The sequence below is a fragment of the Sphingobium agrisoli genome (assembly GCF_041877245.1).
Classification (GTDB): Bacteria; Pseudomonadota; Alphaproteobacteria; order Sphingomonadales; family Sphingomonadaceae; genus Sphingobium.
This window is the reverse complement of record NZ_JBHDJI010000014.1, coordinates 1-105,745: the sequence shown is the minus strand read 5'-3', so window position 1 is coordinate 105,745 and position 105,745 is coordinate 1. Positions and strand designations below refer to the sequence as shown.

Sequence of the window (105,745 nt, the reverse complement as noted above, 5' to 3'; positions counted from 1 at the left end):
ATAGGGTTTCGCCATGCCCGCTGGCCTCCATTCCCCAGCCGGCATCTTGAATCACATAATAGGCCCGAGCAAAACCCCTCTCGATTCAGCCTCACGTCATCTCGCTCTAATATGCAAACGCAAGTAGCACGGCGCCCAATAACCGATTGTTCGTACAGCCAAATTCAGGATTCAATGACGGGAAAGAAAAAACGTCGCCAATGATATTGGCGAAGAGCGGAAGTAGAGGTGCATGTAGCTGGCCAATAACGAGCCGTGCCGATAGATCGCCTCGCCTTTGCTGCCCCCCTTGCCGGAGGCGTGACCTCGGGGAGAGATCGGCGTCTCCAGCCGGGAATAATGAAACGTGTGGCCGCGCATCGTGCCGCCGGGCAAGTCGACCGGCTGCAGGCCTAGACCAGCGAGCCGTCCCTGCATCGTCGCTTCCCCGGGCATCAGGCCGAGCATGGCTGCGGCGCCTCCCTTGCCGTCATCCAGCGTGTCCACGCAATAGAGCATGCCTCCGCATTCTGCGAGGATCGGCTTGCCGGCGGCATGGTGCGCCCGAATGGCGGCCCGCATCGGGGCGTTTTTCGCCAGCTCGGTAAGGTGCAGCTCGGGATAGCCCCCTGGCAACCACAATGCGTCGCATTCGGGCAAGGTGCTGTCTGCCACCGGCGAGAACCAGACGATCTGCGCGCCCATGTCTTCAAGGCAGGCGACATTGGAGGGATAGATGAAGGCGAACGCCGCGTCGCGGGCAACAGCGATACGGCGGCCGGCTAGAAGCGGAGGAACTGCGGGGGCATGCCCGCTCTCGAACGCGGCGGGTTCCGGCAGCCAGAGCGCATCCTCGGGAAGACTCGTCGCGGCGCGGTCGATCCGCTCGACAAGGTCGCCGACCTCTCCTGCCTGGAACAGGCCAAGGTGGCGTTCCGGAAAGGTTGCGCCCTCGTTGCGCGGCATGAAACCCAGCCAGCGCATATCCGCTGGAAGGCTGTCTTTCAGCATGGCGGCGTGGCCTGTGCTGCCCACCCGATTAGCCAGCGCCGCCACCACGCGCACGTCGTCGCGATAAGTGGCAAGGCCCTGCGCCACGGCGCCAAAGGTTTGCGCCATCGCGCTGCCATCGATCACCGCCAGCACCGGCAGGCCGAACCGCGCGGCAAGATCAGCGGCCGAAGGGTCGCCATCGAACAGGCCCATCACCCCCTCGACCAGAATCAGGTCCGCCTCACACGCGGCTTGGTGGAGCAGACGCCGGCACTCCCCCTCCCCCACCATGAACAGGTCGAGTTGGTGAACCGGTGCGCCGCTCGCTGTCTCGAGGATCATCGGATCGAGGAAATCCGGCCCGCACTTGAATACGCGCACGCGCCGCCCGGCCATGACGTGCCGCCGGGCCAGCGCGGCGGTAATGGTGGTCTTGCCCTGCCCGGATGCGGGTGCGCTGGCCAGCAGGGCCGGGCATCTGGCAAGGGTCACCGGTCTATCCCCTCCTGCGCGCGCACGCCATCGCGGAAAGCGTGTTTCACATCCCGGATGGCGCTGACCGTATCGGCTGCCGCGATCAGGGCATCCGTCGAGGATTACCGCTCGCTGCAGCTGTCGCTCCGCGGCCATCCGATGAGCTTTCTGCGTGCCGAGCTCGACGCCATGCGAATCGTACGATGCGCCGATCTCGCGACCATCCGCGACGGGCGAAATGTCGAGGTCGCCGGCGTCATCCTTGTTCGCCAGCGCCCCGGCTCGGCCAAGGGTGTACTCTTCATCACGATCGAGGACGAGACTGGGATCGCCAACGGCATCCTCTGGCCCGACAGGTTCGAGATCTACCGGCGTCAGGTCATGTCGGCCTCGATGATCGCGATACGCGGGAGGCTGCAAAAGGAGGGCGAGGTCATCCACATCATCTGCGATCGGATCAGGCTCTGGAGCAGGCCGCGGCGGGCGATGTCGGTGGCGAGCGCGTCGATCGAGACGCCGGCCTTCACGCGCCGGACATTGGCCTGGCTCAGCACCAGCTGATTGAACGGGATGTCCCGGGAACCGCTGAGGACGATCTTCACATGCTTGGTCATGGGTGTTCTCCATGACGGGCGGCCGGGAGACTCTCTCTCGACCTTCAACCCGTCATGGAGCCGGTGCAGCCCTCTCCCTCTAGGAGGGTGAGAGCCGCGCCGACGCCTGGCGGATCAGTTAAAGACCGGGAGGCAGGCCGGTTGGGGGCGACCGGCGGAACAGCGCCTCGGTCCAGAGGATCGAGCCGGTCCGGCGGGCCCATGCCGCCCAGACCGAAATCGGCACGCCGGATGAGAAGTTGTGGTCGATCTCGATCCCCATGCCGAACGGCAGCCGGATCGAGGAGAGCTCGCTCAGCGACCACGGGCCAATCTCCGGGCATCCAAAGCCAAGGTCGGCCAGCCCCCATGCGACATCGTCATCCTCGGCGAGCTCGGTGGCGAGCCACGTCTGGCTTCCAAGCGGATTGAAGAATTTAACCACGGGAGCCGGGTCGGGCTCGAACTGCTGGCGTTCGGCTGCGCCTCGGCGGTTGATGTGATTTGCCCGCAACGCGAAGCGAACGGTTGGCGACAGGACGATCATCGGATCGCTCCTTTCCTTTGGCGGGATGGGTGTCAGGCCTTGGCGAGAAGCTTTGCGGCCTTGCCTTCAAGCTCGAGGCGCGCGTCCTGATGGGGCTTGTCGCGCGCGAGCGCGGTGATGCCCTGAACGAAATCGAAGATGGAGGCGGGAGGGCGGCCCTCTTCATCGAGCACGGTTGCGATGATCCGGTCGGTATCGCCTTTCGAGAAGCCGCGCTTGCGCAGGAAATCCTGCCGGTCGTCATCGCTTCGGGCGACAATGCGTTCGCGCGCGGCTTTGATTCCAGCCATGAACGGCGCAGGCGACGACGTCGCGAAATTCTCCAGCGCGGGCGCCGCCTCATGCGCGAAGCGATTGGCGGCGAACTTGCTGTGCCGTATGCTGATCTCCTCAAAGCCTTCCGCGCCCCAGATGTTGCGGTTCATGCAGACCGCCCGAAGGTAGAAGGACGCGATGCCGAGCGTCTTCGAGCCCACCTCGCTGTTCCAGGCGTAGAACCCCCGGAAGAAGAGATCGGGATCGCCATTCGGGAGACGGCCCGCTTTGATCGGGTGCGCGTCGTCGACCAGGAACAGGAAGACGTCGCGGTCGCTCGCGTAGAGCGTGGTCGTGTCCTTGGTCACCTCGACGAACGGGTTGTGGGTCATGGTCGCCCAATCCAGCAGGCCGGGCACCTTCCAGCGGGTGTCGCCCGTGCCGTCGCCCGCGATCTTCATCACCGCCGCGACCAGCTCATGATCCCAGATCCGGCCATAGTCGGGACCGGTGACGGCGCGCAGTTCGACCCGGCCATCGTTGGTCTCCAGCGTTTTCATCAGCTCGGCGCGGTGGGAGAGCAGCCCGTGCTGCATGTTGATGCCGGCAAGGGGCGCGGGCAGTTGCCGAAGATAGCCCGACGGCGCGCCGATGAGGCTGCAGAGCTGGCCGAACGACCAGTGGGTCGGCACGACCGGCTCGTCGCGACCGGGTATGAGAAGAGCCAGCCGCTCGGCATCGTCCCGGCTCGCCTCGACCTTGACGTCGCGCGTTTCAACGGTCCGCGCGGTCGCGCGATCCGCCCGTGTCTTCACTGCGGCATGGAGCGACGAGAGTGACAGGAACCGCTCGTCGTCCGGCCGGGAGAACCACTCGGACGAAACGCGGCCGATGCGTTGACCGCGAGAGATATCGACCTTGTAGCCAGCCGAGACCGGTCGGGACATGTCGGATTGAGTGAGGATAGTCGCCATGGGAAATCTCCACGACGGGCGCCGAGAGCCTCTCTCTCAGCCCTTACCCGCCACGGAAATTCCGGCTTTCCTCTCACTCTCTATCGGGGCGTTGCGGGGGCGGAGCCGCCCGCAGAAGGGGTCCGTCGCGACCTTGGCGCGGCGGCAGGGGAAAGCCTTCCCCTGAGACAATCGCGCATATTACGCCGAAACCACTACACCTCACGGGAATTACGCGGTTATTACGTTTGCTCCTGAGAGCTGCGCGTAATAGTCCGCGTTCCCCCGAAGGGGTGTTTTAGTCATTGATTTTTCACGGGATGCTGGTGCTGCCGGTGAGGATTGAACTCACGACCTCAGCCTTACCAAGGATGCGCTCTACCACTGAGCTACGGCAGCACTCTGTTCGGGTCCGCAGCGCGCATGCGCGGCGGAGGCCGGGCCTATGGCTGTCCCGGTCCCTCATGTCAAGGCGGTTGCGGGGGCCCGCGCATTTTGCTTTAGCGCAGCAGATGGCAGAGACGCAGGACGAGAAAAAGGCCCGGCTGGCGCAGGCGCTCCGCGACAATCTGCGCCGCCGCAAGGCGCAGGCGCGCGAGGGCGCGAACCCGCCGCCGCCCGCTGCCGAGCCGCGCGAATGACCCGCCCCGCATGATCCGCGCCCGCTTCGGCACCGTCCGGGGGCTGGTGCGGCTCGCCCTCTCCTACCCGCAACTGCTGCTTGGCCGCGCGGCCAGCCTGCCGCCCGATCCCGCGCAGGTCCGCCGGCTGGTGTTCGTCTGCCAGGGCAATATCTGCCGCAGCGCCTTTGCCGAGGCCGTCGCGCGACGGGCCGGCTATGCCAGCGTCTCGATCGGCCTTTCGGCGGCGACCGGCCGCCCCGCGCATGGCCCGGCGGTCGAAGCGGCCCGCGCGCTCGGCCATGATCTCTCCGCCCACCATGCGACCGACCGCGCCGACTATCACCCCCTGCCCGGCGACCTGCTGCTGGCGATGGAGGTGCGACAGCTCCACAGGCTTGCCGCAGATCCGCGCCTCGCCGCCGTGCCGCGCCTGCTGCTTGGGCGCTGGGGCCGCCCCCCGATGCCGCATCTCCACGATCCCTATGGCCTCGACGACCGCTATATGGCCGTATGCCTCGCCCGCATCGAGCGCGCGGTGCTGCGCCTCGTCAGCGCCTTCCCCGGCGCAAGACTTTCCTGACGATCTGCGCCATGTCGTTCAGGAAGGGGTGCGGGTCCGACCGGCTGAACACATAATAGCGCGCGCGCGGATCGAAAAAGCCGGCGAGATAGCCGACAAGGTCCGCGATCGGCCGCCGGCGGAAGAAGGGATCGCCGATCCGCCCCGGCCGGAACAGGATGCGGAAAAGCCGCTTGGTCTCGGGCACCATGTAGCGCGCGCGCAGGTCGTCGCGCGGCGCGGGCGCGGGCGTCCGGTCGTTCAGCACCGCGCGGCGATAGGCTTCCCACGCGAAGCGCGCCCCGCAATGGCGCGCCAGCGGCAGGCTCCCCCAATAGCGGCCATTCACCTCCATCAGCCAGTATCGCCCGCTGCCCACGTCATGGCGATATTCGACCATCGCCGGCCCTTCCCAGTCGAGCGTTCGCAGCAATGCTTCGGATAGCGCCATCTGCGCTTCATGGGCGTCCGCCGGCTCGGCGCGGCACACGGTCGATATGCCTCCCTCGGGCGGCCACTCATGCAGCCGCCGATGCTGGAAGCGCAGCGTCGCGCGGCCATCCTCCATATGGATCATCTGCCCCAGCCCGACACCGGGGCAGTAACGCTGGATCAGCGGCCATCGCCCGACCGGCGCATAGCGATCGAGCAGCGCGCCCAATTCCCTGGCATCGTGGACATATTCGGTCTTGATCCATTCCAGCCCCGCCTGCGCCAGCAGCGGCGCGACCGCGGGCGGATTGGCCCATTTGGCGACCAGCGGATAGGGCAGCGCCGCCGCGCGCGCGGCGAAATCCTCGCCCGCCATCGGTTGCCACGTCTCGGGCACCTGCAACCCCAGGGTCGCCGCGATCTCCAGCGTCCGCATCTTGTCGATCACGCGCAGCAACCGCTCGCGCGGCGGCACCAGCAGCACGCAGTCGCCGATCCGCGCCGGCAAGGTGGACAGCGCCAGCAGGTCCGCTTCGGACAAGGCGATCACCGCCCGTGCCCCGGTCCGCGCGATCAGCGCCGGCAACCATGCCTCGGGTGCCCCTTCCGGCCGCGGCGTCACGCTGCGCACATGGCGCGAGGACGCCGCCAGCGCGTCGGCGTGGCGGGACACGCCATGCACCGGCACGCCCTGCTCCCCCAATTCCCGCACCACGGTGAGCGCGATCGCATTGTCGAGGCCAAGGACGATCGCGCCGGGCAGATCGCTCATGAAGGAACCAGCCGATGTTCGTAGCGCCAGGTGCCCCAGGCCTGCTCCAATATGCGGCGGCCGGTCCGCAGCCGGCTTGGGCCTGCGCGGCTGGCGGTGCCGGGCCGGTCGGCGATGTCGGCGGGCAGGTCGTTGAAGCCCGCACCCTTCACCTGCGGCATCCCCGCCGCCGCACGGCACAGCGCCTCGAACCGGCCGATGACCAGGCCGTTGGGGCGCATCCGGTCGCGCGAGAGCATCTCGAAACTATGGGTTACGACGACGAAGGCGTGCTGCCCCGCGCGCCCCGCATGGGTCAGGCCCGCACGCATCTCGGCCGCCGACATGGCGCAGATCTGCGCCGGGCGGAAGCCGCCGGGCCGGTCGGCGATGCCCGACACCGGCAGTTCGCTTACTCCCTGCAATCGCGCCGCGCCCACCATCGCCGGGTTGGCGGCGATCCGGCACTCGCCGCCCAGATAAGCGGGGTTGACGCTGCTGTCCCACGCCACCCCGATCGCGGCCAGCGCGCGCAGCGTATCGTCGTTCGCGCCGAAATTGCCCGCGCGAAACGCTGTGACCGGCGGCGCGCCCGCCTCCTCCAGCAGCCGCTTGGCCAATCCCAGCAGGACGATCTGGTCCGCCAGCGAAAAATCGCCGATATTGCGCCCCTGCCGCCCCTCGACCGGGGACGCGCTCGCCCATTGCAGCCATTCGCTGTGGATGTGCATCTGCACTTCATGCCCGCGCGCGACGATCGGCCCGACTATGTCTGACAGAAAATCCGGCCCATGGACCATCGCGGGCAGGGGATCGAGGAAGAACACGCCCTTGAGGCCATGCCGCTCCAGCAGGTCCATCTGCCAGCCGATCCCGAACGCGCCCTTGTCCGTCTCCGCCCAGATCGACCGGCGCAGATTCTCCGCAAGGCCCACGCCCCTTTGGTGGAGCGAGGCCGACAATTCGGTATCGACGGTGATGAGCAGCGCAGTCATGGGGCGATCCGGTGCGGAGGCAGCATCCTGCCATAGGCCCCATCGGTTAACGAGCGGTAATATGCGCGTCCCTCAGTCCAGCAGCGCGAACGCGCCATAGCTGCCCTGGAAGAAGAGCAGGGGCCGCTCGGGCCGCTCTGCCTCCAGCGCGACGACGCGGCCGATCACGATATCATGGTCGCCCGCCTCATGCACCGCGTCGAGCGTGCAATCGATCCAGGCGACGACATCGTCCAGGATCGGCGATCCATTGGCCGACACGCGATGCGCTATGTCGCGGAACTTGTCCGTTCCCGGCGATGCGATCTGGCGGCACAGCGGCAACTGGTCGCTGGCCAGGATGTTGACGCAGAAGCGGCCGACCGCCGCGATGCGCGGCCAGCTGGTCGAGCTTTTGGCGGGGAAGAAGGCGACCAGCGGGGGATCGAGCGACACCGATGTGAAGGAGCCGACGACCATGCCCACCGGCGCGCCGTCGGCCTCTACCGCCGTCACGACGCATACGCCGGTCGGATAATGGCCGAGCACCCGGCGGAAGGTCGCGCTGTCGAAACTCACCTCGGTCATGCCCTGCCCTCTCCCTGATATCCAGTGTCGCCCTGCGCCGTCTGGGATGCGGCTGGCAAGCGAAAAGCCCTCATCGGTCCTGCAACCGCGCTGATAGGATCACAGCGCGACCCCGCCCGCCGCCAGTACCGCCAGCGTCAGCAGCTCCGATGCGTTGGACGCCATCGTCGCGATCTGCACCGATTTCTCCATGCCCACCAGCAGCGGCCCGATCATCGACGTGCCGCCCAGCTCGCGCAGCAGCTTGGCCGAGATATTGGCCGATTGCAGCCCCGGCATCACCAGCACATTGGCCGGGCCGGACAGGCGGCTGAACGGGTAGCTTTTCATGACCGCCGGGTTGAGCGCCGCGTCGGCCGTCATCTCGCCCTCATATTCAAAGTCCACGTCGCGCGCATCGAGCAGCTTGATGGCGTCGCGCATATTGTCGAGATAGCTGCCCGGCGGATTGCCGAAATTGGAGTAGGAGAGGAAGGCGACGCGCGGATCATGCCCCATGCGCCGCGCCACCGCCACGGTCCCTTCGGCGATGTCGGCCAGCTCGGTGGCGGTCGGCCGCTCGTTGACCGTCGTGTCGGCCAGGAACACTGTCTTGTCCTTCGCGACCATGACGTGGATGCCAAACGGGGTGCGGCCGGCCGCCGGGTCCATCACCCGCTTCACCTCGCGCAGCGTCTGGGCATAGGGGCGGGTCATGCCGGTCAGCATCGCGTCGGCGACCCCCATCTTCACCAGCAATGTGCCGAAGATGTTGCGATCGCGGTTGACCATCCGCTCGCAATCGCGGCGCAGATAGCCGCGCCGCTGGAGCCGGGCATAGAGCAGGTCGACCATCTCGGGCACCAGCGGCGAATTGACGCTGTTGTGCAGCTCGAAACTCTCGGGGTCGCCCACGCCCAGCGCGCGCAGCTTCTCCACCACCTCGTCGCGGCCGACCAGCACCGGCACGCCATAGCCCAGCTCGCGGAACTGGATCGCGGCGCGCAGCACCACTTCCTCCTCCGCCTCGGCGAATACGACGCGCTTGGGGTTCGCCTTGGCGATCTCGTAGGCGCTGGTGAGCACCGATGTCGTCGGGTTGAGCCGCGCCTTCAGGGACTGGCGGTACGCCGCCATATCCTCGATCGGCCGCTGCGCCACGCCCGTTTCCATCGCCGCCTGCGCCACGGCGGCGGGCACGACTTCCATCAGGCGCGGGTCGAACGGCGCGGGGATGATATAATCGGGGCCGAAACTGTGCGCCCGGCCATAGGCCTTCGCCACTTCCTCGGGCACCCGCTCGCGCGCCAGCTCGGCGATCGCCTTGGCGGCGGCGAGCTTCATCGGCTCGTTGATCCCCGTCGCCCGCACGTCCAGCGCGCCGCGGAAGATGAAGGGGAAGCCCAGCACATTATTGACCTGGTTGGGAAAGTCCGAACGCCCGGTGGCGACGATCGCATCGGGGCGCACCGCCTTGGCGTCGGGCGGCAGGATTTCGGGGTCGGGGTTCGCCATGGCGAAGATGATCGGGTTGGGCGCCATCGATGTCACCATCTCGGGCGTCATCGCGCCCGCGACCGACAGGCCCAGGAACACGTCGGCGCCCTTGACCGCCTCGGCCAGCGTGCGCGCGTCGGTCCTGACCGCATGGGCCGATTTCCACTGGTTAAGGCCCTCGGTCCGCCCCTGCCAGATCACGCCCTTGCTGTCGCACATGATGACATTGTCGTGCGGCACGCCCAGCGCCTTGATCAGCTCGGTGCAGCTGATCGACGCCGCGCCCGCGCCGTTCACCACCACCTTCATGTCCTTCATGTCGCGCCCGGTCAGCAGCGCCGCGTTCAGCACGCCGGCCGCCGCGATGATCGCGGTCCCATGCTGGTCGTCATGAAAGACCGGAATGTTCATCCGCTCCTTCAGCGTCTGCTCGATGATGAAGCACTCGGGCGCCTTGATATCCTCCAGGTTGATGCCGCCGAAGGTCGGCTCCATCAGCTCGACCGCGTCGATGAACTTGTCGACATCCTCGGTCTTGAGCTCGATATCGATCGAATCGACGTCGGCGAAGCGCTTGAACAGCACCGCCTTGCCTTCCATCACCGGCTTGGACGCCAGCGCGCCCAGATTGCCCAGGCCCAGGATCGCCGTGCCGTTGGAGATGACGGCGACGAGATTGCCCTTGGCCGTATAATCATAGGCCGTTGCCGGATCGGCCGCGATCGCCCGCACCGGGACCGCGACTCCGGGCGAATAAGCGAGGGACAGGTCGCGCTGGGTCGCCATCGGCTTGGACGCGATGATCTCGATCTTTCCCGGCCGTCCGGTCGAATGGAAAAACAGCGCTTCGCGCTCGGAAAATTCCACGTTCGATCGATCGGACATCGGCTACTCTCATTTTTGTGCGGCACGCCGGCCCTAGCGGCAAGATTATCGTGTGGGCAAGTGCGAGAAGCGCAATTTGCTGTCCGGGCGTTGGCGAAGGCTTGGCTGTGCAGCGATGGAATCGGGCAAGCGAGCGCAGCGGCAAGCCTCTCCCGGACCCGCCGTTCCGGGCCGCTACTGACAGGCGTTAGCATTGTCGTCCGGCTTTTTGCGCCTTGCCTCCATCCTGTTGATATATAATGATAATAGGAATTTGTCGCCGCCTTTGTATAGCGAATCAGCTGTACAACTCGCTGTACAAATCCCACCCGCCCCCTGTTCCCAACCCCCGCTCCAGCCAGGGCGGGCGGCACGACGGCCAGCCTCCCCCGCGCCGCTGCCCGAATTTCATTTTTGTGCAATTCTACCCTTGCCCCACCACCAAAGCGCTGCTAGTTCCCCGCCACCCGCCGAGAGGGACATATCCTCCGGCCGCCAGAGCGGGCGTAGCTCAGGGGTAGAGCACAACCTTGCCAAGGTTGGGGTCGAGGGTTCGAATCCCTTCGCCCGCTCCAGAAATCGAGGCTTTAGCGCAAGCCCTGTTCCCCAAAATCTCGAAATCCTGCGTATACGGATCGCATACGGATACCGGAGATGAAGACGGATTTTGGGGAAAATTCCTCCCAGCGAAACAAGCGAAACCCCCTTTGATTCTCTGGAAGAGCAATGGGAGACCGGAAGGAACGTGCCGGTGTCCAAGACTTTCCGGGATGGGGGTATCTGTCTCTTCCTGCGTGGGGACTAAAAGAAACCCACTTGGATATGAAGGCACCGGGGATGACGGGATATCTACCGTTCAACCCGCAGCACCGACACCGGCAATCCTTACATCCTGGCCCGCAACATGGGGCACATCCCTGCGGTTGGTCGAGGAATATTGCGGAAGCAACGCGGCCGACGCGGCCGATCACGCTGCGCGGCAACGACCCGATGAGCAGGAAGACGAGCAGCGCGGGCTGATGCGCCGCATACTGTAGCAGGACGATCGCCAGCAGCATGCGACCGTCCGTTAGAGCACAAATGTTGGCTCTATCGGCCAAGCCCTCGTTCGCACGCCACGCCGCACTGGAGCGGCGTGGCGGGGTCGGCCAAGCCGGGGGTCAGGCGGCGCGGGCTTTCAACAGCTTGTCGATCGTCAGCGGATAATCGCGCAGGCGGATGCCGGTGGCATTGTAGATGGCGTTCGCCACCGCCGCGCCTGCGCCGCAGATGCCGAGTTCGCCCACCCCCTTGGCCTTCATCGGCGAGCTTTTGTCGTCCAGCTCGTCGATGAACAGCACGTCCTGATCGGGAATGTCGGCATGGACGGGCACGACATATTCGGCCATGTCGTGATTGACGAAGAAGCCGAAGCGGGTATCCACCTCCAGCGCCTCCATCAGCGCCGCGCCCGCCCCCATGGTCATCGCGCCGATCACCTGGCTGCGCGCCGCCTTGGGATTGAGGATGCGCCCGGCGGCGAAGGCCCCGCCCATGCGGCGGATGCGGACTTCGGCGGTGTCCATGTCGACGCCGACTTCGCAGAAATGCGCGCCGAAGGTCGCCTGGGCATAGCGTTTGTCGAGGTCGCCATAGTCCATGCTGTCCTCGGCCCAGAGCCCCTCCGGCCCGGCGAGGGATGCGAGCGTCTGGGACTGATTGCCATATTTGACGAGTCCGTCGTCGAAATCGGCCTGGTCGGCGGGATAGCCGGCCTTCTGCGCGAGCTTGGTCCGAAGTGCGACGGCGGCGGCATAGACGCCGGCGGTCGCGCTGTTCGCGCCCCATTGCCCGCCCGATCCCGCCGACACCGGAAAGCGGCTGTCGCCCAGGCGCACAGTTACATCTGCCAGCGGAACGCCCAGCATTTCGGCGGCGGTCTGGCCGATGATCGTATAGCTGCCGGTGCCGATGTCGGTCATGTCGGTTTCGACGATCACCTTGCCCGCGCGATCCACGCCGATGCGCGCCCCCGATTTGCCGACCAGATTGTTGCGGAACGCCGCCGCCATGCCCATGCCGACCAGCCAGCGGCCGTCGCGCGTCTGACCCGGCTTGGGATTGCGCTTGCTCCAGCCGAAGCGATCCGCCCCGGCGCGCAGGCATTCGACCAGCTTGCGACTGGAAAAGGGGCGCTGCGGCCCGGCTTCGGGATCATATTGCACATCGTTGCGGATGCGCAGCTCGACCGGATCGACGCCGCTGGCCTCGGCCAGTTCGTCCATCGCCACTTCCAGCGCCAGCAGGCCGACCGCCTCGCCCGGCGCACGCATGGCGTTGCCTTCGGGAAGGTTCAATGTCACCAGCCGGTGTGCGGTCATGCGGTTCGCGCCGCGATACAGCAGCCGGGTCTGCAAAGCCGCCGTTTCCGGCCCGCCGCCCGGCAGGTCGCCCGACCAGACTTCATGCGCGATGGCGTCGATCACGCCGTCCCTGTCCGCGCCGATGCGGATACGCTGGATCGTCGCGGGGCGATGGGTCGTGTTGTTGGGGATCTGGTGGCGGGCGAGCGCGACCTTGACCGGCCGCCCGACCTGCTTGGCGCCGAGGGCCGCGAGCAGCGCGTCGGCGCGCAGGAACAGTTTCGACCCGAAACCACCACCGATATAGGGCGATACCAGGCGGACATTCTCCTTGGGGATGCCCAACGTCTTGGCGACTTCGCCCACACCCCAGGCGATCATCTGGTTGGAGGTCCAGAGCGTGAGCTTGTCGCCATTCCATGCGGCGGTGGTCGCATGCGGCTCCATCATCGCGTGGCTGTGATCGGGCGTCGTATAATTCTGGTCGATCCTGACCGCCGCCTTGGCAAAACCAGCGTCGAAATCGCCCGTCTTTGTGTCGGAGGGGCCACCGAAGATCGAGGGCGGCATCGTCCCGTTCAGCCGTTCGGCGGCAAGGTCGAACTTGCCGCTCTCGGCCGCATAGTCGATCCGCAGCAGCTTGGCCGCGTCGCGCGCATTTTCCAGCGTATCGGCGACGACCAGCGCCACCGCCTGATCATAATGGTCGATCTGCGGCCCGCCGAGCAAGGGCGCGGTGTTCATATTGCCCTTGCCGAGCTTCCCGGCATTGGCGTGGGTGACGATGCCGAGCACGCCGGGCGCGGCCTGCGCGGCGCGGCTGTCGATCGACACGATCCGCCCCTTGGCGATGGCCGATCCTACCATCCAGCCATAGGCCGCCTTGGGCGCGGCGTCGTGCCGTTCATAGGCGTAGGGCGCGGTGCCGGTGACCTTGGCAGGGCCGTCGATCCGGTCCTGGGGCACGCCGACGACGCGGCCCTTGTCGATCGGGTTGGTCGTTGCCGGGGTGTCGAACTTCATGCCCGCGCCTCCTGCTGGCGGTAGAGCGAGACCAGGGTCTGCTGCACCAATGTTGTCTTGAAATCATTATGTTCGGTCGTGCGCGCGCCCGCCAGCGCGGCCTCCGCCACCGCCTTCGCGCCCTGCTTCGCCGCAGCATCGGCGGCGGCGACCCGCCAGGGTTTCGCGCCGATCCCGCCGAAAGCGAAGCGGGCGCTGCCGTCCTTCTGGAACACCGCCGCGACCGACACCAGCGCGAAGGCATAGGAGGCGCGGTCGCGCACCTTGCGATAGACATGCGCGCCGCCGACAGGCTTTGGCAGCGTGACCGATGTGATGATCTCGCCTGCTTTCAGCGCCGTTTCCTTGTGCGGCGTGTCGCCGGGGAGGAGGTGAAAATCGGCGATCGGGATGGACCGCCGCGCGCCGGTCCCATCGACCGTATCGACCTGCGCGTCGAGCAGCCGCATCGCCACCGCCATGTCGCTCGGGTGCTGGGCGATGCAGGCGTCACTGACACCCATTATCGCAAGCCCCCGGCTCATGCCGCCGATCGCGCCGCAGCCGCTGCCCGGCTGGCGCTTGTTACAGGGCATGCGGGTGTCGTAGAAATAGGGGCAGCGGGTACGCTGGAGCAGGTTGCCGCCCGTCGTCGCCTTGTTGCGGAGCTGGCCCGATGCGCCGGACACCAGCGCGCGGCTTAGCACCGCATAGTCGCGGCGCACCACCTTGTCGGCGGCGAGATCGGTATTGCGGACCAGCGCGCCGATCCGAAGGCCTCCTTCTGCCATCTTTTCGATCCGGTCGAGCCCCAGATGATTGACGTCGATCAGATGGGTCGGGGTTTCGATCTGGAGCTTCATCAGGTCGAGCAGGTTGGTGCCGCCGGCAATGAAACGCGCGCCCTGTACCGAGGCCGCCGCCTTCGCCGCGCCTTCCACGCTGGTCGCGCGTTCGTAGGTAAAGGGTCTCATGCCTTGGCCTCCCCCGCGACATCCTTTATCGCGGCGATGATGTTGGGATAGGCGGCGCAGCGGCAGATATTGCCGCTCATCCGCTCGCGCAGTTCGGCGTCGCTCATCGCCACCTCGTCAAGGTCGCGGGTGACATGGCTGGGGACGCCGGCCTTGATCTCGTCCAGCACCGCCACCGCCGAGCAGATCTGCCCCGGCGTGCAATAGCCGCACTGATAGCCGTCATGGGTAATGAACGCCTTCTGCATCGGGTGCAGCCGGTCAGGCGTGCCGAGTCCCTCGATGGTCGTGACGCTTTCCCCATCATGCATCACCGCCAGCGTCAGGCAGCTGTTGATCCGCCGCCCCTCCACGATCACCGTGCACGCGCCGCACTGGCCATGGTCGCAACCCTTCTTGGTCCCGGTCAGGTGGAGATGCTCGCGCAGCGCATCGAGCAGGCTGGTGCGCGGGTCGAGCTGAAGATGCACCTCCCGGCCGTTGACGGTAAGTTCGACAGGGGTCATCGGCATTCCTTTGCTGGCTTTGGCGACTTCCGCCGCCGGCAGTTGCGACAGGGCCGGGCCAGCCGCCGCGGCGAGCGCGGCCCCGCCCAATATGCCGCGCCGCGTGACATGATCCGACGACATGAATGTCCTCCCTGTTCGTTCCGCTGTCATTACGAAGAGCGCGCGGAATCGATCCGCGCCACAAGATGCATCGACCATATCAGATATGTTTGTGACGCCAATGGGTCGTGGGGACACTCTGGCCCCGGACGCGACTTCGGGCTATCGGCTGCTGCCATGATGTCCCCTCCCGACAGCGGCGCGCAGCCAACGCCGATGATGGCGCAATATCTGGCGCTGAAGGCCGAAGCGCGCGATTGTCTGCTTTTCTACCGCATGGGCGACTTCTTCGAGCTTTTTTTTGACGATGCGAAAATGGCGGCCGCGACGCTCGACATCGCGCTCACCAGTCGGGGCGAGCATGGCGGCGCGCCGATCCCGATGTGCGGCGTGCCGGCGCACAGCGCCGAGGGCTATCTCGCGCGGCTGATCAAGGCGGGGCACCGGGTCGCCATCGCCGAGCAGATCGAAACTCCGGCGCAGGCAAAAGCGCGCGGCGGCAAGGCGCTCGTGGCGCGCGCGATCGTCCGTTATGTGACGGCGGGCACGCTGACCGAGGAGACTTTGCTCGACAGCCGGCGCGACAATATGCTGGTCGCGCTGACGCAGGTGGGCGGGGACGCATCGGGAGAGGTCGGCATCGCCGCCGCCGATATTTCCACCGGCCGGTTCGAGACGATGACCTGCCCCTTAAGCGACCTGCCCGCCGAACTGGCGCGGCTACGGCCGAGCGAGACGGTGGTGGCCGAGGGATCGGGGCTGGATGTCGCCGATTGCCATATGTTCGACCGCGCGGCCTTTTCCAGCACGCGGGCGGAAGAGGCGCTCAAACGGCTGTTCGGCGTGGCGACGCTCGACGGCTTCGGCCAGTTCGGCCGGGCGGAGCTGGCGGCGATGGGCGGGCTCGTCGCCTATCTCGACCATGCGGGCAAGGGCACGCTGCCTTTCCTCGCGCCGCCGCTGCGCAAGGCTTCCGGCGCGCATGTCGCGATCGACGCGGCGACGCGCGAGAGCCTGGAGATCGTGGCGACGACCGCCGGCACCCGCGCCGGCAGCCTGCTGCACGCGATCGACCGCACGGTGACGGGCGCGGGCGCGCGGCTGCTGGCGCAGGATCTCTCCGCGCCGCTGATGGACCTGCACGCGATCGAGGCGCGGCTCGGCCTCGTGCGGCTTTTCCACGACGATCCGGGCCTGCGTGACCAACTGCGCGGCACGTTGCGCGCCTTGCCCGACATCGGGCGCGCCTTGGGGCGGGTAGCGGTGGGGCGCGGGAGCCCGCGCGACCTGGGGATGCTGCGCGACGGCCTTGGCGAAGCGCGGCTGCTGCGCGAGCGGCTGGGGCGGATCGCGGACATGCCGCCGCTGCTGGCGCAACTATTGCCGGCGCTCGACGGGCATGGCGAACTGGTCGACACCTTGTCCCGCGCGCTGGTCCCAGCGCCGCCGACCGAGACCGCCAGCGGCGGCTATATCGCCGATGGCTATGACGCGGCGCTCGACGAACTCCGGCGGATGGCGGGCGACGGGCGGCGCGCGATCGCGGCGCTGGAGGCGAAATATCGCGACCAGACCGGCATTTCCGCGCTCAAGATCCGGCACAACGGCGTGCTCGGCTATCATGTCGAGGTGCCCGCGCGGGCCGCCGATGCGCTGATGCAGCCCGCCAGCGGCTTCACCCATCGCCAGACGCTGGCAGGCGTCGTGCGCTTCAATTCGATCGACCTGCATGAGGAAGCCGGGCGCGTGGCGCAGGCGGGCGCCCACGCGCTGGTCGCCGAAGCCGCGCATCTGGAATCGCTGATCGAGGCGGTGCTGGAGCGCAAGGGCGACGTCGCCCGTGCCGCCGACGCGCTCGCCCGGCTCGATGTGGCGGCGGCGCTGGCCGAACGGGCGGCGGAGGGCGGCTGGCAGCGCCCGCATTTCGTGCCGGCAGACGGGGCAGGCCAGTGCCTGGATATCGTCGGCGGCCGGCATCCGGTGGTGGAGGATGCGCTGAGGCGCGAGGGGCAGCCCTTCGTCGCCAATGACTGCCGCCTGTCGCATGGCGACCGGCTTTGGCTCGTCACCGGCCCGAACATGGGCGGCAAGTCCACCTTCCTGCGGCAGAACGCGCTGATCGTCATCCTGGCGCAGGCGGGCGGCTATGTCCCGGCGCAGTCGGCGACGCTGACCTTGGTCGACCGCCTGTTCAGCCGGGTCGGCGCGTCGGACAATCTCGCCAAGGGGCGCTCCACCTTCATGGTCGAGATGGTGGAGACCGCCGCCATTCTGGCGCAGGCGACGGAACGCAGCTTCGTGATCCTGGACGAGGTTGGGCGCGGCACATCGACCTATGACGGCCTGGCGCTCGCCTGGGCGGTGGTGGAGGCGGTGCATGAGGTCAATCGCTGCCGCTGCCTCTTCGCCACCCATTATCACGAGCTGACCCGGCTCGCCGAGACGCTGCCGTCCCTGTCGCTCCACCATGTCCGCGCGCGCGAATGGAAGGGCGACCTCATCCTGCTGCATGAACTTGGCGACGGGCCGGCCGATCGCAGCTATGGCCTGGCCGTCGCGCGGCTTGCGGGCCTGCCGCCCGCCGTGCTCAGGCGCGCCAAGGATGTGCTGGCGCGGCTGGAGGCGGGAAAGGCGAAGACCGGCGGCATCGCGGCCGGGCTCGACGACCTGCCCCTGTTCGCCGCCGCCATGGCGCAGGAGGAGGCCGCGCCCGACCCGCTGCTGACCGCGATCGAGGCGATCGACGCCGACGCCCTGTCCCCAAGGGAAGCACTCGATCACATATATCGGCTTAAACAACTGGCCGCGCAGCGCCACCATGACTAGATAGCAGCCATGGTCATGCAGTTCCCCGCGCTGGGATCGCGCCGCGCGATCATCGACCGGCGCGCCATTTCCGACACGATCGACGCCCTTGCGCGAGAGCATGAGGGCGACGCCGTGCCGTTGCGCGGCCTGATCGTCAGGGAATTGAAGGCGGCGCTGGAAGACGGACGGGCCGAGGTCGCGCGACGGCTTGAGGCGCGTCCGACGCGCGGCCGCGAGTCCGTGAGCGCCTTCGCCTTCCTGATCGATCAGATTTTGCGGCTGCTTTTTGACGCGACGACGCAGCATCTCTACCCCGCCAGCAGCCGCGTCGCCGGCGAGCGGATCGTGCTGATCGCGGTCGGCGGCTATGGCCGGGGCGAGATGGCGCCGCACAGCGATGTCGATATCGGCTTCATCACCCCCGCCAAGCCTGGTCCATGGGCCGAGCAGATCATCGAATCGATGCTCTATTCGCTGTGGGATCTGGGCCTGAAGGTCGGGCACTCCAGCCGCTCGGTCGACGAAACGATGCGGATGGCGAAGAGCGACCTCACCGTCCGCACCGCGCTGCTGGAGGCGCGCTATATCTGGGGCGACCGGGCGCTGTACGAGGAAACCTCCGCCCGGTTCGATGCAGAGGTGATGCAGGGCAATGCCCGCGCCTTCGTGACCGAGAAGCTGGAGGAGCGCGACGAGCGGCACAAAAGAATGGGCGACAGCCGCTATGTCGTGGAACCCAATGTCAAGGAGGGCAAGGGCGGCCTGCGCGACCTCCATACTTTGTTCTGGATCGGCAAATATGTGAACCGGGTGCGGTCGGTTGCCGAACTGGTCGATGTCGGGCTGCTCACCCAGGCCGAGCTGCGCCAGTTCCAGAAGGCGGAGGACTTCCTGTGGGCCGTCCGCTGCCATCTGCACAGCATCACCGGACGCGCCGAAGACCGGCTGACCTTCGACCTTCAGCTGGAAACGGCGACGCGGATGCATTTCACCGCGCGGGCCGGCCGGTCCGGGGTCGAGCGCTTCATGCGCTACTATTTCCTGAACGCGAAAACGGTCGGCGACCTCACCGCCGTGTTCCTGGCGCATCTCGACGATCAGATGGGGCCGAAGGGGCGGCGCTACATTCCCGCCATCTTCCGCCGTCCCAAGAAGCTGGACGGCTTCGTGCTGGATCGCGGGCGCCTCAGCCTGCCGAGCGACGATTTCTTTCAGGCGGACCCGGTGCGGCTGCTGGAAATCTTCGCCGTGGCGGACAAATATGGCTTGCAGATCCACCCCAGCGCGATGCGCGCGGCGAGCCGGGACGCCGCGCTGATTTCGGCGAAGGTGCGGCGCGATCCCCGCGCCAACGCCGCCTTCATGGAGGTGCTGACATCCCCGCGCGATCCCGAAACGGTCCTGCGCTGGATGAACGAATCGACCGTGTTCGGCCGGTTCGTGCCCGATTTCCGCCGCGTCGTCGCGCAGATGCAGTTCGACATGTATCACCATTATACGGTCGACGAGCATACCATCCGCGCGGTGGGGCTGCTGGCGCGGATCGAGAAGGGCGAATTGCCCGGCGACCATCCGTTGGCGACCGATCTGATGGGCAAGATCCTGTCGCGCCGCGTCCTCTATGTCGCGGTGCTGCTGCATGACATCGCCAAGGGGCGCGGCGGCGACCACAGCATATTGGGCGCGGAAGTAGCGGAGCATCTCTGCCCTCGCCTCGGCCTCACGCCGGCCGAGACCGAGACGGTCGCCTGGCTGGTGCGCTACCATCTGCTGATGTCGGCGACCGCCTTCAAGCGCGATCTGGCCGATTACAAAACCATCCTCGATTTCGTCGAGGTGGTGCAGAGCCCGGAAAGGCTGCGGCTGCTGCTGTGCCTGACGGTCGTGGACATTCGCGCCGTGGGACCGGGCGTCTGGAACAGCTGGAAGCGGCAGCTGCTGGGCGATCTCTACGAATCGGCCGAAGAGGTGCTGCGCCTCGGGCACAAGCAGAAGGGCCGGAGCGAGCGCGTCATCGCCAAGCAGGAAGGGCTGCGGCAGGCGCTGGGCATGGACGAGGCGGCATTCGCGGCGTTCAGCCGGCGGATGGCCGAAAGCTACTGGATCGCCGAGCCCGAGGATATCTTGCTCGACAATGCGCGCCATATCCTCGCTGCCGGCGACGCGCCGCTGTCGATCGAGGCGCGCTTTTATCCGCAACGCGGCGCGACTTTGGTGACGGTCTATGCCGCCGACCATCCGGGGCTGTTCTACCGGATCGCCGGTGCTATCCATCTGGCGGGCGGCAATATCATCGACGCGCGCATCCACACGACGCGCGATGGCGTCGCGATCGACAATTTTTTGGTGCAGGATCCGTTCGGTGGCGCATTCCACAGCCCCGAGCAGCTCACCCGCATCCGCAACGCGATCGAGGATTCGCTCTCCAACCGCCATCGCATGATCACCAAGCTATCGGCGCGGCCCTTGACCCGGACGCGGGCCGAGGCGTTCCGCATCGAACCCAATGTGCTGATCGACAACAAGGCATCCAACCGCTTCACTGTGGTCGAGGTGAATGCGCGCGACCGGCCGGCGCTGCTGTTCAGCCTTGCCAACGCGCTGTTCCAGTCGAAGGTGACGGTCCACAGCGCGCATGTCGCCACCTATGGCGAGCGCGCGGTGGACACCTTCTACATCACCGACCTGCTGGGCGGGAAGATCGAGAGCAAGGGGCGGCTTCAGACGCTGGAGCGCCGCCTGCTGGAGGCGGCCGGCGGCGAGGTGAGCGAAGCGCTGGAGATGGCCTGATCGGAGCCTTGGGGCCGGTCAGAGGATGTCCATGACATCGCCTGCCGCCAGCAGCGGCAGCAGGCGCAGCATGTCCTCGCGCGCTACTGCGATGCAGCCTGCGGTCGGTCGGCCTTCGGATAAATGGAAGAAGATGGCGCTGCCCCGGCCCGGCACCGGCGGCGCGTCGTTGTGGCCCAGGACGACGACGACGTCATAGGCATCGTCGGCCCGGATCAGGCTTTCGGCCGAAAACGCACGGGGCAGGCGGACGGGGCGGTTATAGGCGGGGTCGGCGGGATCGTCCGACCAGCCATCGCTTTGCCTTATCCACCGCCACGGCAAGCGGATGCCCGATGCGGCGACCTTGCCGGGGCGCAGCAGCATGGCGCGGATCGGCCATGTGCCAAGCGGCGTGCAGCCGTCGCCTTCGCGCTTGTCGCTTGCCGCGCAGGCGCCGCTCCGGCCGATGGTGCAGGGCATGGACAGCGCGCCGAAGGTGAGCCGCCCCGCCGCGCTCTCCACCCGCACGACGCTCATAGCTGGTGGCCGGTGCGGTCGCGCTTGGTGGCGAGATAGCGTTCATTGTGGGGGTTGGCGGGCAGAATGATCGGCAGCCGCTCGACCACTGCGACGCCGGCCGCCTCCAGCCCGGCGACCTTGTTCGGATTGTTCGTGAGCAGGCGCACCGACCGCACGCCCAGCAGGTCGAGCATCCGCGCCGCGACCGAAAAATCGCGCGCGTCGATCGCGAAGCCCAGCCGCACATTGGCGTCGACCGTATCGAACCCTTGGTCCTGGAGCGCATAGGCGCGCAGCTTGTTGACGAGGCCGATGCCGCGCCCTTCCTGCCGCAGATAGAGGAGGATGCCCCAGCGTGCCTCGGCAATCTGGTGCAGCGCCTGGTGCAACTGCGGCCCGCAATCGCATTTCAGGCTGCCCAGCACATCGCCGGTCAGGCATTCGCTATGGATGCGAATGACGGGCGGCGAAGCATCGCGTTGCCCGACTACCAGCGCGACATGCTCGCGCGGCTCGTCGGGGCTGCGGAAGGCGATGATCTCCGCGCTTTCGCTCGCCGACACCGGCAGCCGGGCGCGGGTCGCGACGGCGAGGTGGACGGCATCGTCATAGGCGGCGATCGCGTCGGCGCTGACGTCCGCCTCGGCCGGGCCGTCGCCCTCCAGCAGGAAATAGGCGGGCAGGATGCCGGCGAGCCGCGCGAGGCGCAGCGCCGCCTGGGCCGCTTGTGGCGCAGGCAGCGTGCGCGCGCGAAACGGTCCCTTGAGCGGAGAAGCCAGGTCGAGCACCGGATCGGATATGGCGGTCGCCACGTCGGCGTCGATCCAGGGCGCGCGCTCGATCAGCACCGGCCAGTCGGGATCGGCGGCGGCCAGCTGGTTGGCGAGCTTCAGCGTTTCGGCGCGCGCGGCGGAAATGAGGATATCGGCGCGCCCATCGGGATCAAATCCGGCGAGAGTCACCGCGTCCGCCCCTTCGACCGCCATCAGCCGGATCGCGCCGTCGCCGGCCGTCAGGCGGATCGCCCATCCGCGGCGCAGCGCGTCGATCGCGCGGGCGGCGTCCTTCCCCGTCATCAGAAGGCGAACTGCGTGATGATCGGGATATGGTCGGACGGCTTGCCCCAGCTACGCGCGGGTTCGACGACGCGATGGCTCACCGCCTTGTCCGCGACATCCTTCGTCATCCACATATGGTCGAGCCGTCGTCCCCGATCGGACAGCGCCCAATCCTTCGCGCGATAGCTCCACCAAGTATAAAGGCGCGCGGGCGCGGGGTGGAAATGGCGGCCGATATCGACCCAGTCGTTCGACGCCTGGAGCCGCCCCAATATCTCGCATTCGACCGGCGTGTGGCTGACCACGTCGATCAACTGCTTGTGGCTCCACACGTCGCATTCCAGCGGGGCGATGTTGAAATCGCCGGTCAGGATGGTCGGCTTGTTGTCGAGCGCCGTGGACCACTCGATCATGCGTTCGAGGAAATCGAGCTTCTGCCCGAACTTGGGGTTCACCGTGCGGTCTGGCACGTCGCCGCCGGCCGGCACATAGACATTCTCGATCCGCACCCCGTTGTCGAGCCGCACGCCGACGTGCCGCGCCTCGCCATTGGCCTGCCAGTCGAAACGGTCGTCCTCGTGGATCGGCACCTTGCTCATGATCGCGACGCCATGGTGCATGCGCTGGCCGTTCAGCACCTGGTGGACATAACCCATGCGGCGGAACATCTCGCGCGGGAAGATGTCGTTCACCACCTTGGTTTCCTGAAGGCAGAGGATGTCGGGCGCTTCCTCGCGCAGCAACTGCTCGACAATGTCGATGCGCGCGCGGACACTGTTGATGTTCCAGGAACAGATGGAAAGCGTGTCGGCCATGCCACGCCACCTAAGACCGCGCGGATCGTTGTGCAAGCGACCCAAGGGGACGCGCGCAAAGTAAGACCCCCGCTCCGGGGGCGTGGAACGGGGGTCTCGATCGCGCCCTTGAAGCGCTTCGCGGCGGGAGCTGGGGACCGGGTAACAGGGGGGAAATCCCGGTTTGGTCTCGCGCCGTGGATTTCTGATTAGCGGGCAGCAGATGAGCGCGCGATGAACGGACCTTTCAGATTTTCCGTCCGTCGCGCGTCAGCGCCGGTTCAACCGCTCGATCGGCCACGCGGACGCGGATCGGTCCAACGAAAAGTCGAATCTGGCACGGTCACACCATAGGCTTGGTTGGTGAGGCGCACGGCGGTGCGGTTGTTTTGCGAATCGAGCGCTACCCAGCCGTAGAGCTGCAACCCCGCCGGGCTTGCCGCGTCGCGGCGGAAGATCATGGTGATCGTCCCGAATTCGGGCCGCTTGGGATCGCGCGCCTGAACGCTCAGGATCGATGGATCGCCGCTCGGCACCACCTTGCCGAACTTCGATAGATCCTTGGTCGGATCGATCAGCGCGCCGAGCGGGGAATTGCCGATCGGCCAACGCTGCACCTGCCGCACTTCATAGTCGATCATGGTCAGCGCCTTGCCGTCGCCCACGATCAGCAGCGGCACGCCCTTTTGATATTGGAACCGGATCTTGCCCGGCTGTTTCAGCGTCAGCTTGCCGGTCAGAGTCTGGCCGCTGCGGTCGGTCTGGCTAAAATCGGCGGTCATCGTCGTCACCGCGCGAATATAGGCGCTGACCCGCGCCAGATCCGGCTGGCCCTGCTGCGCGGCGGCGGGCAGAGCGAAAGGAAGGGCGATCGCGACGGGCGCGGCCGACAGCGCCAGGAACAGGGGCTTCATCGAAAAGGTCTCCGGTTGTTACGGATGCGGTTTACGTCGGACGGTTTGAACGACCCGTGAACCCAGCCGTTCCGTGCCGGTCATCCGGCTCGCGCCTCAGAGATTGAAGCGGCCGATAAGGGTCGCGAGCGCCGTCGCTTTCGACACCCCGGTCTTTTGCAGCACGGCCCGCACCTGAGCCCGCACGGTTTCGGTGCTGACGCCGCGGCCGGCGGCGATCTCGTTCGCTGTCATGCCCGATGCCAGGTCGAGTGCCACCGCCGCCTCGGCCGGAGAAAGGCCGAAGGCCTGCATCAGCAGATGGCGAGGCTCCGCCACCGACCGCGGCAAGGTGACGTGAACGATGCAGGCAGCGTCGGAGAAGAAATGGAACGCGCCTGGGGGCACCGGCGCCACGTCCACGCGGCATGCGCGGCCAGCGGCATCGGTCAAGGCGAGAGTCGTGCCGCGCAGCTGCACCGGACTGTCGTCGAAACGCCTGGTCGCGCGGCGCAACGCGCCTTGCAGCGCCTCGTCCTGCCGGTCGAGCGCAGCCTTGAGGCAGGCATAACGCAGGCACAGCATGTCGCCCGCTTCGACGAGCGACTCCGCAGCCGCGCTGCACGCAACCACCCGGCCGGCACGATCACAAAGAAAGACCGTCAGACCGAGCAGGTCCGCTGAATCCATCGCGAGACGGACATCCCTGTCGTTAAGCCGCCGCTGAAGCTTTACGGCTGCCTGCACATGCGGCAGCAGCTTTGCCATGACCTCCTTGTCCGCCTGCTGCGGATGATCCTGGCGGCGGGTGCGCAAAACCGCTGCGACGGAGCGTTGATCTGCGGTGGGCGGCAGGGTGCCCACCATCAGGAAGCGAGCATCGAACGGGTCGAACAGTTCGCGGTAGAAGGGGGACGCCTCCTGTTCCTCGCGCGGGAGAACGTCATCATCGCAACTGATGCTCAACGCAGGCGCAAACAGCGCCGGCGCGCGCGGATTGAGGCTGGGGATCGCACCACCGCGCCTTTCCCATTCCTGCACGGCGTCGGCAGGCATCAACGGGACGCGGTTGACACGAATGTCACCCTTGGCATCGACCATCAGCAGCTGCGCGGTCCAGCCGCCGCACACCTGGCCAAGCAGCGTCAGCGCCTCGTCCCACTCATCCGGTTCGAAGGGCGCGGCGGCAAAGGCCAGGATAGCGCGCTCTTCCAGAGTGGCCGGCTTGCCCTTCACCCCCAACCTTTCCTAATATTTGTTAAGGTTTCCTTTTATGTAGAAGAAGATGGGCACCTGACAAGATTGTTAGGTTTAACAAAGGCTGTCATAAATTGACAGAAAGACGATTTGCTGGAGCTGACGTGCATCTGTCCTGTCAGCGACAGCACAGCATGCGAACCGGGCTGAACTGGATTTAGACCGGATTGCCGTTTTCGTCGCGCAGCACTTCGCGGCGGCCGACATGATTGGGCGGGCCGACCAGCCCTTCCTCCTCCATCTTTTCGATGAGGCGCGCGGCACTGTTATATCCGACACGAAGCTGCCGCTGGAGCCAGCTGGTCGAGGCTTTCTGATTTTCGAACACGAGCTGGCACGCCTTGCGGAAGAGCTGCGCGTCGGCGCTGTCGTCGCCCAGGTCCACGCCCTCCAGTGCGAAGCTGCCTTCCTCCGGCTCCTCGGTGACGGCGGAGATATAGTCGGGCTGGCCCTGCGCGCGCCAGTGATCGGCGACGACCCGCACCTCGTCGTCGGACACGAACGGGCCATGGACGCGGGTCAGCCCCTTGCCGCCATGCATGTAGAGCATGTCGCCCTTGCCGAGCAGTTGTTCCGCGCCCTGTTCGCCCAGGATCGTGCGGCTGTCGATCTTGGACGTGACGAAGAAGCTGATCCGCGTCGGCAGGTTCGCCTTGATGACGCCGGTGATGACGTCGACCGACGGGCGCTGGGTCGCGAGGATCAGGTGGATGCCCGCCGCGCGCGCCTTCTGCGCCAGCCGCTGGATCAGGAATTCGACCTCCTTGCCCGCGGTCATCATGAGGTCGGCAAGTTCGTCCACCACCACCACGATCTGCGGCAGCGGCTGGAAATTGAGCTGCTCCTCCTCATAGATCGGCTTGCCGCTTTCGGGATCATAGCCGGTCTGGACCCGGCGGCCGAGCGGCTTGCCCTTGGCCTTCGCCGCGCGCACCTTCTCGTTGTAATTGGCGAGGTTGCGGACGGAGATGGACGCCATCATCCGATAGCGGTCCTCCATCTGCTCGACCGCCCATTTGAGCGCGCGGATCGCCTTGCTCGGTTCGGTGACGACCGGCGAAAGCAGATGCGGAATGTCGTCATAGGTCGACAGTTCCAGCATCTTGGGGTCGATCATGATGAGGCGCAGCTGATCGGGCGTCATGCGGTAGAGCAAGGACAGGATCATGGCGTTCAGGCCCACCGACTTGCCCGACCCGGTCGTACCCGCGATCAGCAGGTGCGGCATGGGGGCGAGGTCGGCAATGATCGGTTCGCCGGAGATATTCTTGCCCAGGATGATGGGCAGCGTCGCTTCCTGGGCGAATTGTTCCGACGTGATAAGTTCGCGGAACGACACGCCCTCACGATGGGCGTTGGGCAATTCGATGCCGATCACGGTGCGGCCGGGGATCGTCGCAACACGCGCGGAGAGCGCCGACATGTTGCGCGCGATGTCGTCGGCCAGCGCGATCACGCGGCTCGCCTTGATGCCGGGGGCGGGCTCCAGTTCGTACATGGTAACGACCGGGCCGGGACGGACCTCGACGATATTGCCCTTCACATGGAAGTCGTCGAGCACCGATTCGAGCAACCGGGCGTTGCGCTCCAGCGCCGCCTTGTCGATCTTCCCCCCCTGGTTCGCGGGGATGGGGTTCAGCAGGTCGGGCGAGGGCAGGGACGAATGACCGAACAGATCGTCCTGGCTGACCGGGGCCATGGCGCGCTGCACCGGCGCGGGCTTGGGGCTCTGAATGGTGATCGGCGGCTTGGGCTCGTTCGATACCTGCTTGCGCGGCGCGATGACCCGCTCGGCCACATCCTCGTCATCCTGATCCTCTTCCGCCGGCGCGCTCGCCGCGAAGGCGAGGCTGGGGCGCGGCAGGCTGAGGCGCGGCAGGGTGGGCCGACGCATCGCGATCAGCGGCTTTTCCAGCGCCAGGCTGCGATAGCAGGCGAAGAGGCCGGCGATCAGCGCGACGACGACCAGCGCGCCCCTGATCCACGGCGCAGCGACGGGCGCCTGCGCCATGAGGCTTGCGACGCCCTTGGCGGTGACGAGGCCGATGACCCCGCCCCAGCCGGCGGGCAGGCCGACCAGCGGCTCGGTCTGAAACAAGGCCAGCGCGATGCCGACCAGAGCGATGCCGAGCAGACACTTGCCGGATTGCGCCTTCCACCCGCTCATGTCCTGATCGCCCCAGAGCCGCCGGGCGGTGACCGCCATCAGCGGCAGGACCAGCGCCACCGGCACGCCGAGCAGCCAGAGCAGGAAATCGGCCGTCCATGCGCCAGGCGAACCCATGATATTGGATATCTGATCGCCCGCCACGGTGTTCATCGACGGGTCGCTTGGCGCATAGCTCAACAGCGCCAGCGCCAGGAACAGGGTGGCGGCGATCAGCGCCAGCGCGCTGATCAGCGCGCCGCTGCGGATGAGGCTGCGCTTCAGCATTTCGCGCCATTCCGGCGATCGCTTGACGGTGCGGCCGACGGCCATAACTACCCCATGTCCCCCAAATGTTCCGTTTCGGCACAATGCGCCGAGCGGGGAGTCCGCGTCAAGCCTGCCCGCCGGCGGCTCGTCGCGCCGCTCACTCCGTAACAATCCTTATTACGGCGCCCGGCCGCCCCGCCCTAAGGTCGTCGGCAGAGGAGAAAGTCCGATGATCGCCAGCTTCTATCCCGTTCTCGTCGTCGCAGCCCTGGGGTTCTTCGCGGCGATCCTGATCACGGTCAGCGTCGAGGACTGGCGGAGCAACTGAGCGCCGCCAGCGCATCGCCATCGACCCGCTGCACCGTCCATTCGTCCATCGGCTTTGCCCCGAGCGAGCGATAGAAGGCGATTGCGGGCGCATTCCAGTCAAGCACCGACCATTCGAGCCGCGCGCAATCGCGCTCGATCGTGATCTGCGCCAGCCGCGCGAGCAACGCCTTGCCCGCGCCAAGGCCACGCGCTTCCGGCACGACGAACAAATCCTCCAGATAGATGCCCGGCCGCCCCTCGAAGGTCGAGAAATTGTGGAAGAAGAGGGCGAAGCCGATCGCCGCGCCGTGATGCTCGGCGATCAGCACCTCGGCCATGGGTCGTGGGCCGAAGAGATGGCGGGCGAGCGTGTCGCGATCGGCCTTAACCTCATGCGCCAGCCGCTCATAGTCGGCGAGCGCCAGGATGAAGCCACGGATGGTATCAATGTCGCCGGCCGACGCCGGGCGGATGAGGATATCGGTCATGCGGCTCCTGCTTCGACATGGGCAAGGTCCGCCCGTTTCGCCCGCGCGGCGATCATGCAACCGGCGATGATCAGCACCGCGCCGGCAATGGTGGTCGCCGTTACCCGCTCGCCGAACGCCAGCCAGCCGACGATCGAGGCCCAGAGAAAGGCGCTATATTCGACCGGGATGAGCCGCTGCGCCTCGGCCCGCGCATAAGCCCATGCCAAGGTGGCGAGCGAGGTGAAGGCGAGCGTGGCTGCCAGAGCAATGAATGGAACAGCCGTAATCGGCGGCAGCGCGAGCCACATCGGCGCGCCCAGCGCGAACACGCCGAGCATCACCAGATGCTGGAAGAAGGCGACCTCTACCGGGGAGGCGATCTGCGCCTGCTGGCGCTGGATCACGAGGTTCCAGGCGAACAGCACCGCCGAGGCGAGCGTCGCCAGCGCACCAAGCAGCGCATCCGCCTCATAGCGGCCCTGAAGCCGCCCCGACAGGATGATCGCGACCCCGACCAGTCCCAGGAGGGACGCGCCGATCGCCTGCCGCCCGACCGTCTCCTTGAGCAGCAGCGCGGCGAGATAGAGGGCGATGAGCGGCGCGATGAAGGACAGGGCGATCGCTTCGGCAATCGGCAGGCGCATCAGCGCCCAGAAGAAGAGCGCCGCCATCAGCGCCACCACGACCCCGCGCAGCAGGTGGATGCGCATGACCGGCGGCGCGGGCCAGCCCCGCCGCGTGGCCCGCATCAGTATCGCGCCCAGCAGCGTCCCCGTCAACGCCCGCCAGAACAGCGCATTGTAGAGGCCGATCGACAGGCTCAGCCCCTTCATCACCGCGTCCATCACCGAAAACAGCGCAACGCCGAGGCAACAGACGGCAAAGGGGATGGCGACGCGATTCATGGCATCGCCTTAGCGGACCGGAACCGCCCCGTCATCGCCCCTCCCCGCCGAAATTCGGGCGTGGCGCAGTCCGGCCGTCTGCTGCATCAAAGGCTATGCCACTGCCCATCCTCGTCGCTGCGGGCGACGATGGTCAGCGATGCGGGGTCGATCTCCACCAGATCCTGACCGAAATCGAACAGCCAGGCATAGCCCTGCGATACGCGCCAGTAGCGGGTCGCTTCATCAAAATAACCGCCGTCGCCGCATACCGCGACCGGGGAGCCATCCGCGCTGGTCGATCCTTTGGGATCGGTATCGACCACCATCGCGTCGCTCGGCCATTCGGGCACGCGCGCCGGACGGGCGTTGCAGCGCGCCGCTTCCTTGAGGTCTTCTATCAGGCTGCGGGCGCGCTGGGTGACGGCGGCGGCGGGATCGCCATCGGCGACGTAGAACCACGCGACTGGGCGCGGCTCCGGCAGCTTGCCATCCATTGCCGATTCCACCAGTTGCAATTCCGCGCGCTCCGCGCCCCCGCCATATTCGATGCGGGCCGCCTTTTTGCCGCATTGCAGCCCCCGGTATAACAGCACGTCGCCGCCCGCCAGCTCGGTTTCCGCGACCTGCCAGGCGCAGCCGTCCGGCGCCTGGAGCGATACCGCCCTGTCTCCTTGAAGATAGGCGACCGCCCGTCCCTGGCATAGGCCGGTGAGCGCCAATCGTGGGCCGTCATCCGGGCAGGAGCCCGGCGCCTCCAGCTGCTTCGTCGCCACCCGATCGCTGCCATTGGTCGCATTGACGGCATTGTCGACAGCCGGTTGCGGCCCGCACCCGGCCACGCTGGCCAGCATCATGCCCATCCACAAGCACTTGAAATGCACTGCGTCCTCCCCCTTCGGGTCCGGCCCCCCGGCCGGACATCATCAGGGATTTTTCGCGGCGCAGGGCAGCTTGTCAATCGTTAAACAGGGGCAACGACCGCGCTATTCCGCCGCTTCCGCCTTGCCGGCGTCGGTCGCTTCGGCCTCCAGCTTCGCCGCCTCGATTTCCGCCGCCTTGGCCTCCACCAGGGCGACGATATGGTCGATCATGCCTTCATCCTGCACCGTGTGATCGGTAAGGCCCGACAGATAGACCATATGCTTGCCCGCGCCCCCACCGGTCAGGCCGATGTCGGTCTCGCGCGCTTCGCCGGGGCCGTTGACGACGCAGCCCAGCACCGAAAGCGACAGGGGCGTGTGGATATGCTGAAGCCGTTCCTCCAGCGCCTGGACGGTGCGGATGACGTCGAAGCCCTGCCGGGCGCAGGACGGGCAGGAAATGACCTTGACCCCTCGGGTGCGGATGCCGAGCGACTTCAATATCTCGTAGCCGACCCGCACTTCTTCTTCCGGTTCGGCGGAGAGGGAGACGCGGATCGTGTCGCCGATGCCGGCCCAGAGCAGGTTGCCGATGCCGATGGCGCTCTTGACCGTACCGCCGATCAGGCCGCCCGCCTCGGTGATGCCCAGATGCAGCGGGCAGTCGACCGCGTCGGCCAGTTGCATATAGGCGGCGACGGCGAGGAACACGTCGCTCGCCTTCACCGCGACCTTATATTCGTGGAAATCCTGGTCCTGGAGCAGCTTGATATGATCGAGCGCGCTCTCCACCAGCGCCTCGGGGCAGGGCTCGCCATATTTTTCGAGCAGATCCTTTTCGAGGGAGCCGGCATTGACGCCGATGCGGATCGAGCAGCCATTGGCCTTGGCCGCATCCACCACTTCCTTGACCCGCGCCTCGCTGCCGATGTTGCCGGGGTTGATCCGCAGGCAGGCGGCACCCGCATCGGCGGCTTCCAGCGCGCGCTTATAGTGGAAATGGATGTCGGCGACGATCGGCACGCGCGCCGCGCGGACGATCTGCTTGAGGGCTGCGGTGGATTCCTCGTCGGGGCAGGAGACGCGGATGATGTCCACGCCCACCTCTTCGCAGCGGCGGATCTGGTCGACCGTCGCGCGCACGTCATGCGTGGGCGTGTTGGTCATCGTCTGCACCGTCACCGGCGCGCCGCCGCCCACGGGGACGTTGCCGACCATGATCTGGCGGCTCTGGCGGCGGGCGATGTCGCGCCAGGGGCGAAGGCCGGGATTATGATCGGACATGAAGAAGGGGCTCCGTAAGATACGAAGCCCCTATAGGGATATTCGATCGCGGTTAGAAGCGCAGCGTTACAGAAGCGGCGACCTGATCGGCGTTGCCGGTGGTGTCCGTGACCGTCGTGGCGGTGACCGTGGCGGGCGCGGGATAATAGCTGTCGGGCCGCACGATCCGCGCCTTGTCGACGAAGGTATGGGCGTAGCCGATATTGAGCGCGGCCGCGGGCGAGATGTTGTAGGTCGCCCCGGCCGACAGCCAGACGCGGTCGCCATCGGGCACGCGCGTCGTCAGAAGCTGCGGGTTCGTGGGCGTGCGGTCGAACATCGTGCCGGCGCGCAGCGTCAGCGCCGGGCTGACATCATATTCGCCGCCGGCGCTGAACGAGTAGCTGTCGCGATAGTCCAGTTCCTTGTTGCTTGTCCCGGTCGCGGTGGTGACGGCGATGCCCTTGAACTTCGACCAGTTATACCATTTGCCGGTCAGCATCGCGCGCAGATTGGGCGTCAGCCGGTGCATCATGCTGACGGTCACGATGTCGGGCAGGTTGAGCGGCGCGGTAGCAGCGAAATCGCCATTGCCGGCCGCGATCGGGCCGAGCAGCCCGGACACGCTCTGCGTGCCGGCCAGCTTGTGGGTGATGCCCGATCGATAATGAACCCCCCAGTTGGTGTCTCCGCTGGTGTAGAAGAGGCCGGCATTCCAGCCGATCGACCAGTCGTCGCCCTTGAGGCTGGCAAAACCGTCGGCGGGCGCGAGCGGCGATAGCTGCGGGAGGGCGTTGGTCAGGGTCGCCTTCACATATTGCACATCGACGCCGCCACCGATCGAGAGACCGTCGGTCAGTTCGTAGGCGGCGGACGGCTGGATATTGTAGGTCTTGAGATCGGTGTAGAGCGAGTCGTAACGGCCAAAGAAATCATCGTCATATTCCAGCTTCAGCCCGAACGGCGCATTGACGCCAAGGCCGAGCCACAGACGGTCGGTCAGCTGCGCGCTGGCGTAGAAGCTGGGCACCGGGGTCACGCTGTCGAACGGATTGCCGCCATCGCCGCCGGTCACGGGCAGGCGCAGCGGCGTGCCAGGCACGGTGCGGACCGTGCCGCGATTGGTCTGGTGCGCGAAGGGCATCAGCGCCGATGCGCCGGCCGAAATCTGGATGCCGGAAAGCTGGGTCATCGCGGCGGGATTGAAATAGATGGTCGAAGGGTCGTCACCCGCCGCCGCGCCACCGGACAAGGCGCGGCCGATTTCGACCGGGGACTGTTCCTGGAGGTAAAAGCCCCCCGCGAGCGCGGGCATGGGCGCGATCATCCCGCCGGCTACGAGCAGAAACGGGATGATGGGGTGGCGAAGGGACATGGCAAATCCTCTGCGTGTTGGCGACTCTGTCTGGTGCCGGTGGGTGGCGCGGCAACGCGCGAGCCCGGCTTATGAGCCAGGGCGCTTAGCAAAGACGTGGTTAAATTCCAGTGTGCGCCAGCGTCTGCGGGCTGCCCATGGCGCTTCGACGCTACGGCGCGCCGCGAAATAATGGGCAAAAAAAAGCCGCCCGAAGGCGGCCTTGAAGTTTTAGGAGAGGATGCCTGAAAGGCCCGTTTCTTTTGCGGGGCAGGGGGGATTGTTGCAAATGCGAAATATGCGCCTGCGATTGCATGTCTTGCAATCGTAGCATTTCGCTACCCATTCCGTAGGGGAAAGTAGGATCGCAATAGGAATGAAAATTCCTGTTTCAGCTATCGGCGGCTGTCTCAGACCCTATCAGACGACGCGAGACACGCCTGCCAGCGCCAGCTGCGAATCGAGGTCGTCCAGCAGCCGCGCCAGCCCCGATTCGTGCCGCGCCTCGGCCCGGGCGACGAGTGCGGCCTCGGTGTTCGACGCGCGCAACAGCCACCAGCCCTCTTCCCGCTGCACCCGCACGCCGTCGATCACGCACATATCCGCCCCCGCGTCGCGCAACCGCGCCCGCACTGCCTCGATCACCGCGAACTTGCGCGCTTCCGCGACAGGGAACCGCAGTTCCGGCGTGATGACGCTGCAAGGCAGGGCATCGACCATTTCGGTAACGCTGCGGCCCAGCGTTCCCACCAGCCGGATCAGCCGCACAGCGGCATAGAGCGCATCGTCATATCCGGGATGGTTGTCCGCGAAGAAGAGGTGGCCGGTGGTCTCGCCGCCCAGCGGGCTGCCGATCTGCTTCATTCTGGACTTGATATGGCTGTGCCCGGTTTTCCACATGTCGGGCTGTCCGCCCAGCGCCGCGATGCGATCGAACAGCGTCCGGCTGGCCTTCACATCCGCCACGATCGGCGCGCCGGGCCGGTTTTTCAGCACTTCTTCGGCGTACAAGCCAAGCAACTGGTCGCCCGCGATGGCCCGACCCTGCCCGTCCACCATGCCGATCCGGTCGCCATCGCCATCGAAAGCCACGCCGAAGTCGAGCTTTTTCGCGCGGACAAGCGCGCGCAGGTCGACCAGATTCCGGTCGAGCGAAGGATCGGGATGATGATGGGGAAAGTGGCCGTCTATATCGGTGAAGAGCAGATGATGCTCACCGGGCAGCAGCTTTACGAGCTGCTCGACCGCTTGCCCCGCCGCGCCATTGCCCGCGTCCCAGCCGATCCGGCAGGCTGGCCCGTCGAAGCCCTCGACCAGGCGCGCGACATAGGCGTCCAACATTTGGGCCGTCTCGATCTGTCCCGACCCGTGTGCCCAGTCCCCCGCCGCCGCCATGACGGCCAGCGTCCGGATATCCGCGCCGAAGAAGGGCGCGTGACGGTGCACCAGCTTGAAGCCATTCTGGTCGCCGGGATTATGGCTGCCGGTTATCTGAACGCCGCCATCCACATCGCCCGTCATTTCGGCATGATATAGCATCGGCGTCGGCCCGAGGCCGATCCGCAGCACGTCGATGCCGGTCGCGACCAGCCCCTCCACCAGCGCCGCCTCCAGCATCGGCGAGCTCAGCCGCCCGTCATAGCCGACCGCAATGCGGCGTCCGCCCGCGCGGCGCACGACCGTCCCGAAACTGCGCCCCAGCGCCCATGCGTCGGCGGCGTGGAGCGTCTTGCCCACCGTGCCACGCAGGTCATAGTCGCGCAGCAGCGTGGGATCGAAGCGGTGAGTCACCGCTCCCGGCGCGCGGCGAGCAGCAGGTCGCGGGCGGCGTTGATCTGCGCGGCGAGCGCCTCCGTCCCGCCCTTGTCCGGATGGACCGACGCGATCAGCCGGCGGTGCGCGGCGCGGATCGCGGCGGGATCGGCATCGGGTGCGACGCCCAGCAGCGCCCGCGCCTGCGCCAGATCGTCCGGCGTCGGCGCCTTCGCACGCAATTTTGCCCGCGCATTGCCCTGCTTGGCAAAAAAAAGCGCCGCGCCGACCAGCAATGGCGCGCCGATCACCGGCTTGCCCTTCGCCGCCAGCACCGCCCCCACCAATGCCGCGCCCAGCGCCATGCCGTCCTTCGCGGTCATCCGTTGCAATCTCCCCGTCCAGATCAGCCAGACCGCAAGGCCCGCCAGCAGCAGCGCCAGCAGCCCCATCAGGCCGCGCCGAGCAGGTCCATCGCGCCCACCCCCTCGCGCGTCGGCAGCGCCAGGCTCGACACCATCTCGCGCAATTCCTGCCGCGCGGCGATGTGGCTGACGCCCAGGTCCCCCAGATGCCCCTTGTCGAGCAGGGTAAGGCCAGAGGGGAAGAGTTCCCGGAAGATCACGCGCTCCGACAGGCCGGGGATCACCCGGAACCCGACCCGGCGGGAAAGCTCCATCAGCGCGTCGCCCACCCGCTTCTTGTTGCGCGCGTCCTGATGCTGAAGCCGGTTCCGCAGCACCACCCAGTCGATCGACACGCCATCCACCTTCGCCCGCGTCTTGCGCGTTTCGAAGATCAGCTCGGAATAGAAGGACAGGCGGCGGACCTTGAACGTTTCCGGATCGACCTGGCCGATGAGGTCGAAATCGACGAAACTGTCGTTCATCGGCGTGACCAGCGTGTTGGCGTGGGGGGCAATGTGCCGGGCGAAGACGTCGTCGCGCCCCGGCGTATCGACCACCAGGAAATCGCGCCCGACCGCCAGTTCGACGACCAGATCGTCCAGTGCGGCGATGCTGTCGCCGGTAAAGACCGCGAAATCCGGCGTCGGCAGGTCGACCCCGCGCCGGCGTGCGGTTTCGCGGCGGTTCTCCATGTAACGGGTGACGGTGCGCTGGCGCGGGTCGAGATCGATCATGCCGACATTGTGGCCCAGCGCCGACAGGGCGATCGCGGTGTGGACCGCCGTGGTCGACTTGCCCGTGCCACCCTTTTCATTGGCGAAGACGATGAGATGCGGCTGCGAAGTGCCCATTGATCGCGTGTGATCCCTGTTATCACAATCTGTATGTTGACGCTCCCGCCGGGCCATGCCTTTAGCGGGATATGCCCTCGCCTTATCGGAGCCCGTTGCCCCGTGCAAATATTGCGTGACCTGCCTTCTCTCCGCGCCGCCGTGGAGGCGTTGAAAGCCGACGGCAAGCAACTTGCGCTGGTGCCGACCATGGGCGCGTTGCATGACGGGCATATGGCGCTGGTCGAGGAAGCGCGGCGGCATGGGCGGCATGTCGTCGTGTCGATCTTCGTCAACCCGAAGCAGTTCGGCCCGAATGAGGATCTGGACGCCTATCCCCGGCGCGAGGCCAAGGACGCGCAGATGCTCGGCGCGGCGGGCGTCGACATTCTTTGGGCGCCCACGGTGGAGGTCATGTATCCGGCGGGCTTCGCCACCAATATCAGCGTGTCGGGGGTGAGCGAGGGGCTGGACGGCGCGGCACGGCCGGGCCATTTCGACGGTGTCGCAACAGTCGTCGCCAAGCTGTTCAACCAGGTGCGGCCCGATGTCGCGGTCTTCGGCGAGAAAGATTACCAGCAGCTCGCGATCATCCGCCGCATGGTGGCGGACCTCGACTTGGGGATCGAGATCGTCGGGATGCCGACCCAGCGGGCGGAGGATGGCCTCGCCCTCTCCTCGCGCAACGCTTATCTCAGCGACGAGGAGCGCAAGGCGGCGCTGGCGCTGCCCCGCGCGCTGGGCGAGGCCAAGCGGCAGATCGAAAAGGGCGAGCCGGTCGATGCGGCGCTGGCCAAGGCGGTGGCGACACTCAGCCAGCATGGCTTCGGTCCCATCGACTATGTGACGCTATGCGACGCGGCGACCCTGGAACCGATCCACGCCGCCGATCGCCCCGCCCGCCTGCTCGGCGCGGCGAAGCTCGGCAAGACCCGCCTCATCGACAATATCGCGGTCGATCCGGCCTGACGCATCGTCAAAAAGGCTTCACGATCACCGCGATCACGATCACCGCGGCGGCGACGCCGGGAATTTCGTTCATCAGGCGCAGCTGCCGGTCGGTGAGCGTCCGCTGCCCCTTTGCCAGCTTCTTCGCGTAGCCCGCGATCCAGCCATGATAGGCGGAGAGGCCGAGGACGAAGAGCAACTTCAGGTGGAACCAGCCGAAGCTCCACGCGCCGATCTCGACCATCAGCATGAGGCCGAACAGCCAGACGAGGATCAACGACGGGTTGAGGATGATCTTGAGCAGCCGGGTTTCCCGCTCGACCCACTTGCGGTCTTCGGGCGATCCGGGCGCGGTTTCCTGATGATAGACGAAGAAGCGCGGCATCATGAACAGCCCCGCCATCAGAAAGATCACGAAGATGACATGGGCGGCCTTCACCCAGAGATAGGCGGCGCCAAGATAGGCCATGGGTCAGTGCTCCTTATCGCCGCACATAGCTAATGAGCGCTTCGACATGCGCAATGGGCGTATCGGGCAAAATGCCATGGCCAAGATTGAGGATATGCGGCCGGCCGGTAAACGCGGCGCGGATCGTGTCCACCGCCTGCTCGACCGCCGCGCCACCGGCGATCAATGCGAGCGGATCGAGATTGCCCTGCACCGGCATCCCGGCGGGAAGCGCCTGGTTGGCCCAGTGCGGATCGATCGTCTCATCGACGCCGACCGCATCGACCCCGGTTTGCCGGGCATAATCGGCCAGCTTCGCCCCCGCGCCCTTGGGAAAGCCGATGACGGGAATGCCGGGGTGGATGGCTTTCAGCTTCTCCACGATGCGGCGATTGGGCTCGATCACCCAGCGGGCGAACTGCGCCGGCGAAAGGCTTCCCGCCCAGCTGTCGAACAGCTGCACCGCTTCCACGCCCGCCTCGATCTGGCCGGAAAGATAGGTGACGGTCGCGTCGATGATCGCGTCGATCAGCGCGGAGAAACGCTCTTCCTGTTGATAGGCCATGCGCCGCGCGAGCCCATGATCCTTGCTGCCCTGCCCCGCGACCATATAGGTGGCGACGGTCCAGGGGCTTCCTGCAAAGCCCAGGAAGGTGACGGCGGGGTCCAGCGCCGCTTTCACCCGCCGCACCGTCTCATACACCGCCTCGAACCGGGAAAAGTCGGGGCTGAGCGCCGCCAGGTCGGTCTCAGCGAGGATCGGGGCAAGGCGCGGGCCTTCCCCTGCCTCGAACCACAGATCCTGTCCCATGGCATAGGGCACGATCAATATGTCGGAAAAGAGGATCGCGCCGTCGAAGCCGAAACGGCGCAACGGCTGGAGCGTCACGTCCGCCGCCGCCTGGCTGTCATAGACGAGTTCGAGGAAGCCGCCCTTCTGCGCCCGCAGAGCGCGATATTCGGGCAGGTATCGCCCCGCCTGCCGCATCAGCCACATGGGGGGCACGTCGAAAACCTCCCCACGCAGGACGCCGAGCAGAGGCTTTTCGATCAAGCCGGGAAGAGCGTCCACGGGCATCTCATTCTCTCTTAATAATAGATTCAAGGGTTGATGGAGATAGATGCTCCGTTGGCAGCGGGGTTTATGCGCTGTGCCCCGATTTGCCAACAGCTTGACTCTCCGAAGGGACGCAACCCCGTTCGAGTCAGGCGGTTTACCCCCGTTACCCACAGGCTGTGGACGAAATCACGCGCCTGTTGGGGGCATGTGGATAAGAGTCCCGCCTGCGGGGATGGACATTGGGCGGGATTCCATCCCCGATTTCATCCCTTGCTTTATCCACAGCCTGCCCACAGACATGCCCCATGGCGCGCATCCATCTGCACCTCCTCTCCGACTCCACCGGCGAGACGCTGGAGAATATCGCCAAGGCGGCGATCGGCCTGTTCGAAAATGTCGAGGCGATCCGCCATTTCTGGCCGATGGTGCGATCCGACGTCCATCTCGACCGGATCATGGAGGAGATTTCCGCCAACCCCGGTCTCGTCCTCTTCACTCTCACCAACCATCTTTTGCGCAAGCGGCTGGAGACACGGTGCCGCGCGCTCGGCCTGCCGCATGTCGCCGCGCTCGACAGCGTGGCCGACGCGCTCTCCAACATATTAGGGCAGGAAACGCGGACCCGGCCGGGACGCAAGCATATCCTCGACGAAGCCTATTTCGCGCGGATCGAAGCGATCCAGTTCACCATCGCCCATGACGACGGGGTGAGCCACGAAAATTGGGAGGAGGCCGACATCGTCCTTGCCGGCGTGTCGCGCGCGTCCAAGACGCCGACCTCCATCTATCTCGCCAATCGCGGCTACAAGACCGCGAATATCCCGCTGGTCCCGGAATCGCCGCCGCCGCGCAGCCTCTTTTCGCTGAAGCATCCGATGGTCGTGGGCCTTACGGTCAGCCCCGAGCGGCTGATCCAGATCCGCCGCAACCGGCTGCTGTCGCTCAACCAGGCGCCCGCAACCGCCTATGTCGACAGCGACAAGGTGCAGGCCGAACTCGCCTTTGCCCGGCGCATGTTCGCCGACAATGGCTGGCCGGTGATCGACATGACCCGCCGATCGATCGAGGAAGCGGCCGCCGCGATCATCAACCTGTTCAACGACCGCGAACTGGCGGAGGCGGAAGCATGATCGTCCTCGCCTCGCAAAGCGCCAGCCGCCGCGCGATGCTGACCGCTGCCGGCGTGCCGTTCGAGCCGCTATCTCCGCAAGTGGACGAGGAAGCGGCGAAGGACGCGTTGCGCGGCGACGGGCTCGACGCCCGGGCGCTGGCCGATGCGCTGGCGGAATTGAAGGCGCTCAGGGTGTCGCGCCGCGCGCCGGGCACTCTGGTCCTTGGATGCGACCAGACGCTCTCGCTCGATGATGGCAGCATGATCGACAAGGCGGTGGACCGGGCGGACGCCGCGCGGATTCTACGCCTGCTGTCGGGCCGTGTGCATCATCTCCACAGCGCAGCGGTGATAGCAATGAATGGCGATCCGGTCTGGCGGCATATCGAGCGTGTGCGGATGACGGTGCGACCCTTGTCCGATACCTTTATCGAGGCTTATCTCGACGCCGACTGGGAGCAACTGCGCTGGTGCGTCGGCTGCTACCGGATCGAGGGGCCGGGAGCGCAGCTCTTCAGCAAGGTCGAAGGCAGCCAGTTCGCGATCCAGGGTCTGCCGCTGCTACCCCTGCTTGACTTTCTGCGCGTGCGCGGCGTTCTGGCGGCATGACCGACCAACTGCCCTATGCCGAAGTCATCGGCGACCCGATCGCCCACAGCAAATCGCCGCTGATCCACAATTTCTGGCTCGATGCGCTGAATATCGAGGCGGAATATCGCAAGACCCATGTGACGGCGGATGGCCTCGCTGCCTATTTCCTAGCGCGGCGCGCCGATCCCGACTGGCTGGGGTGCAATGTCACCATTCCGCACAAGATCGCGGTCATGGACTATGTCGACGATCCGGGCGGCGTGCGGGACCGGATCGGGGCGGTCAACACCATCGCCAGCGAAACGGGCGGGCCGCTGATCGGCACCAATACCGACGCGGGCGGCTTCCTCCAGCCGCTGCTGCGCGACAAGTGGAAGGGCAGAAGCGCTCTGATCGTCGGCGCGGGCGGCGCGGCGCGCGCGATCCTCTTCGCGCTCACGACATTGGGCGTGCCGGACATTAGCATCATGGTCCGCGATGCGGCCAAAGGACAGGGGCTGCTCGACCGGGCGGGGGTGAAGGGCCGGGTGATCGGCATGACCGACGCGCTGCCACCGGTCGACCTGCTGGTCAATTCGACCTCGCTCGGCATGGTCGGCCAGCCGGTTTTCGAGCCCGAGCTTTCGCCCCTGCCCGCTACCGCGACCGTCTATGACATCGTTTATGCGCCGCTCGAAACCGGGCTGCTGAAGGCCGCGCGGGCGCGGGGATTGAAGACGCTCGACGGCCTTGAAATGCTGATCGGGCAGGCGGCGCTGGCATTCGACATCTTCTTCGACGCGGCCGCTCCCCGTGAGTTGGACGCCGAGTTGCGCGCGCTGCTGACGGCTGCGGACTAGATGAAAATCTACGGCCTGACCGGATCGATCGGCATGGGCAAGTCGGCGGTGGCGGCGATGTTCCGGCGCGAAGGCGTACCGCTGTTCGACGCCGACGCTGAAGTGCACCGCCTCCAGGGACCGGGCGGCGCGCTGCTGCGCGCGATCGAGGCGCGCTTCCCCGGTACCACCGGGCCGGCGGGCGTGGACCGGGCGAAGCTTGGCGCGGCGGTGTTCGGCCATCCGCATGAGCGCCGCGCGCTGGAAGCGATCGTTCATCCGGCGGTGCAGGCCAGCCGCCGCGCCTTTCTGCGCCGCCATCGCAGCCGCAAGTTCGTCATCCTCGACATCCCCCTGCTGTTCGAAACCCATGGGCACAAACGGCTTTCCGGCGTGATCGTCGTCACCGCCCCGGCGTGGAAGCAGCGCAAGCGGGTGCTGGCGCGGCCACGCATGACTCCGGCCAAATTCCGCCAGATCGTCCGACTTCAAACCCCCGACGCTGAAAAGCGCCGCCGCGCCGACCATGTCGTTCACACCGGCACCACTTTCGCCGATACACGGGCGCAGGTGCGGCGTCTGGTCGCTTGCCTTGGCGCGCAGACAGGCCGATAAGATAGCATCGGAAGAGTCGTTGAAGAGGCCATGCGCGAAGTCATTTTCGATACCGAAACGACAGGATTTGATCCGGCATCGGGCGACCGGATGGTCGAGATCGGCTGTATCGAACTGGTGAATCGGATGCCGACCGGCCGCACTTTCCACGCTTATTATCATCCCGAACGCGACATGCCCGCCGCCGCCTTCGCGGTGCACGGCCTGTCCGCCGATTTCCTCGCCAAACATCCGGTGTTTGCGCGCGGCGCGCTGGAATTGCTGGACTTTCTGGAGGACAGCCCGCTGGTCGCGCACAATGCGCGGTTCGACTTCGGCTTCCTCAACCATGAATTGCGCCTGTGCGGCCATCCCGAAGTGTCGATGGACCGGATGATCGACACCGTCGCCATCGCGCGCCAAATGCACCCCGGCGCGAAGCACAGTCTGGACGCGCTCTGCACCCGCTACGGCATCGACCGCAGCCACCGCATCAAGCATGGCGCGCTGCTCGACGCCGAATTGCTGGCGCAACTCTATATCGAACTGACCGGCGGCCGTCAGATCGGCCTTGGTCTTGCACAGGAGGAAGAAAGCGAAATCGTCAGGGTGGAACTGACGGCATCCGCCGTGGTTCGCCCTGTTCGTCCCGCGCGGGTCTTTGCGGCCAGCGCGGCGGAGCTGGAACGGCACGCGGCGTTCATCGCGACGCTCAAGGAGCCGCTCTGGCTGACGGAGGCATAGACGCGACCCAAGCGGCCTATGCCCTCCGCACCCAACCGGACCGCTTCCCTGGCGGCCCGGCAAGAATAAGGAGAAGGCATATGGATATTCGTGTTTCCGGGCATCAGGTGGAAACGGGTGAGGCGCTGAAAAGCCATGTCACCGATCGTTTGCAGGCGGTGGCCGAGAAATATTTTTCCCGCGCGCTTTCCGCCCAGGTCACCTTCCGCAAGGCGCCGCATGGCGCATTTCACTGCGACATCGTCTGCCATGTGATGACCGGGCTGATCCTGAAGGGCGCGGGCGAGGCGCAGGAGGCGCATCCGTCCTTCGACCAGGCGGCCGACAAGATCGAAAAGCAGCTGCGCCGGTACATGCGCCGCCTGAAGGACCGCAGCGCCCAGACGGCGGCGGCCGAGGCGCAGCGCGCCAGCGGATATAGCGTCGATGACATCGACGGCGCTGGATACACCATCTTCGCCGGTGGCGCCGAGGAGGAGGAACCGGCGGACGCCCCGCTGATCGTCGCCGAAACCCGCGTCGATATCCCGGAAGCGAGCGTGTCCGACGCGGTCATGATGCTCGACCTTCGCAACACCAACGCGCTGTTGTTCGTCAATGCCGGCACATCGGCCTACAACATGGTCTATCGCCGCCATGACGGCACGATTGGATGGGTTGAACCGCGGGCCTGACCCTCTGGTCCGGCCCCGGCCGCCTGTTGACCATCCGGCGCAGGCGGCTTAAGGGGCCGGGCTTTCACACTCCGGGGATCGCGCGAGGACATGACGCTGCGCGGCCCGGCCGTTTCGGATTGGCCATGGTTCATTTCACCGACATCGTATCGCCCGAGGCGCTTGCCACGGGTGTCGCCGCCAATGGCAAGAAGTCGCTCTTCCAGAAGATCGCTACCCTCGCTTCCTGCGCCTACGGGCTGGAGGCGGACGAGGTCGCCGATGCGCTGTTCGAACGCGAACGGCTCGGGTCGACCGGCTTTGGTGGCGGCGTCGCGATCCCGCACGCCAAGATTCCCGGCCTCGCCCGCATGTGCGGGGTGGTGGTGCTGCTCGATCCGGCGGTGCCGTTCGATGCGGTCGATGATGCGCCGGTGGACATATTATTCGCTCTGCTCTCGCCAGTCGACAGCGGGGCGGAGCATCTCAAGACGCTCGCTCGCGTGTCGCGCTATCTGCGCGACGAGTCGGTCGTGGCGCGGTTGCGCGGCGCGAAATCGACCGAGGCGCTGCACGCGCTGCTCGCCGGCGGCGGGGCGCGTGACGCAGCCTGACGGGCCAAGCGGCGAGGCGGCGCATTTCCGCGCGCTTGAATCGCTCTATCGCTCCGCGCCGATCAACCGGCTGTTCCGCTCGGAACTGATAATCCCGGAGGCCGGCCGGTCGGTCATCGATTTCGACGTCGATGAAAGCCAGTTCCATGCCGCTGGCGCGATCCATGGCACCGTCTATTTCAAGATGCTGGACGACGCGGCCTTCTACGCCGCCAACAGCCTGGTCAGCGACCGTTTCCTGCTGACCACTGCCTTCAATCTGCTCTTCACCCGCCCGATCGGCCCTGGCCGGATTCGCGCCGAGGGCCGTTGGATCAGCGGCAAGCGCCGCGTCTATGTCGCCGAAGCCAGCTTGATCGACGCCGATGGCGAGGAAGTGGGGCGCGGCACCGGCACCTTCATGCGCTCGCAATTCGCCCTTTCGTCCCTCCCCGGCTATGGCGGCTGAGTCGCGGCTGACCAGCGCCATGCTGGTCGGAGCACTGCGTCGCCGCGTTAATCAAGCAGGCGGCTTTGCCACCATCCTTGTGAAAGGCGACGATATCAGCGGCGTCATCCTGGTGCAGGCGCTTGAAAAAGGATGCTTTGCCGGCCTGTTCGAGCGGGTGCCGAACCTTGATGGACGTTATGCGTTGATACGCTGCGGACCAGCTCCGCAAGACGGCGCGGAGGCGCTCGATCAGTATATAGCGCGTCGCCGCAGGTCGGACCCCGACCTGTGGATGGTCGAGCTTGATATCCCGAACGCAGAACGGTTCGCCGCTGAAACGATCTGCTGATCGTTGACTCTCCGATATGAGTTGTGCAGACGGCCGCGCACGCCAACGCGCAGGTTGCCGCATTCGTCCATGGGGGGCGGACGCGGTAAACACGCAGACGGGGGGCGGCCGGTCGTCGGTAGAATATCGGGTAAAAAGACGACGCCCTGGCCAAGAACCGCCTAATTTTGAGCCATAATGAGTTTCCGACTGAAAGCTGCCATCACGGTGGCATTTGCCCTGTCCGCTACAGCCGCGGTCACGGCCTCCGATATGTCGATCGCGGGTGAAGCCATCCCCTCGGCAGTCTCTCTTTCCGGTGCCCTTCCGGTGGCGCCGTCGGCCGGCAGCCAGCCCGCCGTGATCTTTTCAGCGCCGCGCGAAGTCGCGCAGCCGCTGACTCCCGCCCCCAAGGGCGAGACCCCGATTTCCCCCGACTCGCAGGTTCAGGCAAGCAGCCTCGCTGCTCTGGTCGACGCCCATGGCGCGCCCGAGGAGCTGGATGGCGACATGAAGTGCCTGGCCGGGGCCGTGTATTTTGAAGCGAAGGGCGAAAGCCTGGAGGGCCAGCTGGCCGTCGCGCGCGTCATCATCAACCGCGCCAAGTCCGGTCGCTTCGCCGACAGCCTGTGCGGCGTCGTCTATCAGCCGAGCCAGTTCAGCTTCGTGCGCGGCCGCGCCATGCCGCCGATCCGCACGGAAAGCCGCGACTGGCGCGAGGCCGTCGCCGTCGCGCAGATCGCGGCCGAAGGCGGCTGGGACAGCCGAGCCGAAGGCGCGCTCTTCTTCCACGCCCGCCGCGTCTCGCCCGGCTGGGGCAAGGCCAAGCTGGCGTCGATCGACAATCACATCTTTTATCGCTGATGTGCCGCGCATGAGCGCCGCATCCTGAAACGGCCGGTTCGGTTCGCCGAATCGGCCTTTTCATTTGTTCCTGACCTGTTCTAATGTCGGACCATGGACGCCGCCATCTCCGACAGTTGCTCGCCCCTGACCGATGGCACCGCGCTCGCCGTCGCGCGTGGCACGCTGCGGCTCTTCTTCCGTCACGACATGAGCGGCATATTGGAAGTGCCCCTGCCCAATGGCCGCCGCGCCGACATCATGGCGATCGACGGCGCAGGGCGGCTGACCATTGTCGAGATCAAATGCAGCCGAGCCGATCTGATGGGCGACATGAAATGGCCCGACTATTTCGACTATTGCGACCGTTTCTTCTGGGCGGTGCCGGCAGGGTTCGACCTCGCCTTGTTCGACAGCGAGGCGCTCTGGCCCGCGCGCACCGGCCTCATCGTCGCCGACCAATATGACGCCGAACTGGTCCGCCCCGCGCCGGTTGAACCGCTGGCCGCCGCCCGGCGCAAGGCCGAAACCCTCCGCTTCGCCCGCCGCGCCGCCCGCCGCCTGACCGCGCTCAGCGATCCCGACCATGCGGCGGAACTGGGGTGGTAGGGACCGCCAGGAGAATGTGAGTTTTATCTGACCCGTTCGCTTCGAGCAGGTTCGAGCGCAGTCGAGAACCGCCCGTCGCGAAGTCTTGGCAATCGTTCTCGACTTCGCTCGAACGCTATTCCGATCGAACGGAACGGTTCAGGGCAGGGTTCGTGGCCTAGAAAACCGGGCCCTGCACCGGCCCCGCCGGCTTCGCAACGCTGCCCTTCGCCGCATCCAGCGCTTCGGTAAGGCCCGGCGTGCGCGTGTCGCGCTGGGCATAGTCCTTCGCGGACATGCCGGCGATGCTGTCGCGCTTGTCGGGATTAGCGCCCTGCGCCACCAGCAGGCGGACGAGCGCCACGTCGCGCAGCTGCACCGCGCGGATCAGCGGGGTTTCGCCGTTGTCGTTCACCTTGTCGACCTGCGCCTTGTAGCTCAGCAGCGTCCGCACCCCTTCCTCGAACCGGCCCTGCACCGCGTCCATCAGCGGCGTGTTGCCGTCATTGTCGGTAAGGTTGGGGTTCGCCCCTTTCGCCAGCAGGAAAGTGAGCCAGCTCGCGTCGCGGCGCGCGACCACGATATGCAGCGCATTTTCGCCGCTGGTGACGTCGCGGCTGTTGATGACGGTGGAGCCGGGTTTCTGGATGAGGTCGGTGACCTTCTGCCCGTCCTTGTCCTTGACCGCTTTCAGGAAATTATAATTGTCCGAAAACTGCGCCTGTGCCGCTTGCGGGGCCATCAGCCCCAGCGCCAGCGATCCCAGAAGTGCGGTCAGGCGTTTCGTCGTCATGGTCAGGCCCCGTTGATTGCAAATCGCGTGCTAGCAGGGCATGGCTGGCCCCGCCATGAACAAAGACCTCGCCGCCTTCATCCTGCCCGCGCTCGCCCTGCTATCCGCCTGCAATATGGGGGACGGGGGCAATGCATCAAGCGTTGAGGGCGATCTTGTCGGCGCGCGGATCGGCGCGCCCTTCACCCTGATCGATCAGAATGGCAAGCCCGCCCGCTGGAGCGACTATCAGGGCAAATATCGCCTCGTCTATTTCGGCTACACCTACTGCCCCGATGTCTGCCCGATCGACCTGCAACGCATCATGCAGGGCTTTTCGACGTTCGAGAAGGAAAAGCCCGCGCTTGCCGCCAGGGTGCAGCCCATCTTCATCAGCGTCGATCCCGGCCGCGACACGCCCGAAGTCCTCAAAAATTACGTCGCCGCCTTTCACCCGCGCCTCGTCGGCCTCACCGGCAGCCAGGAGCAGATCGCGAAGGTCGCCAAGGATTTCGTGGTCGTTTACAATGCCGAGGAAAGCAAGGGCGCGAGCGACTATCTCGTCAGCCACAGCCGCACCCCCTATCTGTTCGATCCTGACGGCAAGCCGGTCGCGCTGGTGCCGGTGGACGATCCCGCCACCCCGGACAAGGATGAAGGCGCGCCCGGCAACGTGACCGCCTTCCTCGACCGATGGATCAAGTGACGCCCTTCTGGGAAAAGCCCCTCGATCAGCTCGACCGCGCCGAGTGGGAGGCGCTGTGCGACGGCTGCGGCAAATGCTGCCTGCACAAATGCCAGGATGAGGATACGGGCAACATCTACCCCACCAATGTCGCTTGTCGCCTGCTTGATCGCCACAGCGGCCAGTGCAGCAATTACAAGGATCGCCGCAAATTCGTCCCCGATTGCGTGCGGCTGACCCCGGCGAAGGTGCGGCAGATCGAATGGCTGCCGCGCACATGCGCCTATCGGCTACGCGGCGAGGGGCTGCCGCTGCCGGAATGGCATTATCTGGTCTCGGGCGATCGGGACGCGGTGCATCGCGCCGGCGAATCGGTGCGCGGCTGGACGGTGGCGGAGGCGGACGCCGGCGACTGGGAAAATCACCTTGTCGACCGGGAACTCTGACGCCGCCATCCTGGTCGATGGGGTGGCGATGCCGGTGCGCGTGCGCCGCTCCGCCCGCGCGCGCGCCTACCGGTTGACGATCGACGCGACGCGCGGCGAGCTGCGCCTGTCGCTCCCCGTGCGCGCCAATCTTGGCAAGGCGCTGGGCTGGGCGCAGGGCCATGAGGGCTGGGTCCGCGCGCAGATGGCGAAGCAGCCGACAGTCACCCGTCTGGAGAACGGCGCGGTCTTTCCGCTGGAGGGGCAGGACATCCGCATCTGCTGGGTCGAGGGCGCGACCCGCACGATCCGGGTGGAGGCGGACCGGCTGACGCTGGGCGGCGCGGCGGAATCGGTCGGCGCGCGGGTCGAGCGCTGGCTCGTCGCGCGGGCGCGCACGGTGCTGGAGGCGGAGACCCGCGCGATGGCGGCGGACCACGGCCTCACCGTCGCCTCGGTCGGCATCGGCGATCCGCGCAGCCGCTGGGGCAGCTGCGCGTCGGACGGAGCGATCCGCTACAGCTGGCGGCTGATCCACTGCCCGCCTGACGTTCGCCGCGCGACCGTCGCGCACGAGTTGGCGCACCTGCTGCACATGGACCACAGCCCCGCCTTCCACGCCGCCCACCGCCGCATCTACGGCGCCGACCCGAAGCCGGCGCGCGCCTGGTTGCGGGCGCATGGCGCGGGGTTGCATAGGTTTCGGGCATGATCGGCGATTTCCTTCTCCCTTGGACGGAGAAGGATAGGAAGCCCTACGAGCGAAGCGAGTTAGGCGCAGTTGGATGAGGGGGAATGGGCGATGGTTGGGGCGTTAGCGCGACATCGCTCCACCCTCACCCAGCTTCGACTGGGCAGCACGCTGCCAAGTCTTCGCATCCCTCTCCCATCAAGGGAGAGGGGATTTGACACGCACTTTCCTACCCCCGATGCGGCCACGCCCCCGACTCATCCCCCGCGCAGTCGTGCGCGGCGTCCCGCTTGTGCGGCAGGCCGCAGGCGCGGCAGGTCGTGTAATCGCCGGGTTTCAGGCCATGGCCCACCGCCACCCGCTCGTCGAAGACGTAGCAGTCGCCCCGCCAGCGGCTCTCCCCCTCCGGCACCTCCTCCAGATAGCGCAAGATCCCGCCCTTGAGGTGATAGACCGCCTCGAACCCGCGCGCCTTCACCAGAGCGGTGGACTTTTCGCAGCGTATCCCGCCGGTGCAGAACATCGCTATCTTGGGCTGGCGGCCCTCCGCTTTCAGAGTCCCGGCAAACCCGTCGAACCAGGCGGGAAAGTCGCGGAACGATCGTGTCCCGGGGTCGATCGCGCCCTCGAAACTCCCTACCGCCACCTCATAGGCGTTGCGCGTGTCGATCACGATCGTGTCGGGATCGGCGATCAGCGCGTTCCACTCTGCCGGATCGAGATGCAGGCCCGCCTGATGCGCCGGATCGAGGTCGCCTGCTCCGAGCGTCACGATCTCCGCCTTCACCTTCACCTTCATCCGCGCGAAGGGCGCGGCATCCGCCTCCGCATATTTGACATCGGTGTCGGCGCAGCCCGGTAGCGCGCGGATATGCGCCACCAAAGTCGCGATCGCCTCGGCCGATCCCGCGACCGTGCCGTTGATGCCCTCCCCCGCGATGATCAGCGTGCCGCAGGTGCCAAGGTCGGCGCACAGCGCCCGCAGATCGGCGGCGATCGCCTCCGGCTCCTCGAAGCGGGCGAAACGATAGAGGGCGGCGACGGTGAAGGGGGGCATGGCCGCGCCTATAGGGCTTACCGCCCCCTCTTGAAAGCCGCTGCGGGGAGGCGCATAGGCGGGGTCATGGTTCCCCTTTCGTTCGCAGGTCACATCTTTCTGGCGCTCCCCGAAGCCGCGCTCTTCTGGCCCGCGCAGCGCGCGCTGCTGGTCGCCGACCTGCATTTCGAAAAGGCGAGCTGGTATGCGCGGTTCGGCCAGTTCCTGCCTCCCCATGACAGCCATGCCACGCTGGACCTTATCGAAAGGCTGGTAGAACGCACCGGCGCGCAGGCGGTCTGGTCGCTCGGCGACAGCTTCCACGATCGCGATGGCGCGGCCCGGCTCGCCCCCGACGTTCGCGAAAAGCTGATTTCCCTTACGGAAAGGATGGACTGGACCTGGATTACCGGCAATCATGACGTCGGTGTCGCGACCATGCCGGGGGGGCGGCGCGTGGCGGAGGCGGAACTGGGGGGCATATGGCTGCGGCACGAGGCGCAGGCCGATGATCCCCGTCCCGAGATATCGGGCCATTTCCATCCCAAGCTGCGTCTGTCCCTGCGCGGCCGGCATGTGTCGCGCCGGTGCTTCGTGGGGTCGGCGACCAAGCTGATCCTGCCGGCGCTGGGCACGCTGACCGGAGGGCTGGATGCGGGACATGGCGAGATTCGGCGCGCTGTGGGGCCGGGGGCGGCGGCTCTGGTGCCGGTTGCAGACCGGCTGCTGCGCTTTCCGTTATCGTAAAGCGACGTTACGGAAAGCAGATATTAAGCCGTTGCCTTTAGGCAACAGCCTATGATTATGCGTCCGCTGCACCGCGAAAAAACCGCACAAAAGCTAGGGTCTATTGCCATCCCCCTGCTGTGGCAGCATAATCATGCCCACGCTGACGCGGCAAAAAGCCGCGCGCGCCAGGAGAGGATGAAGAGCATCATGACAGACAAGAGTCTTTGGCTGACGACCGTTGGCGCGCTCGCGCTCGGCATCGGTGCGCCCGCCATGGCGCAGGATGATAGCGCGCCCCAAGCCTCCGCCGATGCGTCCGCCGCCGAGGAGTCGGGTGCCGACATCATCGTCACCGCCACCCGCCGCGCCAGCCCCTTGTCCGACGTGCCGATTGCCGTGTCGGCCGTCGGCGCCGCGGCGATGCAGAATAGCGGCGCGAGCGACATCCGCACCTTGAACCAGCTCGCCCCCTCGCTGCTCGTCTCCTCCACCGGCTCCGAAGCCAACGCCTCCGCCCGCATTCGCGGCATCGGCACCGTCGGCGACAATCCCGGTCTCGAAAGCTCGGTCGCGGTGTTCATCGACGGCGTCTATCGCTCGCGCACCGGCGCGGGTCTCAACGAACTGGGCGAGATCGAGCGGGTCGAGGTGCTGCGCGGGCCGCAGGGCACGCTCTTCGGCCGCAACGCCTCGGCCGGCCTTATCAACATCATCAGCAAGGCGCCGGAGCGCGAATTCCACGCCAAGGGTGAGATCACCTACGGCAATTACGATTATTGGCGGCTGTCGGGCCGCGTCACCGGGCCGGTCGGCGACAATATCGCGCTGGCGCTCGACGGCGTCTGGAGCAAGCGCGACGGCTTCTACGATCTGGTCGACGGCGCGGGCAACAAGATCGGCGACACCAACGACCGCGACCGCTATTTCCTGCGCGGCCAGGCGCTGATCGAACCCAATGACGCGCTCTCCATCCGCCTGATCGGCGACTATACCAATCGCGACGAGAGCTGCTGCGGTGCGGCCTATATCGAGGCGCGCGAGCGGCGGCCGGTCGGCCGTGGGCCTTCCTACAGCGATGCGCCGTTCAACCGGATCGCCGCGATCCTGGCGGGCCAGGGCAGCGTCATTCCCGCCGATCCCTATGACCGCAATCTTTCCATCACGCCGGGCCGCGATTATGTGTCCAAGCTGCGCGACTGGGGTGTGTCGGGCGAGATCAACTATGATTTCGGCAATGCCAAGCTGACTAGCATCACCGCCTATCGCGACTACAAATCGCGCGACTATGGCGATTACGACTATAACCGCGCCGACCTGCTCTATCGCGATCCCAACACCTATCGCCAGTTCAAGACATTCACCCAGGAACTGCGCTTGCAGGGCAGCGCGTTCAGCGACGCGCTCGACTGGTTGGTCGGCGGCTATTACGCCAATGAACGGCTGACGCTTCAGGACAATATCCGCTTCGGCGCCGATTATGGCCGGTTTGCCGCCTGCCGCCTGATGGCGGGCGCTGGCGTAAACAGCAATTTCACCGCCCAGCAACTCGCCGCCTGCGGCAGCGGCCTTGCAACCGGGGCGCTCATCACCGGAACCCAGGCCAATCTCAACGCCGGTTTGATCGCCGCGCTCACCGGCCGGGGCGTGCCGCTGCCGATCGCTACCGCGCAGGCGGGGGCGATCTCCACCGGCCTCGGCAACGGCCTGCGGGCGCTGGCGGCGATCCCGTCGGGCGCCGGCGACGTCGCCTCCATCTACCGCCAGAAGAGCGAGAATTGGGCGCTCTTCACCCACAATATCATCCACCTGACCAACCGGCTCGATGTGACGCTGGGCCTGCGCTACACCCGCGAGCGCAAGCGTTTCTCGGCCGATCTCAACAACAACAATGCAACGTGCGCGGCGTTGCAGCCGGGCCTCGCACCGCTCGCCACCAATGCGGCGCTGGGCAGCGCGGCGACATTGGCTGGCGGCATCCTTACCTTGGGCTGCCTCGGCAACGGCTCGACGACGCTCAACGCGCTCGATCTCAACGACCGGATCAGCGATGGCGAATTCAGCGGTACGGCCGTCGTTTCATGGAAGCCGATCGACGACCTGCTGCTCTACGGCAGCTATTCCAAGGGTTACAAGGCCGGCGGCTTCAACCTCGACCGGTTCCAGCTTGGCTCGACCGGCCTCAACGTGGTCCCGGCGGTGTTCGCGCCGCGCACCAACGCAGACGTCACCAGCCTGCGCTTCGCCGCCGAAAAGGTCGACGCGTTCGAGGTGGGCCTTAAGATCAATCAGCGCAAATGGAGCGCGAACATCGCCGCCTTCCGGCAGGAGTTCAAGAATTTCCAGCTCAACACCTTCAATGGCACCAGCTTCGTCGTGCAGAATATCAATGGCTGCGACGGCGCGCTGACCGCCGCGCGCACCTGCGCCAGCGACGATGTCGCGCCCGGCCTCATCAGCCAGGGCGTCGAGCTGGAAGCATCGGTTTCGCCCGCGCGCAACCTGCGCGTGTCGGGCGGCTTCACCTGGTCGCGCGCAAAATTCGCCAACCGGCTGGTCGGCAGCAGCGACGGCCGCGTGCCGCTCGACCCGGCGCTGTTCCTGCTGCCCGGCGCGATCAACAGCAACGCGCCGCAATCGGTCACCACCGCCAGCATCGCCTGGACCCCGGAGATCGGATCGAGCGGGCTGTCGGCCCTCTTCTACATCGACGGCCGCATGAACAGCGGGTTCAACACCGGGTCGGATCTGTTCCCGGAAAAATATCAGGACGGCTTCTCGGTCTTCAACGCCCGCGTCGGCATCCGGGGCAAGGATCAGCGCTGGGCTATCGAATTCTGGGGCCAGAATATCTTCAACACCGACTATACCCAGGTCGCTTTCTCGAGTCCCCTCCAGTCGAGCAGCCCGGCCACCTCCACGACCGGCCAGTTCGCGCAAGGGGCGCCGATGGCGAACCAGCTCATCTCCGCCTATCTCGCCGAACCGCGCACCTACGGCATCACCCTGCGCGGGAGTTTCTGATCATACCCCGCCCGCTCCCCGGCACCGGGCGAGCGGGCGCGGGCCTTTCCCCGAACAAGGCAGTGCCCACGCGCACATCGGTCGCACCCAGCATGATCGCCGTCTCATAATCGCCCGACATGCCCATGGAGAGCCGCGCCAGCCCCTCTTCCCGCGCCATTTTCGCCAGCAGGGCAAAGAAAGGCGCGGGCTCGATGTCGGCGGGCGGCACGCACATCAGGCCCAGCACCGGAATGTCGGCGTCCCGCGCCGCCGCGATCAGAGCGGGCGTGTCGGCAATGGCGCACCCGCCCTTCTGCGCCTCCGCCCCGATATTGACCTGAATGAAACAGGGCACCTGCCTGCCCGCCGCGTCCATCGCCTTTGCCAGCGCATGCAGCAGCGAAGGCCGGTCGAGCCCGTGGATCACGTCGAACAAGGCGACCGCCTCGGCCGCCTTGTTCGATTGCAATTGGCCCACCAGATGCAGTTCCACATCTGGCCATTCCTCCCGCAGCGCGGGCCATTTCTCCTGGCTCTCCTGCACGCGGTTCTCGCCGAAGACGCGCTGACCCGCTGCCAGCAGCGGCCGAATGGCGGCGGCATCGTGCGTCTTGGACACGGCGATCAGGCGGATGTCGTCGCCCGCGCGTCCGGTCAGCCGCGCCGCGCGCTCAATTCCTGCGCGCACGTCCGCAAGGCGCGCGGCGGCTTCGATACTGTCGTTGCTCATCCGCGCTGCTATAGGATGGGCCATGCCCCCTCGCCACCGCAAATCCATGGCCGCGATCTGGCTGATGACCGACGAGCGGGTGAGCGATGCGGCGCTGCTCGCGGCGGCGGCGCGCCTGCCCAAGGGCCGCGCCGGCATCATCCTGCGCCATTATCGTACCGCCCCGGCCGAACGCCGCGCCCTCTTCGATGCGCTGCGCGCGATCGCGCGCCGGCGGCGGCTGACGCTGCTGCTGGCGGGATCGGCGCGCCAGGCTGCGGCGTGGCGGGCGGATGGCGCGCATGGCCGCGACCGGCGGCGCGCCCTTCGCCCCCTGTTACGCAGCGCCCCGGTTCATAACCCCCGCGAGGCGCTGGCGGCCCGGTGCGCGGACCTCTGTTTCCTCTCGCCCCTCTTCCCGACCCGCTCGCATCCCGGCGCGCCCGCGCTCGGCCGCGCGCGCTTCGCGGCACTGGCGCGCCTGATCGACGCGCCGGTCATGGCGCTGGGCGGTATAAGACCGGCACACAGGCACATGCTTGACGGCATCGGCGCAGCCGGCTGGGGCGCGATCGACAGCCTAACCGCCTGACAGTGGACATCAATCCCAATCCACCCGCGCCCACCCTCGCTCCGCCGCCAGCTTCGCCAGCGGCTTGTGCGGATTGGCCGCGAATGCCACATCCGCGAACTCCAGCATCGGCGCGTCCGACACATGATCGGAATAGGCGCGGATATGCGCGCTTCCCCGGTCGATCGCCTCGGCCGCCATCCATGCCTTGATCATCCGCAGCTTGCCGGTGTCGTAGCAATTCTCGCCGGCGATTTTGGCGCGGACGTAGCGCAGATCCTGGCTCAGATGATCGGTCGCGATCACCGCGTCGAACCCCAGCCGCCGTGCGATGGGCTCGACATAGAGGCGGTAGGATGCAGTCGCCAGCACCAGCTGGCACCCGTCCGCCCGGTCCCGCGCGATTTGCGCCACCGCCCCCTGCCGCAAATTGGTGGCGATCACCTTGTCGGCATAGCTTTCGACGTGGGGCATCAGCTTCGCGCGCTCGACATTATGGCCGACCATCAGCGCCTGGTTGATCTCCTTCAGCCGCTGCCGCGTGACGAGCTTGAGCACATAGGCCAGCATCGCCAGGATCACGCAGGGGAACAGCAGCAGTCGCCATGGTGCCATATGCCGCGCGACATGCAGCAGGAAGCCGGTATAGGTGCCGTGCACCGTCACCGTGCGGTCCATGTCGTAGATCGCCAGCCGCTGCATCATGCCGTATCCGAAACTTTTCCGTCTGCCCTTCGTTTGGGCTTGCGGATGGGCCGTTTCGGCTTGCCGCGCAACCGTTATTGGACCACACATCCCCCATAATGAACAGAGCCGCTGATCTTGCCGAAGACACACGCGACGGCGGCAGCGTGATCCGGCTTTCCGGGTCGCTCGCCATCGCCTGCCTGCGCGACCTGCCGAACCGGTTGGACGCGGTGCAGGGACCGGTGCGAGCTATCGACCTGTCCGACGTCGATCATATGGACACGATCGGCGCCTGGACCGTCCATCGCACCGCCCAGCGCCTCGGCTGCGAGATCAGCGGCGGCAGCGAGGATGCACGGCGGCTGGTCGAAGCGGTCGGCAAGCTGGACGAGCCGGTGGCGATCCGCCCGGACAAAGTGCACCCCGTTTCCCGCGTCGTCGGCCAGATCGGTGAGGCGGTGACGATGGCGGGCTCGACTCTCGTCGGCCTGGTCGGCTTTTTCGGCAGCACGCTGGTCGCGAGCTGGAACATCATCCGCCACCCCCGCCGCTTCCGCCTCAACGCGGTGGTCCAGCGGTTTGAGGTCGTCGGCGTGTCCGCGCTCGGCATCATCGGCCTCATGAGCTTCCTGATCGGCATCGTCATCGCCCAGCAGGGATCGGTGCAGCTGCGCCAGTTCGGCATGGAGATGCTGACCATCAACCTGGTCGGCCGCCTTACCTTCCGGGAACTCGGCGTGCTGATGACCGCGATCATGGTCGCGGGCCGGTCCGGCTCCGCCTTTGCCGCGCAACTCGGCACGATGAAGCTGACCGAAGAAGTCGATGCCATGCGGACCATCGGCGTGTCGCCGATGGAGGCGCTGGTGCTGCCGCGCACCCTGGCGGTCGTGGTCATGATGCCCCTGCTCGGCTTCTACAGCTCGGTCGTCGCGGTCATCGGCGGCGGGTTCCTGTGCGCGGTGTCGCTGGACATTCCACCGATCACCTTCGTCCAGCGCCTGCGGGAAGTCGTGCCCATCACCGATCTCTGGGTCGGCCTGATCAAGGCGCCGGTGTTCGGCATCATCATCGCGCTGTCCGGCTGCTTCCAGGGGATGCAGGTCAAGGCCAACGCCGAAGAGGTGGGCCTGCGCACCACCGCCGCGGTCGTGCAGGCGATCTTCCTCGTCATCGTCATAGACGCCTTCTTCGCCGTCTTTTTCACTTGGGTGGGGTGGAACTGATGAGCGAGGAAGACATCCTCGCCGCCGAGGAGCAGCGCGTCGAACGGGCGTTCGAAAGCAGCGACATCGCCATCAGGGTGCGCGGCCTCCGGAACAGCTTCGGCGACCAGACGGTGCATGAAAATCTCGACCTTGACGTCCGCAAGGGCGAGATATTGGGCGTCGTCGGCGGCTCTGGCACCGGAAAGTCGGTGCTGATGCGCTCGATCATCGGCCTCCAGACCCCCGACGAAGGGGAAATCTGCGTCTTCGGCGAATCGATGATCGGCCGGCTGGATGACGAGGCGCTGGCGATCCGCAAGCGCTGGGGCGTGCTGTTTCAGGGCGGCGCGCTTTTCTCGACGCTGACCGTGGCCGAAAATGTCGAGGTGCCGATCCGCGAATATTATCCCAATATCGGCGCGCAGCTGCGCGACGAGATCGCCGCCTACAAGATTCGCATGACCGGCCTTCCGACCGAAGCCGGCCCCAAATATCCCGCCGAATTGTCAGGCGGCATGAAGAAGCGCGCCGGCCTTGCCCGCGCGCTGGCGCTCGATCCCGACCTGCTCTTCCTCGACGAACCTACCGCCGGGCTCGACCCGATCGGCGCGGCGGCGTTCGACGAACAGACACGGCAGCTCCAGCAGACGCTCGGCCTTACCGTCTTTCTCATCACCCATGATCTCGATACGCTTTATTCGATCTGCGATCGGGTGGCGGTGCTGGCGGACAGACATGTCATCGCGGTGGGAACGATCGAGGAGCTGCTGGCGACCGATCATCCGTGGATTCAGGAATATTTCAACGGCCCGCGCGGCCGCGCCGCGACTGCGGCGGTCATGCGCGAAAAGAACAGGGCGGCGGACGGCCCGCCGGACGGAAGGCGATAGGATATGGAAACCCGCTCCAATCATGTGCTGGTGGGCACGGTCACGCTCTTGCTGCTGGCCGCGATCATGGCCGCCGCCTTCTGGTTCTCGCGCCTGTCGCAGGGCGACAATCAGGAATATGACATCTTTTTCAAACAGTCGGTAAACGGCCTCGCCAAGGGGTCGGCGGTCAACTATTCGGGCGTGCCGTCGGGCCAGGTCGAAAAGATCGAGCTGTGGAAGCGCGATCCCAGTTTCGTGAAGGTCCGCATCTCCGTCCGCGAAGGCACCCCGGTGCTTCAGGGCACGACCGCGACCATCTCTGGCGTCGGCTTTACCGGCGTCAGCGAAATCGTGCTCGACGGCGCGGTCAAGGGCGCGCCGCCGATCCTTTGCCCGGCCGAAAACGTCACCGCCGCCTGCCCCGACGGCGTTCCCGTCATCCCGACCAAGCCGGGTGCGCTGGGCGAACTGCTCAACAACGCGCCGCAGCTGCTGGAGCGGCTCTCGACCCTGACCGAGCGGCTGACCGAATTGCTCAATGACAAGAATCAGCAGTCGATCGCCGGCATCCTCGCCAATGTCGAGCGCGTGTCGGGCGCGTTGGCCGATCGCAGCCCGGAAATCGCCGCCACCCTCGCTGAAGCGCGCGTCGCGGTGCAGCGCACCGGGGTCGCCGTGGAGCAGATCGGCAAGCTTGCCGCCACCACCGACGCCCTGCTCAACGACCAGGGCAAACCGCTGATGGCCGACCTTCGCAAGACCGTGCAGGCGGCGACGCGCAGCATCGATACCCTCGACAAGACGATCGGCGAGGCGCAGCCCGGCGTTCGCGCCTTCAGCAACCAGACCATGCCGGAGGTCAACCAGCTGGTGCGCGACCTGCGCGAAATGTCGCGCGCCTTCCGCGGCGTCGCCGAAAAGCTCGACCAGCAGGGCGCCGGTTCGCTGGTCGGCTCGCCCAAGCTGCCGGATTACAAGCCATGATGATGAGAGAGATGCGGACGATGATCCACGCGAAACCCTTCGGCGCGATGACTGCGCTGGCCGCCGCCATCCTGCTGCCCGGCTGCGTTTCGATCGGCGGCAAACCGCCCGCGCAGTTGCTCACCCTGGACGCCGCGCAGAAGGTGCCGGCGGGCGCGGCGCGCGTGTCGGGCAACGGACGGACGCTGATCGTTGCCGATCCCGATGCGCCCAAGATGCTCGACACCATCCGCGTGCCGGTTCAGACCTCGCCAACCTCGGTCGCCTATGTCGTGAAGGTGCAGTGGGCCGACACGCCGCGCCACCTGTTCCGCCGCCTGCTCGCTGAAACCATTTCCGCCACCACCGACCGCGTCGTGCTCGACAGCGGGCAATTCTCCGGCGACGGCGGTCAGCGCCTCTCGGGCGAACTGGTCGCCTTCACCATCGACGCGCCGAGCAACAGTGCGATCGTCACCTATGACGCGGTGCTGACCACGCCCGCCGGCGTGGCCCTCGCCCGCCAACGCTTCACCGCGAGCGCGCCCGTGGGCGCCAAGATCGACGCGACGACTGTTGGCGTCCCTCTCAACAGCGCCGCCAACAAGGTGGCAAGCGACGTCGCCGCGTGGGTTGCGGCGGTGAAGGGTTGAGGCAAGTGGAAATCGCGTGCTCCGGCGAAAGCCGGAGCCCAGGGTTCACGGGCGGTCCATAGCCGCCCTGGGCTCCTGCGTCCGCAGGAGCACTGAATTCATTCCAGACTCTTCCCTGCCTGCTCCGTGACGTCCTTGGACAGCCCCGGCTGCGCCAAAATCCGTTGCAGCTCCCCTCGCATCAGCGCCGCGCGCGCCTCGTCGAAGCGCCGCCAGCGCCCCAGCGGCGGCACCAGCCGGGCGGCGGTCTGCGGATTGAGCCGGTCGAGCGCGATGATGCAGTCCGCCACCAGCCTGTAGCCCTTGCCCGATGCGTGGTGGAACGCCCACTGGTTGGCCGCGAATGCGCCATAGAGCGACCGCACCCGATTGGGATTGGCCAGGGTGAAATCCTTGTGCCGTCCCAGTTCCTCGACCTGCGCCACCGTGTCGGGATGCAGCGCGAACGCCTGGGTCTGGAACCATTTGTCGAGAGTCAGCGCATCGTCGGCATAGCGGTTGTAGAAGATGTCGAGCGCTGCCTCCCGTTCCGGGCTGACGCCGTTGGCCAGCGTTCCGAGCGCCGCTTGCCGCTCGGTCATATTGTCCGCCTCGCTGAACTGCGCGAAGGCGATGGCGGGACCATCCGCCGCGCCCGACGCCACCAGATAATGGAGCGCCGCGTTCCGCAGCTTGCGCGCCCCCTTGGCGGCGGAGGACAGCGAAAAGCCGTTCGCCTTGGTCCGCGCATGAATGTCGCGCCATAGCGGCTCCAGCGCCGCTCCGATCGTCTGCTGAAGCGCGTCGCGGGCGGCGTGGATAGCATCCGGGTCCACCCGCGCCATCTGGTCCCCCAGATAGGCTTCGCTCGGCAGGCGGATCGTCTCGGCGATGAAGGCGGGATCGAGCAGCGGATCGGTCAGCGTATTGCGGATCGCCTCGACCACAGCCTGATCGTCCACCGCTTGGCCCCCGACACGACCGACCAGCACATTGACCATCAGCTGCTGCATCGCCTCGTACCGGGCGAAGGGATCATCGTCATGCGCCGACAGAAAAGCGAGATCGGCCTGGCTGCGGTTGGTCTCGACGATCACTGGCGCCGAAAAGCCGCGATTGATCGACAGGATAGGCGCTCCCGCGAACCCCTCGAAGCGGAAGCTCTGTCTGGCGTGCGTCAGCATCAGCAGTTCGTCGCCATGATGCTGGCCCGTCACGGGATCGAACAGGGCGGTACGCAGCGGGATCGCCATCGGTTGCTTCACCGGCTGGCCGGGCGTCGGCGGCACCGTCTGCTCCAGTGTCAGCTCGACCGACTGGCTCGCCGGGTCATGCGACAGCAGTGCGCGGACATGGGGCGTTCCCGCCTGTTCGTACCAGAGGCGAAACTGCCCCAGGTCGATGCCTCCGCCCTCCTCCATCGCGGCCACGAAATCCTCGCAGGTCGCCGCCTGCCCGTCATGCCGGTCGAAATAGAGGTCGCTGCCCGCGCGGAAGCGCTCCGGCCCCAGCATCAGCGCCATCATGCGGATCAGCTCCGCGCCCTTGTTGTAGATGGTCGACGTGTAGAAGTTGCTGATTTCCATATAGGATTCGGGTCGAACCGGATGGGCGAGCGGCCCTGAATCCTCCTGAAACTGCCCGGCGCGCAGGATGCGCACATCCTCTATCCGCTTGACCGCATGGCTGCCCATGTCGGCCGAGAAATTCTGGTCGCGAAAGACGGTGAAGCCTTCCTTCAGGCTTAGCTGGAACCAGTCGCGGCAGGTGACGCGGTTCCCCGACCAGTTGTGGAAATATTCATGCGCCACCACGCCCTCGACCCCGTCATAGTCGATGTCGGTCGCGGTCTCCGGGTCGGCAAGGATATATCGGGAATTGAAGATGTTGAGGCCCTTATTCTCCATCGCGCCGAAGTTGAAGTCGGCGACGGCGACGATGTTGAACACGTCCAGATCATATTCGCGGCCATAGACGCGCTCGTCCCACGCCATACTGTCTTTCAGCGCCTTCATCGCATGGGCGGTGCGCGGCAGGTCGACATCCTTGACCCAGATGCCGAGCCGCACCTCGCGCCCGCTCATCGTCACGAAGCTGTCGGCGTTGCAGGCGAGGTCGCCCGCGACCAGCGCGAACAAATAGCAGGGCTTGGGATAGGGATCGTCCCACTGCGCCCAGTGCCGCCCATCGGCCCCCTCGCCCTGCGCGACCGGATCGCCATTGGCAAGCAGCACGGGGAAGCGCGCCTTGTCCGCACCCATCCGCACGCTGTAGCGCGACAGGACATCGGGCCGGTCGGGGAAGAAGGTGATCCGCCGGAACCCCTCCGCCTCGCACTGGGTGCAGAGCAGCCCGCCGCTGGCATAAAGCCCCATCAGCTTGCTGTTGCTCGCGGGTGCCAGCTCGACCAGCGTCTCCACGCTATGCGCCTCGCCCGGCAAGGCGATAATGAGCGCCCCCGCCTCTAGATGCCATTCCGCATCGCTCAGCGGCCGCCCGTCGATCTTCACCTCCAGCGGGATCAGCCCGTCCCCGTCCAGCCGCAGCGGCCGGTCATGCTCGCCATTGCGAACCACCGACAGCGTCGCGCGGACGCGCGTGAGCGCAGGATCGAGATCGAAATCGAGCGCCACCTCCGGCACCAGCCAGTCGGGAACGCGATAGTCGGCGCGGCGGATGATCGCGGGCGCGGCGGCGGTTGTGGAAAGCATGTCGGCCATGCCGCCAACCTAGGAGCCACCCCGCCAATTGACTAGGGGGAAGTGGCCCTAGATGCGCTCTCCGGACAGCCGCTGGCAGAGCATGTCCAATTGGTCGAGATTGGAATAGCGCAGCGCCAGCATACCCCCGGCCGCGCTGCCATCATGGGTGATGCCGACCTTCAGGCCCAATATGTCGGACAGATGCTGTTCCAGTGCGGCAATGTCCGGGTCTTTGCCCGCGCTCTCGCCGCCGCCGTTTCGGGCGGCTGGCGCGTCCGCGCCGGTCTTGGTCCGCCGCACCAGCTTTTCCGTGTCGCGCACCGACAGCTTCTTCTGCTCGACCTGGGTCGCGAGCCGCTCGCAATCGGGCGCGCCGATGAGCGCGCGGGCATGGCCCATGGAAATGCGGCTCTGCATCACCTGCTCCTGCACGCTCGCGGGCAGTTCCAGCAGGCGCATCAGATTGGCGACATGGCTGCGCGACTTGCCAACGATCCGGCCCAGCGCCTCCTGGCTGTGATGGAATTCGGCGATCAGTTTGCGATAGGCTTCGGCCTCTTCGATCGGGTTCAAATCCTCGCGCTGGATATTCTCGATCAGCGCGATTTCGAGCGTTTCCTGCTCGTCGAAGTCGCGGACGATGGCGGGGATGCGGTGCAACTGCGCCCGCTGCGCCGCACGCCAGCGGCGCTCGCCGGCGATGATCTGAAACCCGCCGCCATGCGGCCGCACGATGATCGGCTGGATGATCCCGCGCTTGGCGATGCTGTCGGCCAACTCCTGAAGCGCGGCGTCGTCGAAATGGCGACGCGGCTGCTCGGGATGCGGATGGATCAGCGCCACTTCGATGCTCTGCACCGCCTTGCCATTGGCCTGCGGCGCGGCTGCCACCGGATCCTCGCGTGTCACATCGCCCAGCAGGGCGGACAGACCCCGCCCCAGCCCCTGGGGACGCTTGGCCGCCTTGGGCTTATCGGTCGTCTCGTCGCTCAAGCCGCAACCTCCTGTGCCGGAAGGCGCGCAATCAGTTCACGCGCGAGCCGCATATAGGCTTCCGATCCCGAGCATCGGAAGTCGTAGATCAGCGCCGGCACACCATGGCTCGGCGCTTCGGACAGCCGTACATTGCGCGGGATCACGGTGGTGAAGACCAGATCGCCCAGGCACGCGCGGACATCGTCCGCCACCTGATCGGTCAGCCGGTTGCGCCGATCATACATGGTCAGCGCGACACCCATGATGGAAAGGCCGGGATTGAACCGCCCGCGTATCCGCTCGACGGTCTGGAGCAGCTGCGACAGGCCCTCCAGCGCGAAAAACTCGCATTGCAACGGCACCAGCAGCGATTGCGCCGCAACCATCGCGTTGATCGTCAGCAGCCCCAGCGAGGGCGGGCAGTCGATCAGGCAGATGTCCCATCGGCCCGGCTGCGCCTCGTCCAACACCCGGGCAAGGCGATGGGTGCGCTCCTCATAGTCGATCAGTTCGATCTCCGCGCCTGACAAGTCCTGCGTTGCGGGCACAAGATCCAGCTTGGGGACGCGCGTGGTGACGATCGTGTCGTCCAGCGCGCAATTGCCGACGAGCAGGTCATAGCTCGACTGCGCCCGGTCAGCTTGGCCGATCCCAAGGCCGGTCGAGGCATTGCCCTGCGGATCGAGATCGACCAGCAGCACACGCAAGCCCGTTGCGGCGAGGCCGGTCGCAAGGTTGATCGCGGTAGTAGTCTTGCCGACCCCGCCCTTCTGATTGGCGATGGCGATGCGGATCATGGGCGATGCTTCCTCTTGCCGGCGGGTTGGACGCCTCGGGCGACAATGATGGCGCTATCGCCATCGGTCACGCTGGGTTCCACGTGGAACACACCCTGCCATGCCGGACGCGCCGCCTCCAGTTCATTTTGGGCATTTCGCCCTTTCGGCAGCACCCAAAGGGTATTTTTATCGGACAGGTGTAGCGCGGACTGGAGCAGCTTGGGCAGCGGGGCATAGGCCCGTGCGCTGATGACCGAAGCCTTCGTCGGCGGCACCTGCTCCACGCGACCGCCATGCACCCGCGCATGGGGCAAGCGCAGCGTGGCAATCACCCGATCCAGAAAGTCGATCCGCTTCCTGCGCGATTCGACCATGACCAAGGGCCGGGGCCGCAAGCAGGCGATTACGATCCCAGGCAAGCCGGCGCCAGCGCCCAGGTCCAGCCATTCGCCATCGGTTTCAGTGGCATGAACCAGCAACTGCGCTGAATCGACAATGTGCCGCGCCCACATATGTGGCTTGGTCGACTCGGCGATCAGATTTTGCTCCTCGGCTTCCGCAAGCAGTATGGAGACATAGGTCTCCAGCCTGGCCCATGTTTCACGTGAAACATCGAAATGCGCGTCCAGCCATGCGCGCGCTTCTTCCTCGGTCACGCCGCCTCGCGCCGGATATGGACCAGGATCGCCGCCAGCGCCGCTGGAGTGACGCCCCGGATCCGACCAGCGGCCGCCAACGTATCCGGCTTCGCCGCATCGAGCCGCTCGATCATCTCGGTCGATAGCCCGCCGATGCGCCGATAGTCGAACGCCGCCGGGATAAGCACCCGCTCGTTCCGCCGCAGTTCGGCGATCTCGGCATCCTGCCTTTGGAGATAGGGCGCATAATGCGCGTCCTCCAGTATTTCGGCACGCAAGTCGGCAGGGGCGTTACGCAACGCCGGCGCGAGGTCCAGCAGCAACGCCGCATCGACCTCCGGGAAGCGCGCCCACTCGAACAGGCTCCGGCGCGCGCCATCCTGCCGCACTGGCGCGCCGGCCTTCATCAGTGCGCTTGCGGTCATCACCTGGCCAAGCTCGGCTTCCACTTCAGACCGTACCCGCCCCCGGTTCGCCAGCCGCGCCGCACGGTCGGAACCGATCAGTTGATGGGTCAATCCTATGGCGCCAAGCCGCGTCTCCGCATTGTCGGCCCTTAGCCGCAGCCGGTACTCCGCCCGCGCGGTCAGCATCCGATAGGGCTCGGTCACCCCCTGCAACACCAGATCGTCGATCATGACGCCGATATAGGATGAGGCGCGATCGAGAATCACCGGGTCATCCCCGGCCGCCCGCGCGGCGGCATTCGCCCCCGCCACCACCCCCTGCGCCGCCGCCTCTTCATACCCTGTCGTGCCGTTGATCTGCCCTGCGCAAAACAGCCCCGGCACATCGCGCACGGCCAGCGACGCGTCGAGCGCGCGCGGATCGATATGGTCATATTCGACGGCATAGCCCGGCACGACGATCTCGACCTGCTCCAGCCCCGCCATCGACTGCAGCATCGCTACCTGCACGTCGGTCGGCAACGACGTGCTGATCCCGTTGGGATAGACCAGCGCATCGTCCAGCCCTTCGGGCTCCAGGAAAATCTGATGCCCGTCGCGATCGCCGAAGCGGATCACCTTGTCCTCGATCGACGGGCAATATCGCGGCCCCCGCCCCGTGATCGCCCCGTCGAACAACGGCGACCGGCCCAGCCCGTCGCGGATGATCCGGTGCGTTTCTTCATTGGTGCGGGTGATCGCGCACGCAAGCTGCGGCAACCGGCGCGCCTGGGTGAGCGGCGACATGGTCCAGCCGTCCGCATCCGAAGGCTGCGTCTCCAGCCGCGCCCAGTCGATCGTCCGCCCGTCGAGCCGGGGCGGCGTCCCGGTCTTGAGCCGCGCGATCGGCAAACCCATCGCCCGCAACTGACCGCCGAGCGCCGTAGCGGCCCGCTCGCCGATCCGCCCGCCCTCTTCCCGCTCGTCGCCGCGAAACAGCCGCCCGCCCAGAAAGGTGCCAGTGGCAAGAACGACAGAAGCCGCGCGAAGCGTCCGCCCATCGACCAGCGCCACGCCGACCACATCGCCCCCGGACAGCAGCAGCGAGTCGGCCTCACCCTCGACGATCGTTAGTCCTGCCTGCGCGTCGAGCATGCGATGAATCGCGCCCCGGTATCGCTTCCGGTCGGCCTGAACACGCGGCCCCTGAACCGCCGCGCCCTTGCTGCGGTTGAGCATGCGATAGTGGATGGCGGCTTCATCGGCCGCTCGCGCGATCAGCCCGTCCAGCGCATCCACCTCGCGCACCAGATGGCCCTTGCCCAGCCCCCCGATCGCCGGGTTGCACGACATCGCCCCCACCGTCGCACGCGCAAATGTCAGCAATGCCACGCGCGCACTCTTGCGCGCCGCCGCTGCGGCCGCCTCGCAACCGGCATGGCCGCCGCCGACCACGATCACATCATAGCTTGTCTGCATGGGCCGCCCATATCAGAAATGGACGGCGATGGTCAAAAGCGTTCCACGTGGAACATGCTCATTTGCCGATACAGAAACCTGAAAATAGCCGGTCGAGCATGTCCTCGGTGCCGGCCTGCCCGCTGATCGCGTCGACGGCACCGCGCGCAAGTCGCAACTCTTCGGCCGCCACAAGCAAATCATCCGCGGACCCCGCCGCCTGGATATGCCCTAACAGCTGTACAACTCGCTGTCTAAGTCGAGCATTCAGCGCATATTCGCCCTCGCCAGGCAACAGCGACGAAGCCCGCCGATGCAGCAAAGCGCGCAATTCGCCCATCCCCTCGCCGGTCAGCGCCGACAAGGAAAGCCCTGGCCGGGCGCTCCGCTCTCTATCGCTTTGTGCCGCAACTATAACCGCGTCCTCCCGCGGCGCATCGGCCGCATCGCCCAGCCACAGGATGATGTCCGCCGCGTCCAGCGCCGCCCGCGCCCGGTCCATCCCGATCGCCTCGATCGCGTCGCCCGTGTCGTCCCGCAATCCCGCCGTATCCGTGAACAGATAGGCGATCCCGTCAATCGCCACCGGAACCTCGATCCGGTCGCGCGTCGTCCCGGCAATGTCCGACACGATCGCCGCCTCGCGCCCTACCAGCGCATTGAGCAGCGTTGACTTGCCCGCATTGGGCGGACCTGCCAGCACCACGCGGACGCCGTCGCGCAGCCGCTCTGCCGAAGGCATTGCGGCCACGGCCGCGACCTCGGCGGCCAGTGCCCTTATCCCCTCGCCGATCCGCTCCTCGATCTCGGCATTGGGCACATCACCCTCATCGGAAAAATCGAGCGCCGCTTCCGCCATTGCCGACAGATCCAGCAAATGCCGCCGCCATTCGTCCACCCGGCGGGAGAAATGCCCTTCGGCCATCGCCATCGCTGCGCGCCGCTGCGACTGGGTTTCGGCGGCGAGCAGGTCGGACAGACCCTCGACCGCATTCAGGTCCATCCGTCCATTGTCGAAGGCGCGCCGGGTAAACTCGCCCGGTGCGGCCCGCCGCAATCCCGGCAGACCCGCCAATGCCCCCTCCACCGCCGCCACGACCGCGCGCCCGCCATGGCAATGGAACTCCGCGATATCCTCGCCCGTCGCCGTCGCGGGTCCGGGCAACCACAACAGCAAGGCGCGGTCCAGCGCGCTGCCATCCGCCGGGTCTTTCAGCAGCCCCAGGCTCGCCACGCGCGGCGGCGGCACCCGCCCCGCCAGCGCCTCCAGCGCGCCGCGCGCCTGCGGCCCGCTCACCCGGATGACGGCGATCCCCGCCGGCGGCGCGCCGCTCGACAGGGCGAAAATCGTGTCGCCCCCGTGCTGCGCCATATGACCTACTTCTTGTCGTCCTTGCCGCCGCCCATGCCGGCCAGCCCGACATTCATCATCTGCTGGAACAGCCGCATTCCGGCGTCACCCAGCGGAGAGAAGCTCTTGAACAGCGTTTCCATCTGCTCGACGCTGCCGATCCCATCGAAGCTGTCGAGCATCGTCTTGATATATTTGTCATGGATGGGCGTCACATCGGGCAGGCCCAGAAAGGATCGCGCTTCGGCCGGGGTGCAATCCACATCGACGGTGACTTTCATCCTGCTGCCCTTCCCTGTGCGGCGCTGCTTTACGCCGTCATGCCGCAGGTCGCGCCCAAAAGGCAAATTGTTAAGGGAGAAGAAGGTTGCGCCGCGCCTGCCAGCGCTCAATATGCGGCCTGACCGCATCGCATGAAAGGAATGGCAATGGGCGAGTTCACACCTGTCACCACGCTGGAGGGCGGCGCGCAATTCGACGCCTATGTCGCAACCCCGGAAGGCGAGCCGTCCGCCGCCATCGTCGTCATCCAGGAAATCTTCGGGGTCAACGACGGCATCCGCCAGAAATGCGACAATTGGGCGAAGGCCGGCTATCTCGCCATCGCCCCCGATCTCTTCTGGCGGATCGAACCGCATATCGAACTCGACGCCGACGTGCCCGAAGAAATGAGCCAGGCGCTCGGCCTCTTCCCCAAATTCAACCAGGACCAGGGTATCCGCGATCTGGAGGCGACGATCAAGGCGGCCCGCGCGAAGATAGGCGGCGCCGGCAAGGTCGGGCTGGTCGGCTATTGCCTGGGCGGTCGGCTCGCCTTCATGGCCGCCTGCCGCACCGATGGCGACGCCTTCGTCGGCTATTATGGGGTCGGCATCGACGGGCTGCTGGGTGAGCAGCACGCCATCGGCAAGCCCCTGATGCTGCATATCCCGACCAACGATGGCTTCGTTCCCGCCGACACGCAAAAGGCGATGCACGAAGGATTGAAGGACAATCGCCACGTCACCCTCTATGATTATGAGGGACTCGACCATGGCTTTGCGGCGGAAACCGGCAATCGCCGCGTGGACGAAGCGGCGGAACTGGCCGATCGCCGCACCGCCGATTTCTTCGCGGAGCATCTTGCATGAGCGAAATGCCGTGGCGGGTTGTCGTCCGGGCGCATGGCGGGCCAGAGGCGCTGGTCCGCGAAAACTTCGATCCGGGTGAACCGGGCGAAGGCGAGGTGCTGGTGGCGGTCGAGGCGGTCGGCCTCAACTATATCGACACCTATTTCCGCACCGGCCTCTATCCCGCCGACCTTCCCTTCACGCCCGGCTTCGAGGGGGCGGGCCGCGTCGTTGCCATCGGTCCTGGCGTCGCCGACTTCAAACTGGGCGACCGGGTCGCGAGCGGCACCGCGCGGGGCAGCTATTGCACCCACTGGCGTGTCGCTGCCGCGCATCTTGTCCACCTGCCCGACGCGATCGCCTATGAAGACGCCGCCGCGATGATGCTGAAGGGCATGACCGCCTGCTTCCTGGCCGAAGATATCGCGTCATTGGATGCGGGGCAGGTCGCACTCGTCCATGCCGCCGCGGGCGGGGTCGGCTCGGTCCTCGTCCCCTGGCTGCGGGCCAAGGGCGTGATCGTCATCGCCCATAGCGGATCGCCCGAAAAGGCGGCGCGGGTGACGGCTGACCATAGCCTCCACGGCCCCCTCGACACGCTTGCCGCCGAAGTCCGCGCGCTGACCGGCGGCGCGGGCGTCGATATCGTCTATGACGGCGTCGGCAGGGATAGCTGGACCGCCTCGCTCGCCAGCCTGCGCAAACGCGGGCTGATGGTCAGCTATGGCAACGCTTCGGGCGCCGTGCCGCCGATCAGCCTGCTGGAACTGGCGCGGGGCGGATCGCTCTATGTCACCCGCCCCACCATGTTCGACTATGTGGCGACGCGGGCCGAACTCGACCATACCGCCGCCCGCCTGTTCGATCGGATGGCCGATGGCACGATCAAGCCGGTGATTGGCCAGCGTTTCGCCTTGGCGGACGCCGCCGACGCCCATCGCGCGCTGGAATCCCGCCAGACCACCGGCGCGACGATACTGGTTCCCTGATCCGACAGCCCATGAAAAAGGGGACGGCGTCACCCGACGCCGTCCCCTTTTTTCCGCCGCGTCGCCCGGTCAGGCGAACAGCGTCAATATCCCGACCTGATGGTCGACAAAGCCATCATAGATCATCTTGACCGCGACATAGATGATGACGGCCAGGCCCAGATAAGCGATCCAGCGGAACCGCTCGATATAATGGGCGATCACATTGGCGGCGATGCCCATCAGCGCGACCGACAGCACCAGCCCGATCATCAAGATGCCCGGATGCTCGCGCGCCGCCCCGGCGACCGCCAGCACATTGTCGAGGCTCATCGACACGTCTGCGACCGCGACTGCCCAAGCCGCGCCGGCAAAACTCTTGGCCGGGCGCAGGCCCGACACATCATCGTCGCTCGCGTCGTTGGGCGTGTCCGCTCCGCGCTTGGGATGCAGCTCGCGCCACATCTTCCAGCTGACCCACAGCAACAATAGCCCGCCCGCCAGGATCAGGCCCACGATCTGCATCAACTGGCTCACCACCAGCGCGAATGCGATGCGAAGGACCAGCGCGGCAAGGATGCCGATCAGGATCACCTTCTTGCGCTGATCAGCCGGCAGCCCCGCCGCCAGCGCGCCGACGACGATCGCATTGTCGCCCGCCAGCAGCACGTCGATCATCAGCACCTGCACGAACGCGGACAGCGCGGATGGCGATGTTATATTGCTGAAATCATGGACGATATGCTGCCATATATCGGCGGGCGATCCGATGCCCTGGGCAGCGGAAGCGGCCGTGGCGAGAAGGTCGAACATCGCGGCCTGGCCTCCCTTCCGCTTACTGGTTCATGGTCGCGAAGAAATCCTCGTTGGTCTTGGAATCCTTCATCTTGTCGAGCAGGAATTCCATCGCATCGATCGTGCCCATCTGCATCAGGATGCGGCGCAGCACCCACATCTTGCTGAGTGTCGGCTTGTCGACCAGCAGCTCTTCCTTGCGGGTGCCCGACTTGCCGACATCCAGCGCGGGGAAGATGCGCTTGTCCGCGACCTTGCGGTCCAGCACGATTTCCGAATTGCCGGTGCCCTTGAACTCTTCGAAGATGACCTCGTCCATGCGGCTGCCCGTGTCGATCAGCGCGGTGGCGATGATCGAGAGCGACCCGCCCTCCTCGATATTGCGTGCCGCGCCGAAGAAGCGCTTGGGCCGCTGGAGCGCATTGGCGTCGACACCGCCGGTCAGCACCTTGCCGGAAGAGGGCACCACGGTGTTGTAGGCCCGGCCCAGGCGGGTGATCGAATCGAGCAGGATCACCACGTCCTTCTTGTGCTCGACCAGCCGCTTGGCCTTCTCGATCACCATTTCGGCGACCTGGACGTGGCGGGTGGCGGGCTCGTCGAAGGTGGAGGACACGACCTCGCCCTTCACGCTGCGCTGCATGTCGGTGACTTCCTCCGGCCGCTCGTCGATCAGCAGCACGATCAGGAAGACTTCGGGATGATTGTCGGTGATTGCCTTGGCGATGTTCTGGAGCATCACTGTCTTGCCGACGCGCGGCGGCGCGACGATCAGCGTGCGCTGACCCTTGCCCTGCGGGCTGACGATGTCGATGACCCGCGCCGACTTGTCCTTGATCGTCGGATCGAGCGTGTCGAGCCGCAGCTTCTGTTCGGGATAGAGCGGCGTCAGATTGTCGAAATTGACGCGATGGCGCACGGCGTCGGGATCGTCGAAATTGACGGTGTTGAGCTTGGTCAGCGCGAAATAGCGCTCGCCATCCTTGGGCGCGCGAATTTCGCCCTCGACCGTGTCGCCCGTCCGCAGCCCGAACTTGCGGACCTGATTGGGCGACACATAGATGTCGTCGGGACCGGCCAGGAAATTGGCTTCGGGCGACCGCAGGAAACCGAAGCCGTCAGGCAGCACCTCGATCGTGCCCTCGCCCATGATCTGCTCGCCATTTTCCGCCTCGGCCTTCAGGATCGCGAACATCAGATCCTGCTTCCGCAGCGTCGATGCGCCTTCGACGCCCAGCTCCTCCGCCATGGTGACGAGGTCTGCGGGCGCTTGTTTCTTGAGATCCTTGAGATGCATGTGCGAACTGGTCCGATGGAGAAGATGGAGATGGGCGCAAAAGGGTGAGGAGAGAAGCGGACAGGACGCCCGCCGGTTCCCGCGCCGGACGGGCGGGTGGATAATGTCGCGTTTAACGGCCCGCTGCCCCGCAAGTCAAGGCGGGAAAGGGCGGTAAATCGTGCGGAATGTGCCGCTGGCGCGACAGTCCGCATCCATGATATAAGGGACGCCAAGAAAAATGAAAGGATGAGGATATGGCGCGGATCGCCGTCTGGCCGGGCATCCTGCTGGCGCTCGCCGCAACGCCGCTGGCCGCGCAGGACGCGCCGCTGCTCGATCCGGCCCAGCCGCCCGCCGTGGTCCGCACCACGACCGACACGGACGATCGCGTCACCATCCCCATTTCCATCGACGGCAAGGGGCCGTGGAACTTCATCATCGACACCGGATCGCAGCGCACCGTCGTCGCCCGCGACCTGGCGCGGCAGCTCGCCCTGCCGTCCAGGGAAACCGTCACCATCATCAGCATGACCGGCCGGTCGGAAGCCGGCACGGTCGCGGTCCCCAACCTGGCCTTCGGCGGCGGCACGGTGGACGATATCGTCGCCCCGGTGCTGGAGGGCGAGCATCTCGGGGCACCGGGGCTGCTGGGTCTCGACAGCCTCCACGCCAAGCGGGTGACGCTCAATTTCCGCACCGGCCGCATGGAAATCGCCAGCAGCAACGCCCGCCGCGCCGCGCGGGTCGATCCCGGCACGATCGTCGTGGAGGCAAGGCGCAAGCGCGGCCAGCTGATCCTGCTCGATTCCGAAGTGAACGGGATGCGGGTCAACATCATGCTCGACACGGGCACCAACTACAGCATCGGCAATCTGGCGCTGCGCGACAAGCTGATGACCCGCAAGCGTTCGCCCGACCTGTTCGACACGACGCTGACCAGCGTGACCGGCGGCAAGCTCACCGGGCAGGTCGCCAGCATCAAATCGGTGCGTATGGGCCGGGTCAACCTCGTCCAGGTGCCGGTGCTCTTCGCCGACGCCAGCCCCTTCGCCGAGCTGGGGATGCAGGACAAGCCCGCGCTGCTGCTCGGCATCAGCGCGCTGCGGATCTTCGACCGGGTGGCGATCGACTTCGGCCGGGGCAAGGTCGATTTCCTGCTCCCCGACGCCAGCGCCTCCGACAAGATGCGCTTCGCGCGCGCGGATCAGGCAGCGGGATAGGGCGGTTTCCCTCGGGAAGGGGGCGACACGGCGCTACCCGGCCCGCCCCCTCTCCTTCACGTCCTGCTACTTCTGGATGAAGGCCAATATGTCGGCGTTCAGCACATCGGCGTTCACCGTCAGCATCCCGTGCGAATAGCCCTCGTAGATTTTCAGCTCCGCGTCCGGCAGGATCTCAGCCTGGAGCACGCCCGCATTCTTGTAGGGCACGACCTGATCGTCGTCGCCATGCAGCACCAGCGTGGGCACGCTGATCGCCTTCAGGTCATCGGTCTGGTCGGTCTCGGAAAAGGCCTTGATCCCCTCATAATGGGCAAGCGCGCTGCCCATCATGCCCTGCCGCCACCAATTGTCGATCACGGCGGGCTTCACGTCCGCGTTCTCGCGATTATAGCCGTAGAAGGGACCGCTCGCGACATCGCGGAAGAACTGGCTGCGGTTCGCGGCCAGGCCAGCGCGCAGCCCGTCGAACACGTCCATCGGCAGGCCGCCGGGGTAGCGATCGGTCTTGAGCATGATCGGCGGCACGGCGCTTACCAGCACCGCCTTGGCGACCCGGCCGGCGGGAATCCCATGGCGCGCGACATAGGCTGCGACTTCGCCGCCGCCGGTCGAATGGCCGATATGGATGGCGTTTTTCAGATCGAGATGCTCCGCGACCGCGGCGGCGTCCGCGGCATAATGCGCCATGTCATGCCCCGTATCGACCTGCGCCGACCGGCCATGGCCGCGTCGATCATGGGCTACGACGCGATAGCCCTTGGACAGGAAGAACAGCATCTGGATGTCCCAATCGTCGGCCGACAGCGGCCAGCCATGGTGGAACATGATCGGCTGAGCGTCCTTCGCGCCCCAGTCCTTGTAGAAGATGTCGACGCCGTCCTTGGTGGTCACGAAGTTGGTCATGGCATGGTCCTTTTCTTGAGAGGCAAGCCACCGGATCGCCCGGCGTGCCTCCCTGGTAGCCGACGATCGTGACAGTATTTATCCGTATAAATTCACTCACACTGTTCCAGAAAATGGAACAACTCTCTGGCACGAAACCGCCAAAGAGCTGTCCCACTCGCTGTTCGGTCAAGTCAGGCGATACGGTCGAAGCGATCCGCGTTCATCACCTTGACCCAGGCGGCGACGAAGTCCTTCACGAACTTCCCGCCCGCATCGGCCGACGCATAGACTTCGGACAGCGCCCGCAGCTGCGAGTTTGACCCGAAGGCGAGATCGGTGCGGGTCGCGGTCCAGCGCTGCTCCCCGCTCCCCCGGTCGGAGCCGAGGAAGGTCTCGTCGGCTTCGTCGTCCACCTGCTTCCACGCGGTATTCATGTCGAGCAGGTTGACGAAGAAGTCGTTGGTCAGCTGCCCGACGCGGGTCGTGAAAACGCCATGCCTGGACCCGCCATGGTTCGCGCCCAGCACCCGCAGGCCGCCGACAAGGACCGTCATTTCCGGGGCGGACAGGCCCAGAAGCTGCGCCCGGTCGACCAGCAGCTCCTCGGTCGGCACGTTGAACCGCACCTGGAGATAGTTGCGGAAGCCGTCCGCCTTGGGCTCCAGCACCTCGAAGCCTTCCGCGTCGGTCTGCTCGTCGGTCGCATCGACCCGGCCCGGCGTGAAGGGCACGGTCAGGTCATGGCCCGCCGCCTTCGCTGCGGCCTCGATGCCCACGCTGCCGCCCAGCACGATCAGGTCGGCGACCGAGACATTGCCGGCCTCCCGCGCGATCCCTTCATAGACGCTCAGCACCCGCGCCAGCTCGGCGGGCTCGTTCACGTCCCAGTCCTTCTGCGGCGCCAGCCGGATGCGCGCGCCGTTCGCGCCGCCGCGATGGTCCGACCGGCGGTAGGTGACGGCGCTCGCCCAGGCGGTCTTGATCAGATCCTGCACCGACAGGCCCGCCGCCGCGATCTTGTCCTTCAGCGCCGCGACATCGGCGTCGCTCAGCGTCGGATGGACGGGAGCGGGCAGGGGATCTTGCCAGATCAGGTCTTCCGTCGGCACGTCCGGCCCCAGGTAACGCGCCTTCGGCCCCATGTCGCGGTGGGTCAGCTTGAACCAGGCGCGAGCGAAGGCGTCGGCGAAATAGGCGGGATCGGCCCGGAACCTGTCCATGATCGCCCGATATTGGGGATCGACCTTCATCGCCATGTCGGCGGTGGTCATCATCGTGGGCACCTTGACGCCGGGCGTATGCGCCTTGGGCGCGAGCGTCTCGGGCGGGTTGCCGACCGGCTGCCACTGCTTCGCGCCGGCGGGGCTGCGGACCAGCTCATATTCATGGTCGAGCAGCATGTCGAAATAGGTCATGTCCCATGTGATGGGGGTCGGCGTCCACGATCCCTCGATGCCGCTGGTGATCGTGTGATCGCCCATGCCGCTCTCATGCCCGCTATGCCAGCCGAGGCCCTGCTGCGCGATGTCCGCGCCCTCGGGCTCCGCGCCCACCAGGCTTGCGTCGCCCGCGCCATGCGCCTTGCCAAAGGTATGGCCGCCCGCCGTCAGCGCCACGGTCTCCTCGTCGTTCATGCCCATCCGCGCGAAGGTCTCACGGATGTCGCGCGCCGATTGCAGCGCATCGGGCTTGCCACCCGGCCCTTCGGGATTGACGTAGATGAGGCCCATCTGGATCGCGGCGAGCGGGCTTTCCAGCGCGCGGCCCTCCTCCTCGTCGATCCGGGTCAGGCTGCCTTCGCTGCCGACCCATTGCTCCTCGGTGCCCCAGTAGATGTCCTTCTCAGGCTCGAACACGTCCTTGCGCCCGCCGCCGAAGCCGAACACCGGCCCGCCCATCGATTCGATCGCGACATTGCCGGCCAGGATCATGAGGTCGGCCCAGCTCAGCTTCCGGCCATATTTCTGCTTGATCGGCCACAGCAGCCGCCGCGCCTTGTCGAGATTGCCATTGTCCGGCCAGCTGTTGAGCGGGGCGAAGCGCTGCGATCCCGACGATGCGCCGCCACGCCCGTCCCCGGTGCGATAGGTGCCGGCCGAATGCCACGCCATGCGGATGAAGAAGGGGCCATAATGTCCATAGTCGGCCGGCCACCAGGGCTGGCTGTCGGTCATCAGCGCGGTCAGGTCCGCCTTCACCGCCGCGAGGTCGAGCATCTTGAATTCGGCGGCATAGTCGAAATCCTCGCCCATCGGGTCGCCCGACAGGCCGTTCTGCTGCAAGATGTCGAGCGAAAGCTGATTGGGCCACCAATCGCGGTTGGTGCGGCCCAGCAGCGTCCTGAGCGCCCCCTTTTCCTTCATCGGGCAACCGCCCAGCGGGTCGGTGGTCTTGGCGTCCATGGCACTGTCTCCTCAAAGCGTTCGTGGCAACATTCTAGGCGGCATTCTGCGGGAGCGTAAAACCGAGAATATCGCTCTGACCGATCGACGCAATCGCCGAGTCCTATGTCAGGCGCATGACGGCCACGATCCGGCGCAGCGCCGCATCCTGCCGCCCGAATCGGTCCCGTAACGGAACTTCCGCGCGGGCGGCGCGCTGAACGGATCGGAGGTTCATGGCATGGCAGCGCGCGCATATTGGCAGGGTCAGATCAGGTTGGCGCTGGTTTCGATCCCGGTGGAAATCTACCCCGCGACCCGTTCGGGCGCCGCGGTCGCCTTCAACCAGATTCACGAGCCCACCGGCAAGCGCATCCGCTATGAAAAAGTGGTGCAGGGCGTCGGCCCGGTCGACAGCGACGACATCATCAAGGGGTATGAAGTCTCCAAGGGCAATTATGTGCTGCTGGAGGACGACGAGATCGAGGCGGTCAAGATCGAGAGCCGCAAGACGCTCGATCTCGTCCAGTTCGTCGAGGCCGATGCGATCGACGTCCTGTATTACGAAAAACCCTATTTCGTGCTGCCGGCCGATGACCTTGCGGAGGAAGCTTATGCCGTGCTGCGCGACGCGCTGCGCGAAACCCGCAAGGTCGGGCTCGGCCAACTTTCGGTACGCGGGCGGGAGCAGCTCGTTTCTCTGAAACCCTGCGGCAAGGGGCTGATCCTCGAAATCCTGCGCTACGCCGACGAAGTCACCAAGGCGCAGAAATATTTCGCTTCGATCCCCGATCAGAAGGCCGATCCCGACCTGCTCGACCTCGCCACCGCGATCATCGACAAGAAGACCGCGCCCTTCCGCCCGGAGGAATTTCACGACCGCTATGTCGATGCGCTCCACCGCCTGATCGAGAAAAAGCAGAAGGCCAAGGGCAAGCGCGTCATCGAGGAAGAGGACGATGCCTCCGCCGCCCGCGGCGGCAACGTCATCGACCTGATGGCCGCGCTCAAGAAATCGGTCGGCGACACCGCCAAGCCTGCCCCGGCAAAGAAAGCCCCGGCCAAGAAGGCCCCCGCCAAGCCCCGCGCACCGGCGAAACGCAAGAGTGCGTGACGCCATGGAGCTCAACCCGGCCACACCTCTTCATCTGATCGACGGGCCGATCCTGCTGCGGCTCGGCGCGGCGGCGCTGCTGGGGCTGCTGCTCGGTCTCGACCGCGAACTGCGCGGCCATGCGGCGGGCTTTCGCACCCACGGCATTCTGTGCTTCACCTGCGCGCTGATGACAATCAGCGCCATCGCCCTTCATAAGCAGATGGGCGGCGCCGAAGGCAATATCGACCCGCTCCGCGTGTTCGAGGCGTCGGCCGCCTTCACCGGCATCATCGCGGCCGGCCTCATCGTCTTCAACCGGGGCAAGGTCAAGAATCTGACCACCGCCGCCCATGTCTGGCTCGCCGCCATGATCGGCATTGCCTGCGGGGCGGGCCAATGGCCGCTGGTGATAAGCGCCGCGATCGTCGCCGTCGTGATGCTGACCCTGCTGCGCGTGGTGGAAGATCGCTGGCTCCTGCCTAAGGACGAGGCGTGATGGCCGCCAAAAGCCCGCTCGCCGACTACAACGCCAAGCGCGACTTCACCCGCACGAAGGAGCCCAAGGGCGAGCTGGCGAAGCGCAGCGGCAATAGCTTCGTCGTGCAGAAGCATGACGCCACGCGCCTCCACTGGGACTTTCGGCTGGAGGTGGATGGCGTCCTCAAAAGCTGGGCGGTGACCAAGGGGCCGAGCATCGACCCCGCCGACAAGCGCCTCGCCGTCCAGACCGAGGATCACCCCCTGAGCTATGGCGATTTCGAAGGCGTCATTCCCAAGGGCGAATATGGCGGCGGCACGGTGATGCTCTGGGATCGCGGCACCTGGGTGCCGATCGCGGGCAAGAGCGCCGACGACCTCAAGGACGGCCATCTCCACTTCACCCTGGCCGGCGAGCGGATGAAGGGCGAATGGCTGCTCGTCCGCATGAAGCGCCGCCCGGGCGAGAAGCGCGACAACTGGCTGCTCCGCAAGGTCGGCGACGATGAAGCGGGCGAGGGCGACGTCCTGGTCGAACGCGCGCTCACCAGCGTCCTGACCGGCCGCTCCATGGCCGAGATCGCCGCGGACAAGGGCGCGGCGCAGTCCTTGAAGGGCGCGAAGGGCAAGGCGTTCGGCGACAAGATGCAGGCCGCCCGCGACCATAATGCCAAGGTGGCAAAGAAACCCCGCCGTGCCGCCGCCAGGCTCCCCGCCTTCGCCCCGCCCCAGCTTGCGACCCCGGTCGATACCGTCCCCGCCGGCAATGACTGGATGCACGAGATCAAGTTCGACGGCTATCGCGCGCTCGTTGCGGTGGCTGGCGGCAAGGTGCGCGTCTCCACCCGCAACGGCCTCGACTGGACCGACAAGTTCGGCCCGCTCGTCCGCGCCATCGCCGCGCTCGACCTGCCCGCTGCCCTCATCGACGGCGAAATCGTCGCCTTCGGTCCCGACGGCAATCCCAGCTTCTCCGCGCTTCAGGACGTGCTGAAACGCGGCCACGGGTCGCAGCGGGAGGACACGCCCTTCCATTTCTTCGCCTTCGATCTGCTCTTGCTGGAGGGCAGGGACATGACGTCTCTCCCCCAGATCGAGCGCAAGGAGCGGCTGGAGGCGCTGCTGCGCGACGCCAGCCCCCCGGTCCGCGTCGCCGATCATGTGATCGGAGCGGGCGAACAACTGTTCCAGTCGCTCTGCGGCGCGGGGCAGGAAGGGATCATCGCCAAGCGGATCGACGCCCCCTATCGCGCCGGTCGCACGAAAAACTGGGTGAAGGTCAAATGCACCCGGCGACAGGAATTCGTCATCATCGGCAAGACCGCCAGCAGCGCGCGCGGCCGCCCGTTCAAATCGCTCCTCCTCGCCCAGCATGAGGGCAAGAGCCTCATTTACAAGGGCAAGGTCGGCACCGGCTTCGACACGGACCTGATGGCGGAACTCGACCAGGCGATGCAGCCGCTCAGCGTGGAGAAAGCGCCGGCCGGCGTGCCCCGCACCGAGTCGCGCGGCGTCACATGGCTGAAGCCGCGACTCGTCGCTGAAATCGCCTTCGCCGAATTCACCGCCGAAGGCCGCGTCCGCCACGCCAGCTTCCTGGGGCTGCGCGGCGACAAGACGGCGACCGAAGTGAAGCCCGAAAAGCCCGCCGTCGCACCCAGGCCGCGCGAGATCGTCAAGATCAGCAATCGCGATCGCGTCATCTTCCCCGAAAGCGGCCAGACGAAAGGCGAGCTGGCCGACTATTATGCCGCCATCGCCCCGTTGATGCTGCCCTTCGCCGCCAACCGCCCGGTCAGCCTCGTCCGCTGCCCGCAGGGGCGCGCCAAGAAATGCTTCTTTCAAAAGCATGACAGCGGCGCCTTCGGCAAGGCGGTGCATCAGGTGCCGATCCGCGAGAAGGACGGCGGCGCGGAAGACTATATCTATGTCGAGGACGCTGAAGGACTGCTCGCCTGCGTTCAGATGGGGACGATCGAATTCCATGGCTGGGCCAGCCGCGCCGATGCGGTGGAGCGCCCCGACCGGATGATCTTCGACCTCGACCCGGACGAGGGCATGGACTTCGACCGGGTCAAGGTCGCCGCGCAGGACATTCGCGCCCGCCTGTCCGACATCGGCCTCGTGTCCTTTGCGATGCTTTCGGGCGGCAAGGGCGTCCATGTCGTGGTGCCGCTGACGCCGGGCCATGACTGGAACGCGCACAAGGATTTCGCCTCTCGCTTCGCCCAGGCGCTGAGCGCGGCCGAACCGGACCGCTTCGTCGCGACGATGAGCAAGGCCAGGCGCAAGGACAAGATCTTCATCGACTGGCTCCGCAACCAGCGCGGCAGCACCGCCGTTCTCCCCTATTCCGCCCGAGCCCGCCCCGGCGCGCCGGTGGCGATCCCGATCGACTGGGACGAACTGGACACAATGAAGGACGCCCACCCGTTTTCGATTCGCGACGCCGACACGCTGCTGGGTCGTGCGGCCTCGCTCAAAGGCTGGGGCTTCGCCGCCCAGACGCTGCCCGACATCTGACGGCGGCTCGTGCCCATCTGCGCCCGATTACCGGGCGGGAACCGCTTACCGCCCCCCGATCGCCAGCTCGAACGGCCCCACCGGCAACGGCGTGTCGTCATAGAGGTTGATGATCGGCGTATCCGCCCAGCCATGCCGCACGCGCGTCGCCGGCTGTCCGTCGCCCGGCAGGATCAGCTGGTCGCCCTCGATCCGCCCCGCCACGAAGCGGCACGACCCCGCCTCCGCCCCGCACAGCTCGAATCCGATCGCCTGCGCCGCGCTCCGCAGCCGCAACCCGCCGGTCACGCCGGTGAAGCGAATCGCCACGCCGCCATCGCTCGTCGCGGTCGCACCCGCCGCCTGAGGCCCTTCCTGGGGCCCGCCCTCGCCATAGGCGATGCTCCGCATCACCCGCGCCAGTCGCCGGCCCACTTCCTGCTTTTCGCCCGGATGGATGTCGAACGGATCGCCCAGGTCTACCGCCGTGGCGAGTCCCGCATGATCGTCCGCCGCCGCCGCGCGATATTGCGTGTCGCGCAGCGCCGCCCAGCCGCTTTCGCCAGGGCCGGTGACGGGCTTGCCATAGGCGGCAAGCTGCACCTGCACGAAGGCCAGGTCGGGCGATCCGAACTGCCCCCGCCACTCGGCCACCATCGCCTTCATCCGATCGGCATAGCCGGGCAGGTCCACGTCCGATTCGCCCTGATACCAGGCGACGCCCTTCAGGCCGATCGGTCCCAGTGGCGCGATCATCGCATTATAGAGGGTCGATACGCCGGTGACGTCGCTCCACGGCACGCGCGGCGCACCCGGCGGCGATTTGGCCGCGACCGCATAGCGCCATCCGCCCGCCAGCGGCACCGCATCGCCCCCCCCGAACCGCAGCACCATCGCCTCGACCGGCCCCAGCAGCCCGCCATTGGCATAATTGTCCACCACATTGGCGATCAGCACATTGTGCCCGGCCTTCAGCACGCCGGGCGGCACCGTCAGCGTCATCGGCTGCCAGGCTTTCGCGCCCATGCCGACCGGCTTGCCGTTGATCCACACCCGGCCCACATCGTCCAGCGTGCCGAGCGAGACGGTCGCGCCCTGCTTCGCCTGCGCCGCCGTCAATGTGATGTCGCGGCGAAACCAGACCATGCCGTTATAGGCCGCAAGGGCGGGCACGTCCCACTCCTCCCATGGCCCGATCTTGGGCATGTCGGCCCAGTCGATCGCCGCGTCCGGCTGCCACGGCTCCTTGCCTGGCGCGTCGCCCGTCTCCTTGCGCCACCAGCTTTCCCATTCGGCGCTGGCCGCGCGCTCGCCGTCGATCGGATCGCGCGCATGGCGCTTGAGCAGCGCGGTGCGCGCCGACCGGCCGACCGCCGCCTGCGCCGCTTCCCCCATCCACGGGCTGATCTGCGATCCGCCCCAGCTGCTGGCGATCGCGCCCACCGGCACACCCGCGCTTTTGCGAAGCTCGCGCGCCATATAATAGCAGACGGCCGAAAATTCGGGGACGCTGTCGGGACTCGCCGCTTTCCAGACGGGCGGCTTGTCGAAATCGGCGCGAGGCTCGTCCGCCATCGCCTTGGCCACCGTCATCAGCCGCAGCTGATCGTCGGCGGACCCGCGAATCTGCCCCATCGCATCCTGCGCGAAGCGGACCTCCATCTCCATGTTGGACTGGCCGGAACAGAGAAACACGTCCCCCACCACCACATCCTTCGCCTCGACCTGGCCCGAAGGCGCTTGCGCGATCAGGCTGATCGGCCCAGCGGTCGAAACGGGATCGAACCGGACCTCGAACCGCCCGTCCGGGCCGGCCGCCGAACGCCTTGACGCGGCCCCCAGCGTTATCGTTACCGTTTCTCCCGCCTCGGCCCGCCCGCGCACGACGACCGGATGATCCCGCTGGATCACCGCTCGATCGCCGAACATCGGTCCCAACTGCGGCATCGCCAGCGCTGCCAAGGGCTGTGCCCCCGCCACCGCCAGTCCGATCGACGCCCACCCCTTGCATATTGCCCGCATCCGCTCCGCCTCATTCATATGGTAACGTTATCATTCACACCATTTGCGTACCGCGTACAGCTGTACAGCTCGCTGTCCAATTGCGGCTCAATCGAACGCCAGATGGGCGCTGAAAAAGGGCAGCAGCTTGTCCTGGAACCGCCATGCAACTCTGTTGGTATGGTCGCCTTCGTACATCTCGAAGCTGTTGCCGATGCCATAGCTGTCGAGCACCTCGTGCAGTTTCTGCGCGTCGGCCTTCAGCCCGTCCTTGTCGCCGACATCGATCGCGATCGCCTTGTACCGCTTCAGATTGCCGGCATATTGATCGACAAAGGCCAGCGGCGCATTGGCCGCCCATTTCGCCAGCACATCGGCCTGCACCGCCCCGTCCTTGACCGGCAGGTCGAGGTAGAGTGGCGGGTTCCTGGGGTTGGGGGACCAGGCCGCCGCCGTCGCCAGCTGCGCCCGCAACAGGAAGGGCAGCCCCGCCGAATCGGTCGGCGACTTCACCGCCTCCAGCGCCTTCATCGCCGCCGGGTCCGCCTGCGCCATGCTGCGCGCCGACAGGCAGCAGGGGCTCATCATGTAGAGCGCGCCGAACTGGTCGGGATATTTCATCCCGATCCGGCTGGTGCCGTATCCGCCCATCGAATGGCCGGCGAGACCCCGGCTCTCCCGCCGCGCGATGGTCCGGTAATGCTCGTCGATATAGGCGACCAGATCGCGCGCGATGAAGGTCTCGAAGTCCCCGGTCGTCACCGACCGCGAATACATCGACCCGTTATGCACCGTCTTGGCATCGGGCAGCACCAGGATCATCTCCCGCGCGCCCTGCGCGAAGGCGTTCTCCACCGTCCGGGGCACATGGATCTCCCCCGTCCATTGCTCCGCCCCGATCGAATAGCCGTGCAGAGCATAGACGACCGGATAGCGCCGCTTGGGATTCGCCTTGTAACTGGGCGGCAGCACCACCAGCACGTCGCGGTCGGCCACCTCGCCCTCCAGATTGCCGGCGATCGAGGGCGCATGGACCTTGATCCGCTCGATCGTGACGGGCCTGGCCCCTGCGACCGCCGCCGGCCCCTCGGTCCGCATCTGCGCCACGGCGGGCATCCCCGCTGCGGCAAGGGCGGCGATCGCGAGCGCGGCTGTGATGGTCCTTGTCATGGTCTCTCCCTGTCTTGATATCGTCTTACGCCCCGCGCAGCATCCGCATCACCAGCGTGCGGATGCGGGCGTAATTGCCCTCGCCTAGTGGCCCCAATATTCCGTGCTTTTCGGCCGGCATATGGGCGAGCGGATGGCCGTCCGGCCGGAACACATAATGATCGAACCAGGCGCGCCATGTCGCCCGCTCCGGCTCGGGCCGCTCGGCGATGGCGATCATCGCCAGCATCATCGCGGCATAGGGCGAATCGGGGCCGGCGCTGAACCCGTCCCACCAGTAATTGACCAGCAGGTTGACCGGCTCCAGCGCCTCGACCTGATGCCACCAGAGCTTGGGCAGATAGAGCGCGTCCCCCGGCCCCAGCTCGACCGTCATCGCCTTGTCCTGTGCAGCGGCGAATCGGGGGTAGAGCGACTCCCCTTCCGCCGCGCCGGCCGCCAGCGAGATCGGCTGGCCCGATAGCGTATGGTCGATCGGCCCGACATACAGGTCGCCGATCGCCTCGGGCGGGTAGAGGGTGAAGCGCCGCCGTCCCACCGCCACGCAGGCAAGATTGTCGAACATGTCATAGTGGCAGGCCACGGTGCCGGCATTGCCGATCCACACCCTCGGCCGCACCGTCGCGGGCAGCAGATCGCAGCCATTCTCGTCGGCAAACCCCGGGAAATGCCGGTCGGCCGGCAGCGACCCCAGATAGCCGGTCTCCTCCGCCCCCGCCGCATTGGCCGCCACTCGCGCCAGCGCCTCGCGCACCGGCATCACTGTCCGCGTGAAGTTGAACCCGCCCGGCCCGTTGCCATAATGATAACGTCCACACAGCGTCGCATCGGCCGAGAAATACTCCGCCTCCTGCCCGCCATCGCGCCGCGCCAGATAGCCGATTGCCCCCGCCGCCCCGGCCTGCACCGCCGGCCATCCGGCGCACAGCCCGCGCACCACGAACGGCCGGCAAGCGACCGCGCGCCGCCGCAGTCCGTCCGCGCCGCCAAGCTGCGCGGCCTCCACCTCTTCCAGCGATGCCGGATGATAGCGCACGACTCAGGCCGCTTGCGCCAGCCGCTCGTTGCGCCGCCGCGCCATCAGCGCAATATGGTGCAGCGACCCCGCCATCGCATAGGCGAGCTGCAGCTGCCCCGCCCGGAACAAAGCGAGCGCGGCGTCGTCATCCAGCTCCCCGATCGCGTCCAGACTGACCGTGTAGAGCCCCTCCAGCCGCAATTTCTCTCCATCGTCGAAGCTCAGCGAAATATCGATCGGCTCGACCAGCCGGTGCTTCAGCAACATGGCGATGAAGGCCTCGGTCGCGTCATTCCCGGCCATCAGCCGACCCAGCGCCGCCTGCGCGCGGCGTAGCAGCGGCGCGGGCGCGCCCTGCGCGTCGAACATCGGCTCGCCATCGCCCGCGAATCGGCGATGCGCCCGGTCCACCGCGATCGACTCCTCGACCGCGAAAAACCCCTCCCGGTCGGCCTCCAGCGGGCGGAAGGCGGGCTGGCCGTCGGGCGAATCGACCAGCAGCTCGCCCGGCCGGAAACCCAGCAGCGCCCCCATGTAGAAAGCGCCGCTTTCGGCATGTTTGGACAGCAGCACCGGGCAACTGGCCGCCGCCACCGGCGCTTCGGCGGTCACGATCCGCACGAACGGACTGTCGGTCACCGCTGGCGGCCGCATCCGCAATGTTGCATGTTTGCCACTGTCGAGCAGTTCCAGCGCGTCCATCATCCTCTCCCCATCATTCAGGCTTAGCCTCGACCGGCCAATTTCCGACATTTTCCGCCTTTATCACGTCTTGTTATTTACCCATACAATTTGGCTTGATCGTCGGTTTCGATAGCGCTAACATTTCTCCATAACAAAAAGAAGGCTCTTCATGACGGTTCGAGTTCCGGGAAGCGGAACCGGCGCATGCGGGGGCTGACGATGGGCGTCGCGGCATTCGGGCCGCGATGTTCGGGCGAGACAGTGTCTTGAACAAGGGGAGGATCATGAAGACCCAATTCCACCGTAACCGCCTGTCTGGCGCAGGCCGCAAGGGTCTGGCGCTGACGGCCAGCTGCCTCGCCATGGCGGCCACCCTGCCCGCCTTCGCGCAGCAGGCCGCCGTTACCGAGGCCAGCGAAGCAGACATCATCGTCACCGGCATCCGCGGCTCGCTCCAGCGCAACCTCGACATCAAGCGCACATCGTCCGGCGTGGTCGATGTGATCTCGGCCGAAGACATCGGCAAGTTCCCCGACTCCAACGTCGCCGCCTCGCTCCAGCGCCTGCCGGGCGTGTCGATCCAGCGCAACGGCGCACGCGGCGAGCCGCAGGGCATCACCGTGCGCGGCTTCGGTGGTGACTTCAACGAAACGCTGGTCGATGGCCGCCGCATCTCGACCGCATCGGGCGGCCGCTCGGTCGACTTCACGACCGTAGGCGCGGACTTTGTCGGCCAGCTCGCCGTCTACAAGACCCCTGAAGTCTCGCTGTCGAGCAGCTCGATCGGCGCGACGCTCAACATCTCCTACCCCAAGCCGTTCGACAAGCCGGGCACCCGTATAGCGCTCAGCGCATCGGGTTCGGTCCAGGACGAGGCCGGCAAGGTCGTTCCGACCGTGGGCGGCCTGTTCAGCACCACCTTCGCTGACGACACGATGGGCATCCTGGTCGACGCCATCTACACCCGCCGCGACACCCAGACCAACCGTGTCTATGTGTCAGGCTGGCAGGGTGGCCGATATCGTCCTTGCCAGCTGACGGCAGCCTGCACCGCGGACCAGCTCGCAGCCCCCGGAACGGTTGTCGGCTGGTATCAGCAGCAATATGGCGCCGATCAGCGCTATACCAAGGATGAGCGCATCGACGGCCGTATCGCCTTCCAGTGGCAGCCGTCGGATGATGTTGTGCTGACCATCGACGACAATTATTCGAGGCAGAAGGTCGAAACCAAGATCGACGGCTTCGGCGTCTGGTTCAACCAGGGCGATCTGCGCAATGTCCAGCTGGATGAGAATGGCACGACCGTCAATTTCACCCAAGCGGGCACGCCGACCGACTTCACCGCCGGCACTGACAAGAATATCCTGGAAACCAACCAGGTCGGCCTGAACCTGAAGTGGGACGCCACCGAGAACCTGACCTTCGATGCTGACGCCAGCTATTCCAAGAGCCGGCTCAATCCCGACGGTCAGGTCAGCAGCGAAGGCGCGGACATCGGTTATGGCGGTCTGCTGGGCACCACGCTGGGCGTGAAGGTGAGTGGGAACAGCAAGAACAGCTTCCCCGAATTCACTGCCTATGGGCCTGGCGGCGATCAGTCGCGCTGGACCGACCAGTCGATCATCGGCTCGCACGTCACCGTGCGGACCGCGCAGAAGAACAGCGACGAGATCAAGCAGTTCCGCCTGGGCGCGACCTGGAAGCAGGACGATCTGACCATCAAGGTCGGTGGGCGCTACATGGAGGACGAGTTCTCGCTCCAGAACCGTAACACCTTCGCCAACAACTATTGGCAGGCCTGGGCCGGATACGGCGCTCCCTCGGGTCGTAACTCGGGCGTCCCCATCCCAGCGAGCCTGATCCAAGGCACGATCAACACCAAGAGTTGGATCCCGGGCTTCAAGGGCAACCTGCCGCCGGTCCTGCTCAACTATGACGCACGCGCTTACTCCAGCTATCTGGAAAGCCTGTGGAAGGGGCCAGGCACACCGGGCTTCAACACCGGCTGCTGCGCCGGCTTCAACGGCCCGATCGATCTCGCGCTCGATCCTGGTAGCGTCCAGAACATCCTGGAGAAGAGCTGGTCGGCATGGGTCAGCGTCAACTTCAAGACCGAAATCGCCGGTATGCCGTTCCACTTCAACGCGGGCGGTCGCGAGGAAATCACGAAGGTTATCTCGTCCGGTATCGGTCGCTTGCCGACTGGGATTACTGGAAGTCTCGCGGACCCGACGCTTCTGACTGTAGCATTCACCGACTCGCAGCCGGTGTCCACGAGCAGCAGCTACTCCTACTTCCTGCCGGCCATCGACATGAAGCTGGAACTGACCGACAGCTTCCACCTGCGTTTCGATGCGTCGCGCACGCTGACCCGGCCAGCGCTTAACACGCTGACTCCGGTCCTCAACGTGGGTAGCGGCCAGCGCGTCGGCGCTCTGACGGCCACCGGCGGCAACCCGGCGCTCAAGCCTTACCTTGCGGAAAATTTCGATTTCGCGGCGGAATGGTATTACCAACGCAACTCCTATGCGGCGGTGAACTTCTTCATCAAGGATGTGTCGAACTTCATCGTTGCGGGAACGGAGCGAGACACCATCAACGGCGTGATCGACCCATCCACCGGTCAACCGGCTGTTTTCACCATCTCGCGGCGCGTCAATGGTCCGTCCGCGACGGTGAAGGGGGTCGAGCTTGCCTGGCAGCATGTGTTCGGGGACACCGGCTTCGGCTTCAACGCCAACGCCACCTTCGTCGAAACCAACAAGCCCTATGATCGCACCGATCTTTCGCAGAGCGGCTTTGCGGTTACCGGGCTCGCCAACTCGGCCAACCTCGTCGCCTTCTATGACAAGAATGGCTATGAGTTCCGGGCGGCGGTCAACTGGCGCGACAAATATCTGCTCCAGTTCGGTCAGGCGCAGAACAACTCGGCCTTCGGCGCGGAACCGACCTTCGTCAATTCGGCGCTTCAGATCGACCTCAGCACCAATATCCGGCTGACCGATCAGATCAGCATCTTCGGCGAAGCGCTCAACATCACGAACGAGACCTACAGCACGCATGGCCGGTTCTCGAACCAGCTGCTGGACGTCTATGGCTATGGCCGCCGCTTCACGGCGGGCGTTCGCTTCCGCATGTAATCTGTCTCGCCCTGGAGGGGGTGTCGGTTGACATCCCCTCCCTTTTCCATGGTATTTTCATTCATGGTCACTCCGGTCCGCAACATCGTCATCGTCGGCGGCGGGACCGCCGGATGGCTGACCGCAGGCATCATCGCCGCCCGGCACAAGGGCCGCGCCGACTTCTCCGTAACCTTGGTTGAATCGCCCAACACCCCGATCATCGGCGTGGGCGAGGGCACCTGGCCTACCTTGCGCACCACCCTGTCGCGCATGGGCGTTTCCGAAACCGACTTCTTCCGCGAATGCGACGCCGCTTTCAAGCAGGGCGCGCGCTTTGCCCGCTGGACCACCGGCGCGGCCGACGACGGCTATTATCACCCGCTGATGCTACCCCAGAATTTCGGGCAGGTGAACCTCGCCCCGCACTGGCTGGCGGAGGATCGCGGCGAAAGCTTCTGCGACAGCGTCTGCGCGCAGGGCCGCATCTGCGACGAGGGGCTCGCCCCCAAGACGATCGCGACCGCCGAATATGACGCGCTCGCCAACTACGCCTATCATCTCGACGCCGGCAAGTTCGCGCCCTTCCTCCAGCGCCATTGCACCGAAAAGCTCGGCGTGCGCCATGTCCTTGCCGATGTCGAACAGATACTGATGCGCGACAATGGCGACATCCGCGCCATCAGCACGACCCAGGCCGGCGAGATCGCGGGCGACCTGTTCGTCGATTGCACCGGGTTCAAGGCGATGCTGATTGGCGAGGCCATGGGCGTGCCGTTCAGGGATTGCAACGACGTCCTTTTCTGCGACACCGCACTCGCCATGCAGGTGCCCTATGATCGGGCCGACAGCCCGATGGCATCGCACACCATATCGACTGCGCAGAGCGCCGGATGGATCTGGGACATCGGTATTCAGACCCGGCGCGGCATCGGCCATGTCTATTCCAGCAATCACATCTCCGACGAAGAGGCCGAACGCGAACTGCGCGCCTATATCGGCCCAGCCGCCGAAGGGCTGAACGCCCGCAAGATCAAGATCCGCTCCGGCCATCGCGAGACCTTCTGGAAGGGCAATTGCGTCGCGGTGGGCCTGGCCGCCGGCTTCCTTGAGCCGCTGGAGGCGTCCGCCATCGTGCTCATCGAATTGTCGGCCAAGATCATCGCCGAACAGATGCCCGCCTGCCGCGAGGTGATGGACATCATCGCCTCTCGCTTCAACGCGACGACCCTCTATCGTTGGGGCCGGATCATCGATTTTCTCAAGCTCCATTATGTGCTGACCCAGCGCACCGACAGCGATTTCTGGCGCGACAATGTGCGGGAAGAGAGCATTCCGGAGCGGCTTCAGGAACTGCTGCTGCTCTGGCGCTACCAATCGCCCTGGTTTCATGACGAATTCGACCGGGTGGAGGAGGTCTTCCCCTCCGCCAGCTATCAATATGTGCTCTACGGAATGGGCTTCCGCACGCAGGTGGATCCTGCCTCGCTTGGCCGCGACAGCCGCGTGGCGGAACGGACGCGGCGCGAAAATGCAGCCCTGACGCAGAAACTCTGCGCCGGCCTGCCCCGCCATCGCGACCTCATCGACAAGATCGTGGCGCACGGGCTCCAGCCCGTCTGAACCGCGCGTCCGCACGCCGATCAGCGTTGCACCGACGATATGATAGCGCTATCAACGGCGCAGCGAGGAGAGGAACAGCATGAAGAAGCATATTATCCTGAGCAGCCTGCCGCTGGCGATCGCGGCGCTGACATCGGCCTGCCAGCAGGCCGAAACGGCCAACAACAGCGCCAATGCCGCTGCCGCGCCCGCCCGGCGCGATGCGTCTGAATATCTCTCTCAGCCGCTGGTCAAGGATATCTACACCGCCGATCCGTCCGCCCATGTCTGGGACGGCAAGATCTACGTCTATCCCAGCCACGACATCGACGGACCCACGCCGGAGGACGATCTCGGCGCGCATTTCGAAATGCGCGACTACCGCATCCTTCGCATGGACAAGATTGGCGGGCCCGTAACGGTCGGCCCGGTCGCGCTCGACGTCAAGGACGTGCCGTGGGCCGACAAGCAGATGTGGGCGCCCGACGCTGCTAAGAAGGGCGACACCTATTATCTCTACTTCCCCGCCAAGGACAAGGAAGGCGCCTTCCGGATCGGCGTCGCCACGTCGAAAGACCCGATGGGTCCGTTCAAGGCCCAGCCGCAGCCGATCAAAGGCAGCTTCTCTATCGACCCCGCCGTATTCACCGACACCGACGGTCAGAGCTACATGTATTTCGGCGGCATCTGGGGCGGCCAGCTTCAACGCAACCTGACCGGAAAATATGATCCGAACGGGTCCAAGACCGACCTCGCGCAGGACGACAAGCCTGCCATCGCCCCGCGCGTCGCCAAGATGAGCGGCGACATGCTGGAATTTGCCGAAACCCCGCGCGAAATCCGAATCGTCGACGACAAGGGCAAGCCGCTGCTGGGCGGCGACCACGACCGCCGCTTCTTCGAGGCGTCGTGGATGCACAAATATAACGGCAAATATTATTTCAGCTATTCGACCGGCGACACCCATTATCTCGCCTATGGCATAGGCGACAGCCCCTACGGCCCCTTCACCTACAAGGGCCGCATCCTTGAGCCGGTGGAAGGCTGGACCACCCACCATTCGATCGTCGAATGGGGCGGCAAATGGTGGCTCTTCTACGCCGACAGCCAGCTGTCGGGCCAGACCCGCCTTCGCAACGTCAAGGTGACGGAGCTCAAGTACAACCCGGACGGGACGATCCAGACGATCAATCCGTTCGTGAAGAAAGGCGCTGCCGACTGAGCGCGCCCGGGCGCGGGGGAAGTGCCCTCTCCCGCGCCCATCCATAATTACGAGCCTATGCCGAACAGCGGCGTGCCATCCTGACCGGGAGACAGACATGAAGACCGCCACCCTCCTGCGCGGGGCCGCCGCCACATTCTGCCTGTCCGTTTCGCCGATCGCCCTCTCGCAAACGACCGATGTCTGGAGCGAAGCAGATGGCAAGGCACGGGCCATCGTGAACCAGCTGACGCTGAAGGAGAAGGTTGATCAACTCCTCAACACCGCGCCCGCCATTCCCCGACTCAACATCCCCGCCTATAATTGGTGGACGGAATCGCTGCACGGCGCGATCGGCGCGGTGCCGACCACCAACTTCCCCGAACCCATCGGCCTCGCCGCCACTTTCGACGCGCCGCTCGTCAAACAGGTGGCCTCCGCCATCAGCACAGAAGTCCAGGCGCTGCATACGCTCGGCCGCCAGACCGGGCATCTGGGCCGCATCGGCACCGGGCTCGACACATGGTCCCCCAATATCAACATCTTCCGCGATCCGCGCTGGGGGCGGGGGCAGGAAACCTATGGCGAAGACCCTTTCCTGACGGCGCGGATCGGCGTCGCCTTCATTCAGGGGATGCAGGGCGACAATCCCGACCTCCCCAACGTCGTCGCCACACCCAAGCACTATGCCGTCCATTCCGGGCCTGAGCCGAGCCGCCACACCGACAATATCTTCGCCAGCAAGCGCGACCTGGAGGACACCTATCTCCCCGCCTTTCGCGCCGCCATCGTGGAGGGCAAGGCCGGCTCGATCATGTGCGCCTATAACCGCGTCGATGGCGAGCCCGCCTGCGGCAGCCCGATGCTGCTGACCGACTATCTGCGCGACGCCTGGGGATTTAAGGGCTATGTCGTGTCAGACTGCGATGCCGTGGTCGACATCTACGATCATCACAAATACGCCCCCGACGCCGCGACCGGCGTCGCCGTCGCGCTGCGCCGGGGCGTCGACAGCGAATGCAACAATGCGACGCTGGGCGGCAAGACGGGGCTTGGCGACCGCTACAAGGATGCGCTGGCGAAGAACCATATCAGCGTCGAGGATATCGACACTGCGCTCGTCCGCCTGTTCTCGGCGCGTCTGCGCAACGGCGATCTGCCCGGCCTTTCGGCGCGCAAGCCCAACGCCATGCCGGTCAAGGCGATCGGCACGGCGGAGCATCGGGCGCTCGCCCTCGACACCGCAGAAAAAAGCCTCGTTCTCCTCAAGAATGACGGCATCCTTCCCCTGAAGCCCGGCGCCAGGATCGCGCTCGCCGGCCCACTGGCGGACGCCACCCGCGTGCTGCGCGGCAATTACAGCTCGGCCAAAAGCGCGCCGCCCATTTCGATCGCGGACGGTCTCAAGCAGGCAATGCCCGGCGCCGCCGTCACCCTGATCCCGTTCAGCCCGTCCATCACCGACGGCGATCTAGTCCCCGGCACAGCGCTGCGCACGCCCGACGGCAAGCCCGGCATCCGCGCCGAATATTATAACGCCACCGCCAAGGACCAGTATGAGGCCAAGCCGGTCCTGGTCCGAACGGAGGAGAGCATCGTTTCCCGCGCGGCCGAGTTCAAGCAGGTTGCGAACGAGCATAAGGTCATTTGGAGCGGCTACCTGATTGCGCCCGAAACCGGCCTCTACCGCCTCGCGCTGACCGGCGTGAAGGGCGAGGTGTCGCTGAACGGCAAGCCGGTCGTCTCCGCCAGCGAATATAGCCGCTGGGCCGAACCGCTGAAGCTTGTCGATGTGCCGATGACCAAGGGCCAGCGCTACGCCGTCCGCCTTCAGGGGCAGAGCGGCATCCCCGCCGCGCCCGCCATTTTCTGGAAGCGGATCACGGACAATCTCGACCGCGATCTTGCCGCCGGCGCGAAGGACGCCGATGTGATCGTCGCGGTCGTCGGCCTCACCTCCGACCTTGAAGGCGAGGAAATGCCTGTCAAGGTCGAGGGCTTCTCGGGCGGCGACAAGACCACGCTCGACCTGCCCGCCGACCAGCGCGCCTTCCTCGAAAAGGCGAAGGCGACGGGCAAGCCGCTGATCGTTGTCGCCATGAACGGCAGCGCCATCGACCTCAGCTGGGCGAGGGACAATGCCTCGGCCATCCTGGAGGCCTGGTATCCCGGCCAGTCGGGCGGCCTTGCCGTGGGCAATGTCCTCTCGGGTAAGACCGATCCGGGCGGTCGCCTGCCCTTGACCTTCTACAAGAGCGTCGCGGACCTGCCGCCCTTCACCGAATATGGCATGAACGGCCGCACCTATCGCTATTACCAGGGAACACCGGTCTATCGCTTCGGCGATGGGCTGAGCTACACCCGCTTCACTTACACCGCGCCCGCAATCGAACCGGTCGGCGGCGCGGTCGAAAACGGCATCACCGTGCGTACCCGCATCACCAACAGCGGCGCGCGGTCGGGTAACGATGTGGCGCAGCTCTATATCACTCCGCCTGGCTTCGAAGGCGCGCCGAAGATCGCCTTGCGCGGTTTCCAGCGCGTGTCGCTGAAGCCGGGCGAAAGCCGCGACCTGGTCTTCGCCCTGTCGCCCCGCGACCTGAGCTTCGTCACCATGGCGGGCGAGCGCGCGCTCATTCAGGGCGACTACCAACTGAGCGTCGGCAGCGGCCAGCCGGGCGGAACCGTGCAGACCCAGCAGGCCCGCTACAGCATCACCAAGAACGTTTCCCTGCCCAAATAACGAACATCGGAGAAGGATCTTATGACGCCATACAAGTCCCTGACCCGCCGCGTCGTGCTTAGCCTCGCCGCTTGTGCCCTCGTCGCGCCTGCCTGGGCGAGCGGACAGGAAGACAAGGACAAGATGACGCCGATCGCGACGCCCGCGCAAGGCGATGCGATCGAGCTTGGCACCGGGCCGCTCCCCGGCGCGACCGCCAAGGAAAGCTGGCACCGCCAATATGGCAGCAGCTTCGCCCGCAACGTGACCGTGGCGACGCTGACCCCCTTCCTGCCTGATCCCGCCAAGGCATCGGGCGCGGCGATCATCGTCGCGCCGGGCGGGGGCTTCCGCACGCTATCGATGGACAACGAAGGCTATGATGTTGCCAAGGCGCTCGCCGCGCGCGGCATCGCCGCCTTCGTCATCAAATATCGGCTGAACCAGACGCCCGCCGACATGGCCGGCTTCGAAAAGTCCATGACGGAAATGTTCGCCGGCGCGGCGCGCAATCCGCTGCCCGCCGCCAATCGCGCCGCGATGAACCTTGCGCCGCAACTGGAAGACGCCAAGGCTGCCTTTGCCCTGGTGCGAAGCCGCGCCGCGCAATGGCATGTCGATCCCGACCGGGTCGGCATGATCGGCTTTTCGGCGGGCGCGATGCTGACCATGGCGACTGCGCTCTCGACGGACGCGAAGCCGGCCTTCGTCGGCAATGTCTATGGCCCGCTCGGCACCATGACCGTCCCCGCCGACGCCCCGGCGATGTTCGCGGCAATCGCCGCGGACGATCCGTTGTTCGGCGGGCGCGACTTCAAGCTGATCGACGACTGGCGCGCCGCCAAGCGCCCGGTCGAGTTCCACCTCTATGAGCAGGGCGGGCACGGGTTCGGCATGTATCCCAAGACAACGACCAGCACCGGCTGGTTCGAGGCCTTCGCGGCCTGGCTCAAGATGCGCGGCTATATGGACAAGAAGGCGCAGTGATGCGGCGGTCAGGCTACGCCGCTGGCTTCAAGGCATCCGCCACCAGCGGCGCGAGCTTGCCGACGATCACCGTCACGCCCTTGTCGTTGGGATGAATGCCGTCGGGCAGCAGCAGGCCCCGCTGCCCGATCACCCCGTCCAGCATGAACGGGTAGAGTCGCGCCTCATATTTGCGGGCCAGTTCGGGATAGATGGGGTTGAACGCTGCGGCATAATCCGGCCCCATATTGGGCGATGCGAGCATCCCGGTCAGCACCACCTTGATGCTGCGCTTTTTTGCTTCGGCTAGGATCGCGTCCAGATTGGCGCGCGTCTCGGTCGGGCTGAGGCCACGCAGCATGTCGTTGCCCCCAAAGCCAAGCAGCATGAGGTCGGGCTTGCGCGGCAGTCCGTCGAGCGTGAAGGCAAGCCGCGCCAGACCCGCCGCACTCGTGTCGCCCGATACGCCGGCGTTTACGACCCGCGCCTTGATGCCCCGCGCGATCAGCACCTGTTCCAGTACGGGGGCAAGCCCATTGCCCTGATCCAGATTATAGCCGGCATAGAGGCTATCGCCAAACGCCACCACCAGCCGTTCATCTGCCGCCGGTGCCGCTGCCGGTTGGGGCCGCTCGGCCTTCGTCGCAGGCGGAGGCGGAGACGCGCCATCCGAGCAGGCGGCCAGATGGACAAACAGTGCCAGCGCCCCATATTGCATCAACTTGCCCGCCAAGGAGCGCTCCTTCCTCATGCTGTCCGACACAGTCGATGCCCCTATCGCCGTTGACGCGGCGAATGTCACCCTGATGCTTGGAACGCGCGACGCGCCGGTGTCGATCCTGAAGGGCGTCGATCTCGCCGTCCCGCTGGGGCAGAGCCTTGCCATATTGGGCCCATCGGGCTCGGGCAAAAGCTCGCTGATGGCGGTGCTGTCGGGGCTCGAGCGCGCGAGCGGGGGCAACGTGCGCGTGGGCGGTGTCGATTTCACGACGCTGGACGAAGACGGGCTTGCCCGCGCCCGCCGCGGCCGGATCGGGATCATCTTGCAAGCGTTCCACCTTCTGCCGACCATGACCGCGCTGGAAAATGTGGCCGTGCCGCTCGAACTGGCCGGCCATGCCGACGCCTTCGGCATGGCGGCAGACGAACTGAGGGCAGTCGGTCTCGGCCACCGCATCGACCATTATCCCGCCCAGCTTTCGGGCGGCGAACAGCAGCGGGTGGCTATCGCGCGCGCGGTCGCGGGGCGGCCGACCCTGCTGTTCGCGGACGAGCCGACCGGCAATCTCGACGCTACGACTGGGTCGGCGATCATGGACTTGCTGTTCGACCGGCAGGCGGCGGCCGGTGCCACGCTTATTATCATCACCCATGACCCGCTGCTCGCCCGCCGCTGCCAGCGCGTCATCGAGATGCAGGACGGCCGCATCGTCGCGGACCGAAACGCATGAGCGGACTTGGCTGGCGCGCAAGCTGGCGTATCGCGCGGCGCGACCTGCATCTGGGCTTTCGCGGTCTGCGCCTGCTTTTCCTCTGCCTCTTTCTTGGCGTTGCCACGCTGGCGGCGATCGGCAGCCTGACCGCCGCCATCTCGCAGGAACTGCGCGATCGAGGCCGGGTGATACTGGGCGGCGATGTCGAAATCGGCATGACCCAGCGCGAGGCGACCCTTCGAGACAAGCAAGCCTTTCGCCAACTCGGCGTTCTGAGCGAAACCATCCGCCTGCGGGCGATGGCGCAAAGGGTGGGGGACGGTTCAGCCTCCGCCCCGCCCGCGATCCTGACCGAACTCAAGGGCGTGGACGATGCATATCCGCTTTATGGCGCGGTCGCACTGCAAATCGGACGTTACCAGCCGCTGACCGCCGACCGCATACTGATCGGCGAAGCGCTCGCCGAGAGGCTAGCCCTGCGCCCAGGCGACCAGCTGCGCTATGGCGGCGCGGTCTTCTCCGTTCAGGCGATCATTGCCGAAGAACCCGACCGGCTGGGCGAAGGCTTCACCTTGGGGCCGGTCGCGCTGGTATCGCTCGACGGGCTGCGCCGCACGGGCCTCATCCAGCCCGGCAGCCTCTACAGCAGCAAATATCGCATCCGTTTGGAGCGCCGTTACGATCCCGCCGCCGTGGTCCGGGATTGGGAAAAGGCGCGTGCCGGCGAGGGCTGGACTTTCAAGGAGCGGGATAGGGCCGCACCCGGCGCCAACCGCTTCATCGAACGCATGGGCCAGTTCCTCTCGCTCATCGGCCTCGCCGCCCTCGTGATCGCCGGCATTGGCGTCAGCAACGGCGTTGCTTCCTATCTCGCCGGCAAGCGCGGCGGCATTGCCACGCTCAAGGTGCTGGGCGCGACGTCGGCGGACATCGCGCGCATCTACCGGCTTCAGATCGGCGCGGTGGCGCTGGTCGGCATCGGCGCAGGGCTGATGGTCGGGGCGGCGCTGCCGCCGCTGATCGTGGCGCTCGCCGGCGACGTGCTGCCCGTCAGTCCCGGCTTCCGCCTCCATCCGCTGCCGCTCACCACTAGCGCCGCCTACGGGTTGCTGATCGCTTTCCTCTTCACCTTCCCGCCGCTGGTCCGGGCGCGCACGCAGCCGGCCGCCGCCATCTTTCGAAGCGCGGTCGAGGCAGACGCGCGGATCGACCGGCGCGGTGTTGCGGCGATGGCGGTCGCAGCCACCTTGCTCGTCGCGCTGGCGCTCTTCAGCGCGCGCGATCCGCTGTTCGCCGCGTCCGTGCTCGGCGCGGTCGGACTTGTTCTCCTTCTGCTACTCGCGCTGGGCCTTGCCATCAGTCGGATCGCCCGCCGCCTGCCCCGGCCGCGCCGGCCCTTGCTGCGCCTTGCGCTTGCCAATCTGCACCGCCCCGGCGCGCAGACCGCCGCGCTGATCGTGGCTCTGGGCCTGGCGCTTACCTTGTTCGTAACGCTCGCCGGGATCCAGACCAGCCTCGACAGCGAAATCCGCAACGTCGTGCCGAAGAAAGCGCCCGCGCAGATCGTCCTCGACATTCCGGCTCCGCAAAAAGCGCGCTTCGAGCGCCTCGTTCATGCCCAGGCGCCCGAAGCGAAGCTCAACATCGTGCCGGTGTTGCGCGGCACGATCACCGCCTATGGCCGGCAACGGGTCGCCGACCTCGCCGAACTGCCCGAAGGCGCATGGTTCCTGCGCGGGGAGCGAGGCGTCACCTACAGCGACGTCCTGCCAGAGGGCAGCGAGCTGGTCGCGGGGAACTGGTGGCCAAAAGACTATCGCGGCCCGCCGCTCGTCTCGCTGGACGCGGAAGCGGCGAAGACGCTCGGCATCGACGTCGGCGACACGGTGACGGTCTCTATCCTCGGCCGTGAGATCGAAGCGCGCATCGCCTCGCTGCGGAAGGTCAATTGGGACACGATGGGGTTCAACTATATTCTCGTCTTCCCGCCCGCGACGCTGCAATCCGCGCCGCACAGCCTGGCCTCGACTATCACCATGGATGCGCGCCGCAACGCCGCCGTTACCCGCGCGCTACTGGCCGCCTTCCCCGGCGTGTCGGTAATTGCGGTGGGCGATGTTATCGACCAAGTCGGCACGATCCTCACGCAAATGGCGCGCGCGATCCTGGTTGCGGCATCGGTGGCGATCCTCGCGGGCATTGCCGTGCTGGTCGGCGCGATCGCCGCCTCTCGCCAGGCGCGCAGCTACGACAGCGTGATATTGAAGACGCTCGGCGCGACCCGCGGGCAGCTGCTGCTGGGCCATGCGCTGGAATATGGGCTGCTCGCGACGATTCTGGCGGGGGTGGCGCTGGCGCTGGGCAGCCTTGCCGCCTGGGTCGTCATCGTCCAGATTTTCGATTTTCGCTGGGCTCCTGACTGGGTGATCGTGCTGGCGACGCTGGGCGGCGGCGCGCTGTTGACGCTCGGGATCGGGCTTGCGGGGTCGCTGCCGCTGCTTTCGGTGCGGCCAGCGCGGGCGCTGCGGCAGATGTGATCGACTGGACAAGGCAGCCGGGGCGACCTATATACCGACCGGTATGAAAAGGGCAGCGGAACAGGTCACACGCGGACGGCCGCGGGAATTCGATCCCGAGGAAGCGCTGTCCGCCGCCCTTCAGGTCTTCTGGGAAAAAGGCTATGAAGGCGCATCGCTCGCTGAACTGACCGAAGCCATGGGCATCACCAAGCCCAGCCTTTACGCCTGTTTCGGCAACAAGGAATCCTTGTTTCACAAGGCGCTCGATCTCTACGAGCGCGATAAGCTCTGCTATATCCGCTCGGCCCTGGACGCGCCCACCGCGCGGGGCGTGGCCGAACGGCTGCTGCGCGGCACCCTTGATATCCAGACCGCCGGCAATGATCCGCGCGCCTGCCTCGGCGTCATCAGCATGGTCGCCTGCACCACCCAGGCCGACTCGATCAAGGCCGATGTGCTGGGCCGACAGGAATCCTCGCACCAGGCGTTGATCGAGCGGTTTGAGCGCGCCAGGTTGGAAGGTGATTTGCCGGCCTCGGCCGAACCGTCGGCGCTGGCCCGCTATCTGTCCGCCGTGATGCAGGGCATGGGCGTACAGGCCAGCGGCGGCGCGACCGAAGCGCAGTTGGAGCAGCTTGTGGAAACCACGCTCGCCATGTGGCCGAGCGCCTGATTTCATCGGCGGTTCAGAAAAATTACCGATCGGTACAGAAAGCGGTTGACGAGATGCCGCTTTGGATTATATACCGCCTAGTATGAAATCCGGCTGAGGCGTTGCCTCGAAGGAGGCCCAATGCACGTCATTCTTTGTACCTGATGGTCTGACGGCCGCTCGCGCGGCTGACGGACCCCACTTCATCATCATCCTGCCATGCCGATCGCGCACCGATCGATCCATGGCGCTCGTCCACCCGCGTCCACCGTGATCGCCCGAGCGGCTTTCGCGACAGGCGCGGCGTGAGACCCAAGGGGAATGGATCATGGCCTATATCGATTTTGCCCAGCCGCTGCCCGCGGCTGGGGGCGGCATCAGCTTGCCCGCCGTCGCGGCGCGTATCAAGGCGCTGGCGACAGGCTTTTCAGCCGAGGAATGGCAGATCGTGTCGCTCGCTCGCACCGACGGCCTGTCCTCGCTCCGCGATCCCGGCCTCTGGACCCGGCTTAAGACGTTGTTGTTCGGCCCGCAGCCGCACTTCCGCCTGGCAAGCGAGCGGCTGGAGGCGCTGCGCCGCCTTGCCGTCGAGGCCTGGCATAACGGCTTCGCCGTCCGCCTCTCCGCCATCGCCCGTTTCCGCAAGGCTGGCTTCAGCGACGGTCAGCTCGAATTGCTGCTGTCCGCGATCACCGCCGCGCGCCATCAAAAAGGGACTTACGCATGAACATGATCGTCAAGATCGATGCAGACACGCCGGCGCGCGCGATCGGGCCGAAAGAAGCGCGATGGCGGCGGCAGCCGCTGATCTGGGGGGCGCTGGCGCTCGTCGTGGCAGGTGGCCTCGCCTGGAAATTCGTCGGCCAGCCCGATGCACAAGCATCTGCCGCGCCCGTGGTGACGGTCGCCGTCGCGGCGCCGCTGATGCGGCCGGTGGTTCAATGGGACGATTATGTCGGCCGCTTCGCCCCCAGCCAGACGGTTGAGGTGCGGCCGCGCGTATCCGGTCCCGTCACCGCCATCCATTTCCGCGACGGTGATATCGTGCGAAAGGGGCAGTTGCTCTTCACTCTCGATCAGCGCCCCTTCCTCGCCGCCCTCGCCGAAGCGCGCGCCAATGTCGCCAGCGCCCGCAGCGCGCTGGCCCTCGCACAATCCGACTTTGCGCGGGTGCAGCGGCTGACCGGCGACGAAGCCGTGTCGGCGAGCGAGATCGACACGCTGCGCGCCCGGCTCCAGGCCGCGCAATCGGCGCTTGCCGCAGCCGATGCCCGTGCCCGACAGCGCGCGCTGGACGTGGAATTCACGCAGGTGCGCGCGCCCATCTCGGGCCGGGTGTCCGATCGCCGTGTCGATATCGGCAATCTCGTGTCCGGCGCAGAGGGCAGCGGCGCGAGCCTGCTGACCACGATCAATGCGCTCGATCCCATCTATTTCACCTTCGACGCCTCCGAAGCGCTGTTCCTGAAAAACCAGCGCGACAAGGGAGAGGCAGATGGCGCGGTCGAAATCCGCCTTCAGGACGAGGTCGGTTATCGCTGGAAGGGAAAGCTCGACTTCACCGACAACGGCCTCGATCCGCGCTCGGGCACGATCCGGGGCCGCGCCGTGCTGCCCAATCCCGACCTGTTCCTGACCGCCGGCCTGTTCGGCAATATGCGCCTGTCGAACGGGGGCAAGGTCAACGCGCTGCTGGTGCCGGATGAAGCGATCCAGTCGGACCAGGCGCGCAAGACGGTGCTGGTGGTCGGGCGCGACGATGTCGTCGCCGCCAAGCCGGTGCAGCTTGGCCCCGTCGTTGACGGACTGCGGATCATCCGATCGGGCCTGTCGCCGCAGGATCGCGTGATCGTCGGCAACCTCCAGGCCGCGATGCCCGGTTCCAAGGTGGCAACGCGCGTCGCGCCGGTCAGACCAGCAGCCGTCTCCGCACCGACGATCTCCGCCACCGACGCAGCCGCCCCGGCGGCATCCCAGGCGACCTTCGTCCACTAACGCTTTTCCCAAGGCAGCCGCGCCGCACCTCCCTTCGGGAGCAGGGCCGCGCTTTGCCCATCGCACAGGACAATTCCGATGCGTTTCTCCCGCTTCTTCATCGACCGGCCGATCTTCGCCGCCGTCATCGCGGTGGTCATCGCCGTGGTCGGCGCGCTTGCCTTCGTCGGCCTCCCGGTCAGCCAATATCCCGACATCGTCCCGCCGACCGTCACCGTGTCGGCCCAATATCCCGGCGCGTCGGCAGAGACGGTGGCGTCGACGGTCGCCGCGCCGATCGAGCAGGAAATCAACGGCGTCGACGACATGCTCTACCAGTCGAGCCAGTCGACGGGCGACGGCAAGGTGACGATCACCGTCACCTTCAGGATCGGCACCGACCTCGACGCCGCGCAGGTGCTGGTGCAGAACAGGGTGGCCGTCGCCGTGCCTCGCCTGCCCGAGGAAGTGCAGCGGTTGGGCGTCGTCACCCGCAAGACCACGCCCGAATTCCTGATGGTGGTCAATCTCCAGTCGCCCGACGGCACGTTCGACCGCGATTATCTGTCCAACTATGCGTTGACCCAAGTGCGCGACCGGCTCGCCCGGCTTGATGGCGTGGGCGACGTGCAGCTGTTCGGATCGCGCGATTATGCGATGCGCGTCTGGATCGACCCCGGCCGCGCCGCCGCGCTCGACCTGACCGCAGGCGAAATTGTCGCAGCGTTGCGGGCTCAGAATGTGCAGGTCTCGTCAGGCTCGATCGGCCAGCCGCCCTATGACCGGGGCGAGGCTTTTCAGCTCGGCGTCGAGATGCAGGGTCGCCTGACCACGCCGGACCAGTTCGGGCAGATCGTCATCCGCTCCGACGCGGACGGCCGCCAGGTGCGTGTGCGCGATGTCGCCCGCGTCGAGCTTGGCGCGCAGGATTATGGCATCAACACCTATCTGTCGAACAAGCCCACCGTTGTCATCGCGGTGTTGCAGCGCCCCGGCTCCAACGCGCTCGACGCGGCGGATAAGGTGAAAGCTGAAATGGACGCCCTGTCGCAGCGCTTTCCAAAGGGCCTCGAATATAGCGTCATCTACAACCCCACCGAATTCATCAGCCAATCGATCGACGCGGTCTATCAGACCCTGCTCGAAGCTGTCCTGCTCGTTGTTCTGGTGATCCTCGTGTTCCTTCAGAACTGGCGCGCCGCGATCATTCCGATCATCGCCATTCCGGTGTCGCTGGTAGGCACCGCCACCATCCTTGCGGGCCTGGGCTACTCGCTCAACAACCTCTCGCTGTTCGGGCTGGTGCTGGCGATCGGCATCGTGGTCGACGACGCGATCGTCGTGGTGGAGAATGTCGAGCGCAACATCGCGCGCGGCATGACCCCGCTGGAGGCGGCGCGCACGTCGATGGATGAGGTGTCGGCGGCGTTGGTGGCGATCGTGCTGGTGCTGTGCGCGGTGTTCGTGCCGACGCTCTTCATCACCGGCATTTCGGGCGCTTTCTACCAGCAGTTCGCCGTCACCATCTCGACCGCGACGATCATCTCGCTGATCCTGTCGCTGACGCTCTCGCCGGCTGCGGCGGCGCGGCTGCTGCATGCCAAGCATGGCCCGCGCGATCGCAGCGGCGACCCGCTCTGGCGGCAGAAGATGGGCGTGGCGGTCGATGCCTTCAACAACGGCTTCGACCGGATGAGCGTCGGCTATGCGCGGCTCACCCGCTGGCTGGTCGCGCGTCCCAAGAAGATGCTGATGACTTATGCCGGCCTGATCGTCGCCACTGGCGCGCTGTTCTGGGTGACGCCAGCCGGTTTCATCCCCTCGCAGGACCAGGGCTATTTCCTGGCCGTGGTCCAGCTTCCCTCCGGCGCGTCGCTCGAACGCACCGACAAGGTGACGCGCGAAGTGGCGGAGAAGATCCTGCCTATCAAAGGGCTGCGTGGCGCGGTGATGTTCGCCGGCTTACACGGCCCATCACAGACGCAGGCGCCCAATTCGGCCGCCGTTTATTTCCCTTTCAAGACCTTTGCCGAGCGCAAGGAGGAAGGCGTCACCTATGCCGACATCATGGCGGAGGCGAACAAGGCGGTCGCCGGCTATGACAAGGCCCGTATCCTGCTCGTGCCGCCGCCCGTCATCCAGGGCATCGGTTCGGCAGGCGGCTATCGCCTAATGCTGGAGGACCGGCAGGATCGGGGATACGCGGAACTCAACCGCGTCGCCAACGACTTCATCGGCAAGGCGAACCAGACCCCCGGCCTCGCCATGGTGTATAGCCTGTTCGACGTCAGCACGCCGCGCATCTACGCCGATGTCGATCGCGCCAAGGCCGACCTGATCGGCGTGCCGCCACAGCGCGTGTTCGAAGCGATGCAGGTCTATCTCGGCTCCGCCTTCGTCAACGACTTCAACCTGCTCGGCCGCACCTATCGCGTCACCGCACAGGCGGATGCGGATCATCGCGGGAGCGTCGCCGACATCGCCAACCTCAAGACCCGGTCCAATAGCGGGGGCATGGTGCCGATTGGTTCGGTCTCCACCTTCCGCGACAAGACCGGCCCCTATCGCGTCGTCCGCTACAATCTGATGCCGGCGGTCGAAATCGACGGCGACACCGCGCCCGGCTATTCGTCCGGCCAGTCGCTGACGACCATCGAGAAGATGAGTGCCGCCCTGCCCGAAGGCTATGCCGGCGAATGGACGGGCATCGCCTATCAGCAGAAAAGCGCGGGTAACACCGCAGGCATCGTCTTCGCCATGGCCGTCTTCTTCGTCTTCCTGGTGCTGGCGGCGCAATATGAGAGCCTGACGCTGCCGCTATCGATCATCCTGATCGTGCCGATGTGCCTGTTCGCGGCCATGCTGGGGATCAACCTGCGCGGCATGGACAATAATATCCTCACGCAAATCGGCCTCGTCGTGCTGATCGCGTTGGCGGCCAAGAACGCGATCCTGGTGGTCGAATTCGCCAAGCAGGCGGAGGACGAACAGGGCCTCTCGCCGGTGGAGGCGGCGGTTCAGGCGGCGCAGACCCGCCTGCGCCCGATCCTGATGACCAGCTTCGCCTTCATCCTGGGGGCGGTGCCGCTGGTGATAGCGGAAGGGGCCGGCGCGGAACTGCGGCAGGCGCTGGGCACGGCGGTCTTTTTCGGCATGGCCGGTGTCACCGCCTTCGGCCTGCTCTTCACCCCCACCTTCTATGTCGTGTGCCGCGCGCTGGGCGATCGTTTCGTGCGTGGCCGGCCCGGACAAGCCGACGCTGCGTTGCAGACGGCCGAATGAGGACAAACACTATGACCAAGCATTTTCTTGCCTTGCTGCTGGGTGCGAGCGCGCTCACCGCTTGCGTCGCCGGTCCCGATTACAAGGCGCCGACCACCCCCACCGCCACCGCCACCGCCGCACCCTTCATCGGCGCTGCCAACCCTGCGGTCAGCACTGCCGCCGCGCAGGATCGCTGGTGGACGCTCTATCGTGATCCGTTGCTCGATCGGCTGGTGGAGGACGCGCTCGCCGCCAATACCGACATAAGGGTGGCAGTGGCGCGGATCGAGCGCGCGCGCGCCTCGTTGCGCGGGGCGAAGTCCGACCGGCTGCCCAGCACCGGAATCGGTGCGTCGGCGACTTATAGCCGCACATCGGACGTGCGGTCGCTTCCGGGCATAGACCGGGAAAACTGGGTGCTCGATGGTGGGCTGGACATCTCCTATGAGGTCGATCTGTTCGGCCGGGTCAAGCGCGGCGTGGAGGCCGCGCGCGGCGACCTGGCCGCCGTGCAGGCCGATGCGGACGGGGTGCGCGTGGCGGTGATCGCCGACACGGTGCGCGCCTATTTGGACGTAACGGCGACCGCTGAGCGGCTGGATGTGGCGCAGCGGACGGTGGCGCTGCTCGACCAGTCGATCCGCATTACCGGCGCGCGGTTCGAGGTGGGGCGTTCGGATCGGCTGGACGTGATCCGCGTCACCGCGCTGCGCGACCAGCAGAAGGCAGCGATCCCGGGACTTCAGGCCGATCGCGACGCCGCGCTGTTTCGCCTGGCGACCTTAACCGGGCGCACGCCGCAGGATCTTCCCGGCACGGTACGCGCGGCTACCCGGACGCCCCAGCTCACCCAGCCGATCCCCGTCGGAGATGGACAAGCGTTGCTTGCGCGCCGTCCCGACGTGCGCGCGGCCGAGCGGCGGCTGGCGGCCGACACGGCGCGGGTCGGGGTGGCGACCGCCGACCTATATCCCCGCATCACGCTGGGCGGGTCAGTCGGCACTACGGCACTGGGCGGTAACAATCTGCTGGGCGGTGGACCGCTCAACTTTCTGCTCGGCCCGCTCATCAGTTGGGCCTTCCCTAATCAGCAGGCGATCCGCGCCCGCATCGGCACGGCGAAGGCGGATAGCGCCGCCTCGCTCGCGCAATTCGACGGCATCGTGCTCCAGGCGCTGGAGGAAACCGAGCGGGCGCTGTCGGTCTATGCCCATGCCATTGAACGGGCGCAAACTCTGACCGCCGCGCGCGACGAAGCGGCGCGGGCGACACGGATCAGCCTCGCTCGTCAGCGCGAAGGGCGCATCGATTTCCTGACCGTCCTCGATACGCAGCGCACCCTCGCCAGCGCCGAATCCGACCTCGCTACGGCAACCCGTGCCCTCTCCTTTGCCCAGGTCGATCTCTTCCGGGCGCTGGGGGGCGGATGGGGCGAAGCGTCGCGCTCTTGATTTTGCGGCCGGGTCATGGTCTCGAAGCGGGATGGACAAGACGAAAGGCGTCGCCGCCCTCCCCTGGGATCAGCCCGCGACCATGATCGACCTCGACGGTAAGCCGCCGCTGATCGGCACCATACGCGACTGCGCGACCCATTTCGCCCTCTACAAGCCGCACGCGCAGGCGCAGGCGCGCGTGCTCCTCACCCAGCCGGTGCATCGCGAAGGGCGCGCGACCCGCACCTGGCTGCTGGAGCCGGAGGAAATCGCCGCACTGGTCGCGCGGCTGCGCGCCGAAACTTAGGGCAGCCCCACCCATGATGTGCCGGCTCGAACAGGGCTGGTGGACAAGTGGAAAAAAAGCCGTTGACGCGCCTGACGGACAGGCGTAGAGGCCCACTCCCCGACGCGGTGCGGGCCATTTCATGGCTCTAGTCGAATCGGTCGCCAACAATTTGGACGTGGTATCCTGGACGCGAGGACGGGGTGGCCTGGTTGTCAGGTTTTGGTGTGTTCTTTGACATTGTAGATTGATGAAGGGACATGTGGGCGGCGGCTCCGGTTGTTCATGGCTTTCGGGCATGGATTGAT

General features: G+C 66.2%; 92 protein-coding genes, 2 tRNA genes and 1 pseudogene. 47 read left to right on the top strand and 48 right to left on the bottom strand.

The window, feature by feature from the left end:
• Positions 1–171 precede the first annotated feature (171 nt).
• A complete protein-coding gene (locus ACETPF_RS18880; RefSeq protein WP_373936151.1) occupies positions 172–1,464 on the bottom strand; it encodes a cobyrinic acid a,c-diamide synthase CobB in 1,293 nt (430 codons plus the stop codon).
• Positions 1,461–1,523: a hypothetical protein gene (locus ACETPF_RS18875; protein ID WP_373936154.1), complete on the bottom strand. Its 63-nt coding sequence runs from the start codon at positions 1,521–1,523 to the stop codon at positions 1,461–1,463. The genes ACETPF_RS18880 and ACETPF_RS18875 overlap by 4 nt, the downstream gene beginning before the upstream one ends.
• Positions 1,524–1,551: 28 nt before the next feature.
• Here ACETPF_RS18875 and ACETPF_RS18870 point away from each other — a divergent pair.
• A pseudogene (locus tag ACETPF_RS18870) lies at positions 1,552–1,905 on the top strand (OB-fold nucleic acid binding domain-containing protein); the annotation flags it as partial.
• A gap of 273 nt (positions 1,906–2,178) precedes the next feature.
• Here the strand turns inward: ACETPF_RS18870 and ACETPF_RS18865 are convergent.
• The 3 genes from ACETPF_RS18865 to ACETPF_RS18855 all read right to left on the bottom strand — a co-directional run bounded on the left by ACETPF_RS18865 (position 2,179) and on the right by ACETPF_RS18855 (position 4,193).
• Positions 2,179–2,586, bottom strand: a complete 408-nt coding sequence (locus ACETPF_RS18865) for a DUF2958 domain-containing protein (RefSeq protein WP_373936150.1) — start codon at positions 2,584–2,586, stop codon at positions 2,179–2,181.
• 32 nt (positions 2,587–2,618) lie between these two features.
• Positions 2,619–3,815 carry a DUF932 domain-containing protein gene (locus ACETPF_RS18860; protein ID WP_373936149.1) on the bottom strand — a complete coding sequence of 399 codons (1,197 nt, stop codon included), beginning with the start codon at positions 3,813–3,815 and terminating at the stop codon, positions 2,619–2,621.
• 303 nt (positions 3,816–4,118) lie between these two features.
• Positions 4,119–4,193 (bottom strand) — tRNA-Thr (locus ACETPF_RS18855).
• A 113-nt stretch (positions 4,194–4,306) separates the two neighbouring features.
• On the opposite strand from ACETPF_RS18855, the gene ACETPF_RS18850 reads away from it, so the two are divergent.
• Both ACETPF_RS18850 and ACETPF_RS18845 read left to right on the top strand, forming a co-directional pair.
• Positions 4,307–4,435 (top strand): hypothetical protein, encoded by a 129-nt coding sequence (locus tag ACETPF_RS18850; protein WP_373936148.1) that lies wholly within the window; start codon positions 4,307–4,309, stop codon positions 4,433–4,435.
• Positions 4,436–4,445: 10 nt separating this feature from the next.
• Positions 4,446–4,997, top strand: a complete 552-nt coding sequence (locus ACETPF_RS18845) for an arsenate reductase/protein-tyrosine-phosphatase family protein (protein ID WP_373936147.1) — start codon at positions 4,446–4,448, stop codon at positions 4,995–4,997.
• Here ACETPF_RS18845 and ACETPF_RS18840 read toward each other — a convergent pair.
• From ACETPF_RS18840 to ACETPF_RS18825, 4 genes are all read right to left on the bottom strand, one after another.
• Complete coding sequence (locus ACETPF_RS18840; RefSeq protein WP_373936146.1) at positions 4,966–6,180, bottom strand: carboxylate--amine ligase; 1,215 nt, start codon at positions 6,178–6,180, stop codon at positions 4,966–4,968. The genes ACETPF_RS18845 and ACETPF_RS18840 overlap by 32 nt on opposite strands.
• On the bottom strand, positions 6,177–7,154 hold the full coding sequence (locus tag ACETPF_RS18835) for a polysaccharide deacetylase family protein (RefSeq protein WP_373936145.1): 978 nt from the start codon (positions 7,152–7,154) through the stop codon (positions 6,177–6,179). Before ACETPF_RS18835 ends, ACETPF_RS18840 begins: the two co-directional genes overlap by 4 nt.
• 72 nt (positions 7,155–7,226) lie before the next feature.
• The gene (locus tag ACETPF_RS18830; protein WP_373936144.1) at positions 7,227–7,721 is read right to left on the bottom strand and encodes a flavin reductase family protein; all 495 of its coding nucleotides are present in this window, start codon (positions 7,719–7,721) and stop codon (positions 7,227–7,229) included.
• 99 nt (positions 7,722–7,820) lie between these two features.
• Positions 7,821–10,082 carry an NADP-dependent malic enzyme gene (locus ACETPF_RS18825; RefSeq protein WP_373936143.1) on the bottom strand — a complete coding sequence of 754 codons (2,262 nt, stop codon included), beginning with the start codon at positions 10,080–10,082 and terminating at the stop codon, positions 7,821–7,823.
• A gap of 479 nt (positions 10,083–10,561) precedes the next feature.
• On the opposite strand from ACETPF_RS18825, the gene ACETPF_RS18820 reads away from it, so the two are divergent.
• Positions 10,562–10,636, top strand: a tRNA-Gly gene (locus tag ACETPF_RS18820).
• Between the two features lie 585 nt (positions 10,637–11,221).
• Here the strand turns inward: ACETPF_RS18820 and paoC are convergent.
• The 3 genes from paoC to paoA are packed head-to-tail and all read right to left on the bottom strand — an operon-like array spanning position 11,222 to position 15,008.
• Positions 11,222–13,426, bottom strand: a complete 2,205-nt coding sequence (gene paoC / locus ACETPF_RS18815) for an aldehyde oxidoreductase molybdenum-binding subunit PaoC (protein ID WP_373936142.1) — start codon at positions 13,424–13,426, stop codon at positions 11,222–11,224.
• Positions 13,423–14,379, bottom strand: a complete 957-nt coding sequence (locus ACETPF_RS18810; protein WP_373936141.1) for an FAD binding domain-containing protein — start codon at positions 14,377–14,379, stop codon at positions 13,423–13,425. Before ACETPF_RS18810 ends, paoC begins: the two co-directional genes overlap by 4 nt.
• The gene (gene paoA, locus ACETPF_RS18805; RefSeq protein ID WP_373936140.1) at positions 14,376–15,008 is read right to left on the bottom strand and encodes an aldehyde dehydrogenase iron-sulfur subunit PaoA; all 633 of its coding nucleotides are present in this window, start codon (positions 15,006–15,008) and stop codon (positions 14,376–14,378) included. The genes ACETPF_RS18810 and paoA overlap by 4 nt, the downstream gene beginning before the upstream one ends.
• 156 nt (positions 15,009–15,164) lie before the next feature.
• Here paoA and mutS point away from each other — a divergent pair, with 156 nt between their 5' ends.
• Entirely contained in the window at positions 15,165–17,813 is a 2,649-nt protein-coding gene (gene mutS, locus ACETPF_RS18800; RefSeq protein WP_373936139.1) for a DNA mismatch repair protein MutS, read from the top strand.
• A 9-nt stretch (positions 17,814–17,822) separates the two neighbouring features.
• The gene (locus ACETPF_RS18795) at positions 17,823–20,585 is read left to right on the top strand and encodes a [protein-PII] uridylyltransferase (RefSeq protein WP_373936138.1); all 2,763 of its coding nucleotides are present in this window, start codon (positions 17,823–17,825) and stop codon (positions 20,583–20,585) included.
• Between the two features lie 18 nt (positions 20,586–20,603).
• Here the strand turns inward: ACETPF_RS18795 and ACETPF_RS18790 are convergent, their stop codons facing one another.
• The 14 genes from ACETPF_RS18790 to ACETPF_RS18725 all read right to left on the bottom strand — a co-directional run bounded on the left by ACETPF_RS18790 (position 20,604) and on the right by ACETPF_RS18725 (position 35,657).
• On the bottom strand, positions 20,604–21,104 hold the full coding sequence (locus tag ACETPF_RS18790; protein ID WP_373936137.1) for a L,D-transpeptidase family protein: 501 nt from the start codon (positions 21,102–21,104) through the stop codon (positions 20,604–20,606).
• Positions 21,101–22,162, bottom strand: coding sequence for a GTP cyclohydrolase II (gene ribA, locus ACETPF_RS18785; protein WP_373936136.1), 1,062 nt, complete (start codon positions 22,160–22,162; stop codon positions 21,101–21,103). The genes ACETPF_RS18790 and ribA overlap by 4 nt, the downstream gene beginning before the upstream one ends.
• Entirely contained in the window at positions 22,162–22,959 is a 798-nt protein-coding gene (locus tag ACETPF_RS18780; protein ID WP_373936135.1) for an exodeoxyribonuclease III, read from the bottom strand. Before ACETPF_RS18780 ends, ribA begins: the two co-directional genes overlap by 1 nt.
• 260 nt (positions 22,960–23,219) lie before the next feature.
• The gene (locus ACETPF_RS18775) at positions 23,220–23,852 is read right to left on the bottom strand and encodes a LolA family protein (protein WP_373936134.1); all 633 of its coding nucleotides are present in this window, start codon (positions 23,850–23,852) and stop codon (positions 23,220–23,222) included.
• Positions 23,853–23,948: 96 nt separating this feature from the next.
• Entirely contained in the window at positions 23,949–25,067 is a 1,119-nt protein-coding gene (locus ACETPF_RS18770; RefSeq protein WP_373936133.1) for a helix-turn-helix transcriptional regulator, read from the bottom strand.
• 178 nt (positions 25,068–25,245) lie between these two features.
• Entirely contained in the window at positions 25,246–27,567 is a 2,322-nt protein-coding gene (locus ACETPF_RS18765) for an FtsK/SpoIIIE family DNA translocase (RefSeq protein ID WP_373936132.1), read from the bottom strand.
• A 236-nt stretch (positions 27,568–27,803) separates the two neighbouring features.
• On the bottom strand, positions 27,804–28,301 hold the full coding sequence (locus tag ACETPF_RS18760; protein WP_373936131.1) for a GNAT family N-acetyltransferase: 498 nt from the start codon (positions 28,299–28,301) through the stop codon (positions 27,804–27,806).
• Positions 28,298–29,188: a DMT family transporter gene (locus ACETPF_RS18755; RefSeq protein WP_373936130.1), complete on the bottom strand. Its 891-nt coding sequence runs from the start codon at positions 29,186–29,188 to the stop codon at positions 28,298–28,300. Before ACETPF_RS18755 ends, ACETPF_RS18760 begins: the two co-directional genes overlap by 4 nt.
• Before the next feature lie 86 nt (positions 29,189–29,274).
• Entirely contained in the window at positions 29,275–30,024 is a 750-nt protein-coding gene (locus tag ACETPF_RS18750) for a hypothetical protein (RefSeq protein WP_373936129.1), read from the bottom strand.
• A 129-nt stretch (positions 30,025–30,153) separates the two neighbouring features.
• Positions 30,154–31,314, bottom strand: coding sequence for a flavodoxin-dependent (E)-4-hydroxy-3-methylbut-2-enyl-diphosphate synthase (gene ispG / locus ACETPF_RS18745; RefSeq protein WP_373936128.1), 1,161 nt, complete (start codon positions 31,312–31,314; stop codon positions 30,154–30,156).
• A gap of 52 nt (positions 31,315–31,366) precedes the next feature.
• The gene (locus ACETPF_RS18740) at positions 31,367–32,668 is read right to left on the bottom strand and encodes an OmpP1/FadL family transporter (RefSeq protein ID WP_373936127.1); all 1,302 of its coding nucleotides are present in this window, start codon (positions 32,666–32,668) and stop codon (positions 31,367–31,369) included.
• Positions 32,669–33,067: 399 nt separating this feature from the next.
• Positions 33,068–34,438, bottom strand: a complete 1,371-nt coding sequence (gene pgmG, locus ACETPF_RS18735) for a phosphoglucomutase/phosphomannomutase PgmG (protein ID WP_373936126.1) — start codon at positions 34,436–34,438, stop codon at positions 33,068–33,070.
• The gene (locus tag ACETPF_RS18730; RefSeq protein ID WP_373936125.1) at positions 34,435–34,851 is read right to left on the bottom strand and encodes a J domain-containing protein; all 417 of its coding nucleotides are present in this window, start codon (positions 34,849–34,851) and stop codon (positions 34,435–34,437) included. The genes pgmG and ACETPF_RS18730 overlap by 4 nt, the downstream gene beginning before the upstream one ends.
• Positions 34,851–35,657, bottom strand: a complete 807-nt coding sequence (locus ACETPF_RS18725; RefSeq protein WP_373936124.1) for a division plane positioning ATPase MipZ — start codon at positions 35,655–35,657, stop codon at positions 34,851–34,853. The genes ACETPF_RS18730 and ACETPF_RS18725 overlap by 1 nt, the downstream gene beginning before the upstream one ends.
• 102 nt (positions 35,658–35,759) lie before the next feature.
• Between ACETPF_RS18725 and panC the strand changes: the two genes are divergently transcribed.
• Positions 35,760–36,605 (top strand): pantoate--beta-alanine ligase, encoded by an 846-nt coding sequence (gene panC / locus ACETPF_RS18720; RefSeq protein WP_373936123.1) that lies wholly within the window; start codon positions 35,760–35,762, stop codon positions 36,603–36,605.
• Between the two features lie 7 nt (positions 36,606–36,612).
• Here panC and ACETPF_RS18715 read toward each other — a convergent pair whose 3' ends face one another.
• Both ACETPF_RS18715 and hemE read right to left on the bottom strand, forming a co-directional pair.
• On the bottom strand, positions 36,613–37,053 hold the full coding sequence (locus tag ACETPF_RS18715; protein ID WP_373936122.1) for a CopD family protein: 441 nt from the start codon (positions 37,051–37,053) through the stop codon (positions 36,613–36,615).
• A gap of 13 nt (positions 37,054–37,066) precedes the next feature.
• Positions 37,067–38,110, bottom strand: coding sequence for a uroporphyrinogen decarboxylase (gene hemE, locus ACETPF_RS18710; RefSeq protein WP_373936120.1), 1,044 nt, complete (start codon positions 38,108–38,110; stop codon positions 37,067–37,069).
• 287 nt (positions 38,111–38,397) lie between these two features.
• Between hemE and ACETPF_RS18705 the strand changes: the two genes are divergently transcribed.
• The 11 genes from ACETPF_RS18705 (at position 38,398) to ACETPF_RS18655 (ending at position 45,427) form a co-directional block, all read left to right on the top strand.
• Positions 38,398–39,222 (top strand): pyruvate, water dikinase regulatory protein, encoded by an 825-nt coding sequence (locus ACETPF_RS18705; RefSeq protein ID WP_373936119.1) that lies wholly within the window; start codon positions 38,398–38,400, stop codon positions 39,220–39,222.
• Positions 39,219–39,812, top strand: coding sequence for a Maf family protein (locus tag ACETPF_RS18700; protein WP_373936118.1), 594 nt, complete (start codon positions 39,219–39,221; stop codon positions 39,810–39,812). The genes ACETPF_RS18705 and ACETPF_RS18700 overlap by 4 nt, the downstream gene beginning before the upstream one ends.
• A complete protein-coding gene (gene aroE, locus ACETPF_RS18695) occupies positions 39,809–40,633 on the top strand; it encodes a shikimate dehydrogenase (protein WP_373936117.1) in 825 nt (274 codons plus the stop codon). The genes ACETPF_RS18700 and aroE overlap by 4 nt, the downstream gene beginning before the upstream one ends.
• The gene (coaE, locus tag ACETPF_RS18690; RefSeq protein WP_373936116.1) at positions 40,634–41,227 is read left to right on the top strand and encodes a dephospho-CoA kinase; all 594 of its coding nucleotides are present in this window, start codon (positions 40,634–40,636) and stop codon (positions 41,225–41,227) included.
• A 30-nt stretch (positions 41,228–41,257) separates the two neighbouring features.
• Positions 41,258–41,950, top strand: coding sequence for a DNA polymerase III subunit epsilon (gene dnaQ / locus ACETPF_RS18685; RefSeq protein ID WP_373936115.1), 693 nt, complete (start codon positions 41,258–41,260; stop codon positions 41,948–41,950).
• Between the two features lie 80 nt (positions 41,951–42,030).
• Positions 42,031–42,624: a ribosome hibernation-promoting factor, HPF/YfiA family gene (hpf, locus tag ACETPF_RS18680; protein ID WP_373936114.1), complete on the top strand. Its 594-nt coding sequence runs from the start codon at positions 42,031–42,033 to the stop codon at positions 42,622–42,624.
• A gap of 125 nt (positions 42,625–42,749) precedes the next feature.
• The gene (locus tag ACETPF_RS18675) at positions 42,750–43,217 is read left to right on the top strand and encodes a PTS sugar transporter subunit IIA (RefSeq protein WP_373936113.1); all 468 of its coding nucleotides are present in this window, start codon (positions 42,750–42,752) and stop codon (positions 43,215–43,217) included.
• Entirely contained in the window at positions 43,204–43,665 is a 462-nt protein-coding gene (locus ACETPF_RS18670) for a PaaI family thioesterase (protein WP_373936112.1), read from the top strand. Before ACETPF_RS18675 ends, ACETPF_RS18670 begins: the two co-directional genes overlap by 14 nt.
• Entirely contained in the window at positions 43,655–43,996 is a 342-nt protein-coding gene (locus ACETPF_RS18665; RefSeq protein ID WP_373936111.1) for a DUF1491 family protein, read from the top strand. Before ACETPF_RS18670 ends, ACETPF_RS18665 begins: the two co-directional genes overlap by 11 nt.
• 177 nt (positions 43,997–44,173) lie before the next feature.
• Entirely contained in the window at positions 44,174–44,839 is a 666-nt protein-coding gene (locus tag ACETPF_RS18660; RefSeq protein WP_373936110.1) for a cell wall hydrolase, read from the top strand.
• A gap of 93 nt (positions 44,840–44,932) precedes the next feature.
• The gene (locus tag ACETPF_RS18655) at positions 44,933–45,427 is read left to right on the top strand and encodes an MmcB family DNA repair protein (RefSeq protein ID WP_373936109.1); all 495 of its coding nucleotides are present in this window, start codon (positions 44,933–44,935) and stop codon (positions 45,425–45,427) included.
• A gap of 157 nt (positions 45,428–45,584) precedes the next feature.
• Here ACETPF_RS18655 and ACETPF_RS18650 read toward each other — a convergent pair whose 3' ends face one another.
• Entirely contained in the window at positions 45,585–46,199 is a 615-nt protein-coding gene (locus ACETPF_RS18650; RefSeq protein WP_373936108.1) for an ankyrin repeat domain-containing protein, read from the bottom strand.
• Between the two features lie 40 nt (positions 46,200–46,239).
• Between ACETPF_RS18650 and ACETPF_RS18645 the strand changes: the two genes are divergently transcribed.
• From ACETPF_RS18645 to ACETPF_RS18635, 3 genes are read left to right on the top strand one after another with little or no spacing between them, the layout of a single operon-like run.
• A complete protein-coding gene (locus tag ACETPF_RS18645; protein WP_373936107.1) occupies positions 46,240–46,884 on the top strand; it encodes an SCO family protein in 645 nt (214 codons plus the stop codon).
• Entirely contained in the window at positions 46,872–47,309 is a 438-nt protein-coding gene (locus tag ACETPF_RS18640; protein ID WP_373936106.1) for a YcgN family cysteine cluster protein, read from the top strand. The genes ACETPF_RS18645 and ACETPF_RS18640 overlap by 13 nt, the downstream gene beginning before the upstream one ends.
• Positions 47,290–48,000, top strand: coding sequence for a M48 family metallopeptidase (locus ACETPF_RS18635; protein WP_373936105.1), 711 nt, complete (start codon positions 47,290–47,292; stop codon positions 47,998–48,000). The genes ACETPF_RS18640 and ACETPF_RS18635 overlap by 20 nt, the downstream gene beginning before the upstream one ends.
• 208 nt (positions 48,001–48,208) lie before the next feature.
• Here the strand turns inward: ACETPF_RS18635 and trhO are convergent, their stop codons facing one another.
• Entirely contained in the window at positions 48,209–49,036 is an 828-nt protein-coding gene (trhO, locus tag ACETPF_RS18630) for an oxygen-dependent tRNA uridine(34) hydroxylase TrhO (RefSeq protein ID WP_373936104.1), read from the bottom strand.
• 66 nt (positions 49,037–49,102) lie between these two features.
• Between trhO and pdeM the strand changes: the two genes are divergently transcribed.
• Together pdeM and ACETPF_RS18620 are read left to right on the top strand one after the other, a co-directional pair.
• On the top strand, positions 49,103–49,762 hold the full coding sequence (pdeM, locus tag ACETPF_RS18625) for a ligase-associated DNA damage response endonuclease PdeM (protein WP_373936103.1): 660 nt from the start codon (positions 49,103–49,105) through the stop codon (positions 49,760–49,762).
• 189 nt (positions 49,763–49,951) lie between these two features.
• Positions 49,952–52,765, top strand: coding sequence for a TonB-dependent receptor (locus ACETPF_RS18620; RefSeq protein ID WP_373936102.1), 2,814 nt, complete (start codon positions 49,952–49,954; stop codon positions 52,763–52,765).
• Here ACETPF_RS18620 and ACETPF_RS18615 read toward each other — a convergent pair.
• On the bottom strand, positions 52,743–53,477 hold the full coding sequence (locus ACETPF_RS18615) for a YggS family pyridoxal phosphate-dependent enzyme (RefSeq protein WP_373936101.1): 735 nt from the start codon (positions 53,475–53,477) through the stop codon (positions 52,743–52,745). The two genes, ACETPF_RS18620 and ACETPF_RS18615, sit on opposite strands and share 23 nt — an antisense overlap.
• 22 nt (positions 53,478–53,499) lie before the next feature.
• Here ACETPF_RS18615 and ACETPF_RS18610 point away from each other — a divergent pair, with 22 nt between their 5' ends.
• Positions 53,500–54,048, top strand: coding sequence for a thiamine phosphate synthase (locus ACETPF_RS18610; protein WP_373936100.1), 549 nt, complete (start codon positions 53,500–53,502; stop codon positions 54,046–54,048).
• Between the two features lie 9 nt (positions 54,049–54,057).
• Here ACETPF_RS18610 and ACETPF_RS18605 read toward each other — a convergent pair whose 3' ends face one another.
• The gene (locus ACETPF_RS18605; protein WP_373936099.1) at positions 54,058–54,732 is read right to left on the bottom strand and encodes an HAD family hydrolase; all 675 of its coding nucleotides are present in this window, start codon (positions 54,730–54,732) and stop codon (positions 54,058–54,060) included.
• A gap of 98 nt (positions 54,733–54,830) precedes the next feature.
• Between ACETPF_RS18605 and ACETPF_RS18600 the strand changes: the two genes are divergently transcribed.
• The 4 genes from ACETPF_RS18600 to ACETPF_RS18585 are packed head-to-tail and all read left to right on the top strand — an operon-like array spanning position 54,831 to position 58,410.
• Positions 54,831–55,940 carry an ABC transporter permease gene (locus ACETPF_RS18600; protein WP_373936098.1) on the top strand — a complete coding sequence of 370 codons (1,110 nt, stop codon included), beginning with the start codon at positions 54,831–54,833 and terminating at the stop codon, positions 55,938–55,940.
• On the top strand, positions 55,940–56,812 hold the full coding sequence (locus tag ACETPF_RS18595) for an ABC transporter ATP-binding protein (protein WP_373936097.1): 873 nt from the start codon (positions 55,940–55,942) through the stop codon (positions 56,810–56,812). The genes ACETPF_RS18600 and ACETPF_RS18595 overlap by 1 nt, the downstream gene beginning before the upstream one ends.
• 3 nt (positions 56,813–56,815) lie before the next feature.
• Complete coding sequence (locus ACETPF_RS18590; protein ID WP_373936096.1) at positions 56,816–57,778, top strand: MlaD family protein; 963 nt, start codon at positions 56,816–56,818, stop codon at positions 57,776–57,778.
• 20 nt (positions 57,779–57,798) lie between these two features.
• Positions 57,799–58,410: an ABC-type transport auxiliary lipoprotein family protein gene (locus tag ACETPF_RS18585; protein ID WP_373936153.1), complete on the top strand. Its 612-nt coding sequence runs from the start codon at positions 57,799–57,801 to the stop codon at positions 58,408–58,410.
• A gap of 98 nt (positions 58,411–58,508) precedes the next feature.
• On the opposite strand, the gene pepN is transcribed toward ACETPF_RS18585, so the two are convergent.
• Genes pepN through ACETPF_RS18550 form a run of 7 tightly spaced genes read right to left on the bottom strand, consistent with a single transcriptional unit; the run spans position 58,509 to position 66,959 of the window.
• Positions 58,509–61,109: an aminopeptidase N gene (pepN, locus tag ACETPF_RS18580; RefSeq protein WP_373936095.1), complete on the bottom strand. Its 2,601-nt coding sequence runs from the start codon at positions 61,107–61,109 to the stop codon at positions 58,509–58,511.
• 48 nt (positions 61,110–61,157) lie between these two features.
• Entirely contained in the window at positions 61,158–62,084 is a 927-nt protein-coding gene (locus ACETPF_RS18575) for a ParB/RepB/Spo0J family partition protein (protein WP_373936094.1), read from the bottom strand.
• On the bottom strand, positions 62,081–62,863 hold the full coding sequence (locus ACETPF_RS18570) for a ParA family protein (protein WP_373936093.1): 783 nt from the start codon (positions 62,861–62,863) through the stop codon (positions 62,081–62,083). Before ACETPF_RS18570 ends, ACETPF_RS18575 begins: the two co-directional genes overlap by 4 nt.
• Entirely contained in the window at positions 62,860–63,501 is a 642-nt protein-coding gene (gene rsmG, locus ACETPF_RS18565; RefSeq protein ID WP_373936092.1) for a 16S rRNA (guanine(527)-N(7))-methyltransferase RsmG, read from the bottom strand. The genes ACETPF_RS18570 and rsmG overlap by 4 nt, the downstream gene beginning before the upstream one ends.
• Positions 63,498–65,348: a tRNA uridine-5-carboxymethylaminomethyl(34) synthesis enzyme MnmG gene (mnmG, locus tag ACETPF_RS18560; RefSeq protein WP_373936091.1), complete on the bottom strand. Its 1,851-nt coding sequence runs from the start codon at positions 65,346–65,348 to the stop codon at positions 63,498–63,500. The genes rsmG and mnmG overlap by 4 nt, the downstream gene beginning before the upstream one ends.
• Before the next feature lie 58 nt (positions 65,349–65,406).
• The gene (mnmE, locus tag ACETPF_RS18555) at positions 65,407–66,699 is read right to left on the bottom strand and encodes a tRNA uridine-5-carboxymethylaminomethyl(34) synthesis GTPase MnmE (protein ID WP_373936090.1); all 1,293 of its coding nucleotides are present in this window, start codon (positions 66,697–66,699) and stop codon (positions 65,407–65,409) included.
• A gap of 5 nt (positions 66,700–66,704) precedes the next feature.
• Positions 66,705–66,959: a DUF6489 family protein gene (locus tag ACETPF_RS18550; protein WP_373936089.1), complete on the bottom strand. Its 255-nt coding sequence runs from the start codon at positions 66,957–66,959 to the stop codon at positions 66,705–66,707.
• A 147-nt stretch (positions 66,960–67,106) separates the two neighbouring features.
• Here ACETPF_RS18550 and ACETPF_RS18545 point away from each other — a divergent pair, with 147 nt between their 5' ends.
• Positions 67,107–67,808 carry a dienelactone hydrolase family protein gene (locus ACETPF_RS18545; RefSeq protein WP_373936088.1) on the top strand — a complete coding sequence of 234 codons (702 nt, stop codon included), beginning with the start codon at positions 67,107–67,109 and terminating at the stop codon, positions 67,806–67,808.
• On the top strand, positions 67,805–68,776 hold the full coding sequence (locus ACETPF_RS18540; RefSeq protein WP_373936087.1) for a quinone oxidoreductase family protein: 972 nt from the start codon (positions 67,805–67,807) through the stop codon (positions 68,774–68,776). The genes ACETPF_RS18545 and ACETPF_RS18540 overlap by 4 nt, the downstream gene beginning before the upstream one ends.
• Before the next feature lie 69 nt (positions 68,777–68,845).
• Here ACETPF_RS18540 and ACETPF_RS18535 read toward each other — a convergent pair whose 3' ends face one another.
• Together ACETPF_RS18535 and rho are read right to left on the bottom strand one after the other, a co-directional pair.
• A complete protein-coding gene (locus ACETPF_RS18535; RefSeq protein WP_373936086.1) occupies positions 68,846–69,568 on the bottom strand; it encodes a YjbE family putative metal transport protein in 723 nt (240 codons plus the stop codon).
• Positions 69,569–69,590: 22 nt separating this feature from the next.
• Positions 69,591–70,847 (bottom strand): transcription termination factor Rho, encoded by a 1,257-nt coding sequence (gene rho, locus ACETPF_RS18530; protein WP_328275617.1) that lies wholly within the window; start codon positions 70,845–70,847, stop codon positions 69,591–69,593.
• Between the two features lie 236 nt (positions 70,848–71,083).
• Here rho and ACETPF_RS18525 point away from each other — a divergent pair, with 236 nt between their 5' ends.
• On the top strand, positions 71,084–72,049 hold the full coding sequence (locus tag ACETPF_RS18525) for an aspartyl protease family protein (protein WP_373936085.1): 966 nt from the start codon (positions 71,084–71,086) through the stop codon (positions 72,047–72,049).
• Between the two features lie 66 nt (positions 72,050–72,115).
• Here ACETPF_RS18525 and ACETPF_RS18520 read toward each other — a convergent pair whose 3' ends face one another.
• Both ACETPF_RS18520 and katG read right to left on the bottom strand, forming a co-directional pair.
• Positions 72,116–72,955 carry an alpha/beta fold hydrolase gene (locus tag ACETPF_RS18520; RefSeq protein WP_373936084.1) on the bottom strand — a complete coding sequence of 280 codons (840 nt, stop codon included), beginning with the start codon at positions 72,953–72,955 and terminating at the stop codon, positions 72,116–72,118.
• A gap of 173 nt (positions 72,956–73,128) precedes the next feature.
• Positions 73,129–75,339 (bottom strand): catalase/peroxidase HPI, encoded by a 2,211-nt coding sequence (katG, locus tag ACETPF_RS18515; protein ID WP_373936083.1) that lies wholly within the window; start codon positions 75,337–75,339, stop codon positions 73,129–73,131.
• Between the two features lie 220 nt (positions 75,340–75,559).
• On the opposite strand from katG, the gene ku reads away from it, so the two are divergent.
• From ku to ligD, 3 genes are read left to right on the top strand one after another with little or no spacing between them, the layout of a single operon-like run.
• A complete protein-coding gene (gene ku, locus ACETPF_RS18510; protein WP_373936082.1) occupies positions 75,560–76,432 on the top strand; it encodes a non-homologous end joining protein Ku in 873 nt (290 codons plus the stop codon).
• 4 nt (positions 76,433–76,436) lie between these two features.
• On the top strand, positions 76,437–76,910 hold the full coding sequence (locus ACETPF_RS18505; protein ID WP_373936081.1) for an MgtC/SapB family protein: 474 nt from the start codon (positions 76,437–76,439) through the stop codon (positions 76,908–76,910).
• Entirely contained in the window at positions 76,910–79,414 is a 2,505-nt protein-coding gene (gene ligD, locus ACETPF_RS18500) for a DNA ligase D (RefSeq protein ID WP_373936080.1), read from the top strand. The genes ACETPF_RS18505 and ligD overlap by 1 nt, the downstream gene beginning before the upstream one ends.
• 45 nt (positions 79,415–79,459) lie before the next feature.
• Here ligD and ACETPF_RS18495 read toward each other — a convergent pair whose 3' ends face one another.
• From ACETPF_RS18495 to ACETPF_RS18480, 4 genes are all read right to left on the bottom strand, one after another.
• Positions 79,460–81,415, bottom strand: coding sequence for a sialate O-acetylesterase (locus ACETPF_RS18495; RefSeq protein WP_373936079.1), 1,956 nt, complete (start codon positions 81,413–81,415; stop codon positions 79,460–79,462).
• Between the two features lie 87 nt (positions 81,416–81,502).
• On the bottom strand, positions 81,503–82,564 hold the full coding sequence (locus ACETPF_RS18490) for an alpha/beta hydrolase (protein WP_373936078.1): 1,062 nt from the start codon (positions 82,562–82,564) through the stop codon (positions 81,503–81,505).
• A 25-nt stretch (positions 82,565–82,589) separates the two neighbouring features.
• Positions 82,590–83,600: a cupin-like domain-containing protein gene (locus tag ACETPF_RS18485; protein ID WP_373936077.1), complete on the bottom strand. Its 1,011-nt coding sequence runs from the start codon at positions 83,598–83,600 to the stop codon at positions 82,590–82,592.
• Between the two features lie 3 nt (positions 83,601–83,603).
• Positions 83,604–84,287 carry a SapC family protein gene (locus ACETPF_RS18480; protein ID WP_373936076.1) on the bottom strand — a complete coding sequence of 228 codons (684 nt, stop codon included), beginning with the start codon at positions 84,285–84,287 and terminating at the stop codon, positions 83,604–83,606.
• A gap of 263 nt (positions 84,288–84,550) precedes the next feature.
• Here ACETPF_RS18480 and ACETPF_RS18475 point away from each other — a divergent pair, with 263 nt between their 5' ends.
• The 5 genes from ACETPF_RS18475 (at position 84,551) to ACETPF_RS18455 (ending at position 93,897) form a co-directional block, all read left to right on the top strand.
• A complete protein-coding gene (locus tag ACETPF_RS18475) occupies positions 84,551–87,406 on the top strand; it encodes a TonB-dependent receptor (protein ID WP_373936075.1) in 2,856 nt (951 codons plus the stop codon).
• Positions 87,407–87,469: 63 nt separating this feature from the next.
• On the top strand, positions 87,470–89,008 hold the full coding sequence (locus tag ACETPF_RS18470) for a tryptophan halogenase family protein (RefSeq protein WP_373936152.1): 1,539 nt from the start codon (positions 87,470–87,472) through the stop codon (positions 89,006–89,008).
• 79 nt (positions 89,009–89,087) lie between these two features.
• Positions 89,088–90,209, top strand: coding sequence for a glycoside hydrolase family 43 protein (locus ACETPF_RS18465; protein ID WP_373936074.1), 1,122 nt, complete (start codon positions 89,088–89,090; stop codon positions 90,207–90,209).
• Positions 90,210–90,306: 97 nt separating this feature from the next.
• Complete coding sequence (locus ACETPF_RS18460; protein WP_373936073.1) at positions 90,307–92,931, top strand: glycoside hydrolase family 3 C-terminal domain-containing protein; 2,625 nt, start codon at positions 90,307–90,309, stop codon at positions 92,929–92,931.
• A 21-nt stretch (positions 92,932–92,952) separates the two neighbouring features.
• Positions 92,953–93,897, top strand: a complete 945-nt coding sequence (locus ACETPF_RS18455; protein WP_373936072.1) for an alpha/beta hydrolase — start codon at positions 92,953–92,955, stop codon at positions 93,895–93,897.
• Between the two features lie 13 nt (positions 93,898–93,910).
• Here the strand turns inward: ACETPF_RS18455 and ACETPF_RS18450 are convergent, their stop codons facing one another.
• Entirely contained in the window at positions 93,911–94,627 is a 717-nt protein-coding gene (locus ACETPF_RS18450; protein ID WP_373936071.1) for an arylesterase, read from the bottom strand.
• Between ACETPF_RS18450 and ACETPF_RS18445 the strand changes: the two genes are divergently transcribed.
• The 8 genes from ACETPF_RS18445 to ACETPF_RS18410 all read left to right on the top strand — a co-directional run bounded on the left by ACETPF_RS18445 (position 94,626) and on the right by ACETPF_RS18410 (position 105,458).
• Positions 94,626–95,327, top strand: coding sequence for an ABC transporter ATP-binding protein (locus ACETPF_RS18445; protein WP_373936070.1), 702 nt, complete (start codon positions 94,626–94,628; stop codon positions 95,325–95,327). The two genes, ACETPF_RS18450 and ACETPF_RS18445, sit on opposite strands and share 2 nt — an antisense overlap.
• Entirely contained in the window at positions 95,324–97,846 is a 2,523-nt protein-coding gene (locus ACETPF_RS18440) for an ABC transporter permease (protein ID WP_373936069.1), read from the top strand. The genes ACETPF_RS18445 and ACETPF_RS18440 overlap by 4 nt, the downstream gene beginning before the upstream one ends.
• A 43-nt stretch (positions 97,847–97,889) precedes the next feature.
• The gene (locus ACETPF_RS18435) at positions 97,890–98,501 is read left to right on the top strand and encodes a TetR/AcrR family transcriptional regulator (RefSeq protein ID WP_373936068.1); all 612 of its coding nucleotides are present in this window, start codon (positions 97,890–97,892) and stop codon (positions 98,499–98,501) included.
• Between the two features lie 307 nt (positions 98,502–98,808).
• Entirely contained in the window at positions 98,809–99,207 is a 399-nt protein-coding gene (locus tag ACETPF_RS18430) for a hypothetical protein (protein WP_373936067.1), read from the top strand.
• Entirely contained in the window at positions 99,204–100,475 is a 1,272-nt protein-coding gene (locus ACETPF_RS18425) for an efflux RND transporter periplasmic adaptor subunit (RefSeq protein WP_373936066.1), read from the top strand. Before ACETPF_RS18430 ends, ACETPF_RS18425 begins: the two co-directional genes overlap by 4 nt.
• A 78-nt stretch (positions 100,476–100,553) precedes the next feature.
• Positions 100,554–103,736 carry an efflux RND transporter permease subunit gene (locus ACETPF_RS18420; RefSeq protein WP_373936065.1) on the top strand — a complete coding sequence of 1,061 codons (3,183 nt, stop codon included), beginning with the start codon at positions 100,554–100,556 and terminating at the stop codon, positions 103,734–103,736.
• An 11-nt stretch (positions 103,737–103,747) separates the two neighbouring features.
• Entirely contained in the window at positions 103,748–105,169 is a 1,422-nt protein-coding gene (locus tag ACETPF_RS18415; protein WP_373936064.1) for an efflux transporter outer membrane subunit, read from the top strand.
• Positions 105,170–105,200: 31 nt separating this feature from the next.
• Entirely contained in the window at positions 105,201–105,458 is a 258-nt protein-coding gene (locus ACETPF_RS18410) for a hypothetical protein (RefSeq protein WP_373936063.1), read from the top strand.
• The last annotated feature ends 287 nt before the right edge of the window (positions 105,459–105,745 follow it).

Bases quoted from the DNA above. Each gene is read 5' to 3' on its own strand.
- ACETPF_RS18865 (WP_373936150.1), bottom strand. From the start codon at position 2,586: ATGATCGTCCTGTCGCCAACCGTTCGCTTCGCGTTGCGGGCAAATCAC.
- ACETPF_RS18860 (WP_373936149.1), bottom strand. From the start codon at position 3,815: ATGGCGACTATCCTCACTCAATCCGACATGTCCCGACCGGTCTCGGCT.
- ACETPF_RS18850 (WP_373936148.1), top strand. From the start codon at position 4,307: ATGGCAGAGACGCAGGACGAGAAAAAGGCCCGGCTGGCGCAGGCGCTC.
- ACETPF_RS18845 (WP_373936147.1), top strand. From the start codon at position 4,446: ATGATCCGCGCCCGCTTCGGCACCGTCCGGGGGCTGGTGCGGCTCGCC.
- ACETPF_RS18840 (WP_373936146.1), bottom strand. From the start codon at position 6,180: ATGAGCGATCTGCCCGGCGCGATCGTCCTTGGCCTCGACAATGCGATC.
- ACETPF_RS18835 (WP_373936145.1), bottom strand. From the start codon at position 7,154: ATGACTGCGCTGCTCATCACCGTCGATACCGAATTGTCGGCCTCGCTC.
- ACETPF_RS18830 (WP_373936144.1), bottom strand. From the start codon at position 7,721: ATGACCGAGGTGAGTTTCGACAGCGCGACCTTCCGCCGGGTGCTCGGC.
- ACETPF_RS18825 (WP_373936143.1), bottom strand. From the start codon at position 10,082: ATGTCCGATCGATCGAACGTGGAATTTTCCGAGCGCGAAGCGCTGTTT.
- paoC (WP_373936142.1), bottom strand. From the start codon at position 13,426: ATGAAGTTCGACACCCCGGCAACGACCAACCCGATCGACAAGGGCCGC.
- ACETPF_RS18810 (WP_373936141.1), bottom strand. From the start codon at position 14,379: ATGAGACCCTTTACCTACGAACGCGCGACCAGCGTGGAAGGCGCGGCG.
- paoA (WP_373936140.1), bottom strand. From the start codon at position 15,008: ATGTCGTCGGATCATGTCACGCGGCGCGGCATATTGGGCGGGGCCGCG.
- mutS (WP_373936139.1), top strand. From the start codon at position 15,165: ATGATGTCCCCTCCCGACAGCGGCGCGCAGCCAACGCCGATGATGGCG.
- ACETPF_RS18795 (WP_373936138.1), top strand. From the start codon at position 17,823: ATGGTCATGCAGTTCCCCGCGCTGGGATCGCGCCGCGCGATCATCGAC.
- ACETPF_RS18790 (WP_373936137.1), bottom strand. From the start codon at position 21,104: ATGAGCGTCGTGCGGGTGGAGAGCGCGGCGGGGCGGCTCACCTTCGGC.
- ribA (WP_373936136.1), bottom strand. From the start codon at position 22,162: ATGACGGGGAAGGACGCCGCCCGCGCGATCGACGCGCTGCGCCGCGGA.
- ACETPF_RS18780 (WP_373936135.1), bottom strand. From the start codon at position 22,959: ATGGCCGACACGCTTTCCATCTGTTCCTGGAACATCAACAGTGTCCGC.
- ACETPF_RS18775 (WP_373936134.1), bottom strand. From the start codon at position 23,852: ATGAAGCCCCTGTTCCTGGCGCTGTCGGCCGCGCCCGTCGCGATCGCC.
- ACETPF_RS18765 (WP_373936132.1), bottom strand. From the start codon at position 27,567: ATGGCCGTCGGCCGCACCGTCAAGCGATCGCCGGAATGGCGCGAAATG.
- ACETPF_RS18760 (WP_373936131.1), bottom strand. From the start codon at position 28,301: ATGACCGATATCCTCATCCGCCCGGCGTCGGCCGGCGACATTGATACC.
- ACETPF_RS18755 (WP_373936130.1), bottom strand. From the start codon at position 29,188: ATGAATCGCGTCGCCATCCCCTTTGCCGTCTGTTGCCTCGGCGTTGCG.
- ACETPF_RS18750 (WP_373936129.1), bottom strand. From the start codon at position 30,024: ATGATGCTGGCCAGCGTGGCCGGGTGCGGGCCGCAACCGGCTGTCGAC.
- ispG (WP_373936128.1), bottom strand. From the start codon at position 31,314: ATGTCCGATCATAATCCCGGCCTTCGCCCCTGGCGCGACATCGCCCGC.
- ACETPF_RS18740 (WP_373936127.1), bottom strand. From the start codon at position 32,668: ATGTCCCTTCGCCACCCCATCATCCCGTTTCTGCTCGTAGCCGGCGGG.
- ACETPF_RS18730 (WP_373936125.1), bottom strand. From the start codon at position 34,851: ATGGGGCTGCTGGCGCTGCTGCTGGCGGGCCTTGCGGTCTGGCTGATC.
- ACETPF_RS18725 (WP_373936124.1), bottom strand. From the start codon at position 35,657: ATGGGCACTTCGCAGCCGCATCTCATCGTCTTCGCCAATGAAAAGGGT.
- ACETPF_RS18715 (WP_373936122.1), bottom strand. From the start codon at position 37,053: ATGGCCTATCTTGGCGCCGCCTATCTCTGGGTGAAGGCCGCCCATGTC.
- hemE (WP_373936120.1), bottom strand. From the start codon at position 38,110: ATGCCCGTGGACGCTCTTCCCGGCTTGATCGAAAAGCCTCTGCTCGGC.
- ACETPF_RS18705 (WP_373936119.1), top strand. From the start codon at position 38,398: ATGGCGCGCATCCATCTGCACCTCCTCTCCGACTCCACCGGCGAGACG.
- ACETPF_RS18700 (WP_373936118.1), top strand. From the start codon at position 39,219: ATGATCGTCCTCGCCTCGCAAAGCGCCAGCCGCCGCGCGATGCTGACC.
- aroE (WP_373936117.1), top strand. From the start codon at position 39,809: ATGACCGACCAACTGCCCTATGCCGAAGTCATCGGCGACCCGATCGCC.
- coaE (WP_373936116.1), top strand. From the start codon at position 40,634: ATGAAAATCTACGGCCTGACCGGATCGATCGGCATGGGCAAGTCGGCG.
- dnaQ (WP_373936115.1), top strand. From the start codon at position 41,258: ATGCGCGAAGTCATTTTCGATACCGAAACGACAGGATTTGATCCGGCA.
- hpf (WP_373936114.1), top strand. From the start codon at position 42,031: ATGGATATTCGTGTTTCCGGGCATCAGGTGGAAACGGGTGAGGCGCTG.
- ACETPF_RS18675 (WP_373936113.1), top strand. From the start codon at position 42,750: ATGGTTCATTTCACCGACATCGTATCGCCCGAGGCGCTTGCCACGGGT.
- ACETPF_RS18665 (WP_373936111.1), top strand. From the start codon at position 43,655: ATGGCGGCTGAGTCGCGGCTGACCAGCGCCATGCTGGTCGGAGCACTG.
- ACETPF_RS18660 (WP_373936110.1), top strand. From the start codon at position 44,174: ATGAGTTTCCGACTGAAAGCTGCCATCACGGTGGCATTTGCCCTGTCC.
- ACETPF_RS18655 (WP_373936109.1), top strand. From the start codon at position 44,933: ATGGACGCCGCCATCTCCGACAGTTGCTCGCCCCTGACCGATGGCACC.
- ACETPF_RS18650 (WP_373936108.1), bottom strand. From the start codon at position 46,199: ATGACGACGAAACGCCTGACCGCACTTCTGGGATCGCTGGCGCTGGGG.
- ACETPF_RS18645 (WP_373936107.1), top strand. From the start codon at position 46,240: ATGGCTGGCCCCGCCATGAACAAAGACCTCGCCGCCTTCATCCTGCCC.
- ACETPF_RS18640 (WP_373936106.1), top strand. From the start codon at position 46,872: ATGGATCAAGTGACGCCCTTCTGGGAAAAGCCCCTCGATCAGCTCGAC.
- trhO (WP_373936104.1), bottom strand. From the start codon at position 49,036: ATGCCCCCCTTCACCGTCGCCGCCCTCTATCGTTTCGCCCGCTTCGAG.
- pdeM (WP_373936103.1), top strand. From the start codon at position 49,103: ATGGTTCCCCTTTCGTTCGCAGGTCACATCTTTCTGGCGCTCCCCGAA.
- ACETPF_RS18620 (WP_373936102.1), top strand. From the start codon at position 49,952: ATGACAGACAAGAGTCTTTGGCTGACGACCGTTGGCGCGCTCGCGCTC.
- ACETPF_RS18615 (WP_373936101.1), bottom strand. From the start codon at position 53,477: ATGAGCAACGACAGTATCGAAGCCGCCGCGCGCCTTGCGGACGTGCGC.
- ACETPF_RS18610 (WP_373936100.1), top strand. From the start codon at position 53,500: ATGCCCCCTCGCCACCGCAAATCCATGGCCGCGATCTGGCTGATGACC.
- ACETPF_RS18605 (WP_373936099.1), bottom strand. From the start codon at position 54,732: ATGATGCAGCGGCTGGCGATCTACGACATGGACCGCACGGTGACGGTG.
- ACETPF_RS18600 (WP_373936098.1), top strand. From the start codon at position 54,831: ATGAACAGAGCCGCTGATCTTGCCGAAGACACACGCGACGGCGGCAGC.
- ACETPF_RS18595 (WP_373936097.1), top strand. From the start codon at position 55,940: ATGAGCGAGGAAGACATCCTCGCCGCCGAGGAGCAGCGCGTCGAACGG.
- ACETPF_RS18590 (WP_373936096.1), top strand. From the start codon at position 56,816: ATGGAAACCCGCTCCAATCATGTGCTGGTGGGCACGGTCACGCTCTTG.
- ACETPF_RS18585 (WP_373936153.1), top strand. From the start codon at position 57,799: ATGATCCACGCGAAACCCTTCGGCGCGATGACTGCGCTGGCCGCCGCC.
- pepN (WP_373936095.1), bottom strand. From the start codon at position 61,109: ATGGCCGACATGCTTTCCACAACCGCCGCCGCGCCCGCGATCATCCGC.
- ACETPF_RS18570 (WP_373936093.1), bottom strand. From the start codon at position 62,863: ATGATCCGCATCGCCATCGCCAATCAGAAGGGCGGGGTCGGCAAGACT.
- mnmG (WP_373936091.1), bottom strand. From the start codon at position 65,348: ATGCAGACAAGCTATGATGTGATCGTGGTCGGCGGCGGCCATGCCGGT.
- mnmE (WP_373936090.1), bottom strand. From the start codon at position 66,699: ATGGCGCAGCACGGGGGCGACACGATTTTCGCCCTGTCGAGCGGCGCG.
- ACETPF_RS18550 (WP_373936089.1), bottom strand. From the start codon at position 66,959: ATGAAAGTCACCGTCGATGTGGATTGCACCCCGGCCGAAGCGCGATCC.
- ACETPF_RS18545 (WP_373936088.1), top strand. From the start codon at position 67,107: ATGGGCGAGTTCACACCTGTCACCACGCTGGAGGGCGGCGCGCAATTC.
- ACETPF_RS18540 (WP_373936087.1), top strand. From the start codon at position 67,805: ATGAGCGAAATGCCGTGGCGGGTTGTCGTCCGGGCGCATGGCGGGCCA.
- ACETPF_RS18535 (WP_373936086.1), bottom strand. From the start codon at position 69,568: ATGTTCGACCTTCTCGCCACGGCCGCTTCCGCTGCCCAGGGCATCGGA.
- rho (WP_328275617.1), bottom strand. From the start codon at position 70,847: ATGCATCTCAAGGATCTCAAGAAACAAGCGCCCGCAGACCTCGTCACC.
- ACETPF_RS18525 (WP_373936085.1), top strand. From the start codon at position 71,084: ATGGCGCGGATCGCCGTCTGGCCGGGCATCCTGCTGGCGCTCGCCGCA.
- ACETPF_RS18520 (WP_373936084.1), bottom strand. From the start codon at position 72,955: ATGACCAACTTCGTGACCACCAAGGACGGCGTCGACATCTTCTACAAG.
- katG (WP_373936083.1), bottom strand. From the start codon at position 75,339: ATGGACGCCAAGACCACCGACCCGCTGGGCGGTTGCCCGATGAAGGAA.
- ku (WP_373936082.1), top strand. From the start codon at position 75,560: ATGGCAGCGCGCGCATATTGGCAGGGTCAGATCAGGTTGGCGCTGGTT.
- ACETPF_RS18505 (WP_373936081.1), top strand. From the start codon at position 76,437: ATGGAGCTCAACCCGGCCACACCTCTTCATCTGATCGACGGGCCGATC.
- ligD (WP_373936080.1), top strand. From the start codon at position 76,910: ATGGCCGCCAAAAGCCCGCTCGCCGACTACAACGCCAAGCGCGACTTC.
- ACETPF_RS18495 (WP_373936079.1), bottom strand. From the start codon at position 81,415: ATGCGGGCAATATGCAAGGGGTGGGCGTCGATCGGACTGGCGGTGGCG.
- ACETPF_RS18490 (WP_373936078.1), bottom strand. From the start codon at position 82,564: ATGACAAGGACCATCACAGCCGCGCTCGCGATCGCCGCCCTTGCCGCA.
- ACETPF_RS18480 (WP_373936076.1), bottom strand. From the start codon at position 84,287: ATGATGGACGCGCTGGAACTGCTCGACAGTGGCAAACATGCAACATTG.
- ACETPF_RS18475 (WP_373936075.1), top strand. From the start codon at position 84,551: ATGAAGACCCAATTCCACCGTAACCGCCTGTCTGGCGCAGGCCGCAAG.
- ACETPF_RS18470 (WP_373936152.1), top strand. From the start codon at position 87,470: ATGGTCACTCCGGTCCGCAACATCGTCATCGTCGGCGGCGGGACCGCC.
- ACETPF_RS18465 (WP_373936074.1), top strand. From the start codon at position 89,088: ATGAAGAAGCATATTATCCTGAGCAGCCTGCCGCTGGCGATCGCGGCG.
- ACETPF_RS18460 (WP_373936073.1), top strand. From the start codon at position 90,307: ATGAAGACCGCCACCCTCCTGCGCGGGGCCGCCGCCACATTCTGCCTG.
- ACETPF_RS18455 (WP_373936072.1), top strand. From the start codon at position 92,953: ATGACGCCATACAAGTCCCTGACCCGCCGCGTCGTGCTTAGCCTCGCC.
- ACETPF_RS18445 (WP_373936070.1), top strand. From the start codon at position 94,626: ATGCTGTCCGACACAGTCGATGCCCCTATCGCCGTTGACGCGGCGAAT.
- ACETPF_RS18450 (WP_373936071.1), bottom strand. From the start codon at position 94,627: ATGAGGAAGGAGCGCTCCTTGGCGGGCAAGTTGATGCAATATGGGGCG.
- ACETPF_RS18440 (WP_373936069.1), top strand. From the start codon at position 95,324: ATGAGCGGACTTGGCTGGCGCGCAAGCTGGCGTATCGCGCGGCGCGAC.
- ACETPF_RS18435 (WP_373936068.1), top strand. From the start codon at position 97,890: ATGAAAAGGGCAGCGGAACAGGTCACACGCGGACGGCCGCGGGAATTC.
- ACETPF_RS18430 (WP_373936067.1), top strand. From the start codon at position 98,809: ATGGCCTATATCGATTTTGCCCAGCCGCTGCCCGCGGCTGGGGGCGGC.
- ACETPF_RS18425 (WP_373936066.1), top strand. From the start codon at position 99,204: ATGAACATGATCGTCAAGATCGATGCAGACACGCCGGCGCGCGCGATC.
- ACETPF_RS18420 (WP_373936065.1), top strand. From the start codon at position 100,554: ATGCGTTTCTCCCGCTTCTTCATCGACCGGCCGATCTTCGCCGCCGTC.
- ACETPF_RS18415 (WP_373936064.1), top strand. From the start codon at position 103,748: ATGACCAAGCATTTTCTTGCCTTGCTGCTGGGTGCGAGCGCGCTCACC.
- ACETPF_RS18410 (WP_373936063.1), top strand. From the start codon at position 105,201: ATGGACAAGACGAAAGGCGTCGCCGCCCTCCCCTGGGATCAGCCCGCG.